Source organism: Streptomyces sp. M-16 (assembly GCF_052114405.1).
Classification (GTDB): Bacteria; Actinomycetota; Actinomycetes; order Streptomycetales; family Streptomycetaceae; genus Streptomyces.
On record NZ_JBFRER010000032.1, the window covers coordinates 1 to 111,152 of the forward strand.

112 protein-coding genes and 1 pseudogene (1 of these 113 running past the window's edge) are annotated in these 111,152 nt (G+C 73.7%); 58 read left to right on the forward strand and 55 right to left on the reverse strand.

Annotated features, from left to right (window positions below; all coding sequences use genetic code 11):
• Positions 1-148 precede the first annotated feature (148 nt).
• Both AB4039_RS16970 and AB4039_RS16975 read right to left on the reverse strand, forming a co-directional pair.
• Positions 149-1,039, reverse strand: coding sequence for an ABC transporter permease (locus tag AB4039_RS16970; RefSeq protein ID WP_442271147.1), 891 nt, complete (start codon positions 1,037-1,039; stop codon positions 149-151).
• Positions 1,040-1,155: 116 nt separating this feature from the next.
• Positions 1,156-2,706 carry an ABC transporter substrate-binding protein gene (locus tag AB4039_RS16975; protein WP_442271106.1) on the reverse strand — a complete coding sequence of 517 codons (1,551 nt, stop codon included), beginning with the start codon at positions 2,704-2,706 and terminating at the stop codon, positions 1,156-1,158.
• 319 nt (positions 2,707-3,025) lie between these two features.
• Here AB4039_RS16975 and AB4039_RS16980 point away from each other — a divergent pair, with 319 nt between their 5' ends.
• The 6 genes from AB4039_RS16980 to AB4039_RS17005 all read left to right on the forward strand — a co-directional run bounded on the left by AB4039_RS16980 (position 3,026) and on the right by AB4039_RS17005 (position 9,762).
• Positions 3,026-4,021: a TauD/TfdA family dioxygenase gene (locus tag AB4039_RS16980; protein ID WP_442271107.1), complete on the forward strand. Its 996-nt coding sequence runs from the start codon at positions 3,026-3,028 to the stop codon at positions 4,019-4,021.
• A 30-nt stretch (positions 4,022-4,051) separates the two neighbouring features.
• Positions 4,052-5,119 carry an ornithine cyclodeaminase family protein gene (locus tag AB4039_RS16985; RefSeq protein ID WP_442271108.1) on the forward strand — a complete coding sequence of 356 codons (1,068 nt, stop codon included), beginning with the start codon at positions 4,052-4,054 and terminating at the stop codon, positions 5,117-5,119.
• A gap of 122 nt (positions 5,120-5,241) precedes the next feature.
• Positions 5,242-6,609, forward strand: coding sequence for an alanine racemase (locus tag AB4039_RS16990; RefSeq protein WP_442271148.1), 1,368 nt, complete (start codon positions 5,242-5,244; stop codon positions 6,607-6,609).
• Between the two features lie 30 nt (positions 6,610-6,639).
• The gene (locus AB4039_RS16995; RefSeq protein WP_442271109.1) at positions 6,640-7,668 is read left to right on the forward strand and encodes a cysteine synthase family protein; all 1,029 of its coding nucleotides are present in this window, start codon (positions 6,640-6,642) and stop codon (positions 7,666-7,668) included.
• A gap of 3 nt (positions 7,669-7,671) precedes the next feature.
• Positions 7,672-9,087, forward strand: a complete 1,416-nt coding sequence (locus AB4039_RS17000; protein WP_266837432.1) for an MATE family efflux transporter — start codon at positions 7,672-7,674, stop codon at positions 9,085-9,087.
• 84 nt (positions 9,088-9,171) lie between these two features.
• A complete protein-coding gene (locus AB4039_RS17005; RefSeq protein WP_266837434.1) occupies positions 9,172-9,762 on the forward strand; it encodes a hypothetical protein in 591 nt (196 codons plus the stop codon).
• A gap of 39 nt (positions 9,763-9,801) precedes the next feature.
• On the opposite strand, the gene AB4039_RS17010 is transcribed toward AB4039_RS17005, so the two are convergent.
• A complete protein-coding gene (locus AB4039_RS17010; RefSeq protein WP_266837436.1) occupies positions 9,802-10,629 on the reverse strand; it encodes a LysR family substrate-binding domain-containing protein in 828 nt (275 codons plus the stop codon).
• Positions 10,630-10,687: 58 nt separating this feature from the next.
• Between AB4039_RS17010 and AB4039_RS17015 the strand changes: the two genes are divergently transcribed.
• Together AB4039_RS17015 and AB4039_RS17020 are read left to right on the forward strand one after the other, a co-directional pair.
• Entirely contained in the window at positions 10,688-11,092 is a 405-nt protein-coding gene (locus tag AB4039_RS17015; RefSeq protein ID WP_266837438.1) for a DUF5997 family protein, read from the forward strand.
• Between the two features lie 82 nt (positions 11,093-11,174).
• The gene (locus AB4039_RS17020; protein WP_442271110.1) at positions 11,175-11,774 is read left to right on the forward strand and encodes a DinB family protein; all 600 of its coding nucleotides are present in this window, start codon (positions 11,175-11,177) and stop codon (positions 11,772-11,774) included.
• Positions 11,775-11,810: 36 nt separating this feature from the next.
• On the opposite strand, the gene AB4039_RS17025 is transcribed toward AB4039_RS17020, so the two are convergent.
• Positions 11,811-12,494: a response regulator gene (locus AB4039_RS17025; protein ID WP_442271111.1), complete on the reverse strand. Its 684-nt coding sequence runs from the start codon at positions 12,492-12,494 to the stop codon at positions 11,811-11,813.
• On the reverse strand, positions 12,491-13,687 hold the full coding sequence (locus tag AB4039_RS17030; RefSeq protein ID WP_266837444.1) for a sensor histidine kinase: 1,197 nt from the start codon (positions 13,685-13,687) through the stop codon (positions 12,491-12,493). The genes AB4039_RS17025 and AB4039_RS17030 overlap by 4 nt, the downstream gene beginning before the upstream one ends.
• A gap of 188 nt (positions 13,688-13,875) precedes the next feature.
• Here AB4039_RS17030 and AB4039_RS17035 point away from each other — a divergent pair, with 188 nt between their 5' ends.
• The 4 genes from AB4039_RS17035 (at position 13,876) to AB4039_RS17050 (ending at position 17,275) form a co-directional block, all read left to right on the forward strand.
• Positions 13,876-14,793: an ion transporter gene (locus AB4039_RS17035; RefSeq protein WP_266837446.1), complete on the forward strand. Its 918-nt coding sequence runs from the start codon at positions 13,876-13,878 to the stop codon at positions 14,791-14,793.
• Positions 14,794-14,975: 182 nt separating this feature from the next.
• Positions 14,976-15,755 (forward strand): SDR family NAD(P)-dependent oxidoreductase, encoded by a 780-nt coding sequence (locus tag AB4039_RS17040; protein WP_442271112.1) that lies wholly within the window; start codon positions 14,976-14,978, stop codon positions 15,753-15,755.
• A 172-nt stretch (positions 15,756-15,927) separates the two neighbouring features.
• On the forward strand, positions 15,928-16,665 hold the full coding sequence (locus AB4039_RS17045; protein WP_266837450.1) for a molybdopterin-dependent oxidoreductase: 738 nt from the start codon (positions 15,928-15,930) through the stop codon (positions 16,663-16,665).
• Entirely contained in the window at positions 16,649-17,275 is a 627-nt protein-coding gene (locus AB4039_RS17050) for a cytochrome b/b6 domain-containing protein (RefSeq protein ID WP_266837452.1), read from the forward strand. The genes AB4039_RS17045 and AB4039_RS17050 overlap by 17 nt, the downstream gene beginning before the upstream one ends.
• A gap of 32 nt (positions 17,276-17,307) precedes the next feature.
• Here AB4039_RS17050 and AB4039_RS17055 read toward each other — a convergent pair whose 3' ends face one another.
• The 6 genes from AB4039_RS17055 to AB4039_RS17080 form a co-directional block, all read right to left on the reverse strand.
• On the reverse strand, positions 17,308-18,876 hold the full coding sequence (locus AB4039_RS17055; RefSeq protein WP_442271113.1) for a hypothetical protein: 1,569 nt from the start codon (positions 18,874-18,876) through the stop codon (positions 17,308-17,310).
• 129 nt (positions 18,877-19,005) lie between these two features.
• A complete protein-coding gene (locus tag AB4039_RS17060) occupies positions 19,006-19,665 on the reverse strand; it encodes an ATP-binding cassette domain-containing protein (protein WP_266837456.1) in 660 nt (219 codons plus the stop codon).
• Positions 19,658-20,554 carry an ABC transporter ATP-binding protein gene (locus AB4039_RS17065; protein WP_442271149.1) on the reverse strand — a complete coding sequence of 299 codons (897 nt, stop codon included), beginning with the start codon at positions 20,552-20,554 and terminating at the stop codon, positions 19,658-19,660. Before AB4039_RS17065 ends, AB4039_RS17060 begins: the two co-directional genes overlap by 8 nt.
• 77 nt (positions 20,555-20,631) lie before the next feature.
• Positions 20,632-21,615, reverse strand: a complete 984-nt coding sequence (locus tag AB4039_RS17070) for an ABC transporter permease (protein ID WP_442271114.1) — start codon at positions 21,613-21,615, stop codon at positions 20,632-20,634.
• On the reverse strand, positions 21,608-22,597 hold the full coding sequence (locus tag AB4039_RS17075; protein WP_442271115.1) for an ABC transporter permease: 990 nt from the start codon (positions 22,595-22,597) through the stop codon (positions 21,608-21,610). Before AB4039_RS17075 ends, AB4039_RS17070 begins: the two co-directional genes overlap by 8 nt.
• On the reverse strand, positions 22,594-24,183 hold the full coding sequence (locus tag AB4039_RS17080; RefSeq protein ID WP_442271116.1) for an ABC transporter substrate-binding protein: 1,590 nt from the start codon (positions 24,181-24,183) through the stop codon (positions 22,594-22,596). The genes AB4039_RS17075 and AB4039_RS17080 overlap by 4 nt, the downstream gene beginning before the upstream one ends.
• Positions 24,184-24,412: 229 nt before the next feature.
• Here AB4039_RS17080 and AB4039_RS17085 point away from each other — a divergent pair, with 229 nt between their 5' ends.
• Together AB4039_RS17085 and AB4039_RS17090 are read left to right on the forward strand one after the other, a co-directional pair.
• Positions 24,413-25,378: a fibronectin type III domain-containing protein gene (locus AB4039_RS17085; RefSeq protein ID WP_266837464.1), complete on the forward strand. Its 966-nt coding sequence runs from the start codon at positions 24,413-24,415 to the stop codon at positions 25,376-25,378.
• A gap of 172 nt (positions 25,379-25,550) precedes the next feature.
• Positions 25,551-27,572 carry an NB-ARC domain-containing protein gene (locus AB4039_RS17090; protein ID WP_266837466.1) on the forward strand — a complete coding sequence of 674 codons (2,022 nt, stop codon included), beginning with the start codon at positions 25,551-25,553 and terminating at the stop codon, positions 27,570-27,572.
• A 143-nt stretch (positions 27,573-27,715) separates the two neighbouring features.
• Here the strand turns inward: AB4039_RS17090 and AB4039_RS17095 are convergent, their stop codons facing one another.
• Positions 27,716-27,901 carry a DUF5999 family protein gene (locus tag AB4039_RS17095; protein ID WP_100661028.1) on the reverse strand — a complete coding sequence of 62 codons (186 nt, stop codon included), beginning with the start codon at positions 27,899-27,901 and terminating at the stop codon, positions 27,716-27,718.
• 155 nt (positions 27,902-28,056) lie between these two features.
• Between AB4039_RS17095 and AB4039_RS17100 the strand changes: the two genes are divergently transcribed.
• The gene (locus AB4039_RS17100; RefSeq protein WP_442271117.1) at positions 28,057-28,479 is read left to right on the forward strand and encodes an SRPBCC family protein; all 423 of its coding nucleotides are present in this window, start codon (positions 28,057-28,059) and stop codon (positions 28,477-28,479) included.
• Between the two features lie 393 nt (positions 28,480-28,872).
• Here the strand turns inward: AB4039_RS17100 and AB4039_RS17105 are convergent, their stop codons facing one another.
• On the reverse strand, positions 28,873-30,102 hold the full coding sequence (locus tag AB4039_RS17105; protein WP_266837471.1) for an acyl-CoA dehydrogenase family protein: 1,230 nt from the start codon (positions 30,100-30,102) through the stop codon (positions 28,873-28,875).
• Positions 30,103-30,298: 196 nt separating this feature from the next.
• On the opposite strand from AB4039_RS17105, the gene AB4039_RS17110 reads away from it, so the two are divergent.
• On the forward strand, positions 30,299-30,943 hold the full coding sequence (locus AB4039_RS17110; RefSeq protein WP_100661026.1) for a TetR family transcriptional regulator: 645 nt from the start codon (positions 30,299-30,301) through the stop codon (positions 30,941-30,943).
• Here the strand turns inward: AB4039_RS17110 and def are convergent.
• Positions 30,940-31,497 carry a peptide deformylase gene (gene def, locus AB4039_RS17115; RefSeq protein ID WP_266837474.1) on the reverse strand — a complete coding sequence of 186 codons (558 nt, stop codon included), beginning with the start codon at positions 31,495-31,497 and terminating at the stop codon, positions 30,940-30,942. The genes AB4039_RS17110 and def overlap by 4 nt on opposite strands.
• 123 nt (positions 31,498-31,620) lie before the next feature.
• On the opposite strand from def, the gene AB4039_RS17120 reads away from it, so the two are divergent.
• From AB4039_RS17120 to AB4039_RS17145, 6 genes are all read left to right on the forward strand, one after another.
• Positions 31,621-32,859 (forward strand): Mur ligase family protein, encoded by a 1,239-nt coding sequence (locus tag AB4039_RS17120; protein ID WP_266837476.1) that lies wholly within the window; start codon positions 31,621-31,623, stop codon positions 32,857-32,859.
• Positions 32,860-32,889: 30 nt separating this feature from the next.
• Positions 32,890-33,618, forward strand: coding sequence for a type 1 glutamine amidotransferase (locus tag AB4039_RS17125; RefSeq protein WP_100661023.1), 729 nt, complete (start codon positions 32,890-32,892; stop codon positions 33,616-33,618).
• 197 nt (positions 33,619-33,815) lie between these two features.
• Positions 33,816-34,844, forward strand: a complete 1,029-nt coding sequence (locus AB4039_RS17130) for a 6-phosphofructokinase (RefSeq protein WP_266837479.1) — start codon at positions 33,816-33,818, stop codon at positions 34,842-34,844.
• A 92-nt stretch (positions 34,845-34,936) separates the two neighbouring features.
• A complete protein-coding gene (locus AB4039_RS17135) occupies positions 34,937-35,905 on the forward strand; it encodes a cytochrome c oxidase assembly protein (protein WP_266837481.1) in 969 nt (322 codons plus the stop codon).
• A gap of 32 nt (positions 35,906-35,937) precedes the next feature.
• Entirely contained in the window at positions 35,938-36,096 is a 159-nt protein-coding gene (locus tag AB4039_RS17140) for a hypothetical protein (protein WP_167456808.1), read from the forward strand.
• Positions 36,097-36,161: 65 nt separating this feature from the next.
• Positions 36,162-36,872, forward strand: coding sequence for a lysophospholipid acyltransferase family protein (locus tag AB4039_RS17145; RefSeq protein ID WP_266837484.1), 711 nt, complete (start codon positions 36,162-36,164; stop codon positions 36,870-36,872).
• 29 nt (positions 36,873-36,901) lie between these two features.
• On the opposite strand, the gene AB4039_RS17150 is transcribed toward AB4039_RS17145, so the two are convergent.
• From AB4039_RS17150 to AB4039_RS17185, 8 genes are all read right to left on the reverse strand, one after another.
• Positions 36,902-38,566 (reverse strand): alpha/beta hydrolase, encoded by a 1,665-nt coding sequence (locus tag AB4039_RS17150; protein ID WP_442271118.1) that lies wholly within the window; start codon positions 38,564-38,566, stop codon positions 36,902-36,904.
• A gap of 193 nt (positions 38,567-38,759) precedes the next feature.
• Positions 38,760-39,539, reverse strand: a complete 780-nt coding sequence (locus AB4039_RS17155) for an urease accessory protein UreD (RefSeq protein ID WP_442271150.1) — start codon at positions 39,537-39,539, stop codon at positions 38,760-38,762.
• Positions 39,540-39,616: 77 nt separating this feature from the next.
• Positions 39,617-40,303 carry an urease accessory protein UreG gene (gene ureG, locus AB4039_RS17160; RefSeq protein ID WP_266837488.1) on the reverse strand — a complete coding sequence of 229 codons (687 nt, stop codon included), beginning with the start codon at positions 40,301-40,303 and terminating at the stop codon, positions 39,617-39,619.
• A 48-nt stretch (positions 40,304-40,351) separates the two neighbouring features.
• Positions 40,352-41,008 carry an urease accessory protein UreF gene (locus tag AB4039_RS17165; protein WP_442271119.1) on the reverse strand — a complete coding sequence of 219 codons (657 nt, stop codon included), beginning with the start codon at positions 41,006-41,008 and terminating at the stop codon, positions 40,352-40,354.
• A 43-nt stretch (positions 41,009-41,051) separates the two neighbouring features.
• Positions 41,052-42,773, reverse strand: coding sequence for an urease subunit alpha (locus AB4039_RS17170; RefSeq protein WP_266837492.1), 1,722 nt, complete (start codon positions 42,771-42,773; stop codon positions 41,052-41,054).
• Entirely contained in the window at positions 42,766-43,077 is a 312-nt protein-coding gene (locus tag AB4039_RS17175) for an urease subunit beta (RefSeq protein WP_280919856.1), read from the reverse strand. Before AB4039_RS17175 ends, AB4039_RS17170 begins: the two co-directional genes overlap by 8 nt.
• 14 nt (positions 43,078-43,091) lie before the next feature.
• Positions 43,092-43,394, reverse strand: a complete 303-nt coding sequence (locus AB4039_RS17180; protein WP_100661014.1) for an urease subunit gamma — start codon at positions 43,392-43,394, stop codon at positions 43,092-43,094.
• 312 nt (positions 43,395-43,706) lie between these two features.
• Positions 43,707-44,156, reverse strand: coding sequence for an ATP-binding protein (locus AB4039_RS17185; RefSeq protein WP_266837497.1), 450 nt, complete (start codon positions 44,154-44,156; stop codon positions 43,707-43,709).
• Between the two features lie 197 nt (positions 44,157-44,353).
• Here AB4039_RS17185 and AB4039_RS17190 point away from each other — a divergent pair, with 197 nt between their 5' ends.
• Positions 44,354-45,238 carry a helix-turn-helix domain-containing protein gene (locus AB4039_RS17190; RefSeq protein ID WP_442271120.1) on the forward strand — a complete coding sequence of 295 codons (885 nt, stop codon included), beginning with the start codon at positions 44,354-44,356 and terminating at the stop codon, positions 45,236-45,238.
• Between the two features lie 13 nt (positions 45,239-45,251).
• Entirely contained in the window at positions 45,252-45,491 is a 240-nt protein-coding gene (locus AB4039_RS17195; protein ID WP_266837501.1) for a DUF397 domain-containing protein, read from the forward strand.
• A gap of 3 nt (positions 45,492-45,494) precedes the next feature.
• On the opposite strand, the gene AB4039_RS17200 is transcribed toward AB4039_RS17195, so the two are convergent.
• Positions 45,495-46,667, reverse strand: a complete 1,173-nt coding sequence (locus AB4039_RS17200; RefSeq protein ID WP_266837503.1) for an 8-amino-7-oxononanoate synthase — start codon at positions 46,665-46,667, stop codon at positions 45,495-45,497.
• 155 nt (positions 46,668-46,822) lie between these two features.
• On the opposite strand from AB4039_RS17200, the gene bioB reads away from it, so the two are divergent.
• From bioB to bioD, 3 genes are read left to right on the forward strand one after another with little or no spacing between them, the layout of a single operon-like run.
• A complete protein-coding gene (gene bioB, locus AB4039_RS17205; RefSeq protein ID WP_442271121.1) occupies positions 46,823-48,064 on the forward strand; it encodes a biotin synthase BioB in 1,242 nt (413 codons plus the stop codon).
• Complete coding sequence (locus AB4039_RS17210) at positions 48,057-49,391, forward strand: adenosylmethionine--8-amino-7-oxononanoate transaminase (protein ID WP_266837508.1); 1,335 nt, start codon at positions 48,057-48,059, stop codon at positions 49,389-49,391. Before bioB ends, AB4039_RS17210 begins: the two co-directional genes overlap by 8 nt.
• A 1-nt stretch (position 49,392) precedes the next feature.
• Complete coding sequence (bioD, locus tag AB4039_RS17215) at positions 49,393-50,112, forward strand: dethiobiotin synthase (RefSeq protein ID WP_266837510.1); 720 nt, start codon at positions 49,393-49,395, stop codon at positions 50,110-50,112.
• A gap of 411 nt (positions 50,113-50,523) precedes the next feature.
• Here the strand turns inward: bioD and AB4039_RS17220 are convergent, their stop codons facing one another.
• A complete protein-coding gene (locus tag AB4039_RS17220) occupies positions 50,524-51,087 on the reverse strand; it encodes a hypothetical protein (RefSeq protein WP_442271122.1) in 564 nt (187 codons plus the stop codon).
• A gap of 341 nt (positions 51,088-51,428) precedes the next feature.
• On the opposite strand from AB4039_RS17220, the gene AB4039_RS17225 reads away from it, so the two are divergent.
• Positions 51,429-52,004: a class I SAM-dependent methyltransferase gene (locus AB4039_RS17225; RefSeq protein WP_442271123.1), complete on the forward strand. Its 576-nt coding sequence runs from the start codon at positions 51,429-51,431 to the stop codon at positions 52,002-52,004.
• Here AB4039_RS17225 and AB4039_RS17230 read toward each other — a convergent pair.
• Complete coding sequence (locus AB4039_RS17230) at positions 51,973-52,905, reverse strand: LysR family transcriptional regulator (protein ID WP_442271124.1); 933 nt, start codon at positions 52,903-52,905, stop codon at positions 51,973-51,975. The two genes, AB4039_RS17225 and AB4039_RS17230, sit on opposite strands and share 32 nt — an antisense overlap.
• Positions 52,906-53,052: 147 nt before the next feature.
• Between AB4039_RS17230 and AB4039_RS17235 the strand changes: the two genes are divergently transcribed.
• Positions 53,053-54,105, forward strand: a complete 1,053-nt coding sequence (locus tag AB4039_RS17235; protein WP_266837518.1) for a YncE family protein — start codon at positions 53,053-53,055, stop codon at positions 54,103-54,105.
• Between the two features lie 251 nt (positions 54,106-54,356).
• Here the strand turns inward: AB4039_RS17235 and AB4039_RS17240 are convergent, their stop codons facing one another.
• Positions 54,357-54,785: a GNAT family N-acetyltransferase gene (locus AB4039_RS17240; protein ID WP_442271125.1), complete on the reverse strand. Its 429-nt coding sequence runs from the start codon at positions 54,783-54,785 to the stop codon at positions 54,357-54,359.
• Between the two features lie 277 nt (positions 54,786-55,062).
• Between AB4039_RS17240 and AB4039_RS17245 the strand changes: the two genes are divergently transcribed.
• The 5 genes from AB4039_RS17245 to mug all read left to right on the forward strand — a co-directional run bounded on the left by AB4039_RS17245 (position 55,063) and on the right by mug (position 60,311).
• Positions 55,063-56,403, forward strand: coding sequence for a hemolysin family protein (locus AB4039_RS17245; RefSeq protein ID WP_442271126.1), 1,341 nt, complete (start codon positions 55,063-55,065; stop codon positions 56,401-56,403).
• On the forward strand, positions 56,400-57,419 hold the full coding sequence (locus AB4039_RS17250; protein WP_266837524.1) for a hemolysin family protein: 1,020 nt from the start codon (positions 56,400-56,402) through the stop codon (positions 57,417-57,419). Before AB4039_RS17245 ends, AB4039_RS17250 begins: the two co-directional genes overlap by 4 nt.
• A 59-nt stretch (positions 57,420-57,478) precedes the next feature.
• Positions 57,479-58,261 (forward strand): SGNH/GDSL hydrolase family protein, encoded by a 783-nt coding sequence (locus AB4039_RS17255; protein ID WP_442271127.1) that lies wholly within the window; start codon positions 57,479-57,481, stop codon positions 58,259-58,261.
• A 71-nt stretch (positions 58,262-58,332) separates the two neighbouring features.
• Positions 58,333-59,766: an adenylosuccinate lyase gene (purB, locus tag AB4039_RS17260; protein ID WP_442271128.1), complete on the forward strand. Its 1,434-nt coding sequence runs from the start codon at positions 58,333-58,335 to the stop codon at positions 59,764-59,766.
• Positions 59,763-60,311, forward strand: coding sequence for a G/U mismatch-specific DNA glycosylase (mug, locus tag AB4039_RS17265; protein WP_266841475.1), 549 nt, complete (start codon positions 59,763-59,765; stop codon positions 60,309-60,311). The genes purB and mug overlap by 4 nt, the downstream gene beginning before the upstream one ends.
• A 96-nt stretch (positions 60,312-60,407) precedes the next feature.
• On the opposite strand, the gene cpt is transcribed toward mug, so the two are convergent.
• From cpt to AB4039_RS17285, 4 genes are read right to left on the reverse strand one after another with little or no spacing between them, the layout of a single operon-like run.
• The gene (gene cpt, locus AB4039_RS17270) at positions 60,408-60,941 is read right to left on the reverse strand and encodes a chloramphenicol phosphotransferase CPT (RefSeq protein WP_266837530.1); all 534 of its coding nucleotides are present in this window, start codon (positions 60,939-60,941) and stop codon (positions 60,408-60,410) included.
• A gap of 51 nt (positions 60,942-60,992) precedes the next feature.
• Positions 60,993-61,430, reverse strand: a complete 438-nt coding sequence (locus AB4039_RS17275) for a hypothetical protein (RefSeq protein WP_266837532.1) — start codon at positions 61,428-61,430, stop codon at positions 60,993-60,995.
• 40 nt (positions 61,431-61,470) lie between these two features.
• Positions 61,471-62,223, reverse strand: a complete 753-nt coding sequence (locus AB4039_RS17280; protein ID WP_266837534.1) for an ABC transporter permease — start codon at positions 62,221-62,223, stop codon at positions 61,471-61,473.
• A gap of 21 nt (positions 62,224-62,244) precedes the next feature.
• Entirely contained in the window at positions 62,245-63,159 is a 915-nt protein-coding gene (locus tag AB4039_RS17285) for an ATP-binding cassette domain-containing protein (protein WP_266837536.1), read from the reverse strand.
• 79 nt (positions 63,160-63,238) lie between these two features.
• Here AB4039_RS17285 and AB4039_RS17290 point away from each other — a divergent pair.
• The 3 genes and pseudogenes from AB4039_RS17290 to AB4039_RS17300 form a co-directional block, all read left to right on the forward strand.
• A pseudogene (locus tag AB4039_RS17290) lies at positions 63,239-64,303 on the forward strand (sensor histidine kinase); the annotation flags it as partial.
• Positions 64,304-64,307: 4 nt separating this feature from the next.
• A complete protein-coding gene (locus AB4039_RS17295; RefSeq protein ID WP_266837540.1) occupies positions 64,308-64,958 on the forward strand; it encodes a response regulator transcription factor in 651 nt (216 codons plus the stop codon).
• 101 nt (positions 64,959-65,059) lie between these two features.
• Complete coding sequence (locus AB4039_RS17300) at positions 65,060-66,214, forward strand: ROK family transcriptional regulator (RefSeq protein WP_266837542.1); 1,155 nt, start codon at positions 65,060-65,062, stop codon at positions 66,212-66,214.
• 475 nt (positions 66,215-66,689) lie between these two features.
• Here the strand turns inward: AB4039_RS17300 and AB4039_RS17305 are convergent, their stop codons facing one another.
• Positions 66,690-67,448: a DeoR/GlpR family DNA-binding transcription regulator gene (locus AB4039_RS17305; protein ID WP_266837544.1), complete on the reverse strand. Its 759-nt coding sequence runs from the start codon at positions 67,446-67,448 to the stop codon at positions 66,690-66,692.
• Positions 67,449-67,532: 84 nt separating this feature from the next.
• Between AB4039_RS17305 and AB4039_RS17310 the strand changes: the two genes are divergently transcribed.
• Complete coding sequence (locus tag AB4039_RS17310; protein WP_442271129.1) at positions 67,533-68,240, forward strand: NUDIX domain-containing protein; 708 nt, start codon at positions 67,533-67,535, stop codon at positions 68,238-68,240.
• Between the two features lie 57 nt (positions 68,241-68,297).
• Complete coding sequence (locus AB4039_RS17315; protein ID WP_266837548.1) at positions 68,298-69,584, forward strand: MFS transporter; 1,287 nt, start codon at positions 68,298-68,300, stop codon at positions 69,582-69,584.
• 120 nt (positions 69,585-69,704) lie between these two features.
• Here the strand turns inward: AB4039_RS17315 and AB4039_RS17320 are convergent, their stop codons facing one another.
• Positions 69,705-70,457 carry a GntR family transcriptional regulator gene (locus tag AB4039_RS17320; RefSeq protein WP_266837550.1) on the reverse strand — a complete coding sequence of 251 codons (753 nt, stop codon included), beginning with the start codon at positions 70,455-70,457 and terminating at the stop codon, positions 69,705-69,707.
• Between the two features lie 341 nt (positions 70,458-70,798).
• Between AB4039_RS17320 and AB4039_RS17325 the strand changes: the two genes are divergently transcribed.
• The 4 genes from AB4039_RS17325 to AB4039_RS17340 all read left to right on the forward strand — a co-directional run bounded on the left by AB4039_RS17325 (position 70,799) and on the right by AB4039_RS17340 (position 76,906).
• Entirely contained in the window at positions 70,799-71,656 is an 858-nt protein-coding gene (locus AB4039_RS17325) for an alpha/beta fold hydrolase (protein ID WP_266837552.1), read from the forward strand.
• Positions 71,657-71,763: 107 nt separating this feature from the next.
• Positions 71,764-73,362: an alkaline phosphatase D family protein gene (locus tag AB4039_RS17330; RefSeq protein WP_442271130.1), complete on the forward strand. Its 1,599-nt coding sequence runs from the start codon at positions 71,764-71,766 to the stop codon at positions 73,360-73,362.
• A 121-nt stretch (positions 73,363-73,483) separates the two neighbouring features.
• The gene (locus AB4039_RS17335) at positions 73,484-74,917 is read left to right on the forward strand and encodes a GNAT family N-acetyltransferase (protein ID WP_442271131.1); all 1,434 of its coding nucleotides are present in this window, start codon (positions 73,484-73,486) and stop codon (positions 74,915-74,917) included.
• Between the two features lie 279 nt (positions 74,918-75,196).
• The gene (locus AB4039_RS17340; protein ID WP_266837556.1) at positions 75,197-76,906 is read left to right on the forward strand and encodes a DUF885 domain-containing protein; all 1,710 of its coding nucleotides are present in this window, start codon (positions 75,197-75,199) and stop codon (positions 76,904-76,906) included.
• Between the two features lie 93 nt (positions 76,907-76,999).
• On the opposite strand, the gene AB4039_RS17345 is transcribed toward AB4039_RS17340, so the two are convergent.
• Positions 77,000-77,530 (reverse strand): rhodanese-like domain-containing protein, encoded by a 531-nt coding sequence (locus AB4039_RS17345; protein ID WP_266837558.1) that lies wholly within the window; start codon positions 77,528-77,530, stop codon positions 77,000-77,002.
• A gap of 95 nt (positions 77,531-77,625) precedes the next feature.
• Here AB4039_RS17345 and AB4039_RS17350 point away from each other — a divergent pair, with 95 nt between their 5' ends.
• Positions 77,626-78,072, forward strand: coding sequence for an Lrp/AsnC family transcriptional regulator (locus AB4039_RS17350; RefSeq protein WP_266837560.1), 447 nt, complete (start codon positions 77,626-77,628; stop codon positions 78,070-78,072).
• On the opposite strand, the gene AB4039_RS17355 is transcribed toward AB4039_RS17350, so the two are convergent.
• Both AB4039_RS17355 and AB4039_RS17360 read right to left on the reverse strand, forming a co-directional pair.
• Positions 78,062-81,073: an AAA family ATPase gene (locus AB4039_RS17355; protein WP_442271132.1), complete on the reverse strand. Its 3,012-nt coding sequence runs from the start codon at positions 81,071-81,073 to the stop codon at positions 78,062-78,064. The two genes, AB4039_RS17350 and AB4039_RS17355, sit on opposite strands and share 11 nt — an antisense overlap.
• Complete coding sequence (locus AB4039_RS17360; RefSeq protein WP_266837564.1) at positions 81,070-82,257, reverse strand: exonuclease SbcCD subunit D; 1,188 nt, start codon at positions 82,255-82,257, stop codon at positions 81,070-81,072. Before AB4039_RS17360 ends, AB4039_RS17355 begins: the two co-directional genes overlap by 4 nt.
• Positions 82,258-82,506: 249 nt before the next feature.
• Here AB4039_RS17360 and AB4039_RS17365 point away from each other — a divergent pair, with 249 nt between their 5' ends.
• Positions 82,507-83,775 (forward strand): vanadium-dependent haloperoxidase, encoded by a 1,269-nt coding sequence (locus AB4039_RS17365; RefSeq protein ID WP_266837566.1) that lies wholly within the window; start codon positions 82,507-82,509, stop codon positions 83,773-83,775.
• A gap of 131 nt (positions 83,776-83,906) precedes the next feature.
• On the opposite strand, the gene AB4039_RS17370 is transcribed toward AB4039_RS17365, so the two are convergent.
• Positions 83,907-84,536 carry a YigZ family protein gene (locus tag AB4039_RS17370; protein ID WP_266837568.1) on the reverse strand — a complete coding sequence of 210 codons (630 nt, stop codon included), beginning with the start codon at positions 84,534-84,536 and terminating at the stop codon, positions 83,907-83,909.
• A 170-nt stretch (positions 84,537-84,706) separates the two neighbouring features.
• Here AB4039_RS17370 and AB4039_RS17375 point away from each other — a divergent pair, with 170 nt between their 5' ends.
• Positions 84,707-85,111: a CoA-binding protein gene (locus AB4039_RS17375; protein WP_266837570.1), complete on the forward strand. Its 405-nt coding sequence runs from the start codon at positions 84,707-84,709 to the stop codon at positions 85,109-85,111.
• Positions 85,112-85,148: 37 nt separating this feature from the next.
• On the opposite strand, the gene AB4039_RS17380 is transcribed toward AB4039_RS17375, so the two are convergent.
• Positions 85,149-85,739 carry an XRE family transcriptional regulator gene (locus AB4039_RS17380; protein WP_266841478.1) on the reverse strand — a complete coding sequence of 197 codons (591 nt, stop codon included), beginning with the start codon at positions 85,737-85,739 and terminating at the stop codon, positions 85,149-85,151.
• A gap of 107 nt (positions 85,740-85,846) precedes the next feature.
• Here AB4039_RS17380 and AB4039_RS17385 point away from each other — a divergent pair, with 107 nt between their 5' ends.
• Positions 85,847-86,713: an EamA family transporter gene (locus tag AB4039_RS17385; RefSeq protein ID WP_442271133.1), complete on the forward strand. Its 867-nt coding sequence runs from the start codon at positions 85,847-85,849 to the stop codon at positions 86,711-86,713.
• A gap of 22 nt (positions 86,714-86,735) precedes the next feature.
• Here AB4039_RS17385 and AB4039_RS17390 read toward each other — a convergent pair whose 3' ends face one another.
• A complete protein-coding gene (locus AB4039_RS17390; protein ID WP_442271134.1) occupies positions 86,736-87,482 on the reverse strand; it encodes an acyltransferase in 747 nt (248 codons plus the stop codon).
• Positions 87,483-87,614: 132 nt separating this feature from the next.
• Here AB4039_RS17390 and AB4039_RS17395 point away from each other — a divergent pair, with 132 nt between their 5' ends.
• On the forward strand, positions 87,615-88,169 hold the full coding sequence (locus tag AB4039_RS17395; RefSeq protein ID WP_266837576.1) for a gamma carbonic anhydrase family protein: 555 nt from the start codon (positions 87,615-87,617) through the stop codon (positions 88,167-88,169).
• 39 nt (positions 88,170-88,208) lie between these two features.
• On the opposite strand, the gene AB4039_RS17400 is transcribed toward AB4039_RS17395, so the two are convergent.
• Both AB4039_RS17400 and AB4039_RS17405 read right to left on the reverse strand, forming a co-directional pair.
• Positions 88,209-88,874 carry a DedA family protein gene (locus AB4039_RS17400; RefSeq protein ID WP_266837577.1) on the reverse strand — a complete coding sequence of 222 codons (666 nt, stop codon included), beginning with the start codon at positions 88,872-88,874 and terminating at the stop codon, positions 88,209-88,211.
• A 354-nt stretch (positions 88,875-89,228) separates the two neighbouring features.
• The gene (locus tag AB4039_RS17405) at positions 89,229-89,681 is read right to left on the reverse strand and encodes a DUF4442 domain-containing protein (protein ID WP_078950544.1); all 453 of its coding nucleotides are present in this window, start codon (positions 89,679-89,681) and stop codon (positions 89,229-89,231) included.
• 97 nt (positions 89,682-89,778) lie between these two features.
• Here AB4039_RS17405 and AB4039_RS17410 point away from each other — a divergent pair, with 97 nt between their 5' ends.
• Both AB4039_RS17410 and AB4039_RS17415 read left to right on the forward strand, forming a co-directional pair.
• The gene (locus AB4039_RS17410; protein WP_266837579.1) at positions 89,779-90,810 is read left to right on the forward strand and encodes a hypothetical protein; all 1,032 of its coding nucleotides are present in this window, start codon (positions 89,779-89,781) and stop codon (positions 90,808-90,810) included.
• 80 nt (positions 90,811-90,890) lie between these two features.
• Positions 90,891-92,216, forward strand: a complete 1,326-nt coding sequence (locus tag AB4039_RS17415) for an MFS transporter (protein ID WP_442271135.1) — start codon at positions 90,891-90,893, stop codon at positions 92,214-92,216.
• 57 nt (positions 92,217-92,273) lie between these two features.
• On the opposite strand, the gene AB4039_RS17420 is transcribed toward AB4039_RS17415, so the two are convergent.
• From AB4039_RS17420 to AB4039_RS17440, 5 genes are all read right to left on the reverse strand, one after another.
• The gene (locus tag AB4039_RS17420) at positions 92,274-93,065 is read right to left on the reverse strand and encodes a spermidine synthase (protein WP_442271151.1); all 792 of its coding nucleotides are present in this window, start codon (positions 93,063-93,065) and stop codon (positions 92,274-92,276) included.
• Positions 93,066-93,132: 67 nt separating this feature from the next.
• Positions 93,133-93,990, reverse strand: coding sequence for a patatin-like phospholipase family protein (locus tag AB4039_RS17425; protein ID WP_442271136.1), 858 nt, complete (start codon positions 93,988-93,990; stop codon positions 93,133-93,135).
• Positions 93,991-94,176: 186 nt separating this feature from the next.
• On the reverse strand, positions 94,177-95,355 hold the full coding sequence (tuf, locus tag AB4039_RS17430; protein ID WP_266837585.1) for an elongation factor Tu: 1,179 nt from the start codon (positions 95,353-95,355) through the stop codon (positions 94,177-94,179).
• A gap of 89 nt (positions 95,356-95,444) precedes the next feature.
• The gene (locus AB4039_RS17435; RefSeq protein ID WP_266837587.1) at positions 95,445-95,588 is read right to left on the reverse strand and encodes a hypothetical protein; all 144 of its coding nucleotides are present in this window, start codon (positions 95,586-95,588) and stop codon (positions 95,445-95,447) included.
• 87 nt (positions 95,589-95,675) lie between these two features.
• Positions 95,676-96,392, reverse strand: a complete 717-nt coding sequence (locus tag AB4039_RS17440) for a DNA alkylation repair protein (RefSeq protein WP_442271137.1) — start codon at positions 96,390-96,392, stop codon at positions 95,676-95,678.
• Positions 96,393-96,441: 49 nt separating this feature from the next.
• Between AB4039_RS17440 and AB4039_RS17445 the strand changes: the two genes are divergently transcribed.
• The 4 genes from AB4039_RS17445 (at position 96,442) to lnt (ending at position 100,386) form a co-directional block, all read left to right on the forward strand.
• A complete protein-coding gene (locus AB4039_RS17445) occupies positions 96,442-97,170 on the forward strand; it encodes a TVP38/TMEM64 family protein (protein WP_266837591.1) in 729 nt (242 codons plus the stop codon).
• A 48-nt stretch (positions 97,171-97,218) separates the two neighbouring features.
• Positions 97,219-98,097: an undecaprenyl-diphosphate phosphatase gene (locus AB4039_RS17450; protein ID WP_442271138.1), complete on the forward strand. Its 879-nt coding sequence runs from the start codon at positions 97,219-97,221 to the stop codon at positions 98,095-98,097.
• Positions 98,098-98,259: 162 nt separating this feature from the next.
• The gene (locus AB4039_RS17455) at positions 98,260-98,727 is read left to right on the forward strand and encodes a nuclear transport factor 2 family protein (protein WP_266837597.1); all 468 of its coding nucleotides are present in this window, start codon (positions 98,260-98,262) and stop codon (positions 98,725-98,727) included.
• Between the two features lie 42 nt (positions 98,728-98,769).
• Positions 98,770-100,386 (forward strand): apolipoprotein N-acyltransferase, encoded by a 1,617-nt coding sequence (lnt, locus tag AB4039_RS17460; protein WP_442271139.1) that lies wholly within the window; start codon positions 98,770-98,772, stop codon positions 100,384-100,386.
• Here the strand turns inward: lnt and AB4039_RS17465 are convergent.
• Positions 100,304-101,215: a Gfo/Idh/MocA family protein gene (locus tag AB4039_RS17465; RefSeq protein WP_266837601.1), complete on the reverse strand. Its 912-nt coding sequence runs from the start codon at positions 101,213-101,215 to the stop codon at positions 100,304-100,306. The two genes, lnt and AB4039_RS17465, sit on opposite strands and share 83 nt — an antisense overlap.
• 84 nt (positions 101,216-101,299) lie before the next feature.
• Between AB4039_RS17465 and AB4039_RS17470 the strand changes: the two genes are divergently transcribed.
• Complete coding sequence (locus AB4039_RS17470; protein WP_266837603.1) at positions 101,300-101,821, forward strand: DinB family protein; 522 nt, start codon at positions 101,300-101,302, stop codon at positions 101,819-101,821.
• A 103-nt stretch (positions 101,822-101,924) separates the two neighbouring features.
• The gene (locus tag AB4039_RS17475; protein ID WP_266837605.1) at positions 101,925-102,464 is read left to right on the forward strand and encodes a hypothetical protein; all 540 of its coding nucleotides are present in this window, start codon (positions 101,925-101,927) and stop codon (positions 102,462-102,464) included.
• Positions 102,465-102,534: 70 nt separating this feature from the next.
• Here the strand turns inward: AB4039_RS17475 and AB4039_RS17480 are convergent, their stop codons facing one another.
• The 8 genes from AB4039_RS17480 to AB4039_RS17515 all read right to left on the reverse strand — a co-directional run bounded on the left by AB4039_RS17480 (position 102,535) and on the right by AB4039_RS17515 (position 109,236).
• The gene (locus AB4039_RS17480) at positions 102,535-103,029 is read right to left on the reverse strand and encodes a hypothetical protein (protein ID WP_266841481.1); all 495 of its coding nucleotides are present in this window, start codon (positions 103,027-103,029) and stop codon (positions 102,535-102,537) included.
• Positions 103,030-103,124: 95 nt separating this feature from the next.
• On the reverse strand, positions 103,125-103,793 hold the full coding sequence (locus AB4039_RS17485; RefSeq protein ID WP_266841482.1) for a uracil-DNA glycosylase: 669 nt from the start codon (positions 103,791-103,793) through the stop codon (positions 103,125-103,127).
• 100 nt (positions 103,794-103,893) lie between these two features.
• Positions 103,894-105,477 (reverse strand): ABC transporter substrate-binding protein, encoded by a 1,584-nt coding sequence (locus tag AB4039_RS17490; RefSeq protein ID WP_266837607.1) that lies wholly within the window; start codon positions 105,475-105,477, stop codon positions 103,894-103,896.
• A gap of 152 nt (positions 105,478-105,629) precedes the next feature.
• The gene (locus AB4039_RS17495; RefSeq protein WP_266837609.1) at positions 105,630-106,391 is read right to left on the reverse strand and encodes an SDR family oxidoreductase; all 762 of its coding nucleotides are present in this window, start codon (positions 106,389-106,391) and stop codon (positions 105,630-105,632) included.
• Between the two features lie 28 nt (positions 106,392-106,419).
• Positions 106,420-107,181: a 3-oxoacyl-ACP reductase FabG gene (fabG, locus tag AB4039_RS17500; RefSeq protein ID WP_266837611.1), complete on the reverse strand. Its 762-nt coding sequence runs from the start codon at positions 107,179-107,181 to the stop codon at positions 106,420-106,422.
• Between the two features lie 135 nt (positions 107,182-107,316).
• Positions 107,317-107,700, reverse strand: a complete 384-nt coding sequence (locus AB4039_RS17505; protein WP_030236635.1) for a DUF3037 domain-containing protein — start codon at positions 107,698-107,700, stop codon at positions 107,317-107,319.
• The gene (locus tag AB4039_RS17510) at positions 107,697-108,542 is read right to left on the reverse strand and encodes a HipA family kinase (protein WP_442271140.1); all 846 of its coding nucleotides are present in this window, start codon (positions 108,540-108,542) and stop codon (positions 107,697-107,699) included. The genes AB4039_RS17505 and AB4039_RS17510 overlap by 4 nt, the downstream gene beginning before the upstream one ends.
• A 79-nt stretch (positions 108,543-108,621) precedes the next feature.
• Positions 108,622-109,236: a cysteine hydrolase gene (locus AB4039_RS17515; RefSeq protein ID WP_266837615.1), complete on the reverse strand. Its 615-nt coding sequence runs from the start codon at positions 109,234-109,236 to the stop codon at positions 108,622-108,624.
• A gap of 76 nt (positions 109,237-109,312) precedes the next feature.
• Here AB4039_RS17515 and AB4039_RS17520 point away from each other — a divergent pair, with 76 nt between their 5' ends.
• Entirely contained in the window at positions 109,313-109,786 is a 474-nt protein-coding gene (locus AB4039_RS17520) for a pyridoxamine 5'-phosphate oxidase family protein (RefSeq protein WP_266837617.1), read from the forward strand.
• Positions 109,787-109,830: 44 nt separating this feature from the next.
• Here the strand turns inward: AB4039_RS17520 and AB4039_RS17525 are convergent, their stop codons facing one another.
• Complete coding sequence (locus AB4039_RS17525; RefSeq protein WP_266837619.1) at positions 109,831-110,730, reverse strand: LysR family transcriptional regulator; 900 nt, start codon at positions 110,728-110,730, stop codon at positions 109,831-109,833.
• A 73-nt stretch (positions 110,731-110,803) separates the two neighbouring features.
• Here AB4039_RS17525 and AB4039_RS17530 point away from each other — a divergent pair, with 73 nt between their 5' ends.
• On the forward strand, positions 110,804-111,152 hold the beginning of the coding sequence (locus AB4039_RS17530) for an EamA family transporter (RefSeq protein ID WP_442271141.1). 695 nt of this gene lie beyond the right edge of the window; 349 of the gene's 1,044 nt are visible here — the first part of the coding sequence; its start codon is at positions 110,804-110,806; the stop codon falls past the right edge of the window.

Below are 111,152 nucleotides of genomic sequence, written 5' to 3' on the forward strand. Positions count from 1 at the left end.
GCACCGGCGGGCACACCGGCGGGGGTACCGGCGGGGGTACCGGCGGGGGCACCGGCGGGCACACCGGCGGGGGTACCGGCGGGGGTACCGGCGGGCACGGCTGCGGCGGTACCGGCCGGCACACCGCCAGGGGCGTCGGCGGCCGCGCTCACGGGCGGTCTCCCAGGATGCGGTCCCGCAGCAGGTCGGCGGCCAGCAGGACGAGGCTGATGGCGGCGCCCGCGCAGGCGACGACGCCCGCGATGAGCGGGGTGTCGCGGCTGGCGACGGCCGAGGCCAGGACGCTGCCGACGCCCGGGTAGTTGAAGAGGGTCTCCACCACGACGGCGCCGCCGAGCAGCATGCCGGTGGAGGTGGCGAGGCCGGTGGCGATCGCGGGGACCGCGCCGGGCAGCGCGTGGCGCAGGACGACCCGGCGCACGGGCAGCCCGTCGAGGTGGGCCGCCTCCACGTGCGGGGTGCGGGCCTGGTCGGCGAGGGCCCCGCGGACGATCCGGGTGTTCCAGCCGGCCTGCGGGATCACCAGCGCCAGGACCGGCATGACCAGCATGGTCCAGGAGCCGGGCGCGCCGTCGGCGCCGGTGAGGGTGACGGCGGGCAGCCAGCCGCTCCACAGGGCGAGGACGAGGAGCAGCCCGACGGAGACGACGAACTCGGGTACCGCGAAGGCGGCGGTGGCGGCGTGCGAGACGATCCGGTCGGTGAGCCGGCCGGGGCGGCAGGCGGCCCAGCAGCCCAGGGCGAGCGAGGCGAGGACGGTGAGGAGGAAGGCCGTGCCGCCGAGCAGGAGGGTGTTGGGGAGCGGGTCGGCGAGGAGGTCGGTGACCTTCTGCCCGCGCGCGCTGGTGCCGAGGTCCCCGGTGGGCAGGGCGGTCATCCAGTCGGCGAAGCGTTCCCAGACCGGGCGGTCGAGGCCGAGCAGGTGCCGGCGCGCCTCGACGCCGGCGGCGCCGTCCCCGCGCTCGGAGCTCGCGCTCGCCGCGTCGCCGGGCAGCAGCTCGACCGCGGCGAACACCAGGGCCAGCAGGAGGACCAGCATGAGGGCCCGGCGGGCCGCCGCGGCCGCGAGGCGCAGCAGGGGCCGCAGGCGGCGCGCCGCACCGCCCTCCCCCGGCGTTCCGGGGGAGTCCGCCGCGGGCCCCGGGGCCGTGCGGCTCAGGCCAGCCACGCGTTCTCCAACTGGACGCGGCCGTAACCGGGCAACGTGGGCAGGCCCTTGACCTTGGCGACGGCGAGGTCGATGCCGTCGGCCATGCCCCACAGGAGGTAGCCGGAGCGCTCGTACTCGATCCGCTGGAGCTCCTTGAGGGCGGCGGCCCGCTCCTTCTCGTCGGCGGTGGCGCTCGCCCTGCGGTAGGCGGCGTCGAAGGCGGGGTCGTTCCAGCCGGTCTCGTTCTGCCCGGCCTCGGAGACCATGGTCTTGGAGGCGAAGAAGACCACGGAGTCGTTGGTGCCCCAGTAGGTCGTGTAGAAGTCGCCGGTCTTCCAGGTCTTGTTCCAGAAGGTTCCGGACTCCTGCTTGACGACCTCGACCTTGATGCCGGCCTCGCGGGCCTGGTGGGCGAAGAGGGTCGCGGACTCGGCGAGTCCGGCGATGTCCTCGGTGGTGACGAGGGAGTAGGTCTTCGAGAGGTCGAAGTTCGCCTCGGCGAGGAGCCTCCTCGCCTCGTCCAGGTCCCGCCCGCGCTGCGGGACGTCCTCGGCGTAGGCGGGGTCGCCGGTGCCCATGATGTCGTTGGCGACGGTGCCGTAGCCGGAGAGGACCTGCTTGACCATGGCGTCGCGGTCGACGGCCAGGCGCATCGCCTCGCGTACGCGCGGGTCGGCGAAGGGGCTGCCGGCGGCGGTGCGCATGACGATCGGCATCGCCATGTCGTTGGGGCGGCGCAGGACCCGGATGTCCTTGCGGGTCGCGGCGGTGCGGGCGGCGACGGCGCCGGCGTTGGAGGCCACGTCGATCTGGCCGGCCAGCAGGGCGTTGGCCATGGCCTGCGGGGTCTCGAACATGGTGACCTCGATGGCGTCGAGGTGCACGGTACCGCCGTACCACGTGTCGTTGCGGACCAGGCGGGCGCTGCCGCCCCGGTACCAGTCGAGCTTGAACGGGCCCGTGCCGGGGGCCTTGTCGAGGGCGCCGTCCGGGGTGTCCTTCTTCATCACGAAGGTGGTGAGGCGCGTCATCAGCGGGAAGTCGGCGTTGGCGTAGTCGGAGACGACGACGACCGTGTCCGCGCCATCGGCCGTGATGCTCTCGGGCCCCTTGACCCCGGGCAGGCGGGCCGCACCGGAGGGGGTGGCGCGCAGTCGGCGCAGCGACCAGACGACGTCGTCGGCGGTGACCGGGGTGCCGTCGTGGAAGGCGGCGCCCCCGGCGAGCCCGAAGCGCCAGGTCTTCAGGTCGGTGGAGTGCTCCCAGGAGGCGGCCAGGCGGGGCACGGTGTTGGTCTCCGCTCCCGGCACGGTGAGGGTGTCGAAGACGAGGGCGATGACGAGGTAGTCGCTCTCGTTGGCCTGGGTGCCGTGGGGGTCGCGGGTGACGGCTCCGGCGCGACCGAGCGCGCCGATACGGAGCGTTCCGCCGCTCCTGGGCCCGGTGTCCCCGCCGGGCTTCCCGTCCGTGCTGCGGCCGTCTCCCGAGGAGCAGGCGGCGAGCAGGGACGCCGCGCCCATCGCCCCGCCGGCCCAGAGCACTTGACGCCTGTTCATGTCCACGTACGCCCTCGTTCCACCAGAGCAACCGAAGTGAGTTCTTAGGTTTGCCTACCCTAAGAACAGCCCCTCCCACAAGGCGCCGAGCGCGATGGGACGCGTGTCCGAATATCAATCTCAGGCGACCGACAAGTAAGGTTTGCCTTACCTCACTTCAGTGCTACGTTCGAAGCGCTCCCCGGTTCCGCAGGCTCTCGAACGGGCTCCAACTCCCTTTTCTTCCTTGCCAGTTGCTGCCCCAGCCACCCCTCTCGGGAGAGAGCGCACCCGGAGAACCGGGCTCCCCCTGCCATCCGAAGAAACGGATCTCCTCGCCATGAGCACGGCAGCCGCCCCAGTCCGCCAGCTCGATGCCCACACCGTGGCCGGCCTCCGCCGGGCCGCGGAGAAACTCCTCGCCGAATTCGGCACCTCCGCCACGAGCCCCCGGCTCCTGGCCCGCGTCCGCGAAGTGGYCGACGGCCTCGGCGAGGACCTGCGCCGCCCGTGCCGTCCCGTCGGCACCACGGACGGCCTGTTCGTCCTGCGCGGCCTCGACGTCGACGACGCGGCCATCGGCCCCACTCCCGCGGGATGGGCGAGCGCCGGTGACAGCGGTGCCGTGTACGACCTCACCCTCCTGCTGATCGCCACCGTGATGGGCAACCCCATCGCCTGGGAGGGCCAGCAGGACGGCCGCTTCGTCCACAACATCGTTCCCTCGCCCGGCCACGAGAGCGCGCAGACCGGCGCCGGCAGCTCGGTCCTGCTCAGCCCGCACACCGAGGACGCCTTCCACCCCGGCCGCGCCCACCTGCTGATGCTCTGCTGCATGCGCAACCACGACCGCATCGCCACCACCGCGGCCGGCATCCGCCGCACCCGGCTCGCCGACGCCGACGTGGACGTCCTCACCCGACCGGTGGTGCCGATCCTGCCCGACGACGCCTACGCCGGGGCACAGGGCTACGCCGGCCAGGCGCCGCCCCCCGTCCCCGCCCTCTTCGCCACCGAGGACGGCCTGACCCTGCGCTTCGACCCGGCGTACACCCCGCTGGAGGAGGCCGACGGGGCGTACCGGTCCGCGTACGGCCGGCTCTCGGACGAACTGGCCCGGGTCTCGATCGCCGTGAGCCTGAGCCCCGGCGAGGTCCTGGTCGTCGACAACGACCTCGTCGTGCACGGCCGCGTCCCCTTCCGGGCCCGCTACGACGGCACCGACCGCTGGCTCAAGCGCGCCTCGGTACGCGTCCCCGGCCGCCGCACCCGCCCCGACGCCGAAGCCGGCGAGCACGGCTACGGCCAGAGCGCCCTCGAAGCACACGCGAGCTGACCATCCGTCCCGCACCCGGAGGACCGACCCATGACCGACACCACGGCCGGCACCGCTTCCGCAGCCGCTCCCGCCCCCGCCCCCGCCCCGGCCCCGGCCCCGGCCCCGGCCCCCGCGGACGACCGGCACCTGCGCGTCCTGTCCACCACCGACCTCGCCGGGATCGACATATCCCTGGCCGACGTGGTGGAGACGGTGGAGGACGCCTGCCGCACCCTCGACGCCGGCCTGTCCGACAACCCCCGCAAGCTCACGGTCACACCGCGGGACGGGCACTCCGTCTCCTACGCGATGCTCGGCCGCGACGGCTCCCGCGACGTCGTCGCCGTCAAGACCTCCTACAAACACGGCCTCGACAAGGGCCGCGAGGAGCAGCACTACTACACCGCGCTGACGCTCTACGACGACGTCACCGGCCTGCCCGTCGCGATGATGGACTGCTCCCGCATCGGCTCCCTGCGCACCCCCGCCGTCTCGGCGCTGCTGGCCCGCGAACTCGCCGCCCCGGCGGCCCGCACCGCCCTGGTCATCGGCACCGGTACCCAGGGCCGGCTCGCCCTGCCGTTCCTGCTGACCACCCTCCCGGACCTGGACCGGCTGATGCTGTCGGGTACGCACCCCGCGGGCATCGCAGCCGTCCGCGAACGGCTGCGCGCCCACTTCCCCGACCGGGACGTGGAGCTGGTCACCGACCTGCGGGCGGCCGCCGCGGACGCCGACGTCATCGTCGCCACGGCGGGCGGCCACACCCCGGCCGCGGTGGAGGCGGACTGGCTGCGGGCCGGCGCGCTGGCGGTCCTCGTCGGCCACGGGCTGGCGCCGTCCACCCTGCACGAGGCCGACCGGCTGATCGCCACGAGCGAGGCGCAGATGAACGTCACCGGCACGGACATGGCCGACGCCGATGGCGGACTCCCCACGGTGGACTGCGAGTTCCCGGCCGTCCTCGCCGGGCGGAGCAAGGGCCGGACCGGCGCCGACGAGCGGATCTTCGCCTACAACAGCGGTCTCGTCGTGACCGACATCGCCCTCGGACACCGCTTCGCCCAGCTCGCCCTCGCCCAGGGCCTGGGCACGGAGGTCGCACTGTGGGCGTGAACGGCACGACGAAGCCGGGCGGTTCCGCCGCGGGGACGGGTCCCGCCCCGACCGGTCCCGCCGCGGCCGGTCCCGCCCCGACCGGTCCCGCCCCGACCGGTTCCGCCGCGCCCCGCGCCGCCCTGCCCACCCTGCCGGCCCTGCCCGACGAGGCCACCGAACGGGTACTGGCGAGCGGACTGCTGCCCGAACTCGCCCACGCCTTCGGCGGCCCGTTCCACTTCCTGCTGCCCGAGGCCTTCGACACCAACCTGCGGGGCCTGCGGGAGGCCCTGGCCTCGGCCGGGGTCGAGGGGTTCGTGTACTTCGCGAAGAAGGCCAACAAGGCCGCCGTCTTCGTCGAACGCGCCGCGGCCGGCGGGGCCGGTGTGGACGTGGCCTCCGTGGGCGAGCTGCGCGAGGCCCTGGGCCACGGCACACGGGGCGAGCACCTCGTCGTCACCGGGCCCGCGAAGGATCCGGCTCTGCTGCACCTGGCCGTCCGGCACGGTGCGCTGATCACCGTCGACGCCCTGGACGAACTCGACGCGCTCGTCGCGCACGTCACGCTCGTCGACGGGGGGCTCGCCGGGCGGATCCGTCCGGCCCGGATCCTGCTGCGCTGCCTGCCGCCCGACCGGCCCCACAGCCGCTTCGGGCTCTCCGGGCCGGAACTGGCCACGGCCCTGGATCGTTGCGTGCGGGCCGGGGACGCCCTGCGCATGGAGGGGTTCGCCTTCCACCTCTGCAGCTACGACCTCCGCCCCCGGGCCGACCTCGCGGCCCGGCTGGTCGGCCTGTGCCTCACGGCGCGGGTGCGGGGTCTGGAGGCGAGCCGGATCAGCATCGGCGGCGGCCTGCCCGTCAGTTACACCGACGCCGAGAGCTGGCACGCCTTCCTCGACGGGCAGCACAGCGGTCACTACCACGCCGGAAAGACCTTCCACACCGGCGACTTCTACCCCTACCACTCCCCCGTCGCGGGCCCCGGGGCACTGGCCGCGCTCCTGGCCACCCGCCCCGAGGGCCACGGGCAGCCGCTGTCCCGGCTCCTGCGCGACTCCGGCGTGCTGCTGCTCCTGGAACCCGGACGCGCCCTGCTCCACCAGGCCGGAGCCACGGTCTTCCGCGTCCAGGGCGTCAAGGAACGCGCCGGCTACCGGATCCTGACCGTGGACGGCACCAGTCTGAGCCTGTCCGAACAGTGGTTCAACAGCGAGTACCTGCCCGATCCCGTCCTCCTGCCCCGGGGTCCCGGGGCCGAGCGGGGGACGTTCCCGGCGAGCGTCGGTGCGGCCACCTGTCTGGAGTCGGACCTGCTCACCTGGCGCAAGATCCCCTTCCCGGCCCTCCCCCGCACCGGTGACCTCCTCGTCTACCCCAACACGGCCGGCTACCAGATGGACTCCAACGAGTCCTCCTTCCACGACCTGGCCCTGCCCCCGAAGGTCGTCGTCGACCGGACCGGCCCGGCGCGCCCGCGCTGGCGCCTGGACCGCCACTTCACCTGACGTCCCCGCCCCGACCCTCTGGAGTCACCGATGCCCGGAGCGCTTCAGCGACCCGCCCTGGTATCCCGCGTATCCGAACTCGTCGGGTACACCCCCCTGCTGGAACTGGCCCGGACCGTTACCGGCAGCCGTCTGCTGCTGAAGCTGGAGATGTTCAACCCGACCGGCACGGCCAAGATCCGCATGGCCCGCGCCATGGTCGACGCCGCCGAGGCGGCGGGCGAACTCCGCCCGGGCGGCCGGATCGTCGAATCGACCTCGGGCAACACCGGCCTGGGTCTGGCGGTCATCGCCGCCGAACGCGGCTACGCCTTCACCGCCGTCGTGGACCACCACGCCTGCCCCGACAAGCTGCGGGGCATGAGGGCGCTGGGCACCGAGCTCGTCTACGTCGTGGACGACGGCGGCGGGGAACTCGCCACCGCGGCCCGCGAGGAACTCGCCGGGGACATGGCCCGCGGGCGGGACGACACGGTCTTCACCGAGCAGCACAACAACCCCGCCAACGGCGTCGGTTACTTCCCCGTGGCCCACGAACTGCACGAGGCCCTCGGCGGACGGATCGACGTGCTCATCGGCGCGGTCGGCACCGGCGGCGCCCTCTGCGGCACGGGCCGGGAGCTGGGGAAGCTGATGTCCGGCTTCACCGTCATCGGCGTCGAACCCAAGGGCTCCATCGCCTTCGGCGGCCCGGCCCACGACTACCACCAGTCCGGTACCGGCACCCCCGAGGGGGCCGGGATAGGCGCCCTCGTCGACTTCGACCTCATCGACGAGGGGGTCAAGGTCGGCGACGTCGAGGCCTTCGCGACCTGCCGCGCCGTCGCCCGTACCGGGCTCCTCATCGGCGGCTCCGCCGGAGGCGTCGTCCACGAGGCCCTCACCCGGCTGCCCTCCCTGCCCCCGGGAACGACCGTGGTCGCCCTCGTCAACGACGGCGGCGAGAAGTACATGGACACCGTTTTCGACGACGACTGGATGCGGGCCCGCGGCCTCCTCGACCCCGAGGCCGAAGGGGAGATCGAAGAACTGCTCACCACACTCCGCGGGAACCGGTAGACCATGCCCACCACTGTCCTCCGCGACGGCCGCGCCCTCGGCGCCCTCGCCGTGCCCCTGATCCTCACCCAGCTCGCCCAGGTCGCGCTGACCACGACCGACACCGTGATGATGGGGCTCCTGGGCACCCGCGAGCTCGCGGCCGGCGGTCTGGCCATCGTCGTCTTCAACCAGCTCCGCACCATGGGCGTCGGCCTCGTCACCTCCGTCGGCAACCGGACGGCCGCCGCGGCCGCGCGGGCCGAGCGGGCGGCCGGAGGGGGCGACGACGCCGCGGGGGCGAAGGCCGCGGACGACGAGGTGCGGGGCATCGTCCGGGCGAGCCTGGCCGTCGCCACGCTCGCCGGCGTCATCGGCGCCGTCCTCATGGTCCTCATCGGCCGGACCCTCGGCCTGCTGGGCCAGGACGCCGACGTCGTCGGCCCCGCCCGGGCGATGCTCCTCGCCCTCGCCCCCGGGCTGCTGCCCTGCCTGTGGTTCCAGGCCGTACGCCAGTTCACCGTCGGCATGCGCCGCCCGCAGGCCCTGCTGCGGATCACCATCGCCTCGGTCGCGGTCAACGCGGGCCTCGACCGGGTCCTGATCGACGGCACGTTCGGCCTGCCCAGGCTCGGCCTCACCGGTATCGGCGTCGCCACCTCGACCGTGTACCTGCTGTCCTTCCTCGCCCTCTTCGTCTCGGTGAAGCGGGACGAGCGGCTGGCACCGCTGCTGACCCTCGACCTCACCAAGGCCGACCCGGCCACCGTCAGGCAGCTGGTCGCCCTCGGCGTCCCCATCGCCGCCACCTACGGCTCCGAGGCCGGGTTCTTCTCGCTCACCGCGCTCATGGCCGGCTCCTTCGGACCCGAGGCCCTGGCCGCGCACACCGCCGTCAACCAGCTCGTCTACATCGTCTTCCAGGTCGCCGTCGGGCTCTCGCACGCGGCGTCCGTCAACGTCAGCCGCGAGCTCGCCCTCGGCCACCACGACGACGCCCGGCGCATCAAGAACACGGCGCTGGCCTGCGCCGCCGCCGTCATGGCCGTCGTCGGACTGGTCTACCTGACGGTTCCCCGGCTGGTCCTGGCACCCTTCCTGGACTCCGGTTCCGGTTCCGGCCAGGCTCCGGCCATCGCCGCCCAGCTCCTCGTCGTCGCCGCGTTCCTGCAGTTCTTCGACTGTGCGCAGAACATCGGCGTGGGGCTGCTGCGGGGCCTCGACGACACCAGGAGCGGGTTCCGCATCACCCTCGTCGGCTACTGGGCCGTCGGACTGCCGGCCTCCTGGATCCTCGCGTACGCAGGGGGCCTGGACACCCTCGGCATCTGGCTCGGCCTGCTCACCGGCCTCGCCACCACGGCCGTCCTGCTGCTGCGCCGCTACTCCCGCTCCCTCACCGCCCACGCCCTGGCCCACCCCGCACCGGCCACCTGCTGAGACCGCGGTCCCCCGGGGCCGCTCCCGGTCGCACAATGGGAGCGGGCACCGGGCCGGACGGACACGGCGGGAGGCACGTACCCAGTGGACGAACAGGAAAAGGACGCGCCGGGCGACCGCAGGCAATGGGCGGCGGCGGTGCTGGCGGGCCTGGGCGCGGCCGAGGACATCGACCGCACGCTCACCACGGCGCTCGACCCGCACCCGGACCTGCGCGCCGAGAACAGCGTCCGCAGGGCCCGCGCCGTCCACGCGGCGGCCCTGGGCCTGGGGCCCGCCGGATGCGCGGCCGCGGCCGGGATCCCGGAGCCGATGCTGGCCGGCTGGCGCGCCCACGACCCGGCCTTCGACACGGCGCTCGCCTCGGCTTCCGCCCTGGCCGAGGCGCACCGGGTCGGGGCCCCGGGCAAGGTCGGCGGTTTCGGGCTGCGCCTGCTGCTCCAGTCCGTGGCCAAGGGGGTGCACGCCGGGACCGCCGCGGCGATCGTGGGCCTGCGTTCCGACCAGCTGCTGCGGCTGCGCCGGGCCAACCCGCAGGTGTCGGCGCTCCTCGACGCGGCCGTCCAGCAGGCGAGGGGCCTGCGCGGGAACGACCGCCGGCCCCGGCGCGGTCACGCCTACCGGCTTGTGCACGTCAGCGACGCCGTACCCCCGGAGGAGACGGCGCAGCGCTGAGGAAACGGCAGGACGGCCCGGCGGCCCGGCGGCCCGGCGTCAGGGACGGCGGCGCGGCTTGCCGCGCTTGGCGGCCTTGGGTGCGGCGGAGCCGCCGCGGGGGTTCTTGCCGGACGTCTTCCCCGTCGCCTTGCCGCCCGCGCCGGCGCCCGGCTTCGCTCCGGTCCGGCCCGCGCCCGACTTGCCCGCACCCGACTTGGCCGCACCCGACTTGGCCGCACCGGCCTTGCGCTGCTTGGGCTGGGGCGGCGTCGGCGGACGGCCGCGGGTGCTGTTCACGGTCCGTCCCCGGACGATGCCGATGAACTCCTCCACCAGATCGGTGGTCCGCTCCTCGGGCCAGGACAGCGCGATGCGCGACTCGGGGGCGTCGGTGACCGTCCGGTAGGTGAGGTCCTTGCGGTGGTGCAGGCGGGCGAGGGACTGCGGAACGACGAGGACGCCGATGCCCGCGGCCACCAGCTCGATCGCGTCCGCCGTCGTGGCCGGGCGTTCGAAGGCGGGACGGCCCGGGAGGGTCTCCCAGCCGAGGACGTCGTCGAGGGGGTGCAGCACGATCTCGTCGGCCAGGTCCTCGGTCGACACCTCCTCCACGGCGGCCACCAGGTGGTCCTTCGGGATCACCACCACGGTCGTCTCGGTGTAGAGGGGAATCGCGCTGAGGTCCGCCCGGTCAACGGGCAGCCGCACGAATCCGGCGTCGGCGCCGCTGCCGCGCAGCGTGTCGAACGCCTCGGCGGCGGACACGCCCACGAGGGTCAGCGGGACGTCGGGCAGCCGCTCGTTCCAGATCCGCACCCACTTCGTGGGCGTCACTCCCGGGACGTAGGCGAGCCGGAACGAAGGGGGTACATCCGAGCCTGTCACTCCGCCAGGTTACCGGTCGTGGTCGGAGGTAGCGCACACGCTCGATACCCTTGACACCATGACCTCGCACCAGAGCACCCAGACGATGAAGCCCGCGACCGCGGCCAAGAAGCTGGGTGTGTACCTCGAAGCCACCCCCGCAGAGTTCCAGGAGGGTGTGGTTTCGCGCTCCGAGCTGAACGCACTCCAGTCCGAGCCGCCCGCGTGGCTGGTGGAGCTGCGCCGCAACGGCCCTCACCCGCGGCCCGTCGTCGCGGCGAAGCTCGGCGTGTCCATCGCCGGTCTCGCGCGCGGCGGGGTCACCGAGGCCCTGACCACGGAGCAGATCGAGGCCATCAAGCAGGACGACCCCGAGTGGCTCCAGAAGGAGCGCGCCACTCAGGCCGACGTGCGCAAGGAAGCCGTGCGCATCAAGGAGAAGAACGCCCAGAAGGCGCAGAAGCAGGCGGGCGACTCCCAGTAGCGGGCCCCCGGGGGCGCGGGACGCCGGCGGCGTCCGCCGAAAATCCGGTGCCCACGGAGCCCCCGGCCGCAAGACTGGCCCGATGATCACATCGGATGCCAAGAAGGACCTTCAGATCTACCTCCAGGACGCCCGCGAGGTCCTGCTGTGGAAGCTCGACGGACTCTCCGAGTACGACCTCCGCCGGCCCGTGACCCCGACGGGAACCAATCTGCTGGGGCTGGTCAAGCACGCGGCCGGCGCCGAGGCCCTGTACTTCGGAGCCGGCTTCGGGCGGCCCTTCGAGGCGACGGGGTTGTGGATCACCGGCGACGCCGAACCCAACGCGGACCTCTGGGCCACGGCCGACGAGACCCGTGAGCAGATCACCGGCCTCTACCGCGCGGCCTGCGCGCACGCGGACGAGACGATCCGGGCGCTCGACCTCGACGCCGTGGGCAGGGTGCCCTGGGGGGCCCGCAACGAGGTGACCCTCCACCACAGCCTCGTCCACATGATCGCCGAGACCGACCGGCACGCCGGGCACGCGGACGTCCTACGGGAGCTCATCGACGGCACCACCGGCCTGCGGACCGGGAGCGAGAGCCTGCCGGAGCGCGACGCCGCCTGGTGGGAGGCCCACCGGGCCCGGGTCGAGCGGGCGGCCCGGGAGGCCGGCCGCCTCGACGGCTCGGCGCCCTGAGCACGGCCCGCCCGGCACCCCGCGGGGCGCGGCGGCTCAGCCGGGCGGTGCGACCAGCCCCGCCTCGTAGGCCGTGATCACCAGCTGGACCCGGTCCCGGGCGCCCAGTTTGCCGAACAGCCTCGCCACGTGGGCCTTGGCCGTGGCCACGGAGATGAACAGCTCCTCGGCTATCTCGGTGTTCGACAGGCCCCGCCCGACCAGGACGAGGACCTCCCGCTCCCGGTCGGTCACCCCCGTGAGCGGGCGCTCCGGCCTCCGCGGCGGCCGCGCTCCGGCCCCGGCCTGCGGACCGCGGACGAAGTCCGCGATCAGCCTGCGCGTGACCCCGGGGGCGATCAGGGAGTCCCCGGCGGCCACGACCCGGATGGCGGCGAGGATGTCGTCCAGGGCCATGTCCTTGACCGCGAACCCGCTCGCACCCGCGCGCAGCGCCCCGTAGACGTGTTCGTCCTCGTCGAAGGTGGTCAGGACGAGGATCCTGGGCGCGCCCGGCCGCGCGGTGATCCGCCGGGTGGCCTCGATGCCGTCCATGCCCGGCATCCTGATGTCCATCACCACCACGTCGGGGACGTGTTCGGCCGCGAGCGCCACGGCCTCCGCGCCGGTGCCGGCCTCGGCCACCACCTCCAGATCGGCGGTGTCGGCGATGAGCACGCGCAGCCCGGAGCGCACCAGCGGCTGGTCGTCGACGAGCAGCACGCGTACGGGACCGGTCACCGGGCCGCCTCCGTCCGCACGGCGGGCAGCGGCAGCTCGGCCGCGACGCGGAAGCCGCCCTCGGGGCGGGGTCCGGCGCTGAAGCGGCCGTGCAGCAGGCTGACCCGTTCGTACATGCCGGTGATGCCGAAGCCGCTCTTCCCGGCGCGCGCGGACACCCCCCGGCCGTCGTCCAGGACCTCCACGCGCAGTTCCTCCGCCGAGAAGTCGAGGCCCACCCGGGCTCGGACACCGCCGCCCGCGTGCCGGACCACGTTCGTCAGCGCCTCCTGCACGATGCGGTACACCGACAGGTCGATGTCCGGCGGGAGGTCGCGCCGCTCGCCCGTGGTGCGTACGTCGACCCGTACCCCGGAGTCGGCCAGCGAGGCCGTGAGGGCGTCGAGGTCGGCCAGGCCGGGGGCCGGCCCCGTCGGGGCGTGGCCGCCCTCCTCGTCGGGCTGGGCCCGGCGCAGGGCGACCAGGGTCCGGCGCAGGCCCGCCAGGGTCTCGCGGCTGGTGGTCTCGATGGCGTCGAGGGCCTTGCGGGCCTCGGCCGGCTGGGTCTCGATGACCCGGCTGCCGACCCCCGCCTGGATGGCGATCACGCCGATGCTGTGGGCGACCATGTCGTGCAACTCCCGGGCTATGCGCAGACGTTCGGCGGTGAGGGCCTCGGACACCTCCGACTCGCGCAGTTCGGCGCGGTGTTCGCGGCGCTCGCGCAGCAGCAGACCGGCCGTGCCGCAGGCGCCCAGCGTCAGGAGGGTGACGAGCAGGTTGCCGGTCACCTCGTACGGGCCGTGGGCCAGGCCGGCGACGGCCGGCAGTTCCACCAGCACCACGGCGGCGCCCGCGACGGCCGCGGCCCGGCGGGTGCGGGTGGCGACGGCGATCCCGAAGACGATGGCCACGGGAACGTAGACGAGGTGGCGGTCGGTCGTCAGGTCGCCCCGCTGCGCCCCGTAGGCCACGACCGTGGCGGCGGTCAGGGTGAGGGCCAGGGCCGCGAGGGGCCGGCGCCGCAGCAGGCCCGCGAGCAGGCTGAGCCCCAGGGTCAGGACGCCGGCCCTCAGCAGTCCGGTGGCGTCGGGGGTCCCGCCGACGAGCAGCAGCGCGGTGAACGCGTAGAGGAGCGCCCCGCCCCAGTCCAGGAGGGCGGAGCCGCGTGCACGGCCTGTCGTCGGCGGAGCGCTCCGCGTTGTTCTGTCCATGTCGCGACAGTAACGGGCGCCTCCCGCCCGGGCATCGGCCCCGGGGCGTACGCCCCCGGGCGGGGCCCGCTTCGCTGAAACCCGTTCGGCCGTGCGGCGTTAGAAGGGCGGAGCGGAGCGGGCGCACGAGCCCCGCGCCGGTCGGGCCCTTGTCCATACGAGTGCGACGAACGAGTACGAGGAGCGAGATGAACCAGCCGACGCAGGCCGGACCCGGCCGCAGGAGACTGGCGGCCCACTGCCGGAGGATCGCCGAGGACCCGTCCTTCGGGATGGCCGTCTTCGTCGTGATCCTGCTCAACGCCGGGCTGATGGGCGCCGAGACCTACAGCGGGCTGGCCGACGCGCACCGCAGGGTCCTGCAGCTGGCGGAGAGCGGCTGCCTGACCCTGTTCACCCTGGAGATGCTGCTGCGCCTGGGCGCGTACGCGGACCGGCCGAAAGCATTCTTCCGGGATCCCTGGAACATCTTCGACCTGCTGATCGTCGCCTCGGCCTTCCTGCCGTTCCTGCGCGAGAACACCACCGTGCTGCGGCTGCTGCGGCTGGCCCGCGTGCTGCGCACCGCCCGGTTCCTGCCCCACCTGCGGATCCTGCTGCTGGCCGTCGGGCGCAGCCTGCCGGGCACGGCCAGCTTCCTGTTCGTCGGGGCGCTGGTGCTCTACGTGTACGCGATGGTCGGCTGGGTCTGCTTCGCGCAGTCCGACCCGGGCCACTACGGGTCGATCGGGCGGGCCATGCTCACCCTGTTCCTGCTGACCACCCTGGACGGCCTGACCGATGCCGTCCGGGCCGGTCTGGAGATCTCCCGGTTCAGCATCGTGTACTACGCCTCCTACGCGCTGCTCGCCTCCTTCGTGCTGGTCAACGTCCTGATCGGCGTGGTGCTCAACTCGCTGGACGAGGCGCGCGAGATGGAGGAGGCCGAAGCCCGGGCCCGTGAGCGCGCGGCGAACGACACGGATCCGGCCGACGAGGTCCGCGACCGGATCGTCGCGGCCCGTCTCGCCCTGGACGACCTGGAGGCGAGCCTCTCCCAGCTCCGCGCCACCCCGGCACCCCTCCCGGAACACGAGCGGGAACGCCGGCTCGAATCGGCCGTCTAGACGACCCGATGGCGAGGCCCTCGAAGGTCCGCCGCCCTGTCGTCCCGGGTGGAGCCGGCCTTCGAGGGTGTCGTCGGGCGACTCGACCGGCGCCCGGCCGTCGCGTTCCCCCGATCTCGTCGTCGGTCGGCGCGTACATTGCGATCACGAGGGGGCCGGGGCAGCACAGGGGGGAGACGGTCGTGGCGGAATGGGACGGCAGGACCGCGTTGGTGACGGGCGGCTCGCGCGGGATCGGGCGCGCGGTCGCCCTGCGGCTCGCCGCCGAGGGGGCGCTGGTCGCGGTCCACTACGGCGGCGACCGGGCGGCCGCCGCGCAGACCGTGGCGCTGATCGCCGAGGCCGGCGGCCTGGCGTTCGCCGTGCAGGCCGGGTTCGGCGAGAGCGGTGCGGTGGACCGGTTGTTCGAGCAGCTCACAGCCGGGCTGGCCGACCACGGCGCCGAGGGCCTCGACATCCTGGTCAACAACGCGGGCATCCACTCGGTCGGTTCGATAGGGCAGCTCACCGAGGAGGAGTTCGAACGCCTGCTCGCGGTCAACGTGCGCACGCCGGTCTTCGTGATCCAGCGGGCGTTGCCCCTGCTGCGGGACGGCGGGCGGATCGTCAACATCGGCTCGGCGGCCACCCGGATCGCGAACCCCCTCCAGATCGGCTACACCGTCACCAAGGCGGCCCTGGCCGCCCTCGGCCCCTCGCTCGCCAACGAGCTGGGCCGGCGCGGGATCACCGTGAACACGGTCGAACCCGGCGTGGTACTGACCGACATGACCGCCGGGTGGACCGGCGCTCCCGAGGCGGTGGCCGGACTCGAATCGATCACCGCGCTCGGACGGATCGGCGAGCCGGGGGACGTCGCGGACGTGGTGGGGTTCCTGGCGGGCCCGCAGGGCCGCTGGGTGACCGGCCAGACCATCGACGTCTCCGGCGGCACCTACCTCGGCCCGATCACGGGCGGGTGATCCGCCGCCCGGGGCGGGTACCGGCGCGTTGACCTCGGACCGGGCGGGGCGGAACTTCGGATCCACTCGTCCGGCCGCGGCCCCCCGCCGGGGCCCGCCGGGATGTGACGGAAGTCTGACGGACGGCCGCCGCGCCTGGTGTCCGGGACCGTACCGGTGGTCGAATCGTCGGGTGAGCACGGATACGCGTACGCAGGACCCCGACGGGCACGGTGCCCCCGTCGGGCGGCGGCTGCTCCTCGGCACCGTCGCCGCCGGCGCCGCCGCACTGGTCGCCGCGCCCGCCCTGCGCCGGGGCGTGGAGGCCGGACTGGGGGCGGCCGCCGACCGGGATCCGACCGGTCTGACCGGGCTGCTGCCGAACGGCGGCGGTTTCCGGTACTACTCGGTCGCCGCGTCCGTGCCGGAGCGCGGAGCGGCCGACTACCGGCTGCGCGTCGACGGCCTGGTGGAGCGGCCGATGACCTACGACCTGGCCGCGCTGCGCCGGCTGCCGCAGACCCGGGTGGTGCGCGACGTGCAGTGCGTGACCGGCTGGCGGGTCCCCGGTACCTCCTTCGAGGGCGTCCCGGTGATGCGCCTGCTCGACGCGGCGGGGGTGCGGCCCGAGGGCCGGGCCATCCGGTTCACCTGCTTCGACGGGACGTACACCGAGAGCCTCACCCTTGCGCAGGCGCGGCGCGACGACGTCATGGTGGCCCTGAGCATGCAGGACCGGCCGCTGGAGCACAGCCACGGCGGGCCGGCCCGGCTGTACGTGGCGCCCATGTACTTCTACAAGTCGGCGAAGTGGCTCTCGGGCATCACCGTGACCCGCGAGGCCGAACCCGGCTACTGGGAGGAGCTCGGTTATGACGTGGACGCCTGGGTCGGCCGGTCGAACGGACGCGACGATGCCCCGACCGTCTGAGGCCCGGCCGTCCGGCCCGGCCGAGCGGGTGCAGCGGTTCACCCGGGCCGAGCGCTGGGTGCACCGGGCCACGGCCGCCCTCATGGGGGTCTGCCTGGTCACCGCCGGCTGCCTGTACCTGCCGCCGCTCGCCGAGCTGGTCGGGCGCCGGCACCTGGTGGTCACGGTCCACGAGTGGGCCGGTCTGGCGCTGCCCGTGCCCGTCCTGCTGGGGCTCGCCTCGCGCGCCTTCCGGACCGACCTGCGGGTGCTGAACCGCTTCGGCCCGCACGACCGGGTCTGGCTGCGCTCCGCACTGCGCCGCCGGGGCCCGCGCCCGGCCGGGAAGTTCAACGCCGGGCAGAAGCTCTGGGCGGCCTGGCTCGCCGGGGCGGTGCTGGTGATGCTGGGCACCGGGCTGCTGATGTGGTTCACCCGRCTCGCGCCGCTGCTGTGGCGGACCGGCGCCACCTTCGTCCACGACTGGCTGGCCCTGGCGCTGGGCGTCGTACTGGCCGGGCACATCGGCAAGGCCCTGGGCGATCCGGAGGCCCGGCGCGGGATGCGCACCGGTTTCGTCGGGCGGTGGTGGGCCGACGCCGCGCATCCGCTGTGGCGGCCCGGGGACTGAGCCCCCGCCGTTCGGGCGGGGGCCGGCCCGGGTCAGCCTCCGTCGCGGACGGCGACGATGCCGTTGAACACGCCGACGTAGGCGGTGCCGTCGGGACCGAGGGTGATCGGCGCCCAGTTGTTGTCGTACAGCGGCCCGGTTCCCGTCAGCTGCCGCCAGCGGCGCTCACCGGTGCGGAAGTCCACCGCGGTGAGGTACCAGGCGTCGATGCCCCAGGAGTTGGGCTCCTTCTCGTAGAAATAGAGCAGCCCGTTGCCGGTGGAGAGCTTGGGGACGACGGAGGGCGAGCGGATCGCGCTCTGCCACACCGTGTCGCAGCCGCTGCCGTCGGCGCGGACGTCGATGCGGCTGACGCCGCCGGTGACCGACTTGCCGAGGAGCAGCGAGGTGGGGTTCTCGTAGCCGTAGTTGTTCTCGACGACGATGCTGTTGCCCCAGGTGATCAGGGAGTTGTCGGTGGTCGAGGCGCCGGAGCCGAAGACGGGCACCTTGCAGACCAGCCGCCGGTCGGCGGGGACGTCCGCGCCCCGCCGGTAGACGAGGACGTTCATCCGGTCGTCGGCGTTGTCGGTGATGGCGACGTAGCCGTTGCCGAAGAGGTCCGGGGTGGTGCCCGAACCCTGGTTCACGGAACCGGGCTTGGTGCCGGTCCCGCGGTCGTACGTCTGGCGCCACTGGGCCTCGGGGGTGCCGTCGGCGGTGGCGCGGAAGCTGTAGAGCGCGTGGTCGGTGACGATGGAGACCCCGTCCTCGGCGACCGAGAAGGAGTTCTGGATCTCCTCGCCCTCCAGGCGGATCGAGCGGATCGCGCCCGTGCCCGGGTCGACGGTGCCGACGCGGCCCTGCCGGGTGACCCACCAGATGCGGCCGTTCCAGTCGGGCATGACGGAGGTGACCGGGTCGCAGGTGCCGCTGGGCCACAGGTTGGTCCAGCTGACGCAGTCGTGGGGCACCTGGCCGGTGAGGTCCCAGTCGTTCTCGACGGTGAACTTCCAGCTGCCGTCGGGGTTCTGGCCGTGGGCCAGGCGCAGGACGTGCTGGCGGGAGTCGGCCAGTACGGCCCGGTCCTGGTCGTCCAGGTAGAAGTAGGCGCCGCCGGAGGTGTCCTTGAAGATCTTCGCGAAGTCGAGGGAGGTGATCGCCTCGACCGTCGAAGAGCGCTGCGGGAGCTGGTACTCCGCGAGCGTGGCGAGCGTACGGGGCTCCAGGAGCTTGACCTTGAAGCCGGAGAAGGTGCCGCAGACGGTGACGAGCCGGCCGCCCGCGTCGAAGGTGGCGGTGGCGCACTCACCGCCGAGGGCGGCGATCTTCTCGCTGGTGACCTGCGGGTTCCTGCCGAGCGGGCCGGACCAGGGAGAGGTGGCGCTGCCGGCCGCGTCGGAGTGCATGCCGCTGCGGCCGTTGGGCGCGAGGAAGGGGTGCTGCGGCGGGGCTTCGCCGGGCAGCGGCGCCTCGGCGGCGGGGCTCCCCTGGTAGTGGCTGACCAGGCGGTGGCCGGGAGCCTTGGGGATCTCCTCGGCATGGGCCGGGGAGATCCCGCCGATCACCGTCAGGGCGGCGACGGCGGGGGCCACGGCGCAGTTCAGCGCTCTTCGGAACATCCGGTCGTCCTCCTTGTTCCATCGTGTTGTTGACATTGCGTCTGACATCGCGCCGCCGCCCGACGCTAGAGCGCACTGTCCGAGGAGTCCATGGATGATCCGGATGATTCACGTGGGCGCAACAGTCGATCATCCGTCCGCGATGTCGCTCCAGTGGGCCGTACGGTCGCACCACCGGCCGAGCAGCACCGGATCGTGGCCCACCGCGAGCAGTCCGGCTCCGGTCTCCCTCCGGTACTCCTCCACCACCGCGACCAGGGCCGCCGTGGTGGAGGCGTCGAGCATCGCGGTCATCTCGTCGCAGACCAGCCAGCGCGGCCGCAGCACCAGTGCGCGGGCCACGCAGGCGCGTTGCAGCTGCCCGTCGCTGACCTCGTGGGGGCGCCGGGCGAGGAGGTCCGGGCCGAGGCCGACCCGCTCGGCCAGTTCGGCGACGGTCGCCCGCGCCCCGGCCCCGCGGCCCGTTGCCCGAAGCGGCTCCGCGACGAGGTCGCGCAGTCTGAGGCGGGGGTCCGCGGCGAGCCTGGGCTGCTGGAAGACGAGGCCGACCTCGGTGCGCAGGGAGCGCGGGGCCCGGTGCCGGAAGCCGGTCACGGTGCGGCCGCCGAGGACCACCGTCCCCCGGTCGGGCCGGTGCAGCAGGGCGGCGACCCGGGCCAGGGTGGACTTGCCACAGCCGCTGGGCCCGAGCAGCCCGAGGGCCTCGCCGGGGCGCAGCGCGAGGTGTGCGTCGCGGACGACGGGCCGGCGGCGGTCGTAGCCGGCGGTGATGCCCCGGAGCTCAAGCACGGTGGCAGACCACCCCTTCGGTCGGCGGGGGCCGCACGGCCCGGCAGGTGGCGTCGGCCAGGGCGCAGCGGGCGGCGAAGGCGCAGCCGGGCGGCAGGTCGCCGAGTTCGGGCGGGGCTCCGGGGATCGGGGTGAAGGCGCGCTCGGGGAGGGCGTCGAGCAGGCCGCGGGCGTAGGGGTGGCGGGGGGCGGGTGCGCCGAAGAAGGCTTCGGCGGGGGCGAGTTCCACGATCCGGCCCGCGTACATGACGGCGACGGTGTCGGCGACGCGCCGGGCCGCGGCCAGGTCGTGGGTGATCATCAGCAGGGCCCGGCCGGCGTCCCCGGTGTGGGCGCGCAGTTCGTCGACGGTGCGGTCGACGAGGTCGCGGTCGAGGCCGGTGGTCGGCTCGTCGGCGAGGAGCAGGGGGGCGTCCCCGACGAGCGCGAGGGCGGTGGCGGCGCGCTGGGCGAGGCCGCCGGAGAGTTCGTGGGGGTGGTGGTCGAGGTGGTCGGCGGGGAAGGCGGCCCGCGCGGCGGCGGTCTCGGCGGCCGCCCGCAGCCGCGCCTTCCCGCCCTGCGGGGCGAGCAGTTCCCGGACGGTCTCCTGGAGGTGGGAGCGGACGGTGCGGACCGGGGTGAGGTGCGCGGCGGGGCTCTGCGGGACCAGGCCGACGCGTCGGCCGCGGACGGTGCGGGCCAGGGTCCTCTCGTCGGCGGCCAGCAGGTCGAGGCCGTCGGCGAGCCGGGCCGACCCGGCGGTCTCGGCGTTGCCGGGGAGCAGGCCGAGGAGCGCGGAGCCGAGGACGGACTTGCCGCAGCCGCTCTCGCCGACTAGCGCGAGGCAGCTGCCGGGGCCCAGCTCGAAGGCGGCGTCGGTGACGGCCTCGACGTGACGTCCGCCCCGCATCCGGAAGCGGACGCTGAGCCCCTCCACGCGCAGGACGGGGGACGGACGCCCGGCGGGCGGGGGTGCGGGGTGGGGGCTCACAGGGTCAGCTCCGAACGGCGCCGGGGGTCGAGCCGGTCGCGCCAGGCACCGGCGAGCCCGGCGAGGGCCAGGGTGGGGACGATGAGCAGCAGCCCGGGAAAGAGGGTGGGCCACCAGTCGCCGGCCAGGAGCGGGCCGCGCGCGTCCTGTACGAGGGTGYCGAGGCTGGCCTGGCGGGCGGGCAGGCCGAGGCCGAGGAAGGACAGGGCGGACTCGTGCCACATGGCGTGCGGGATCATCAGCACCGCGGCCAGCCCGGCCCGGGGCAGCACCCCGGGCACCAGGTGGCGTACGGCGACCCGCCACCGCGAGGCGCCGCCGGAGACGGCCGCGTCCACGTACGGGCGCCCGCGCAGGGAGAGCACCTCGGCACGCACGATCCGGGCGGTGGACAGCCAGTGGGTCAGCGCCACGGACACCACCACGGGCCAGACGCCGGGCCGGAACAGGGCCACGACGAAGATGCCGAGCAGCAGGTGCGGGACCGAGGAGAGGGCGTCGACGCCGCGCATGACGAGCCGGTCGGTCCAGCCGCCCAGCGCTCCCGCGGCCGCGCCCACCGCCGTACCGAGCACGGTCGCGGCGAGCGCCGCCACCAGGCCGACCAGCAGGGAGACGCGCAGCCCGTAGACGCAGCGCAGCAGCAGGTCGCGGCCCAGGTCGTCGGTGCCGAAGGGGTGGTGCCGGGACGGTGGCAGCAGCTTCGCGGAGAGGTCGACGGCCTGCTGGTCGAGTTGCGCCAGCGGGGGCACCAGCAGGACGGCCAGGGCGAGCAGGGCCAGCACGCCCGCCGAGGCGCGCAGGCGCAGGGTGCGGGTGGAGCGGCGGTCCGGCCCGTGACGACGCCACTTCACGGGGCCCGCGGGGGCGCCGGGGGCCACGCCCGCGGGGCCGCCGGTCGCGGGGAAGCCGGTCTCGGGGACGCCGGTCTCGGGGACGCCGGTCTCGGGGACGCCGGTCTTGCCGGAGAGGTCAGCCATCGAAGCCCACCCTCGGGTCCGCCAGCCCGTACAGCAGGTCGGACAGCAGGTTCCCGGCCAGCACCGCGGCGGTGGCCAGGACGGTCAGGGCGGCCAGCAGCGGGAAGTCCACCGAGGTGGCGGCTTGGACGGTGGCGGCTGCGATGCCGGGCCAGCTGAACACGGTCTCCACCAGCAGGGCCCCGGTGATCAGCTCCGGCACACGGGAGCCGATGAGCGTGAGCACGGGGAGCATCCCGGAGCGCAGCCCGTGTCCGAGCAGGACCCGCCGCTCGGACAGGCCCCGCGCCCGGGCCCCGCGTACGGGGTCCTCCTCCAGCGCGTCGGCCACGCCCTGGCGCACGTAGAGGTAGAACCAGGGCATGTGGGAGAGGCCGAGGACCAGCGCGGGCAGCACCAGGTGCGAGGCGACCTGACCGGCGGTGACGGTGTCGGCGGCGTCGGTGAGTCCGCCGGACGGCAGTGCGCCGAGGCGGACCGCGAACAGCCAGACGGCCAGCAGCCCGAGCCAGAAGGCGGGGGCCGCCTCCAGGACGTAGGCGAGGGCGGTGGCGACCCGGTCGAGGGCGCCGCCCCGGCGGCGGGCGGCGAGCACGCCGAGGGCCGTGGCCGGCAGCAGGGCCACGGCGAAGGCGCAGCAGGCGAGCAGGGCCGACCAGCCCAGGCGTCCGGTGATGACGTCGGCGACGGGCTGGCGCAGGACGGCGGAGGTGCCGAGGTCTGCGGTGAGCGCGGAGGTGAGCCAGTCCCACCAGCGCGCGGTGAACGGCCGGTCCACGCCGAGGTTGGCGCGCAGCTGGTCGAGTTCGGCCTGTGAGGCGGTCAGGCCCGCGGTGCCGGCATAGGCCTTGACGGGGTCGAAGGGGGACAGGGCGGCGGCGGCGAAGACGCCGAAGGTGACGAGGAGCAGGACGGGGGCGGCGAACAGGGTCCGCCGCCCGGCCATGCGCGCCATCGGCCCCCAGGGGAGACCGCGGGTCACTGCTGCTTCGGCTTCCAGTGCTCGACGTTCCACCAGGGGCCGGAGCCGAGGCCGTGGTCGTGGGGTTCGACCTGGGTGGTGGGGCCGTCCCAGCGGTCGTTCACGACGTAGAGGTGGTCGATGTGGGTGAGGAAGACGTAGCCGGGGTTCTTGACGAGCTCGCGCTGCACGGTGTCGTACGCGGTCGCGCGGGCGGCCGGGTCGCCGCTCCTGCGGGCGTCGGCCAGCGCCCGGTCGACGACCGGGTTGTCGTACCCGGCCATGTTGTTGAAGCCGTCGCCCGCGAGGGAGGAGGTCAGCAGCGGGTACTGGTCGAAGTCGGGGTCGGCCGGGGAGCCGCCGCCGGCGAGGACGGCGTCGGTCTTCATCCGGGGTTCGATGACCTCCCAGGTCCCGGCCTCGGTCGTGACCTCGACGCCCGCCTTGCGGGCGTCGGAGGCGAAGGCCAGGGCGTGGTCCTGGCGGATCTTGTCGCCGGTGGTGTACCAGAGCGGGAAGGAGGCGCGGACCCCGTCCTTGACGCGGACGCCGTCCGCGGCGGGCTTCCAGCCGGCGTCGTCGAGGATCCTCTTCGCCCGGTCGGGGTCGTGGGCGCGTTCCGTGCCGGGCGTGAACCAGGGGCTGTCGGTGGGCACCGGGCCGTGGGCGGCCTTGCCCGCGCCGTCCAGGAGTTTGTCGACCATGGCCGCGCGGTCGACGGCGATGTCCAGGGCCTGCCGGACGGCCGGGTCGCCGGTGACCGGGTGGTGCGTCGGGAGGGTGACGTCGCGGTAGTCGAAGGTCTTCGCGGCGAACGTCCTGCGCGTGCGGTCCCCGGCGAAGCCGGCGGCCAGGTTCGGGGGCAGGATCGCGGCGTCCAGCTCGCCGGAGCGCAGCCGGGTGGCGCGTACGTCGTCGTCCTTGATCACGGCCATCGTGAACTTCTTCACGGCGGGCTCGCCGCCCCAGTAGGAAGGGTTGGCCCTGAAGGAGATCTTCTCGCCCTTCGACCAGCCGGTGAGCACGTACGGTCCGGTGCCGACGGGCCGGGTGGTGAACCCGCCGCTGTTGACGTCCTGCTTCCCGGCGACGTGCTCCGGGGCGATGGGCAGGACGGTGCGTTCGGCGAAGGGGGCGTAGGGGTACTTGAGGGTGAAGACGACCTGGTCCGGGCCCTGTGCGGTGACGCTGTCGATCGCGTCGAGTTCGGTCTTGGAGGCGTTGTTCGTCGCCGGGTCCAGGATGGTCCGGTAGGTGAACTCGACGTCGGCGGCCGTGAAGGGCTCCCCGTCGCTGAACTCCACGCCCTGGCGCAGCCGGTACGTGTACGTGCGGCCGTCGGCGGAGACCTCGGGCAGGGCCTCGGCAAGGGCGGGCCTGAGCTTCCTGTCCGCGTCGTGGGTGAGCAGCCCGTCGAAGATCTTGGAGTTGCCGTCCTTGCCGTAGCCCAGCAGCGGGCTGAGGCTCTCCGGCTCGGTCGCGATGCCGACCACGGCGGAATCGGCCGGCCGGGCCGGTCCCGAGGGGTTCGCGCAGGCCGTCACGCCCGTGATGAGTGCGGTGGCGAGCGCGGCTCCGGTCGCTCCCCGTACTGTCCGGGCCGTCATGCTGTGCACATCCCTGTTTACGGTCATCTGTTATTGCAAAGAGATCGCAATAATGTCAGACGGGTTCAGAAGAAGACGAATCCGGCCACACCACCCCTCTCGGGACTCCCTGTCACCCCCGGCCGCCGGCCGCCCGCGGCACGGGTCTTGCCCGGTCGGCGCCGCGCGTGCCATATATGTCTAGACCTTTACGAGGTCACCGTGGCAAGGAAGCGCAGGAAGGCCCCCCGTGCGACGCACCGCTCCCCCGCACCCCCTCCCCCTGGCCCTCGCGCTCTGCCTGGCGGCCGGCGCGCCGGCCGGGTGCGGCTCCGGCGACACCCGCCCCCCGCACACACCCGCCGGGGTCACCGCCCAGGCGGGCAGCGCCACTTCGGTCCACGTGATGTGGGAGTCGGCGGCGCCCGCCGACCGGGTCACCGCCTACCAGGTCTTCCGGGCCGGACAACTGGTCCGGGAGCTGCCGGCCGACCGGACGATGGTGGACGTGACCGGTCTCGCGCCCCGGACGGCCTACGAGTTCACCGTGCGCGCCCGCGACGCCGCCGGGAACCGCTCCGCCCCCAGCGCGCCCGCACGGGCCACCACCCCGGCGGCGAGGGCCGAGGACCACGCGGCCCCCACCGCCCCGCCCGCCACCAACGGCCGCGCCGAGGGCCCCCGGACGGTCCGGCTCGACTGGAGCCCGGCCACGGACGACACGGGCGTGACCGCCTACGACGTCTACCAGGGCGGCACCCGCATCCACACGGCCGGCCCCGCCGAGCGGGGCACCTCGCTGACCGGCCTGCAGCCGGGCACCGCCTACTCCTTCACCGTCCGCGCCCGGGACGGGGCCGACAACTCCTCACCCGACGGCCCCGCCGTCGCCGTGACCACCCCGGCCGACCCCGCCCAGGCCCCGGACACCGCGCCCGGCGCCTTCACCGCGGCCGCTTCCCCCGGCGCGGTCGACCTGAGCTGGAACCCGCCGGACACGGGACGCCCCACGAGCGAGTACCAGCTCTACGTCAACGACCGGCCCGTCACCGTCATCCAGTTCGGGGCCGCAGCCGTACCGGCCGGCCGGGCCTCCTACCGGCTCACCACCGCCGAACCGGCCGGCACCGCCTGGACCCTGAAACTCCGGGCCCGCCTGCCCGACGGCAACTGGGGAGCCTTCTGCCAGGAGCGCCGGATCACCCTCGCCGGCTGAGGCGGACGACGTCGGCCGGCCCGCCGTCACCCGCACGGCGCACGGCGATCCGAAGCGAACGGCCGTGCCGTGAAAGAAGATCGCGCACAATACATCCGTGTTCGGTGAGTACTCGGTCAACGACAATCAGGCAGACTCCGCGGGTGTCGGCCCTGCGCCAGACTCTGGCGCCGTGCCGGGAAATCTGCCGCCGGACGTGGCGGGCTTCGTCGGCCGGGAGGGTGAAATCGCCCTGCTCGACCGCCTGTTGGGCGAACGAAGACTGATCACCCTGACCGGGGTCGGCGGCGTGGGCAAGTCCCGCCTCGCCCGGCGCTCCGCCGGCCGGGCCACGGCCCGGCGCGACGGGGTCTGGTGGGTACAGCTCTCGCCGCTGCGCGACCCCAGACTGCTCACCACCACGGTGGCCCAAGCCGTCGGTCTCGCCGACCACTCCGCGCAGCCCCTCGACGAGGAGCTGTGCGCGTGGATGGCCGACAAGGAGATCCTCCTCGTCCTCGACACCTGCGAACACCTCGTCTCCGAGGTGCGTCACCTGGCGGGCGAACTCCTGCAGTCCGCCCCGGGCCTGACGGTGCTGGCCACCTCCCGGGAGCGACTGGGCTCCCCCGGCGAGCGGGTGGTCGAGGTCCGCCCCCTGCCCTCCGAGGGCCCCGACAGCGACGCCCTGGCCCTCTTCCGGGCCCGCGCCCTGGCCGCCGCCCCGGAGGCCTCCGCCGCCGTCTTCGCGGACCCGGACCGCACCCGCACCGCCGCCGAGGTCTGCCGCCGCCTGGACGGCATCCCGCTCGCCCTGGAACTGGCGGGCGCCCGGCTGCGGTTGTGGACGCTGGAGCAGATGGCGCAGCGTCTGGGCGCCCGCTTCGAGGTGCTCGCCGACACCCGGGCCGCGCACCTGCCCCGGCACCAGACCATGCGCACCGCGATCGGGTGGAGCCACGAGCTGTGCGAGCCCGTGGAGCGGCTGCTGTGGTCCCGGCTGTCGGTGTTCACCGGCGACTTCGACGTGGCCGCCGCCCGGGCCGTGTGCTCCGGCGGGCCGCTGGCCCCGGGGCGGGTGGAGCGGGTGCTGGAGGGGCTGGTCGCCAAGTCCGTCGTACGCCGCTCCCAGGAACGGGGGGCGGGCGCCCGCTACCTGATGCTGGACACCATCCGCGAGTTCGGCCACGACTGGCTGGCGGAGCTGGGCGAGGTACGGTCCGTCGCCGACCGGCACGCCCACTGGTACGCCGCGCTGTCGCAGGCCGCCGACGAGGGCTGGATGGGGCCCGGCCAGGTGGACTGGTACCGCAGGATGACCGCCGAGCACGCACAGCTGCGCACCGCCCTGGAGCACCTGCTCGCCGCCGACCCGGCCGCGGCCCTGGAGATGGCCGGCGCCCTGTGGTTCTTCTGGTTCGCCTGCGGGCACGTCCACGAGGGCCGTCGCTTCCTGGAACGGGCCCTGGACGAGGCCCCGCCCGGGGGCGCCGCCAGGGCCCAGGGGCTGTGGGCCCTCGGCCTGACGATGCTGCTCCAGGGGGACATGGACCCGGCCCGGGAGACCGGCCTGCGGTGTGCCCGCGCGGCTGCCCCGCTCGGCGACCCGGAGCCGGAGCTGCGCGCCGCCTACCTGCGGTCCGTGTCGGTCCTGATGCCGGGCGACCCGACGACGGCGATCGCGCTGGCCGGGCCCCGGGCGAGGGCGGGCCACGGCGGCCGCACCAGCGGCACCGGCTGGCTGCTGTGCCGGCTGGCCACCGGATACGCCCTGTGCGACCTCGGGCGCTACGAGGAAGCCGCCGAGGAGGCCCGGGGGCTGCGGGAGTCCTGTGCGGAGCTGGGCGAGCGCTGGCTGCGGGCGTACGCGGACTACATCCTGGCCGTCGCGGCGCTGGGGCTCGGGCAGCACGGGGAGGCCGCCCGGCACGTGCGGGCGATGCTCTCGGGGAAGCGGCTGCTGGGCGACCGCTTCGGCATCGCGCTGGGCCTGGACGTGCTCGCGGCCGCGGTGGCGGCCCTGGGCGACGGGGAACTGGCCGCGCGGCTGCTCGGCACCGGGCACGCGTGGTGGCGCACGGTGGGCCGGCCGCAGATGGGCTCGCCCTCGTTGACAGCCCTGCGGGACCAGGGCGAACGGCAGGCGCGGGCGGCGATCGGCGACGCGGCGTACGAGACCGCGTTCCTGGGCGGTACTGAGGCGTCCACCGGCTGATCGCCTTCCGGTGGACGCCGTAATGCCGGGGCTCCCGTCAGTACGGGAGGGGTCTGCCCGACGGTGTGCGCAGGTCCAGGTCTCGGGGGGCGGGCTTGGGAACGGGCTTGCGGATCAGCTGCTGGCGCATGCTGCCTCCTCGCTCAGACCAGGGCCGGCCGACGGGGTTCCACCGTCCGGCCTTCGGGGAGCAGTTCACCGGTGTCGTCGAACACCACCACGCCATTGCAGAGCAGGCTCCAGCCCTGTTCGGGATGGGAGGCCACGACGCGCGCGGCCTCGTGGTCGGCGCTGTCGGCGGGCGGGCAGGGGGGCTGGTGGGAGCACATGGCGCACCTCCTCGCAGTGTGGGGCGGGAGGGCCGGTGGTCACCCGGTCGAATCCGCGATCCACGGTGGCGGTGAGTATTGCCGATCGCCACCCCCGGACGGAACCCATATTCGAGGTCCAGTTCAGGGTGTGTATGCCCGCTTACCATGCGCTCATGCCCGTCATCCGGATCATTCGCCACAGCCCGCTCGCGCCGGCCGACGCCTGGAGGCGGGTGACGGACTGGGAACGCCACGGCGCGCAGGTCCCGCTGACCCGGACGATCGTCGAGACCGCGCCGCCGACGCGGGCCGGAACCCGCTTCACGGCCCGCACCGGAGTGGCCGGAATCACCTTCGACGACCCGATGGAGGTCGTGCGCTGGGAGCCTCCCCGGCTGGTCCGGCTCGAAAAGCGCGGCCGGGTGGTGACGGGCTGGGCCGAGATCGAGGTCCGCCCGGGCCCCGGCGGGGGCTCCGAGGTCCTCTGGCGGGAGGAGCTCCGGGTACGGGGCCTGCCCCGCCTCCTGGACCCCCTGACGGCCCGCGCCGGCCGCGCCCTGTTCGGCCGCGCCCTCACCCGCCTCCTGCACGACTGACCCCCGGCCGCAACGCGGCGGCCCCGCCCCCGACACCCACACACCACCCCACCACGGGCCCAACCCCAACACCCGTACACCACCCCACCACGGGCCCGACCCCAACACCCGTACACCACCCCACCACGGGCCCGACCCCAACACCCGTACGCCACCCCGCCACGGGCCCGGCCACGCGACCGGCACACCACCACGGGGCCGGCCCCACGACCCGCACACCACCACGGGCCCGGCCCCAAGACCCCTACGCCACCGCCCCACGCGGGCCCGGGCCCACGACCCGTACGCCACCGCCCCACGGGCGCACGGGTGCCGCCCCGCGGCCCCGGGCGGCCCCGCGTCGGCGCCGGGGCCGGGGCCACCGGCCCCGGCCCCGCCCCCGTAACACCGCGGCTAGCGGATCGGCATGCCGGAGAGCGTCCGCGCGATCACCAGGCGCTGGATCTCGCTCGTCCCTTCGAAGATCGTGTAGATGGCCGCGTCGCGGTGCATCCGCTCCACCGGGTACTCCCGGGTGAAGCCGTTGCCGCCGAGGATCTGCACCGCCTGCGCGGTGACCTTCTTGGCCACCTCGCTCGCGTACAGCTTCGACATCGAGCCCTCCGCCGCGGTGAAGGGCCGGCCGGCGACCGCCATCCACGAAGCGCGCCACACCAGCAGCCGGGCCGCGTCGATCTGCGTGCGCATGTCCGCGAGCTGGAAGGCCACGCCCTGGTTGTCGATGATCGGGCGGCCGAACTGGGTGCGGGTCTTCGCGTAGTCGAGGGCGACCTCGTACGCGGCGCGGGCCGTGCCGACCGCCATCGCCCCGACCGCGGGCCGGGAGGCCTCGAAGGTGGCCATCGCGGCGTTCTTCACCCGCTCGCCGCCGCCGGCCGCCGCCCGCTCGCGGGCCCGCGCCAGGCGCTCGTCGAGCTTCTCCTTGCCACCGAGCAGGCAGGACCCGGGCACCCGTACGTCCTCCAGGACCACTTCCGCGGTGTGCGAGGCGCGGATGCCGTGCTTCTTGAACTTCTGGCCCTGCGAGAGTCCGGGCGTGCCCGGCGGCACGATGAAGGAGGCGTGCCCCTTGGTGCCGAGCTCCGGGTCGACCACGGCGACGACGATGTGGACGTTGGCTATGCCGCCGTTGGTCGCCCAGGTCTTGGTGCCGTTCAGCACCCACTCGTCCTTGGCCTGGTCGTACACGGCCCGGGTGCGCATCGCGCCGACGTCGGATCCGGCGTCCGGCTCGGAGGAGCAGAAGGCGGCGACCTTCACGTCGTCCGGGGTGCCGTACATCTGCGGGATCCAGGTGCCGATCTGCTCCTCGGTGCCGTTGGCGAGGACGCCGATGGCCGCGAGTCCGGTGCCCACGATCGACAGGGCGATGCCCGCGTCGCCCCAGAAGAGCTCCTCCATGGCCATCGGGACGCCGAGGCCGGTGGGGTCGAAGAACTGCTGGGCGTAGAAGTCCAGGGAGTAGATGCCGACCTTGGCGGCCTCCTGGATGACGGGCCACGGAGTCTCTTCGCGCTCGTCCCATTCCGCGGCCGCGGGCCTGATCACGTCCGCGGCGAACCCGTGGATCCAGTCGCGGACCTGCTTCTGGTCCTCGTTGAGCTCCATGGTGAACTCCGCCATGTCCCCTCCAGCTGTCTCACACCGCCACCGGCAGACCCACGTCCGCGAGTTACTGCGGGTAACCTGAACAATGGCCACAGTCTGTTACCGGCCGGTAAGCACTGTCAAGCGACGCCGATTCGATCGCGAGGGTGTGCGGGGTGTTACGTTGCGTGGGCGTCACGCACCATCGCAAGGGCGGGGAGAGAAACACGTCATGCACACCACTGCGCAGGCCGGTGAGCCGGGAGCGGCCGAACGCCGTCGGCGGGAGCTTCTGGAGGCGGCGGACCGCGTCGTGCTGCGGGACGGCCCCAAGGCTTCGATGAACGCCATCGCCGCCGAGGCGGGCATCACGAAGCCCATCCTCTACCGGCACTTCGGCGACAAGGCGGGGCTCTACCAGGCCCTCGCGGTCCGCCACACGGACGCCCTGCTGGACTCGCTGCGGGCCGCCCTCGACGCGCCCGCCGAGCGGCGCCGCCGGGTGGAGGCCACCCTCGACACCTATCTCGCCGCCATCGAGGCCCGGCCCCAGGTGTACCGCTTCCTGATGCACCCGGCCGAGGACTCGCAGAGCACCGAGCGCGGCTTCGACGTGGGCCTGCACTCGGCCCCGCTGCTGCGCCGGCTCGGCGAGGAACTGGCCCAGGTCATCGGCGAACGGGTCGACCTCGGCCCGGGCGGCGAACGCACGGCCCGGATCTGGGGCCACGGCATCGTCGGCATGATGCACGCGGCCGGGGACTGGTGGCTCGGCGAACGCCCCTGCGGCCGGGCCGAGCTGGTGGCCGGCCTCACGGACCTGCTCTGGGGCCGGCTCGCCACGGCGGGCAACCGCGTGGACGGCCCCGGGTTCTAGCTCCCGGCGTCGCGGGCGGGGCCCCACGGCGCCTTGCGGACGGCCCGGCGCAGCCGGCGGGCGCGCAGCCCGGTCACCCGGTCCGCGTACACGGTTCCGTCGAGGTGGTCGCACTCGTGCTGGAGGCACCGGGCGAAGAACCCGGTGCCCTCGATCCGCACCGGGGACCCGTCCGAGGTCACCCCCTCGACGACCGCCCGGTCGAAGCGGACGGTGCCCGCCTCCAGGCCCGGCAGGGACAGACAGCCCTCCGGGCCGCGGAACTCGTCCCCGTCGGCGAGGACCAGACGCGGATTGACGACGTGGCCGACGTGGCGGACGTCATCGTCGTCGGGGCAGTCGTAGACGAAGACCCGCTGCCCGACGCCGACCTGGTTCGCGGCGAGGCCGACGCCCTGGGCGGCGTACATCGTGGCGAACATGTCCTCGATGAGACGGTCGAGTTCGGGCCCGAAGGCGGTGACCTCCGCGCAGGCGGAATGGAGCACCGGATCACCCAGCAGGCTCATGGTGCGGACGAGTCCGGTGGTACCGGGGATGGGGCGCTGTCGCATGGCCGTAAGGGTACGACGGGCGAATATATGAGGAGATCCGCGGCGTCCCTGGGGCGCCGCGGTCAAGGCCCCGGCCGGTACTGGATAGGCTGGGGCCGACCGACGCAAGGAGGACAAGGGACGATGGCAGGCAACACGGAGCCGCTTTCGCCGCGGGCCAAGCTGGCCGTGACGGCGGGCAAGGCCGCGGCGGCGGTGTCGCGGGCCGCGGGACGCGGAAGCGGATCGGTGATCGGTGGCAAGGTCGCACTCAGGCTGGACCCCGATCTTCTCGGCGCGCTGGCGCAGCATCTCGATGTCGTCCTCGTCTCCGCGACGAACGGCAAGACCACGACGACCCGCCTGATCGCGGAGGCCCTGCGGGCCAGCGGTCCGGTCGTCTCGAACGCGCTGGGCGCCAACATGCCGGCGGGCATCACCTCCGCCCTGGCCGGCGGCTCGGACGCCAAGTACGGCGTCATCGAGGTCGACGAGAAGTACCTGGCCGGGGTGGCCCGGGACGTCACCCCCAAGGTGATCGCCCTGCTGAACCTCTCCCGCGACCAGCTGGACCGCGCGGCCGAGACCCGCATGCTCGCCGAGAAGTGGCGCGAGGGCCTCCAGGGCTCCAAGGCCGTGATCGTGGCGAACTGCGACGACCCGCTGATCGTGTGGTCGGCGTCGTCCTCGCAGAACGTGGTGTGGGTGGCGGCCGGCCAGGAGTGGAAGGACGACGCCTGGTCGTGCCCCTCCTGCGGCGGCGTCATGCAGCGACCCGGCGACGACTGGTTCTGCGGCGAGTGCGGCTTCCGCCGCCCCACCCCGAGCTGGGTGCTCTCCGGCGACCACGTGCTCGACCCGCACGGCAGCGCATGGCCGATCCACCTCCAGCTGCCGGGCCGCGCGAACAAGGCCAACGCCGCCACCTCGGCCGCCGTGGCCGCCGTGTTCGGCGTGCCCCCGCAGGTCGCGCTGGAGCGCATGTACCAGGTCCAGGCCGTGGCCGGCCGCTATGACGTGGTGAACTTCATGGGCCGTGAGCTGCGGCTGCTGCTCGCGAAGAACCCGGCGGGCTGGCTCGAAACGTTTTCGCTGATCGACCCGCCGCCCACGCCGGTGATCCTTTCGGTGAACGCGCGCGGCGCCGACGGCACGGACACGTCCTGGCTGTGGGACGTGGACTACCCGCGCCTCGCCGGCCACCCGATCTTCGTGATCGGCGACCGCAAGCTGGACCTCGCGGTCCGCCTGGAAGTGGCCGGTCTGGACTTCCGGGTCTGCGAGACCATCGACGAGGCCGTGCAGCTGGCACCGCCCGGTCAGATCGAGCTGATCGCCAACTACACCGCCTTCCAGGACGTGCGCCGCCGCGTCGGCAACTAGCACCCCGTCAGAACCGCAGAGGACAAGAGCATGAGCGACAACAGCCTGCGTCTGGTGTGGGTCTACCCGGACCTGCTCAGCACGTACGGAGACCAGGGCAACGCCCTCGTGGTGGAGCGCCGGGCGCGCCAGCGCGGCCTGGACGTGCAGCGCGTGGACGTGCGCAGCGACCAGCCCATCCCCACCTCGGGCGACATCTACCTGATCGGCGGCGGCGAGGACCGGCCGCAGCGGCTGGCCGCGGAGCGGCTGCTGCGCGACGGCGGCCTGGAGCGCGCCGTCTCGAACGGGGCGATCGTCTTCTCGGTGTGCGCCGGGTACCAGATCCTCGGCAAGGAGTTCGTCAACGACATGGGCCAGCGCCAGGAGGGGCTGGGCCTGCTGGACGTCGTGACCGTGCGCGGCGAGGGCGAGCGGTGCGTCGGCGACGTGCTGGCGGACATCGACCCGCGCCTGAACCTGCCGCCGCTGACGGGCTTCGAGAACCACCAGGGCGTCACGCACCTGGGTCCGACGGCCAAGCCCTTCGCCCGGACCCGGCTGGGCCGCGGCAACGGCACCGGCGACGGCACCGAGGGCGCCTACAGCGACACCGTCTTCGGCACGTACATGCACGGACCCGTGATGGCCCGCAACCCGCTGATCGCGGACCTGCTGCTGAAGCTGGCCCTCGACGTGAACGCGCTGCCGCCCCTGGACGACCGCTGGTACGAGGCCCTGCGCAACGAGCGCATCGCGGCGGCCACGCAGCCCGCGTAGCCCGCCCGGCGCCTGCCGTACCGTCCGTCGGCCCGGGTACCCCAGGGGGTCCGGGCCGACGGCCGTTCGTACGATTGTGCCGACCAGCATGTGGAGGATGGTTCAGTCCACCGGGAATCCGCTTGTAGGCTGGCAGGTAGTTCCAACCGGACGACGTGGTCCGGTCGTCGGCCCACGTTGCAAAGGTTCTTCCTGCCATGCGCATTGGTGTGCTCACTTCCGGCGGCGACTGCCCCGGCCTCAATGCCGTCATCCGTTCCGTCGTGCACCGCGCCGTGGTCGACCACGGCGACGAGGTCATCGGCTTCCACGACGGCTGGCGCGGCCTGCTGGAGTGCGACTACCGCAAGCTCGACCTCGACGCCGTGGGCGGCATCCTGGCCCGCGGCGGCACCATCCTCGGCTCCTCCCGCGTCCAGCCCGCGCACCTGCGCGACGGCGTGGAGCGGGCCCGGGGGCACGTGGCCGACCTCGGCCTGGACGCGATCATCCCGATCGGTGGCGAGGGCACCCTGAAGGCCGCCAACCTGCTCGCGCAGGGCGGGCTGCCGATCGTCGGCGTGCCGAAGACCATCGACAACGACATCGCCTCGACGGACGTCACCTTCGGTTTCGACACGGCCGTGGGCGTCGCCACCGAGGCCCTGGACCGGCTGAAGACCACCGCCGAGTCCCACCAGCGCGTGATGGTCGTGGAGGTCATGGGCCGCCACACCGGCTGGATCGCCCTGCACTCGGGCATGGCCGCGGGCGCGCACGCGATCGTGGTGCCGGAGCGCCCCTTCGACATCGAGGAGCTGACGGCGATCGTCGGCGAGCGCTTCTCGGCGGGCAAGCGGTTCGCGATCGTCGTGGTCGCCGAGGGCGCCAAGCCCGCTCCGGGCTCCTCGATGGCCATCGAGGAGGGCGGTACGGACATGTACGGCCACGAGCGGTTCGCCGGCATCGGCAACCGGCTCGCCGTCGAGCTGGAGGCGCGGCTCGGCAAGGAGGCCCGTCCGGTCATCCTCGGCCACGTCCAGCGCGGCGGCACCCCCACCGCCTACGACCGCGTCCTCGCCACCCGCTTCGGCTGGCACGCGGTGGAGGCGGCGCACCGGGGCGAGTTCGGGATGCTGACGGCCCTGCGCGGCACCGACATCGTGATGGTGCCGCTGGCCGAGGCCACGTCGACCCTGAAGACCGTTCCGGCGGACCGGTACGAAGAGGCACAGAACGTCCTGTGATGTTTCCCCCCTGCTGAGTGCCGCCCCCGGACGCGATCGCGTCCGGGGGCGGCACTACTGTGGTGGAGCGCCACAGTCAAGGGAGTGAACAGATGGATCACAGCGGTCACGGCATGGACATGGATATGGACATGAACATGGACCTGCCGCCGTTCACCCTCGGGCGCGGGCTGGAGTTCTCCTTCGACGCCTTCTTCCTGTTCGGCTCCCTGCTGGGGCTGGCCCTGTACGGGTGGGGCGTGCTGCGCCTGCGCCGGCGCGGGGACGCCTGGCCGGTGGGCCGGACGGTCGGGTTCGTGACGGGCGTGCTGAGCGTGGCGCTGGTCATGTGCACCAAGCTGAACGACTACGGCATGGTCATGTTCAGCGTCCACATGGTCCAGCACATGGTGATCAGCATGATCAGCCCGATCCTGCTGCTGCTGGGCGCGCCGGTCACGCTGGCGCTGCGCGCGCTGCCGCCCGCCGCCCGCGGCAGCAAGGGCCCCCGCGAGCTGCTCCTGATGCTGCTGCACAGCCGGTACATGCGGATCATCACGCACCCGGCCTTCACCATCCCGATGTTCATCGCCAGCCTCTACGGCCTGTACTTCACCCCGCTCTTCGACTTCCTCATGGAGTCGAGGACCGGCCACATCGCGATGATGGTCCACTTCCTCATGGTCGGCCTGATCTTCTTCTGGCCGATCATGGGCGTAGACCCGGGCCCGCACCGCCCGGGCTACGTGATGCGGATGCTGGAGCTCTTCGCGGGCATGCCCTTCCACGCCTTCTTCGGGATCGCCCTGATGATGGCGAGCGAGCCGATGATCAAGACGTATCAGAACCCGCCGGCCTCCCTCGGCATCGATCCGCTGCTCGACCAGCAGTGGGGCGGCGGCATCGCCTGGGCGTTCAGCGAGATCCCCTCGGTGCTGGTGCTGATCGCGCTGGTGTACCAGTGGTACCACTCGGAACAGCGCGCGGCGAGGCGCTCCGACCGGGCCGAGGAGCGCAACGGCGACCAGGAGCTGGAGGCGTACAACGCGTACCTCGCCTCGCTCCAAGGGCGCGGCCAGTAGCGCTCGGGCCTCCCCAGGCGCCACCATGGGGCATGACCGGATCCGTTAAGGCGATGGCGGTGACGACCTTCGCCGCCCTGGTGGCCGTCTCCGCGTACTCCGTGGCGCTCGGCAGCAACGGCTGGCTGTGGTTCGGCTGGGTGGTGCTGGGCCTGCTGACCCTGGGGATGGCCGCCGCCGGCAGCGCCTGAGCGGGCCGCGTACGCCTCGCTCCCGGTCGGACGCGGAGCGACCGTCGGGCGAAGGGAAGCACCGGGTGTTCTACCACTTGCTCAAGCACGTGCTGCTCGGACCGTTGCTGCGGCTGCTGTTCCGGCCGCGGATCGAGGGGCTGGAGAACATCCCCGCGGAGGGGGCGGCGATCGTCGCGGGCAACCACCTGTCCTTCTCCGACCACTTCCTGATGCCCGCGATCCTGAGGCGCAGGATCACCTTCCTGGCGAAGGCGGAGTACTTCACCGGGCCGGGCCTCAAGGGCAGGCTGACCGCCGCGTTCTTCCGCAGTGCCGGCCAGATCCCGGTGGACCGCTCGGGCAAGGACGCCGGTCAGGCGGCGCTGCGCGAGGGGCTCGGGGTGCTCGCCGGGGGCGAGCTGCTCGGGATCTACCCGGAGGGCACGCGCTCGCACGACGGGCGGCTCTACAAGGGCAAGGTCGGAGTGGCGGCGATGGCGCTCGGCGCCGGGGTGCCGGTGGTGCCGTGCGCGATGGTCGGCACCTTCGAGATCCAGCCGCCCGGCCGGAGGATCCCCAAGATCCGGCGGGTGACGATCCGCTTCGGCGCACCGATGGAGTTCTCCCGCTACGCGGGCATGGAGCGGGAGCGGGCCGTCCTGCGCGCCGTCACGGACGAGATCATGTACGCGATCCTCGGCCTTTCGGGCCAGGAGTACGTGGACCGGTACGCCTCCGAGGTCAAGGCCGAGGAGGAGGAGAAGCGGAAGAAGGCCCGGCGCGGACCGCGCTGAGCCTTCTCCCTCGTCACTTCTCCGGGTCCTTAACGGACGGCCGGGAGCTCCTCACGCACCGCGAGCCCGTCGGCCGGGGCCTGGGCGAGCGACTTGGCGGCGGCCGGGGCCGGCGCCACCGGGGTGGCGTGCGGACCGCACTTGACGTCCTGCGCGTCGACCTTGCCGGTCAGCAGGTAGGCGTCCACGCGGGTGTTGATGCAGGGGTTGACCAGGCTGGTCACACCGTGCGAGCCGGCGTTCTGCTCGGTGATCAGACGCGAACCGGCCAGGCGGCGGTGCAGCTCGACACCACCCTCGTACGGGGTGGCCGCGTCACGCTCGGACTGGACGATCAGGACCGGGGCGATACCGCGCTTGGCACCGACCTCGATCGGGGTGCTCTGCTTGGACTTCCAGGTCGCGCAGGGCAGGTTCATCCAGGCGTTCGACCAGGTCAGGAAGGGGTACTGCTTGTGGAGCGCGGTGTTGTCGCGGTCCCACTTGGCCCAGCTGGTCGGCCACTTGGCGTCGGCGCACTCGACCGCGGTGTAGACGGCGTTGCCGTTCTCCGAGGCGATGTTGCCCGCGGTGTCGGACATGTCGGGGGCGACGGCGTCGATCAGCGGCTTCTCGTCACCGGCGGCCCAGGCGCTGAACGCCTGCGCGACCGGCACCCAGGAGGAGTCGTAGTACGGCGCCTTCTGGAAGAAGCCGAGCAGCTCGTTCGGACCGRCCACGCCGCCGAGCGGGTTGGCCTTGGCCTTGCCGCGCAGCTCCAGCCACTTGGCCTCGACCTTGGCGCGGGTGTCGCCGAGGTGGAAGGAGGCGTCGTTCTTGGCGACCCAGTCCTCCCAGTCGTTCCAGCGCATCTGGAAGGCGACGTCCTGCTCCAGGTTGGCCTGGTACCAGATGTTGTCCTGCTTGGGGTTGACCACGCTGTCGACGATCATGCGGCGCACGTGGGTCGGGAAGAGGGTCGCGTAGACCCCGCCCAGGTAGGTGCCGTAGGAGACGCCGAGGTAGTTCAGCTTCTGCTCACCGAGGGCGGCCCGGATCACGTCCAGGTCGCGCGCGGTGTTGGGAGTGGTCATGTGCGGCAGCATCTCGCCGCTGCGCTCCTTGCAGCCGTCCGCGTACTCGGCGGCGAGCTTGCGCTGGGCGCGCTTGTCGGCCTCGTTGGACGGGACCGGGTCGGCCTTGGGGGCCTTGACGAACTCCTGCGGGTCGATGCAGGAGATCGGCGCGGAGTGGCCGACGCCGCGGGGGTCGAAGCCCACGAAGTCGTAGGCCTTCGAGGTGTTGACCCACAGCGGGCTCTTGTTGACGATCCGGAGCGGGAAGCGCATGCCGGAGCCGCCCGGGCCACCGGGGTTGTAGACGAGCGCGCCCTGGCGCTCTTCCTTGGTGCCGGTGCTCACGGCACGGTCGACCGCGAGGTCGATGGTCTTGCCGAAGGGCTTGGTGTAGTCGAGCGGGACCTTCACCCAGCCGCACTGGACCGGCTTCGCGAAGCCCCAGTCGGCAGGACAGTCCTTCCAGTCGATGCCGGCGCGCGCGGCGCGGGCGGCGGCGATCTGGGCGCCGACCGCTTCCGCGGCCCCGTTGTCCCGGCCGGCCGAAGCCGCCGAGGCGGACGGCGCGAGCAGCAGGCCCGCCGCCAGTGCGCCGGTGATCAGAGTGGCAGCGCTCCCCAGCGCCGCAGTGCGTATCACGTGGTTGTTCCCCCTGCTCATGTGCCGCCGTGGGCGGCCGGATTCGGTCGAGTTCGGTCGTCGGCGTGCAGGGGGATCCTTTCGCCTCACCGATGCCCAACAACAGAGCAAGGTCGAGTTCTTTGCCAACCCGATAACCGGAAACGGGTGTACCGCTGAGCGGTGTCCCATTCGCCCCGAGTGTGACCCGCCGTCACCACCCGTACGCGCGGGCCGCCTCGTCCAGCAGCTCGCGCAGCCGCAGCGCGTCCGGGGCCAGGGCCGTCACCAGCACCGCGGGGCCCGCCAGCGGGGTGGCCGCCGCGAACTCCCCGAGCACCCGCGCCCCGGGCGGGTCGGCTTCGAACCGCGGGTCCACCACCAGCAACTGGCCGAGCGCCCGGTGGCCCGCGATGCCCGCCGGGCCGTCCCAGCCCGCGGGGGCGCCCGGCCCGCAGGACAGTTCCTGGTCCAGCAGGGGCCGGCCGCCCCGGGTGACGGTGAGCCGGGCGCGCAGCGTACCGGGGGCCTCCCCGGTACGCCCCAGGACCTGTTCCTCACGGAGCATCAGCCGGGCGGTGGGCGCCAGTTCTGCCCGGGTGCGGACGCGCAGGTCGCTGCCGCGCACGGAGACCAGCTGCTCCGGGAGCCAGCGCACCTCCGCGTCCTCGGCGAGCGAGAGGCGTACGTCGTACCACGCGGGCTCGCCGCCCCGGCCGGGCAGGGCCAGGGTGGCGGCCGCCGAGCGCAGTGCGAGCCGGGCGCCCGGCCCCGCGTCGGCCTCCACCCTGAGGTGGTCGCCGCCGAGGGGGGCGCTCATCGCGCCGACCAGCATCACCCCGGCCTCGCCGCCCTCGTCCCGGGTGCGGCGCAGGGCCAGCGGCCCCTCCCCGGCCAGCAGGGGCAGGGCGGTGCCGCCGCGCCCGTCGCGGACGGCGCCGATCCGGGCGGTGGCCCGCAGTCCGGCCGGGGGCGGCGCGGTGGTGGCCCGCAGTCCGGCCGGGGGCGGCGCGGTGGTGGCCCGCAGTCCGGCCGGGGGCGGCGCGGTGGTGGTGGCGGGGGCCGCGGCGGTCACCGTACGACCCAGGCGGCGATCCGCTCGCGCACCCACGCGGCGACCGGGGCCACTCCCTCGGTGCCGCGCAGGGACTGGAAGGCGACGGGAAGCTCCCCACGCTGCTCGGCCGCGTCACGGGCCATCCGCTCCAGGTCGGAGCCGACGTGCGGGGCGAGGTCGGTCTTGTTGACGACCAGCAGGTCTGCGGTGGTGACGCCGGGACCGCCCTTGCGCGGGATGTCGTCGCCGCCGGCCACGTCGATGACGAAGATCTGGGCGTCGACCAGGCCGCGGGAGAAGGTGGCGGTGAGGTTGTCGCCGCCGGACTCGACGAGGATCAGGTCCAGCGGTCCCACGCTGTCCTCCAGCTCCTCGACGGCCTCCAGGTTCGCGGAGATGTCGTCGCGGATGGCGGTGTGCGGGCAGGCCCCGGTCTCGACGGCGCTGATCCGCTCGGGCGGCAGGACCGCCTCGCGCAGCAGGAACTCGGCGTCCTCACGGGTGTAGATGTCATTGGTGACGACGGCCATGGACAGCTCTGCGCGCAGGGCCCGGCAGAGCGCGGCGACGGTCGCGGTCTTGCCGGAGCCGACGGGCCCGCCGAGTCCGATGCGCAGGGCGCGGCGGGTGCCGTCGGCGCGGTGCGGGTCCGCGCTGTGGGTGTGGCGCTGGGGGTAGGCCACGTCGTGGTCGAGGTGCACGGGGTCTCCTAGGAAGTGGTGGGGGCGGCCGGCCGGGGCGCGGTCCGCTCAGGAGGCGAAGAGCCGGACCGGCCAGTCGGCATGGACCTGCGCCGCGATCTCCAGCAGGGGCGAGGAGGGGGCGGGCAGCGCGTCCGTGCCCTCGGTACGGGCGAGCAGGGCCGCCTCGGCGGCCCTGGCGGCCACGGCGTCGAGCTCGGGTGCCAGCCGCGCCAGCACCCCGCTGGCCTCGAAGGGGTCCAGGCCGAGCAGCCGGACCGTCGCGGTCGCCGGACCGCTGACGCTCTCGTACGCCGCCACGTGGGCGGCGTCGAGCGCCCCGAGCCCGGCCGCCCGGGCGGCGGTCCCGAGCACCACGGGCTGGTGCGCCCCGCGCGGGAAGGCAGCGGCCAGCGCGTCGAGTCCGGGGTCGGGCCAGGTGGCGCGGGCGGCCCGCATGAGCTGTCGGCCCAGGCGGCGCGCGGCGGCGCGCAGCGCGGGCGAGGGCGTACGGGCGTCGGCGGCGGCGTCGAGCTCCACCGGGTCGAGGCCGAGGGCGGCGGCGGTGAGCCCGGCGGTGTGGAGGCGGCCCCGGCAGAAGTCGGCCAGGGTCGCGGCGTCGTGGACCCGGCCCGCCTTGCAGGCGGCCTCCGCCCCGCCGGAGTGCGCGTGGCCTCCGGCGGGGAAGCGGCCGTCCGCGAGCACGAGCAGCGCGGCGAGGCTCATCGGCCGGGCTCCGTCCGGGAAGGCTCCGTCAGGGTGTGCCGCATCAGAAGAGGAAGTATCTCTGTGCCATGGGCAGTTCCGTCGCGGGCGCCGGTTCCACGGCCTCCCCGTCGATGGTGACGGTGAAGGTGTCGGCGTCGACCTCGACCCGGGGCATGGCGTCGTTGTTGCGCATGTCCGCCTTGCCCACCTTGCGCGTGTTCTCGATGGCCACGAACTGCTTGCCCAGACCGAGCCGTTCGGGCAGCGCGTCGTCGAGCGCGGCCTGCGCGGTGAAGTTGATCGAGTTCAGTCCGGGTGCGCTCCCGATGCTGCCGAACATGGGGCGGGGCAGGACCGGCTGCGGGGTGGGGATGGAGGCGTTGGCGTCGCCCATCTGCGCGTAGGCGATCTGACCGCCCTTGACGACGACCTCGGGCTTGACTCCGAAGAACGCCGGCGTCCACAGCACCAGGTCGGCGAGCTTGCCCACCTCGACCGATCCGACCTCGCGGGAGAGGCCCTGGGCCACGGCGGGGTTGATCGTGTACTTGGCGACGTAGCGGCGGGCCCGGTGGTTGTCGGCGGGGCCGTCACCGGGCAGGAAGCCGCGTCGCTTCTTCATCACGTGCGCGGTCTGCCAGGTCCGCATCACGACCTCGCCGACCCGGCCCATGGCCTGGGAGTCGGAGGAGATGATGGAGATGGCTCCGAGGTCGTGCAGCACGTCTTCGGCGGCGATGGTGGACGGCCGGATCCGGGACTCGGCGAAGGCGAGGTCCTCGGGGACGGCCGGGTTGAGGTGGTGGCAGACCATCAGCATGTCGAGGTGTTCCTCGACGGTGTTGACGGTGTGCGGCCGGGTGGGATTGGTGGAGCTGGGCAGGATGTTCGGCTCGGAGACCACGGTGATGATGTCGGGCGCGTGCCCGCCGCCCGCGCCCTCGGTGTGGTACGAGTGGATCGTCCGGCCGGCGATGGCCGCGAGGGTGTCGCCCACGAACCCGGCCTCGTTGAGGGTGTCGGTGTGGATCGCGACCTGCGCGCCGGTCTCGTCGGCGACGCTCAGGCAGGCGTCGATGACGGCGGGGGTGGCCCCCCAGTCCTCGTGGATCTTGAACCCGAGGGCGCCGCCGCGCAGCTGGGAGTGCATGCCCTCGCGGGACATGGTGTTGCCCTTGCCGAGCAGGCCGATGTTGACCGGGTAGGCCTCCAGCGCCGCGAACATGCGGGCCAGGTGCCAGGGTCCGGGGGTGACGGTGGTGGCCTTGGAGCCCTCGGCAGGGCCGGTGCCGCCGCCGACGAGGGTGGTGATGCCGGAGGCGAGGGCCTCGTCGATCACGGTCGGCGAGATGAAGTGGACGTGGGTGTCGATGGCGCCCGCGGTGACGATCTTCCCGTTGCCCGCGATGATCTCGGTCTCGGGGCCGATGACGAGCGCGGGCTCCACCCCGTCCATGGTGTCGGGGTTGCCCGCCTTGCCGATGCCGCAGATCCGGCCGTCGCGGATGCCGACGTCGGCCTTGACGATGCCCCAGTGGTCGAGGATCACGACGCCGGTGATCACCGTGTCGGGGGCGCCCTCGGCGCGGGTCGTGCGGGCCTGTCCCATGGACTCGCGGATGACCTTGCCGCCGCCGAAGACGGCCTCGTCACCGGAGTTGCCGGGTCCGCCGCTGAGGTCCTGCTCGATCTCTACGAAGAGGTCGGTGTCCGCGAGCCGGATCCGGTCGCCCTTCGTCGGCCCGAAGAGGTCGGCGTACTGCCGACGCGAGATCTCAGCCATCGAGCGGCCCTCCGGTCTCTCCACGCAGTCCCGGTACGGTGCGCAGCCCGCCCAGCGGTACGAGCTCCACGGCGACGGGGATGCCGGGCTCGAAGCGGACGGCGGTGCCGGCGGCGATGTTCAGGCGCAGGCCGTGGGCCGCCCGGCGGTCGAAGTCGAGGCCGGGGTTGGCCTCGGCGAAGTGGTAGTGGGAGCCGACCTGGACGGGCCGGTCGGCAGAGTTGAGCACGGTGAGGCGGGTGACGGGGCGGCCCTCGTTCAGGCGCACCGGACCGTCCCCGAAGGCGATTTCGCCGGGGATCATCTGGTCGCTCCCGTTCAGACGATGGGGTCGTGGACGGTGACGAGCTTGGTGCCGTCCGGGAACGTGGCCTCGACCTGGACGTCGTGGATCATCTCGGGGATGCCCTCCATGACCTGGGCGCGGGTGAGCACGGTGCGGCCGGAGGCCATCAGCTCGGCCACGGTCCGCCCGTCACGGGCGCCTTCGAGGATGTGCGAGGTGATGAGCGCGACGGCCTCGGGATGGTTCAGGAGGACCCCGCGCGACCTGCGCTTCTCGGCCACGTCCGCCGCCACGTGGATCATGAGTCTTTCTTGTTCGTGCGGTGTCAATTGCACCTGATACCACCAAGCTTCCGGGACATGATCAACATCGCGCCGCAGTGACCGTACCGGCCTTCAACACTCTGTTGACCTGTGCATATCCATGCCAAGCATGTCTTGCCCAACGCAGAGAGAGGCTTTCCGTCCCGATCACCGGCCCTTTACCGGCCCATGGCTGTTCGTTGGCGGAGGAGCCCGGTGCCTCACGTTAGGGCCCGCACTTTTCCGCCGAGTTAACCCACGTTTCCGGAAGGCACCCGGTTCACCTGTCCGGACCCGCGGTTGCGCGGCCGCCGTATACGACGGCGGGCCGGGAAGGGATGCGGGTCAGCAGCCGGGGGCGGTCCGCGCGGGGGCTCCGGCCGGCCAGGGGAGGGTGATCCACACGGTCTTCCCCCCGTCCTCGGTCGGGCTGACCGAGAGCCTGCCGCCCGCCTCCGCCGCCAGCCAGCGGATGATGACCATCCCGCGGCCGTTGTCCTGCTGCACGGCGGCGGGCAGCCGCCTGGGCCAGCGCGGGTGGCTGTCGGTGACGCCGACGCGCAGCCACTCCTCGCGCTCCAGGCGGACGTCGACGGTGAAGGTCGGGGACTGGCCGAAGGTGTGCTGGACCGAGTTGGTCGCGAGCTCCGAGACGATCAGCCGGACGGTGTCGGCGGTCTCCGCGTCCTCGGGAAGTCCCCATTCGCCGAGCACCTGCGCGACGTACCGGCGGGCGGCGGCGACCGAGACCGGATCGCTCGGCAGAGTGACGGATGCTTCCAGCTGATCTGCCATGGCGACGTCCCTTTCCCACCGGGACGGAACCGCCCCGGATCTACGCTGAGCGCCAGAGTGCCACCCATCGTGCCGCCGTTTCCGCCGATCCCCCAAGATATGCATATATCTGTCGCTCAATGCGGTGAACTCTGCTACGGAAGAGCGTATTTGGACGGCAGACCGGCACGGGACGTGCCGGTGGAAGGAGAGCCGGTATGCAGCACGGTCCCGCGGTGCGTCGGCGCAAGCTCGGCGAGGAGTTGCGCGCCCTCCGCGACCGCTCCGGACTCACCAGTGGCGAGGTGGCCCGGATCGTCGGATGGCACCAGTCGAAAATCAGCCGCATCGAAACGGGCCGCAGCGGCGTGAAGTCGGCGGACATCCGGCTCCTGCTCGACGCCTACGGGGAGGTGGTGGGTCCGCAGCAGCGCGCCCTGCTGGAGGCCCTGAGTGCCTCGGCGGCCGGCCCCTCGGCGCACGGGGACGCCGTGCGCGGACGGCAGTGGTGGCACGACTACCGGGGCCTGCTCCCGCAGGAGTACCGCGACTTCATCAGCCTGGAGGCGGGAGCCCGCGCGGCCCGTACGGTGGAACTCTCCGTCGTACCCGGCCTGTTGCAGACCACGGAATACGCGCGGGCCGTGACCCGGGCCGCGCTGGGCGGGCTGCCGGAGCCGAAGGTGGACGCGCTGGTCGACGTACGGCTGGCCCGGCAGGCCGTGCTGCGGTCGGATCCGCCCCTGGAGCTGAGCGCCGTCCTGGACGAGGCGGTGCTGCGGCGGCAGATCGGGGGGCCGGGTGTGATGCGGGAGCAGCTGAGGCATCTGGTGGAGGTGGCCCGGCTGCCCCAAGTGCGCTTGCAGGTACTGCCGTTCACCGTGGGGGGTCATCTCGGCCTGACGGGCCCCTTCGTCATTTTCTCATTTCCGAACATCGCCGATCTGGATGTGGTGGTACTCGACCATTTGACGAGTAGCCTCTATCTGGAGCGGAAGGAAGACCTGGAGGCCTACGGCGCCGCGTTCCGCACCATCCAGGCACACGCCCTCCCGCCCCGTGACTCGTCGGATCTCATCAGCTCACTCGCTGACGACGCGTAAGGAGGCACCCCCCGTGTCCGCAACCCCCTTATCCACCAGCGGACTTCTGAACAGTGCGCGGTGGCGGCGGAGCAGCCGCAGCACCGGAATGAACAACTGCGTGGAAGCGGCCGCCCTCACCGGCGGTCTGCTGGCCGTCCGCGACTCCAAGCGGACGGACGGCCCGGCCGTGCTCTTCACCGGGCCGGCCTGGGACGGCTTCCTCGCCTCGGTCCGGGCGGACCTGCACGACCCGGTCGCACCGGGCCGCTGACGCCTACCGGTCCGTGGCTCCGGCCGGAGCGGTCCCCAGGACCGTCCCGACGGCCCGGACGATCTCGTCCCCCGTGAGATCGGCCCGAGCGGTCAGCCGCAGCCGGGAAATGCCGTCCGGCACCGACGGCGGACGGAAGCACCCCACGGACAGACCTGCCTCGCGGCAGTCGGCGGCCCAGCGCAGTGCCGCCGAAGCCGACGGGGCCCGCACCGACACCACGGCCGCGTCCGGCCGGGCCGCGGTCAGGCCGGACGCGGTGAGCCGCTCGTACAGCTCGGCGGCCACGTCCCGGACCCGGGCCGCGCGCTCCGGTTCGCGCCGGAGCAGGCGCAGGCTCGCCAGTGCGGCGCCGGCGGCGGCCGGGGCCAGCCCGGTGTCGAAGATGAAGGCGCGCGCGGTGTTGACCAGGTGCCGGATGACCTTGGCCGGGCCCAGTACCGCCCCGCCCTGGCTGCCCAGCGACTTCGAGAGGGTCATCGTCGCGACCACGCCGGGCGCGCCCGCCAGCCCCGCGGCGTGCAGGGCGCCCCGGCCCCCCTCGCCGAGCACCCCCAGACCGTGCGCGTCGTCCACCACCAGGGCGGCGCCCTCGGCCCGGCAGGCCCCGGCGTACGCGGCGAGCGGGGCGGCGTCCCCGTCCACCGAGAAGACCGAGTCGGTGACGAGCAGGGCGCGCCCGCCGTGGGCGGCGAGGGTCTTGCGGACGGGTTCCGGATCGCTGTGCGGGGTGACCGCGACCTCGGCGCGCGAGAGCCGACAGCCGTCGACGATCGAGGCGTGGTTCCCGGCGTCGGAGACCACCAGCGTGCCGCGCTCGCTCAGCGCCGTCACGGCGGCGAGGTTCGCGGCATATCCGGAGGAAAGCACCAGAGCCGCCTCGAAACCGGTGAAATCGGCGAGTTCCCGTTCGAGTTCGGTGTGCAACTCCGTGGTGCCCGTGACCAGGCGGGATCCGGTGGCGCCGGCGCCCCAGCGTTCGGCGGCCTCGCACGCCCCGCGCACGGTCTCGGGATGCCGGGACAGACCCAGGTAGTCGTTGCTCGCCAGGTCCAGCAGGGGCGAGGAGGCGGGCCTCGGGCGCAGCGTCCGCACCAGCCCCGCCCGCTCTCGGGCCCGCTCCGCGCCGTCGATCCAGGCGAAGACGTCCTCGGGTTGCGGGGTGTGCTGCGTCATCGGCGGTCCTCGTGTTTTGTCGGCAGTCGACAGATCTGCTCGACCCTAGCCGTCGCGACCCGAGGGACTGGTGTGGCGATCCACACACTCCCTTCAGGCCATGTTGTCCGATCTCTCCTTGGCCGGGAGTGCTCGCGTGGTCCAGGATCGGGCCCATGGACCTGCTGAACACCCTGGTGGAAAAGGGACTGCGGCGCGAGCTGCCGACCCGTGAAGAGGCGCTCGCCGTGCTGGCGACCTCCGACGACGAACTGCTCGACGTGGTGGCCGCTGCCGGCAAGGTGCGCCGCCAGTGGTTCGGGCGCCGCGTCAAGCTGAACTACCTGGTCAACCTGAAGTCGGGGCTCTGCCCCGAGGACTGCTCGTACTGCTCGCAGCGGCTCGGCTCGAAGGCCGAGATCCTCAAGTACACGTGGCTGAAGCCCGAGGAGGCCTCCCAGGCCGCCGCCGCGGGCGTCGCCGGCGGCGCCAAGCGGGTCTGCCTGGTGGCCAGCGGACGCGGCCCGACGGACCGCGACGTGGACCGCGTCGGCAAGACCATCGCGGCCATCAAGGAGCAGAACGAGGGCGTCGAGGTGTGCGCCTGTCTGGGTCTGCTCTCCGACGGGCAGGCCGAGAAACTGCGCGACGCGGGTGCGGATGCCTACAACCACAACCTCAACACGTCCGAGGCCACGTACGGCGCGATCACCAAGACGCACACCTACGCGGACCGTGTCGATACGGTGCAGAAGGCGCACGCGGCCGGCCTGTCGGCCTGCTCCGGCCTGATCGCCGGCATGGGCGAGAGCGACGAGGACCTGGTCGACGTCGTCTACTCGCTGCGCGAGCTGGACCCCGACTCGGTGCCGGTCAACTTCCTGATCCCCTTCGAGGGCACCCCGCTCGCCAAGGAGTGGAACCTCACCCCGCAGCGCGCCCTGCGGATCCTGGCGATGGTCCGCTTCGTCTGCCCCGACGTCGAGGTCCGCCTCGCCGGCGGTCGCGAGGTGCACCTGCGTTCGATGCAGCCGCTGGCCCTGCACCTGGTCAACTCGATCTTCCTCGGCGACTACCTCACCAGCGAGGGCCAGGCCGGCCAGGCCGACCTCGACATGATCGCGGACGCCGGATTCGAGGTGGAGGGCGCCGGTACGTCGACCCTGCCCGCGCACCGCTCCGACGTCACCGCCGGCGGGGGCTGCGGCTCCCACGCGGGCGGCGCCTCCGTCTGCGGTTCGGGCGGCCCGGCCGACGCGGCCGAGGGCGGCTGCGGTTCGGCGTGCGGCGGCTGTTCCGGACACGCCGACGAGGCGCCCGCCCAGGCCCCCGCCCAGGCGGAGGCGGGCGAGGTCCGCCCCGACCTCGTCGCGGTGCGCCGCCGCGGTGCGGGGACGGAGCTCGCGCCCAATGCGTGACCCGTTCCCCCTGCACGACCCGCTCGACCGGATGTCCGAGACCGCGCAGCTGATCGACCTGGACCGGCAGCACGTCTGGCACCCGTACGGCCCGATGCCCGGGCGGCAGGAGAACCTGGTCGTCTCCTCCGCCTCGGGCGTCCGGCTGCGGCTCGCCGCCCCCGCGCAGGGACAGGAGGAGCTGGTCGACGGCATGTCCTCCTGGTGGTCGGCGATCCACGGCTACAACCACCCGGTGCTGAACGAGGCGGCGACGGCCCAGCTCGGCCGGATGTCGCACGTGATGTTCGGCGGGCTCACCCACGAGCCCGCCGTCCGGCTGGCCGAGAAGCTCGTCGAGATCACCCCGGCCGGACTGGAGCACGTCTTCCTGGCCGACTCGGGCTCGGTGTCCGTCGAGGTCGCCGTCAAGATGAGCCTGCAGTACTGGCGTTCGCTCGGCCGCACCGGCAAGACCCGGCTGCTGACCTGGCGCGGCGGCTACCACGGCGACACCTGGCAGCCGATGGCCGTGTGCGATCCCGACGGCGGCATGCACGAGCTGTGGCAGGGCCACCTGCCCCGGCAGGTGTTCGCCGACGCTCCGCCCGGGGACTTCGACACCCCCGTGGACCCGGCGTACGCCGACCACCTGCGCACCCTGATCGCCGCCCACGCGGACGAGCTGGCCGCGGTGATCGTCGAGCCGGTGGTCCAGGGCGCGGGCGGCATGCGCTTCCACAACCCGGGCTACCTGCGGGTGCTGCGCGAGCTGTGCGACGAGTACGGGGTCCTGCTGATCCTGGACGAGATCGCGACGGGCTTCGGCCGCACCGGCGTGCTCTTCGCCGCCGACCACGCGGGGATCACCCCGGACGTGATGTGCCTCGGCAAGTCGCTGACCGGCGGCTACCTCACCCTCGCGGCCACCCTCTGCACCCGGCGGGTCGCCGACGGGATCTCCCAGGGCGAGGTGCCGGTGCTCGCGCACGGCCCGACCTTCATGGGCAACCCCCTCGCCACGGCGGTGGCGCTCGCCTCGATCGACCTGCTGCTCGGGCAGGACTGGGCGGGCGAGGTCAAGCGGATCGAGGCGGGGCTGCGCGAGGGGCTCGAAGGGGCCCGCGCGCTTCCCGGGGTCCGGGACGTACGGGTGCTGGGCGCGCTCGGAGCGGTCCAGCTCGACCACCCCGTCGACGTGTGGGCCGCCACCCGGGCGGCGGTCCGGGAGGGCGTCTGGGTGCGGCCGTTCCGCGACCTGATCTACGTGATGCCGCCCTACGTCACCGGCGACGCCGATCTGGCGCGGATCTGCCGGGCCGTCCTCGCAGCCGCTCGGGAAGGCTGACATGCCCGTACTCGTCGTGTCCGGAACGGGCACCGAAATCGGCAAGACCGTGGTCACCTCGGCGATCGCGGCGGCCGCCGCGGCCGCCGGGCGTTCGGTCGCGGTCCTCAAGCCGGCGCAGACCGGCGTCGGCCCCGGGGAGCCGGGGGACGCCGCCGAGGCCGTCCGCCTGGCCGGCCCGGCCGTCACCGCGCTTGAGCTGGTCCGCTACCCCGAGCCCCTGGCGCCGGACACCGCCGCGCGGCGCTCCGGGCTGGCGACGCTCGCCCCCGCCGCCATCGCGGAGGCGGCCTCGCGGCTCGCCGCCGACCACGACCTCGTCCTCGTGGAGGGCGCGGGCGGGCTGCTCGTGCGCTTCGACGAGAAGGGCCACACCCTGGCCGACGCGGCGCGGCTGCTGGCGGCCCCGGTACTGGTCGTCGCCCCGGCGGGACTCGGGACGCTGAACTCCACCGCCCTGACGGCGGAGGCCCTGCGCGCCCGGGACCTGAGCCCGTTCGGGGTGGTGGTCGGCAGCTGGCCCGCCACGCCCGACCTGGCGGCCCGCTGCAACCTCGCCGACCTGCCCGACGTGTCGGGGATCCCGCTGCTGGGGGCCGTCCCGGAGGGGTCCGGCGCTCTGGAACCCGCCGCGTTCCGTACGGCCGCCCCCGGCTGGCTGGCCCCCCGCCTGCACGGCACCTGGTCGGCGGAGTCCTTCCTGGCGGAGTGGCCGGCCTGACTCCCGGTCGGCGCGGCCGGCCCGGTGGAGGAGCCCGGTGATCTGCCCGTCTCACCGGGAGCGGACCTCCGGAGGGGAGGCGTGGCCGCCGAAGGCGGGGGGCCGTGGCCCCCGCCCACGGCCCCGCCGCCGGGCTCTCCCCCGCGTCCAGGACCGTCGCGCCGGCGACGGGGTGCCCGGTGACGGGCACCCCGGCCGCCGCCTCCGCGTCCACCCCGACGTCGGGACCGGCGCGGGGACGCCGGTAGCCGCCGGCCGCGCGCGGGCGGGGAATCCGTGCGCGCTGAGCGCGGTGGACGGGGGCGGGCGTCGGCGGGTGCGGACCCGCCGGGCGGGCCGGTTCCCATCCCCCGGTCCGATCATCGGGGCGGGCGGGAGGGCGCACCCGTCCCGGTCGGCGTCGGGCCGTCGTCAGTGGCCGCCCTTCGGTTCGCGGCAGCCGCCCTCCGCGTACGGCCCGTGGGCCTCGACCCGCGCCGGGGTGCCGGCCGTCCCCTCTACGCAGGGGCCGCTCCCGGGGATCCACAGGGCGAAGCCGGGGCCCGTTCCGCCGGCCCCGTCGACCACGTCACCGGGGCCGACCGGGTACCCGAGGCCCCGGAGCAGCCCGGTCAGATCGGCGGCGGTACCCGGCGGCTTGCCGGCGAGCGCCGACCTGATCCGCGCCGCATGGGCGTCCCCCCGGCACGTGCCCTCGGCGGACAGCCCGGCCTGTTGCCGGTAGCCGTGGTTCTCCGCGTACTTGCGCGCCTCCGGGTCCGCCGGCAGCTCCCGCTCCGCGGGCGCCGAGGCGGGGGCACCCGACCCGGCCCCGGCGCAGCGCGCCGCCACCTCGGCGAAGAACACCTCCGGGCCGGGCGGGGCCGCCGCCTTCGGGCGCTCCGCCGGGGCCGCCTCGCAGCCGGTCAGCAGCAGCGCGCCGGCGGCCAGCAACCCGGCGGCCGTGAGCGGGACACGGGTGGTGCGGGATGTCACGTGGTCTCCCCTTCCTCGCGGGCGCCGCCCCCAAGTGCGCTGCCCGGACTGCCGATTATCACCTCACGCCCCGCAGGCACCCGCGGCCGTGCTCCCGGACCGGGCTCCCGGCCGTGCTCACGGACCGTGCTCACGGACCGTGCTCACGGCAGCGGTTCCCGGCATTCCGGTTTCACCGCGCGCCGGGACGGGGAACCTGCCCGGCAGGGCACGCGCACCCGTGTCCGCCCCCGAGCCGCGCCAGGAGGTCCGCCGTRCCGCCCGCACCTCCCCCCGATCCGGTCCACCACCCGCACTTCGCCCGGTTCTACGCCCGCGCCAGCACCGCCGCCGAGACCCGCATGGGCATGGGCGTCCTGCGCCGGGAGCTCCTGCACGGGGTCTCCGGCCGCGTCATCGAGATCGGCGCGGGCAACGGCCTGAACTTCGCGCACTATCCCCGTGCCGTCTCCGAGGTCGTCGCGGTCGAACCGGAGCGCACCCTGCGACGCCTCGCGGCCGCGGCGGCGCTGCGCGCCGAGGTACCGGTGGACCTCGTACCGGGGGTCGCGGAGGCCCTTCCGGTGAAGAGCGAGGCCTTCGACGCCGCCGTGGCCTCCCTGGTGCTGTGCACCGTACGCAACCTCCCCCGCGCCCTCGCGGAGCTCCACCGGGTGCTGCGGCCCGAAGCGGAGCTGCGGTTCCTGGAACACGGGCTCGCCCCCGGTCCCGGTATGGCCGCCGTCCAGCGGACGCTCGACCGGACCGTGTGGCCCCGCCTCTTCGGCGGTTGCCACACCGCCCGCGACCCGCTCGCCGCGATCGAGGCGGCCGGCTTCCGGATCGTCTCGCACCGCTCCTTCCGCCTGCCCGAACGCGGCCCGGCCCTGCCCACCTCCTACTGCGTCATCGGCACGGCCCGTCGCTCCCGCGACTGACCGCCCCCTCCCCCGGCGGGTCCGCGAACCCGGCCGCCAGCAGGTCGCGGAGCCAGCGGTGTCCCGGGTCGGCCGCGTTGCGGGGGTGCCAGGCCATCCCGATGTCGAGCGGGGCCAGGTCGAGCGGGATGGGGAAGGTCCGCAGGCCCAGTGCGGAGATCGTGTCGGTGAGCCAGTCCGCCGGCGTGAGCGCGACGAGGTCGCTGTCGCGGGCGAGCGGCATCGCGCTCGTGTGGCTGGGCACGATCACCGCGGTCCGGCGCCGCAGCCCGAGTTCCGCGAGCGCGCCGTCGATGGGTCCCACGCGCTTGCCGAGCCGGGAGATGCCGATGTGGTCGGCAGCGGCGAAGCTGCGGGCGTCGATCCGCCGTTCGAACAGGGGGTGACCGCTGCGGGCGACCCCGACCAGCCGCATCCGGGTGAGGGGCCGGGTCAGGATCTCGGGGTCCAGGTGCCCGAGGACACCGAGTTCGACGTCCACCCGGCCCTGCCGCAGCCCGGGGCCGCCTTCCACCGACTCCGGAAGGAAGACCACGTCCACGTTCGGGGCCTCCGCGTGGATGCGGTCGGTCAGCGCCCCCGCCAGCCCCACCAGGAGCAGGTCGGTGGCCTGCACGGTGAAGGTGCGGTGGAGGTGCGCGGGGTCGAAACCGGCCCCGGGGCGCAGGACGTTGTCGCATCCTCGGAGCAACGCCCGTACCTCCTCGCGGAGTTCCAGGGCGCGTGGGGTCGGGACCAGACCCTGGCCCGCCCGGACCAGCAGGGGATCGCCCACGGTGCGGCGGAGCCGGGCCAGGGTGCGGCTGACCGCGGCGGGCGAGGTACCCAGCCGCTCCGCGGCGCGGGTCACGCTGTGCTCCTGTAGCAAGGCGTCCAGCACCCGCAGCAAATTGAGATCCATGACCGCTCCTGAGCTGCATTTTTACGCCTGGGTCAACTATGGGATGCCGATCCTTGCATGGCTGTGGAGGCCTTCGGTGCCCAGAGTGGGAGGGGCCGCGAGAACACGCGGCGTCACCCCCTTCTCCTCCTTCCTCAGGGATCCTCCATGCAGCAGTTCCCGCGCGCCGGCCGGGCCGGCGACGTCCTCGCCGTGGTCAGCCAGAGCGGACCGACGGTCTCGTTCTTCGACGCCGCCTCCGACCGGCACCTCGGCTCGGTGGAAGTCCTCGCCGAGCCCCACGAGTTGTGCTTCGACCCCACGGAGCGCCTGCTGTGGTGCACCACCGCGTACCGTTCGGGCTACTACCACGCGAACGGCGGCCGGCGCACCGAACTGACCGTCATCGACCCCGACACCCGCCGGATCGTCGAGGTCGTCGACCTCGCCCCGGAACACGGTCCGCACGGCCTGGCACTGGACCCGGCCCGCCGGCTCCTCTACGTCAGCGTCGAGGGCTCGGCGGACCGGCCCGGCGGCGTGGTGGTCGTCGACACCCGGACCCGCCGGCCGGTCGGCAGGATCGACACCGACGCGCCCGGTCCGCACTGGTTCGCAATCGACCCGGCGGGCAGGACGGGTTACGCCACCAACAAGGAGGCGCCGTTCGTGTCGATCGTCGACCTCGAACGGGGCGTCCTCACCGGCAAGGCCGAAGTGCCGGGCAGCGAGGGCCTGGCCGTCTCCGCCGACGGCACGCACGCCTTCGTCGCCGCGCCCTACGCCGGTTCCTTCTCCACCGCCGAGGAGCGGCCGGCCCCGGGCATCCGGGTGGTCGACGCCCGGACGGCGTCCGTCGTCGACACCCTGCCCACGCGCGACGTGGTCCTCCCGGTGCACCTGACGTCGAGGGGGAAACTGCTCGCGGGCGAGCTGTGCATGACCCCCGACCCGAACTCCCGGCTCGGCAGCCACGCCCCCGGCCGTCTCACGGTCTTCTGCGCCGGAACCCGCGAGCGGCTCGGCGAGGTGGAGGTCGGGCACTTCCCGCTGACCATCACCTCCTCGCCGGACGGCCGGATCGCATACGTGGCCTGCGTGATCTCGTCCACCGTCGACATCGTCGACCTGGAGACGCTGGGGACCCTGGCCCGGCTGGACATCGCCAGACTCGCCGAACCCGGCGCCCACGGCCTGGCCTACGTCCCCCGCCCCTCCTGACCCACCCGCACTCACCGGACACTGAGGAGCGGGGCACGGGGAGGGCGCCCGCCACCTCCGACGAAGTCAGCCCGCCGTGACCACCGTGACCACCGCGCCCGGCGGGACGCGCCGGTCACGGCGTACTGCCCCTGGACGCGCGCGTTCACCCGCCCGGCGGATCCGGGTCCCGGTTCACCCGGCCGCCGGCCTTCCGACTCCCCGCCGGGACGGGGCCCGCCCCCGAGCGGAGCCGGCACGGAAGCCCCTCCTCACCCCTGCGCGAACGGCTTCACCCACCGGCGCCAGCGGTCCTCGCGCTCATAGCCGGCCGCCGCCCACATCCGGTGTGCCCGCTCGTTCGCCTCCAGGACCATCGCGTCACCGCGCCGGCCCCCGACCGCGACGAAGCGCAGCTCGGCCGCCTCCAGCAGCGCCGAAGCGATCCCCTGGCGGCGGCGGGCGGGCAGTACGGCGAGCCGGTACAGGGAAGCCCGCCATCCGTCCCAGCCGGCGATCACGGAGCCGACGAGGACCCCGTCGGACTCCGCGAGGATCAGGGCCTGCGGGTCACGGGTGATGAGCCGGGTCACGCCGTCCACGTCGTCCGTGATCGAGGTGCCCTCGGCCGCCTCCTTCCAGAAGGCGAGCACGTTCTCGGCATCGGCCGCGGCGGCGGTACGTATCCGGAATTCGGTCATGATCGGGAGCCAAGCACGCCCCACCGGCGCCCCGCCACCGACTTCCACCCCGCGAGACGCGGCCGGGAACGGACGGACCACCCGCGCCCGCTCGGCCAAAAGAGCGACGCTTTACCTTTGCCCTTCCTTTACCATGTGGGAAACGGTCCCGGTTCGACGAAGACGAAAGGTGTGAGCGTCCGCCCATGGGCGAGCCTCCCAGTCCCCGACATCCCCGTACGCGACATCGCGCGGCCCCCCTCCTCCTGACTGATCATGGGACGGAGGTGAACGTCCGATGACCGAAGTGCTCCTGCTCGTCGTGGCCCTGCTGCTCTGCCTTGCCTGCGGAGTCTTCGTCGCGGCCGAGTTCTCGCTGACCACGGTCGAGCGCAGCGAGCTCGAACGCGCCGTCGAGCGCGGCGAGCGGGGTGCCGACAGCGCCCTGGCCGCCGTCCGCAGCCTGACCTTCCAGCTCTCCGGCGCCCAGCTCGGCATCACGGTGACCGGCCTGGTCATCGGCATGATCTCCAAGCCCTCGATCGCCGCCCTGCTCCAGGGGCCCTTCGAGGCCATGGGGCTCTCGGCCGCCGCCGCCTCCTCCACGGCCCTGGTACTGGGCACCGCCCTGTCGACCGTGGTGCTGATGGTCGTCGGCGAGCTGGTGCCCAAGAACTGGGCCATCTCCTCCCCGCTGGCCATCGCCAAGCGCGTCGCCACCGCGCAGCGGGTCTTCAGCCGCGCCTTCAAGCCCCTGATCAGCCACCTCAACACCACGGCCAACCACATGGTCCGACGGTTCGGCATGGAACCCGCCGAGGAGCTGGCCTCCGCGCGCAGCCCCCAGGAGCTGGTGGCCCTGGCCCGGCACTCCGCGAAGGCGGGCGCGCTGGAGAAGGACACCGCCGAGCTGTTCGTGCGGACCCTGAACCTGGCCGACCTCACCGCGGAGAACGTGATGACCCCGCGCGTGCAGGTGACCGCCCTCGACGTCCAGACCACCGCCGAGGACGTGGCCAACGCGACCATGGCCACCGGCCTGTCGCGCTTCCCCGTCTACCGGGGCAGCCTCGACACCGTCGTCGGCACCGTCCACATCAAGGACGTGCTCGCGCTGCCCGCCGCGGAGCGGCACCGCCATCCCGTCTCGCAGCTGCTGCGCGAGCCCCTCCTCGTACCGGAGTCCCTGACGGTGGACCGGCTGCTGGACCGGCTCTCCGGCAAGCAGACCATGGCCGTCGTGATCGACGAATACGGGGGCACGGCGGGGGTGGCCACGCTGGAGGACATCGTCGAGGAGGTCGTCGGCGAGGTACGCGACGAGCACGACCCGCACGAGACCTCCGACCTGGCCCCCGCCGGTACGGACGAGTCCGGCCGGGCCCTGTACTCCGCCGACGGCGCCGCACGCACCGATCAGCTCCGGCTGATCGGCCTGCGCGTCCCGGACGGCCCGTACGAAACCCTGGCCGGACTGATAGCCACCGAACTCGGCCGGATCCCGGCCGTCGGGGACAGCCTGGAACTGGACGGCTGGCGCCTGGACGTGGTGGACGCCGGCGGGCGCCGAGCCGCCCGCGTGCTGCTGCACGCACCGGGTGGAGCCGCCGGTGACGAGCCTACGGAGGGGGCCCGATGACCGTCGTCCAGCTGCTGATCGGCCTGGCGACCCTGGTCGTCAACGCCTTCTTCGTCGGCGCGGAGTTCGCGCTGATCTCGGTCCGGCGCAGCCAGATCGAGCCGTACGCCGAGCAGGGCGACCGACGCGCCCGCGCCGTGCTGTGGGGCCTGGAACACGTGTCGGCGATGATGGCGGCGGCCCAGCTGGGCATCACCCTGTGCACCCTGGTGCTGGGCGTGGTGGCCGAGCCCGCCATCGCACACCTGCTGACCCCGCTCTTCGACCTCGTCGGGGTGCCCTCCGGGCTGACGCACGCGATCTCCTTCGTGATCGCGCTGGCGCTGGCGACGTACCTGCACATGCTGTTCGGGGAAATGCTGCCGAAGAACGTGGCGCTGTCCGAGCCGGTGCGCACCGCGCTGCTGCTGGGCCCGCCGCTGGTGGCCGTGACCCGTGCGCTGAAGCCGGTGATCTTCGCGATCAACGCCTTCGCCAACGCGCTGCTGCGGCTGCTGCGGGTGGAGGTGAAGGACGAGGTCGCGGCGACGTTCTCGGACGACGAGCTGGCCCGGATCGTCAAGGACTCCAGTGCCGCGGGGCTCATCGACGACCGGGCGAGCGAGCGGCTGTACGACGCTCTGGAGCTGGGTCGACGCCCGGTCACCGATGTGGTGCTGCCGGTGGACCGGGTGGTCACGGCGCGGCTGGGCATCACGGCGGACGGGCTGGAGCTGCTGTCGGCCGAGTCGGGGTACTCACGTTTCCCCGTGATCGACGAGCAGCGCCGGATCCTGGGCTACCTGCACGTCAAGGACGCCCTCGACGTGGTGGAGCGGGACGAACCGTTCCCGGAGTCCGAGCTTCGCTCCATCGCGCAGGTGCGGGCGGAGACCCCGCTGGACGACGTGCTCACCGCCATGCGGCGCAGCCGTACGCACCTGGCGGCCGTCCTCGGGGCGGACGGGGCCATGACGGGCCTGGTGACGATGGAGGACGTGCTGCGCGAGCTGTTCGGCCGGCCCGCGTCCGCCTGACGCCCGCGCGGTCCCCGGCCCCGCGGGGCCGGGGTACCGCGCGGTAGCATCGCTCCGCCATGGAGATGAATGCGCCTTACACCAGTTTCGTCGCGATCGGCGACTCCTTCACCGAGGGCATGTCCGACCTGCTGCCGGACGGCTCCTACCGGGGCTGGGCCGATCTGCTGGCCGCCCGGCTCGCGGCGCGCGAGCCGGGCTTCCGCTACGCGAACCTCGCGGTGCGCGGAAAGCTGATCGGGCAGATCGCCGAGGACCAGGCCCCGGCCGCCGCCGCGATGGGCGCCGACGTGGTGACGCTGGTGGGCGGGCTCAACGACGCCCTGCGGCCGAAGGTCGACATGGGCAGGGTCCGCGGCCACCTGGAAGAGGCCGTGGCCCTGCTGGCCCCGTCCTGCGGGCGGCTGGTGCTGATGCGCTCCCCGGGCCGCAACGGTCCGGTCATGGAACGCTTCCGGCCCCGCATGGAGGAGCTGTTCGGCATCCTCGAAGAGCTCGCCGCCCGACACGGGGCGCTGCTGGTGGACCTGTACGGGGCCCCGGTGCTCGGCGATCCGCGCATGTGGGACGTCGACCGGCTGCACCTGACCGCCGAAGGCCACCGGCGGGTGGCGGAGGCGGTCTGGCAGAGCCTGGGCCTGCCCGCGCAGGAGGACTGGCGGGCCGCCCTGCCGCCCGCAGCGGCCCCCGGCTGGCAGGTGCGCCGGACCGAGGACCTGCGCTTCGCCCGGCAGCACCTGCTCCCCTGGATCGGCCGCCGCCTGACGGGCCGCTCCTCGGGCGACGGCCGCCCCTCCAAGAGGCCCGAACTGCTGCCGTACGGGGCCTCGCCGCCCTCGTAGCATCACACCATCACCGGTGGCGCCCCCACCTGCGTGAACGCACAGCCGCGGCCCAAGTAGAATCCCTACACGTGACAGCCAAGCCCCGCATCCCCAATGTCCTGGCCGGCCGCTACGCCTCCGCGGAGCTCGCCATCCTGTGGTCCCCCGAGTACAAGGTGACGCTGGAGCGGCGGCTGTGGCTCGCCGTGCTGCGCGCCCAGAAGGACCTCGGCATCGACGTCCCGGACGCCGCCCTCGCCGACTACGAGCGCGTCCTTGAGACCGTCGACCTCGCCTCCATCGCCGAGCGCGAGAAGGTCACCCGGCACGACGTGAAGGCCCGGATCGAGGAGTTCAACGCCCTCGCCGGCCACGAGCACGTGCACAAGGGCATGACCTCCCGCGACCTGACCGAGAACGTCGAGCAGCTGCAGATCCGGCTCTCGCTGGAGCTGGCCCGGGACCGCACGGTCGCCGTCCTGGCCCGTCTCGGCAAGCTGGCCGGCGAGCACGCCGAGCTGGTCATGGCCGGCCGCTCCCACAACGTCGCCGCGCAGGCGACGACCCTGGGCAAGCGTTTCGCGACCGCCGCCGACGAGCTCCTGGTCGCCTACGACCGCCTGGAGAACCTCCTCGACCGCTACCCGCTGCGCGGGATCAAGGGTCCGGTCGGCACCGCCCAGGACATGCTCGACCTGCTGGGCGGCGACACCGCCAAGCTGGCCGACCTGGAACAGCGCATCGCCGCCCACCTCGGCTTCTCCCAGGCCTTCACCTCCGTGGGCCAGGTCTACCCGCGCTCGCTCGACTACGACGTGGTCACCGCGCTGGTGCAGCTGGCCGCCGCCCCGTCCTCGATCGCGAAGACGATCCGCCTGATGGCGGGCCACGAGCTGGTCACCGAGGGCTTCAAGCCCGGCCAGGTCGGCTCCTCCGCGATGCCGCACAAGATGAACACCCGCTCCTGCGAGCGCGTGAACGGCCTGATGGTCATCCTGCGCGGCTACGCCTCGATGACCGGCGAGCTGGCCGGCGACCAGTGGAACGAGGGCGACGTCTCCTGCTCCGTGGTCCGCCGCGTGGCCCTGCCCGACGCGTTCTTCGCCTTCGACGGCCTGCTGGAGACCTTCCTGACCGTCCTCGACGAGTTCGGCGCCTTCCCGGCCGTCGTGGCCCGCGAACTGGACCGCTACCTGCCCTTCCTCGCCACCACCAAGGTGCTGATGGGCGCGGTGCGGGCCGGTGTGGGCCGTGAGGCCGCCCACGAGGTCATCAAGGAGCACGCGGTGGCCTCCGCGCTCGCCATGCGCGAGCAGGGTGCCGAGCGCAACGAGCTGCTGGACAAGCTGGCCGCCGACGCGCGGATGCCGCTGGACCGCGCGCAGCTGGACGCCCTGATGGCCGACAAGCTGTCGTTCACCGGCGCCGCGGGCGACCAGGTCGCGACCGTGGTCTCCCGGATCGAGGCCATCGCCAAGGAGCACCCGGAGGCCGCCGGGTACGCGCCAGGGTCGATCCTCTGACCCCCGACGAGCTCGAAGCCGCCCGAGACCGCGTCGTGCCGGACGTGGTCTCGGGCGGTCTGCGCGTGCTCTTCTGCGGGATCAACCCGGGGCTCCTGTCCGCCGCGACGGGCCACCACTTCGCCCGGCCGGGCAACCGTTTCTGGCCGGTCCTCCACCTGTCCGGCTTCACGCCCCGCAGGCTGGCCCCGGAGGAGCAGGAGGAACTGCTCACCTACCGCCTCGGCATCACGAACGTCGTGGCCCGGGCGACCGCCCGCGCCGACGAACTCACCGCGGAGGAGTTCCGTGAGGGCGGCCGGATCCTGACGGCGAAGGTCGAACGGTTGCGGCCCGACTGGCTCGCCGTGGTCGGCGTCACCGCCTACCGCACCGCCTTCGGCGACCGCCGGGCCCGGATCGGTCCCCAGGACCGGACCATCGGCACCACCCGCATCTGGGCACTGCCCAACCCCAGCGGCCTCAACGCCCACTGGACCGCGGAGTCCATGGCCCAGGAGTACGCCCGCCTCCGCGAGGCGGCGGAGGCGCCGCCCACCCCCTGACCGGCGCCGGGCGGGCTCAGGGGTGCCCCTCGCCCGAGTGCTCCCGGACCGCCCCGCCCCTCGGGGTCGTTCACGCGCCGCCGGCCCTGCCGTCGATCACTCGGCGCGGCCCGCGATGATCCGCGCGCACTCCATCGACTCGGCGTGGGTGGTGTCGATCTCCAGGTCGTAGACCACGCCTTGGTGGACGACCTCCGCCTGTGAGACGGCCATCCCCAGGGTCCGGTCGCCCCGCGCGACCTCCCGGCCCGCGGCCACCGCGCCCTCACACCTGACACCCACCCACAGCACCCGCAGCCCGCCCAGAGCCTGCTGCCAGCGCTTCTGGGACGCTGCCCCGCCGAGGAACACCTCGTCGACGACGATCCGGGCCCCGCCCCGCGCCATCGCGGCGATCCCCTCGATCCAGGCCGCCTCCAGGGCCCGGAACGCGGGCCCGACGACCACCTCGCCGTCCGGAGCGAACTCGATGCCCCCGTCCATCGCCCGCATCGACGCCGGCATCGCGTCGACCAGGGTGTCCGTCCCGAAGACCAGCCACGGATCCGGCAGGACCGCCTGCAGGCACCGGGCGATCCCCGACTTGCCGGAGCTGGATCCGCCATTGAGAACGATCACCTGAGTACGCACCGCGCCACAGTAGGGCCACCGCATCGGCGGCCGACAGCGGATTTCGAGGTCCTACGGCGGGTCCGTCACGGTGATCCCCGCCATCAGCGTGTAGGGGTCCTCCTCACCCCACTGCGTCACACAGGCCACCAGCCAACGGTCCTCCGCCCGCCAGAGGTGCACGTGATCGGTGCTGTGCGTCAGTTCCTCCCAGGGCTGCGCAAGCTCCTCCGGCGCGGTGTCCAAGGCGGCCGGCGAGCGCAGCGTGAAGACCAGAGGCGTCCCCCAGCGCTCCGTCAGGGCCTGGGTGAGGGCCGCGTACTCGGCGCTGATCTGGTCGGCGGCCTCCCGGCGGCCCGAACCGTCGTCCTCCCAGAAGTCCCCGGTCTCCTCCAGACGGACGAGATGGTAGCCGGGGCCGCTGCTGTGCCGACCGAGGCGCACCGGCATGTCCACGAAGCGCTGGGCCCGCAGCCGATCGATCAGGTCGAGGTGCTGTGCCGTGGTCATACCGTCAGTATTCCGGGGGCCACTGACAATTGGTCCGGCGTCACGCGTCGCGCCGCCGCACGGCCAGCCACCCCGCCGCCAGGGACACGAGGGCCCACAGCGTGGTCACCGCGAGCCCGCTCCACGGACCGAGCGTCCCTTGCGCCTCCAGCCGCATCACTGCCTGGCCGGCCCTGTCGGGCATGAACTGTCCCGCACCGTCGGCGACCTGACCGACCACGAAGGGCACGATCAGCAGGAAGGGTATGAGCAGACTCATCACCAGCGTGCCACTGCGCACCAGGGCCGTCAGACCGGCCGACAGCAGGGCGATCAGCGTGAGGTAGGCGCCGCTGCCGAACACGGCCCGCAGGGTGCCCGGGTCCCCCAGGGAGAGGGCGTACTCCCCCATCAGGGCCTGGCCGGAGACGAAGGTGACGAGGCCGGTGATCTGACCGACCACGAAGGCGAGTCCGGCCACCGTGGCGGCCTTCGCCAGGTACAGCCGGGTCCGGTTGGGCACGGCGGTGAGCGACACCCTCAGCGCTCCGTCGCGGAATTCACCGGCGATGGCCGTGGCGCCGAAGGCGACGGCCGCTATCTGCCCGAAGTTGATGCCGAAGAACGCCCCGAGCAGGCGGTCCTCCCCCAGCGCTCCCGGTTCCGAGGTGCCGATGGCGGCAGCGGTCAGGACGGTGATGCCGGCGGTGGCCGCGAAGACGGCCAGGAGCGATCCGAGGGTCGAACGGGCGGAACGTATCTTGATCCACTCCGAGTGCAGAACGGAGACGGTGGGCAGGGCTGCGGAGGTCATGACGGTGGCTCCCCTTGGCATTCAGGTGGTGGCGGCGGAGAACTGCGCACGGTTGGCGGTGAGATCGAGATAGGCCTGCTCCAGGGAGGCCCGCTCGTCGGCCAGCTCCAGGACGGGGATGCCCTCACGGGCGGCGAGGACGCCGATCCGGTCGGCCCGTATGCCCTCGACGGTCCAGCACCCCTCCTCGGCGGCGACCAGCTCGAAGCCGTCCCGGGCCAGGGCCGCCCCCATTCGGGCCGGCTCCGAGGTCCGCAACCGCACCCTCCGGGCGCTGCGGGCGCTGATGAACTCCTCCATCGAGGTGTCGACGAGGAGCCTGCCCTGCCCCAGCACCACGAGGTGGTCGACGAACGCCGCCGACTCGGCCATCAGGTGGCTGGAGACGAAGACGGTGCGCCCCTCGGCTGCGAGGCCGCGCATCAGCTCGCGGATCCAGATGATGCCCTGCGGGTCGAGGCCGTTGGTCGGCTCGTCCAGCAGCAGCACTCCGGGGTCGCCCAGCAGGGCGGCTGCTATGCCCAGGCGCTGGCGCATGCCGAGTGAGAAGGTCCCGATGCGGCGGCGGGCGACGGCCGCGATGCCGGCCTGCTCCAGGACCCTGTCGACGCGGGCGGGTGGGATGCCGTTGCTGACGGCGAGCGCGAGGAGGTGGTCGCGGGCCCGGCGGCCCGAGTGGGCCGCCTGGGGATCGAGGAGGGCCCCCACCCGGCGCAGGGGCCGGTCGAGGTCGGCGAACCGGCTCCCGCCGATGGTGGCGGAGCCGGAGGTCGGCCGGTCCAGGCCCAACAACAGCCGCAGGGTGGTGGACTTGCCGGCGCCGTTGGGCCCCAGGAAGCCGGTGACCCTGCCGGGCAGGACGTCGAAGGTCAGGTGGTCCACGACCCGCCGGCTGCCGTGGTCCTTGGTGAGTTCGCGGATCTCGATGCGGTTCATGGCTCAAGCGTCGCCGTCGGGCCTCCCCCCTTCCCTCCCCCATGCGAGGGTGGCGTCTCCCCCACGTGGGGGGCGGTGGCCGTGGATGCCCCTGCTGATCGTCATACCGTTCGGGTTCGTTCCGTGGGTACGGCTGGCGGAGGGGCTCCAGGCACGCTTCCTGCTGACCCCGCAGGAGCGCGAGACCGAGGAGGGCGGCATCGGCACCGCCCCCGCCGTCCGCTGGGCGGACCGCTGGCGGACCGTGCTGTGGCTGGAGATACGGTTGATCGTCTCCGGTGCGGCCATGTTCGCCACCGTGTGGCTGCCGGTCATGACCGTCGAACTCGTCGCGACCGCTCTCGGACACCCGCTCGACGACGACCCGGCCGTGCCGTTCACCCCGGCGCCCTGGGCCGCGGCCCTCCTCGCGCCGCTGCCGCTGGTCGTACTGGTCGTGGTGGTCGTCGTGCTCGGCGAGCTGATCACCGTGATCGCGAGGCGGCTGCTGGGGCCGTCCGCGGCCGAGCGGCTGACGGCACTGGAAGCACGCACGGAACAGCTGCTGGAGCGGACCCGCATCGCGCGCGAGCTGCACGACTCCATCGGGCACGCACTGACGGTGGCGGTGGTCCAGGCGGGCGCGGCGCGCGCGGCCGGCGACCCGGAGTTCACCGACCGCGCCCTCAGCGCGATCGAGGAGACGGGCCGGGCCGCCCTGGAGGACCTGGAGCGGGTACTGACGGTCCTGCGCGAGTCGGGAAAGCCGCCCTCGCAGCGGCCGACGCTGGCGGAGGCGGACCGGCTGCTGGAGTCCGCCCGGGCCTCGGGAGCGGCGGTGGACGCCCGGCTGACCGGCCCTCTGGAGAAGCTGCCCGGACCCGTCACCCGTGAGGGCTACCGGATCCTGCAGGAAGCGCTCACCAACGTACTGCGGCACTGCGGTCCCGTTCCCGTCCGGGTCCGGGTGGAGATGGCCGCGGGCCGGCTGGAACTGGAGGTCACCARCGCCCTGCCGGAGGGCCCGACGGTCATGTCCGGGAGCGGGAGCGGGCTGCGCGGCATGCGGGAGCGGGCCGCGCTGCTCGGCGGAGAGACCGAAACCGGCCCCCACGGGGGTGGTTGGAGAGTGCGCGCCCGGCTTCCGCTGGAGCGAATACGCTGACCGAATGCCGGTTACCGTACTGCTCGTCGACGACGAACCCCTGGTGCGCGCGGGTCTGCGCGCCGTCCTGGACGCCCAGCCCGACATCGAGGTGGTGGGCGAAGCCGCGGACGGTGCCTCCGTCATCCCCCTGGTCCGCCAACTGCGGCCGGACGTGGTGGCGATGGACGTGCGGATGCCCCTGCTCGACGGGATCGAAGCCACCCGGGCGGTCCTGCGCTCGGTGGACTCGCCGCCGAAGATCCTCGTGGTCACCACCTTCGAGAACGACGAGTACGTGTACCAGGCACTGCGCGCCGGAGCGGACGGTTTCCTGCTCAAGCGGGCCCGGCCCTCGGAGATCGTCCACGCGGTGCGGCTGGTGGCGGAGGGCGAGACGCTGCTCTTCCCCTCGGCCGTCCGTGCCCTGGCCGCCGAGTACGGCAATCAGCGGGCGCGCGCGGTGCTCAAGCGGGCCGCGCTCACCGACCGCGAGGAGGCGGTGCTGCGGCTGATGGCGCGCGGCCTGACCAACGTGGAGATCGCGGGGGAACTGCTCGTCGGCACGGAGACGGTGAAGTCACACGTCAGCGCGATTCTGGGGAAGCTGGGGGCGCGTGACCGCACCCAGGCGGTGATCACCGCGTACGAGTCGGGGTTCGTCTCCCCGGCCTGAGGGGAGGGGGCGATCCGGCTGATGGGGGGACCGGTCCTCGCAGCGGCGCCGGGGGCGCAGTACGATCCGCCTGACAGGGCCGCTAGCTGGGAGGACACACGTTGGGGCAGCTGACCGGCGGGGATCCTTCTCTGCTCCGGCGGATCAATTCGGCCGTGGTGCTCCGGGCGCTGCGCGCGGCCCGAGCGCCGACCCTCACCGACCTCACCCGGGTCACCGGGCTCTCCCGGCCGACCGTCGAGGGGGTCGTGGAGGGGCTGATGGGCACCGGGCTCGTCGTCGAGGCCGAGGCCGAGGAAGGCGCACGCCGCCAGGGACGGCCGGCGAGAAGGTTCCGCTTCCGTGCCGAGGCCGGGCATCTGCTGGGCATAGAGATCGGCTCGCACCGGGTCGCGGTGCTGCTGTCCGGGCTGGACGGCCGGGTGATCGGCGCCGGGACGAAGGAGGTCGCCGAGACCGCTTCGGCCGACGAGCGCCTGGAGCGGGTCAGGGCCGCGGTGGCCGATCTGCTGCGCCGGGCCGGCGTGCCGCGGGACTCCCTGCGGGCGGTCGGCGTGGGCAGCCCCGGGATCGTGGAGGCGGACGGCACCGTCCGCCTCGGTACGGCACTGCCCGGCTGGACGGGACTGCCGCTCGGGGACCGGCTGCGGCGCTCGTTCCGGTGCCCGGTCCAGGTGGAGAACGACGCCAACGCGGCGGCGGTCGCCGAGCATTGGAAGGGTGCGGCGCGGGACACGGACGACATCGTGTTCGTGATGGCCGGGCTGAGCCCCGGTGCGGGCTCGCTGATCGGCGGCAGGCTGCACCGCGGGTTCGGCGGTGCGGCGGGCGAGATCGGTGCGCTGCACCTCCTGGGCCGCGAGGTCACCCCGGAGCGGCTGCTGTCCACGACGGGCGAGCCCCTGCACCCGCTGGACGAGCCGGCGGTCGCGGAGGTGTTCGCCATGGCCAAGCGGGGTGACGAGCGGGCGGTGGCCGCGGTGGAGCGGTTCATCCAGCGCCTGGTGCACGACGTGGCGGCGCTGGTGCTGGCGATGGATCCGGAGCTGGTGGTGGTCGGCGGCTGGGCGGCCGGCCTGGACGGGGTCCTGGAGCCGCTTCGGCGGGAACTGGAGCGGTACTGCCTGCGGCCCCCGCGGGTGGCGCTGTCGCTGCTCGGCGAAGCGGCGGTGGCGACGGGGGCCTTGCGGCTGGCGCTGGACCACGTGGAGGAAGAGCTCTTCGCGGTGGAGAAGACGGTCACCGCCCGCCGGTGACCACGCCGCCCCGGTGGACCGCCGCCCGCCGGTGACCACGCCGCCCCAGTGGACCGCCRCCCGCCRGTGACCACGCCGCTCCGGTGGACCGCCGCCCRCACACTGCCGCAGCGCAGGGCTGGGGCTCCCCCGCCCGTCCGCGCGGGGCGACGGCGCCCGGCCCCGTGCGGGGCGGCCCGAAGGCCCGCGGCCCGGTCGCGGGCCCGGACCGGAACCGTCCCGAGGGGCTGATCCCGGTCCGGCGCGGCAGAACAGCAGCCGGACACCGTCGGCACCGGGCCCGGAGAGCAGCCCGCCCGGCGCCCAGGGGGTCGGTCCGGCCGCCCGTCGGCGGACAGGCCTCGTCCGCATGAGCCGACGGAGCGATCGTCGATCCCGGTGGACGGCTGGTGGACGGTGAAGCGCGCCGGTGGGTCGGTGCCCTTGGCTGTCCCGTTGGCCGGCCGGTGCCCCCTCGTTCGGCAGGGGGCGCCGGTCAGCCGGCCGGCAGGACCTTGACGCCGAGTGCCGTGAGCTGCTTGACGACGGCGTGACGGGGGTCGGCGTCGGTGATCAGTCCGCTGACCTTCTCCCAGGGCAGGACGCGGAACCGCGATGCCGTGCCGATCTTCTCGGACGAGGCGAGGACGTAGGTGTCCGCGGCGCGGGCGGCCAGGGTGCGCTTCATCGCGGCCTCTTCGGCGTCACCGGTGGTCAGTCCCGCTTCCGGGTGCACGCCGGTGACGCCGAGGAGGCACAGATCGGCGGAGACGTTCTGTGCGGCCTCGACCGCGGCCGCGCCGCAGGCGACCGCGGAGTGCTTGAAGATGCGGCCGCCGAGGAGGAAGAGCTCGGCCTGCGGGTGGCCGAGCAGGGCGGCGGCGATCGTCGGACTGTGGGTGATCACGGTGCAGGCCAGATCCCGCGGGAGCGCCGCGGCGACGGCCAGGGCGGTGGTGCCGCCGTCGAGGATCAGCGCGCTGCCCGGCCGCACCAGTCCGGCGGCCACGGAGGCGACCTTCCGTTTGCCGTCGGGAGCCACGGTCTGCCGGGCGGCGTAGTCCGCCACGGCCGGGGAGGCGGGCAGCGCCCCTCCGTAGACCCGCTGGCACAGTCCCTCGGCCGCGAGATCGCGCAGATCGCGCCGCACGCTGTCCTCGGAGATCCCCAGTTCGGCGGCGACGTCCTTGGCGACGATCTTGCCCTCGCGGGCGAGCAGCCCCAGCAGGTGGTCACGGCGTTCAGCGGCCAGCATCCGTATTCTCTCCTGTTCTTGCACGTTTCTGCATGTATCGTAGCGCCCCATGACCGACAAGCCCATGCTCGTCCAGGAGAGCGCGTGACAAGCCGCCCCGGCATCGACACCCCCGACCATCGCGGCCGCACCGGCCTCGACCAGGCCGGACGCGGCCTGGCCCGTAACCCCGACGTCGTGGTCCGCGACGTCGAGCTCACCTCCCAGGGCTGGCACGTGTTGCGCCGCACCACCTTCGACCACCGGCGGCGCGACGGACGTTGGGAGACCCAGCAGCGCGAGACCTACGACCGCGGCAACGGCGCCGTCGTCCTGCCCTACGACACCGGACGCGGCCGCGTCCTGCTCACCCGCCAGTTCCGCTACCCGGCCTACGTCAACGACCACCCCGACGGCATGCTCGTCGAAGCGGCCGCGGGCCTGCTCGACGCGGACGACCCGCCGACCGCCATCCGGCGTGAGAGCGCCGAGGAACTCGGCGTCGCGCTCGGCCCGCTCACCCATGTCCTCGACGCCTACATGAGCCCCGGATCCGTCACCGAACGCCTCCACTTCTTCGCCGCCCCCTACACCCCGGCCGACCGGACCGGGCCCGGTGGCGGACTCGAGGAGGACGGCGAAGACATCGAGGTCCTCGAACTGCCCTTCGCGCAAGCCCTTGCCATGACCCGTGACGGCCGCATCGCCGACGGCAAGACCATCCTGCTCCTGCAATGGGCGGCCCTGGACGGCCCCTTCGCCCCCACCGCCGCGGGCCGTGCGGGCGGCCGGCGGCCCACGCATCCCGTATGAGGTCATGCGCGCGCGGAGGGTGCCTGCCGGGGCGCTGTTAGCCTGACTGTCATGATCATGAGGAGCAGTCCCGGTCAGCGGATTTCCGGCGTGCTGTCGCCCAGCGGTCCGCAACGCGCCCTGATCCTCGCGAGCTTCGTCAGTCGGGTGGGCAACGGGCTGTTCAACACCGCCTCGGTGCTCTACTTCACGCTGGTGGTGCACCTGCCCGCCGCACGGGTCGGGGTCGGCCTCACGATCGCCGGGCTGGTCGGGCTGCTGGCCGGGGTCCCGGCCGGGAACCTGGCCGACCGGTACGGGCCGCGCACGGTCTGGCTGACGTCCCTCGCGACGCAAGCCGCGACGATGGCCGCGTTCGTCTTCATCCACGACTGGGTCACGTTCACGCTCATCGCCACCCTGGACCGGCTGGCGGCAACGGCGGGCGGCGCCTCGGGCGGTGCGCTCATCGCCCGTGCCGGCGGTGAACGCCCGGCCGCCTTCAGGGCGAAGCTCCGCACGTTCGTCAACCTCGGCGTGGTCCTGGGCACCCTCGGTGCCGCCGTCGCCGTCTCGGCCGGCACCCGCACCGCGTACACCGTGCTCATCCTCGCCAACGCCGCCAGCTTCGCCTGCGCCGGCCTGATCGCCCTGGGCGGGGTCCCGAACTACCGGCCCCTGCCCCGGCCCGAGGAGCACCATCGCGCGGCGGTCCTGTCCGACCGGCCGTTCGTGTCCTTCGTCGCGCTCTACAGCGCGATGGGCCTGCAGTACCAGACCGTTTCCCTGCTGCTGCCGATCTGGCTCTCCGCCCACACCGACGCTCCCCGCTGGACCGTGGCGGCGGTCTACGCGGTCAACAGCGGGGTGTGCGTGCTGCTCCAGAGCCGGATCGGCTCCCGGGTGGAAACGCCGCGCCAGGGCGGCCGGGCGTTCCGCCTAGCGGGGCTCTTCTTCTTGGTCAGCTGCCCCTTGATGGCCCTGACCGCGGACGTTCCGGTCTGGATCGCGCCAGGGCTCGCCGTCCTCGCCGTAACCGTCCACAGTCTCGGAGAGGTGTGGGAGTCCTCGGGCGGCTTCGCGATCGGCTTCGGTCTGGCCCCCGATCACGCACAGGGCCAGTACCAGGGCTTCTTCGGCGTCGGTTTCGACGCGGGGCAGGCCCTGGCTCCGGTGGTGCTCACGACGGCGGTACTCGGACTCGGACACGCGGGCTGGCTGCTGCTCGGCGTGTTCTTCGCGGCTCTGGGCGCGGCGGGGCCGCCGATGGCCGCGTGGGCGGAACGCACCCGCCGCTCGAACCCGGAAACGGCCTGCGCGACGCATGACCGGCCCGACGGGGCCCCGCTCCCCGACACCGTCTAGTTCTCCGTGCGCGCTGGCGTCCCCGGTCCCGGCGCCCGCGGCGCGAGGCCGGAGCCCCGGGCGCTCGAAGGCCGGCCGTCGAGGCTCCGGGGGCTCCGGGGGCTCCGGGGGAAGGACCGGTTAGGAGGCCGCCCGGGTTTCGGTGATCTCCACACCCGAGTCGCCGAAGGTCAGGCGGCAGGTGTCGGCGCGGTACGTGGCCACGGAGACGGCGGCGGTGCCCTCCGTCGTGAAGTAGCGGGTGGTCACGAGCAGCACGGGGGCGCCGGGCAGCCGGTCCAGTTCCTTGGCGTCGTCGGCGCGGGCGGAGCCCAGCTCGACCGAGCGGTCCTGCCCGTCGAGGGCGAGCCGCTGGAGTTCCCGCAGGACGGCGCGCGCCCGCGCGGGTCCGGCGGGGGCGTCGATGGCGGAGAGGCCGGGCACGGACGCGGCGGGCACGTACAGCAGCTCGGCGGCGACGGCCTGGCCCTGGGTGACCCGGGTCCGGCGCACGGTGTGCACGGGCTGGTCGGGGGCGGTGCCGAGGAGCTTCAGGACGGCGGCGGCGGGGACGGTCTCGGAGGCGTCCACGGCCTCCCAGCCGTCGGCGTCTTCGCCGGGCCAGCCGTGCTGCGTGCTGCCGACGGCGACGCCGACCCGCGGCGGGGCGACGGTGGTGCCGACTCCGCGGCGGCGCTGCAGTCGGCCTTCGAGTTCGAGCTGCTCCAGGGCCTGACGCAGGGTGGCGCGGGCGACGCCGAAACGCGCGGCGAGTTCACGCTCGTTCGGCAGGACCTCGCCGACCGCGAAGTCCTGGTCCAGCGCGTCGCTGAGCACGGTCTTGAGGTGCCAGTACTTCGGCTCCGGCACCGATTCGAGCTGCGTGGTCCCCACCCTGACTCCTCCTGCAATCGCCGCTATCGCCGTGTTCGAGCGGCAGTTCCGCACCGCAGTTCCGTGCCCTTGTTTATTAAAGGTTCCTGCACTATCCCTGCGACGATAGGACGGCGCACCCCCTTGGTCAAGACCAATGCTCGCCGCTTTGCCGGGCAGATCGGGCATATGCAGCAAGCCGTTCACAGGATGTTCTCGCTGCCCACCCGCCCTTCATCCCGACTTCCACCTCGGCCTTCCCCCGTCCGGAGGTCTTGTAGGCGGGGGCTACCGGGCGGTAATCATGGGCACAGTCGTTACTGACGGCCTGTCTCACACGCGTCCACCCGACGAGGAGCAGCATGACCGCCACGGTCTCGTTCACGATCGATTCGCCGCTCGGCCCCCGCCCCGCCACCGTCGCCTACGAACGCAAGGGCGCGGGGGAACCGCTCCTCCTGCTGCACGGCATCGGCCACCACTTCCAGGCGTGGCACCCGGTGAGCCACGTCCTGTCCGCCGACCACGACGTGATCGCCGTCGACCTGCCCGGCTTCGGCGCCTCCGCCCCGCTGCCGCCGGGGGTGCCCTACGACCTCGCCACCGTCGCCCCGGCCCTGGGGGCGCTCTGCGCCGCCCTCGGCGTCGAGCGCCCGCACGTCGCGGGGAACTCCCTCGGCGGGCTGCTCGCGCTGGAGATGGGGCGCAGCGGCCTCGTCCGCTCCGTCACCGCGCTCTCGCCGGCCGGGTTCTGGTCGGAGGGCGAGCGCCGGTACGCCTTCACGGCCCTGCGCGCCATGCGCGTCGGCGCGCGGTCGCTGCCCGGCCCCGCCCTGGAGCGGCTGTCGCGCAGCGCCCCCGGCCGGGCCGCGCTCACCGGCACCATCTACGCCCGCCCGGGCCGCCGTTCCCCCGGGGCCGTGGTCGCCGAGACCCTCGCCCTGCGGGACGCCACCGGCTTCGAGGAGACGCTGGCCGCGGGAGCCTGCGTACGGTTCGCGGACGACGTGCCGGGCATCCCCGTCACGATCGCCTGGGGGGCCCGCGACCGGCTGCTCCTGCCCCGGCAGGGCGTGCGCGCCAAGCACACCGTCCCCGGGGCGCGGCTGGTGCGGCTGCCGGGCTGCGGTCACGTGCCGATGAACGACGACCCGGCGCTGGTGGCGCGCGTGATCCTCGACACCGCACGGGCCGCGGCCCCGACCGCCCTGCGGTCATGAGCGGCTGACGGCTGTTCATCCGCGGTTCGCGTGGGCGACGCGGCCGGTCCGGTGTGCGGCGGCACACTGGTCCGGCCCGCCCCCGCCGCCCCCTGGAGACGACCCCGATGGCACCGATGCCGCACACCCGACGGTCCCTGCTCGGCGGTTCGCTCGCCGTCCCGCTGGGTCTCGCCCTGTCCACGGCGTTCGCCGCACCCGCCCTCGCCGCCTCGGCCGGGGCTCCCGCCTTCGTCCGCTCCGGCCGGCCGGCGGCGCTCTGGGGGGCCCAGTCCGGGGAGATCACCTCCTGCTCCGCCACCGTCTGGACGCGCTCGGACCGCCCCGCGCGGATGTACGTGGAGACCTCCCCCAGCGAGTCGTTCCGCTACGGGGTGCGCCGCCACGGCGGCCCGTTCCTCGGTCCGGCCACCGACTTCACCGGTACGGCCACCCTGCGCGACCTGCCGCCCGGCCGGCAGATCCACTACCGGGTCGTGCTGACCGACCCGGACGACCCGCGCCGCTCCGGCGAGCCGGTGCGCGGCGCCTTCCGCACCACGCCCGTCTCCCGCCGCGGCGACGTGCGCTTCCTGTGGTCCGGCGACCTGGCGGGCCAGGGCTGGGGCATCAACCCCGAACTCGGCGGCTACCGCGTCTTCGAGGAGATGCGGCTGCGCGACCCCGACTTCTTCCTCTTCAGCGGCGACACGATCTACGCCGACGGGCCGATCCAGGCCGCCGTGCCGCTGCCCGACGGACGCATCTGGCACAACGTCACGACCGAGGAGAAGGCGAAGGTCGCCGAGACCCTCACCGAGTTCCGCGGGAACTTCCGCTACAACCTGCTCGATCGCAATCTGCGCGACTTCTACGCCCAGGTCCCCGTCCTGGCCCAGTGGGACGACCACGAGGTGCGCAACAACTGGTACCCGGGCCAGCTGATCGACGATCCCCGCTACACCGTCAGGGACGTCGACACCCTCGCCGGCCGGGCCCGCCAGGCCTTCGGCGAGTACTTCCCGGTCACCGACCTGCGGGGCGGGCGCGCCGAGGGGCGGATGTACCGGGTGATGCGGCACGGCCCGCTGCTGGACGTGTTCGTGCTGGACATGCGCACGTACCGCGACGCCAACTCCCCCGGTCGCCAGACCGACGACCCGGTCGGCATCCTGGGCGCCGAACAACTCGCCTGGCTCAAGCGGGAACTCTCCCGCTCCCGTGCCACCTGGAAGGTCATCGCCGCCGACATGCCGCTGGGCATCGTCGTCCCCGACGGGGCGGTGAACTTCGAGGCGGTCGCCCAGGGCGACCCGGGGGCTCCGCTCGGGCGCGAGCTCCAGATCGCGGACCTCCTGCGCCACATCAAGCACCAGCACATCACGGGCACGCTCTGGCTCACCGCAGACGTCCACTACACGGCCGCCAACCACTACGCGCCCGAGCGCGCGGCCTTCTCCGACTTCGCGCCGTTCTGGGAGTTCGTGTCCGGCCCCATCGGCGCGGGCGGCTTCCCGGCAGGACGACTCGACGCCACCTTCGGCCCGCGTACGGCCTACGTCCAGTCGGCTCCGGTGCCCAACATGTCCCCGGCCGAGAACCCCCCGTACTACGGTGAGGTGGAGATCGACGGCGGCAGCGGGGAGCTCACGGTCCGGTTGCGCCGCCAGGGGGGCGGCGTACTCTTCACCCGGGTTCTCCAGCCGGGTCGCGTGGGACAGGAGTGACCGCAGGCGACTCCATCGGAAATCCGCCTGAAAACTGGAAGAAACCGGCCAGATCGACACTTAACCAGTCGGTCACAGATCGTTCGTGATCACGCAACACCCCTGAGCCACAGTGGTGTGCATGACTGACCGTACCCCCGCCTCCGCAGCCCCGCGTCCGCACCGCCACCACTGGCGCCGTGACCTCGTCGAACTCGCCGCCCTCTTCTGCGCCGTGGCGGTCGCCGACGGCATCGCGAACCTCGTCGCCCACGGCCCCGGAGGCCCCGTCCTGCTGGTGGCCTCGGCCGTCGCGCTCCTGGTCACGGCGGCCTTCCACACCTGGTGGGCCCGCCGGCACAGCCATGCGCCGCCCCCGGCCGACACCGCGTCCTCCGGTCCGGCGCCGCGCGCGGCGGCCGGGCCGTCGAACACCGGCGCCGGCACCTCCCTGTGGCGGATGCGGACGACCGTGCGCGACGAGCCCGGCAGCCTGGCGGCGCTGTGCACCGCGCTCGCCGGAAACCGCGTCGACATCCTGAACCTGCAGACCCACCCCCTCCCCGAGGGCGGCACGGTGGACGAGTTCCTGCTGCGCGCCCCGCAGGACCTGGCCTCCGGCGAGCTCACCCGCTCCGTCGCGCGGGCCGGTGGCCACAGCACCTGGATCGAACGCGCCGACGCCCACGACCTGGTGGACACCCCCACCCGGGTACTCGGCCTGGCCACCCGCACCGCCCTGGACGCCGCCGAACTCCCGCTCGCGCTGCGCCACCTGCTCGGCCGCTGCACCATCCACTCGATCCCGGCGACCACCCTCTCCGGCCGCCCCAACGCGGGCGCCGACGCCCCCGTCGAGGGGGTCCTGGAGGCGACCGTGATGCGGCTGCGCGACCCGTCGGGCGGCGCGATCACCGTCGAGCGGCCCTACCTGCCCTTCACCCCGACCGAGTTCGCCCGCGCCCGGGCCCTCGTCGAGCTCGACGCCCGCCTCGGCCCCCGCGTCCCGCGCAGCCAGGACGTCCTGACGCTGCCCGAGGGCAACGAGATCACCGTGCGCCGCGCCGACKGCGACGACCTCGCGGCCGCCCGCGCGATGCACGACCGCTGCACCGAGCGCACGCTCGGCCTGCGCTACCACGGCCCGGTCTCCGACGCGGACCGCTACCTGGGCCACCTGCTCAGCCCCCGCTTCGGCCGCACCCTCGCCGCCACCACCGCCTCCGGCAAGCTCGTCGCCCTCGGCCACCTGCTGTGGGACGGCGACGAGACCGAGGTGGCGCTGCTCATCGAGGACGACTGGCAGCGCCGCGGCATCGGCTCCGAACTCCTGCGCCGACTGCTGGCGATGGCCGTCGAGGCGGGCTGCGACAGCGTCTACGCGGTGACCCAGGCCGCCAACACCGGGATGGTCGCCGCCATGCGCGGTCTCGGGCTCCCCCTCGACTACCAGATCGAGGAGGGCACCCTGGTGATCACGGCCCGGCTGGACGCGACCCCGGTCCCCACGCGGCTGCCCTACGAACTCCCGCGCGCGCAGGCCCCGTACGAGGCACGGCCCCGGCACCAGCGCTGAGCCCGCGGGCCCGGACGGACACCGGCCGGGCCCGCAGCCGTCCTGGGGCCGCGCTCGACCCGGGATCGGGCGGCGCTGGGGCGCGGACCCGGCGGGACCCGGCCGGCGCCCCCGGCGTCCCGCCGCACCGCGGCTCGCGCCACCGGCCCGAAGTGGCCCCGCGCGTACGGTGGTCCGGCCCTCGCGGAGGACCGCCCCGCCCCGGCGGGGACGGCTCCGACAGGAGGCTGGGCTAGTACGGTGATGACGTAGGGGGCTCCCTCGTACGAAGATGGCCGCATGTCAGAGACCCTCCACAGCGACAGCGCAGCCCGTCTGCCCCGTCAGGTCGCCGACGCCTACGTCGACGACCTCATCGCCATCGACCCGATCACGGGCACCTACCTCGGTGTCGCCGCCAGCTCCGGCAGGCTGCCGGACTACTCCCCCGCCGGCCGCGCCGCCGCCGCCGAGCTGTCGCGCACCACCCTCGCCCGGCTCGACGCCGCCGAGCGGCTGCCCGGCGCCGACACCGACGCCGAGCGGCGCTGCGCCCGCCTGCTGCGCGAGCGGCTGAACGCCGAACTCGCGGTCCACGAGGCCGACGAGGACCTGCGCGCCGTCAGCAACATCCACTCCCCCGCGCACTCCGTCCGCGAGATCTTCACCGTGACCCCGGCGGACACCGAAGAGGACTGGGCCGCGATCGCCGAGCGGCTGCGCGCCGTGCCGGCCAGCTACGCCGGCTACCGCGAGAGCCTCGCCCTCGGCCTGGAGCGCGGGCTGTACGGCAGCCCGCGCCCCGCAGCCACCTTCGTCGAGCAGCTCACCACCTGGGCCGGCGAGGGCGCGGACGGAACCGGGGACTTCTTCGGCACGTTCGCCGCCGCCGGACCGGAGTCCCTGCGCGCGGAGCTGGACGAGGCGGCCGCCGCCGCGACCGCGGCCGTCGCCGAACTGCGCGACTGGATGCGCGACGTGTACGCCCCGGCCGTCGCGGACGCCCCCGACCCGGTGGGCCGCGAGCGCTACGCCCGCTGGTCGCGCTACTTCAACGGCACCGACCTGGACCTGGACGAGGCGTACGCCTACGGCTGGTCGGAATACCACCGGCTGCTCGCGGAGATGAAGGAGGAGGCCGCCAAGATCCTGCCCGGCGCCCCGGACCCGTGGGACGCGCTGCGGCACCTGGACCGGCACGGCACGCACATCGAGGGCGTCGACGAGGTCCGGAACTGGCTCCAGGGCCTGATGGACGAAGCCATCGAGAACCTCGACGGCACCCACTTCGAACTCGCCGACCGGGTCAAGCGCGTCGAGTCGATGATCGCCCCGGCGGGCGGCGCGGCGGCGCCGTACTACACCAACCCGTCGGAGGACTTCTCCCGTCCGGGCCGCACCTGGCTGCCGACCATGGGGCAGACCCGCTTCCCCGTATACGACCTGGTCTCCACCTGGTACCACGAGGGCGTGCCGGGCCACCACCTGCAGCTCGCGCAGTGGACCCACGTGGCAGACCAGCTGTCGCGCTACCAGGCGAGCGTGGGCCTGGTCAGCGCGAACGCCGAGGGCTGGGCGCTGTACGCGGAGCGCCTGATGGACGAGCTGGGCTACCTCAAGGACGCCGAGCAGCGCCTGGGCTACCTGGACTGCCAGATGATGCGCGCCGCGCGGGTGATCGTGGACATCGGCATGCACCTGGGGCTGGAGATCCCGGCGGACTCCCCGTTCCACCCGGGCGAGCGGTGGACGGTCGGGCTGGCGCAGGAGTTCTTCGGCCTGCACAGCGGCCGGCCGGCGGAGTTCATCGAGAGCGAGCTGACCCGCTACCTGTCGATGCCGGGACAGGCGATCGGGTACAAGCTGGGCGAGCGCGCCTGGCTGCTGGGCCGCGACAACGCCCGCGCCGCGCACGGCGAGTCCTTCGACCTGAAGGCGTGGCACATGGCCGCGCTGTCGCAGGGCTCGCTGGGTCTGGACGACCTGGTGGACGAGCTCTCGAAGCTCTGACCGCGCGGGCCGCGCACGGCGACGGGCCGTCCGTTCCCCCCGGGGGGATCGGGCGGCCCGTCGCCGTACGGACGGCCGCGCCCGCGCCGCGGTTCAGCAGCCGCAGTCGTCGGAGTCGGTGGGGGCGGTCAGCGGGTCGGCCCCGGCGCGCTGCTCGGTGCCCTGCCAGGTCTCGACCTCGAAGCCCTCGCGGATCCAGTACTCGATGCCGCCGAGCATCTCCTTGACCTGGAAGCCCATTTCGGCCAGGGCCAGGGCGGAACGGGTGCCGCCGTTGCAGCCGGGGCCCCAGCAGTACGTCACGACGGGCACGTTCCGGTCGAGGAGCCGCTCGGCCTGCTCCGGGATCAGGGCGGTGGGCAGGTGGATCGCACCGGGCACGTGGGCCTGGTCCCAGGAGGGGGTGGAGCGCGAGTCGACCAGCTGGAAGCCCAGCTCGGCGCCCTGTTCGCGGTGGGCCTTGAAGGCGGTGGCGACGTCGGACACGTCCGCGTGGAAGGCCAGGCTCGCGGCGAAGTACGCGGCGGCGGCCGCCGGGCTGGCCGCGGGGACCCGGAGCACGGGGTTGACCGTGGCGGGGGAGGGGGCGGTGGGCGTGTCGGTGAGCTGCGCGTTCGTCGTCATGGCTGAAAATCTACGAACTGTCGATAGCGCGGGGAAGTGGATTTCCCCGGCCTTTCCCTTGTTCTCCCGGGGATTCCACTGCTAGACCTGCAAACATGACCGACTATTCCCCCGACGCCACCGACTGGCGGATCCTGGCGGCCCTCCAGCAGGACGGCCGCGCCAGCTTCACCGAGCTGGCCCGTACCGTCTCCATGTCCGCGAGCGCCGTCACCGAGCGCGTCCGCCGCCTGGAGGAGGCCGGGATCATCACCGGCTACACGGCCGTGGTCGACCACGAGAAGCTCGGCAAGGCCGTCCTGGCGCTGGTGCGGCTGCGCTATCCGCACGGGAACTACAAGCCGTTCCACGACTTCCTGGACGCCACCACCGAGATCCTGGAGGCCCACCACGTGACCGGCGACGACTGCTTCGTCCTCAAGGTGGCCGCCCGCTCCATGGCGCACCTGGAGGAGGTCACGGGCCGGATCGCGGGACTGGGGCCGGTCACCACGAGCATCGTCTACTCGTCCCCGCTGTCCCGGCGACCGCTCAGTCCGTGACCCCCGCCGTGCGGTGGCGCACCACCGAGCCGCCGCGCTGCTTGACGATCTCCAGCTGGGCCTGGACCCGGGTGCGCAGGTCGCCCACGTGGCTGACGATGCCGACGCTGCGGTCCCGTTCGCGCAGCGAGTCCAGTACGTCCAGCACCTCGTCCAGCGCCTGGTCGTCGAGGCTGCCGAAGCCCTCGTCGATGAAGAGGGTGTCCAGGCGCATCCCGCCGGCCTCGTCGGTGACCACGTCGGCCAGGCCGAGGGCGAGGGCGAGGGAGGCGAAGAAGGTCTCGCCGCCCGAGAGGGTTGCGGTGTCGCGCTCGCTGCCGGTCCAGGCGTCCACCACGTGCAGACCCAGGCCGGAGCGGCCGCGTCCGCCCGCGCGGGCGTCGGAGTGGACGAGGGTGTAGCGCCCGCCGGACATGCGCAGCAGCCGGACCGTGGCGGCGGCGGCGACCTGCTCCAGCCGCGCGGCCAGGACGTACGCCTCCAGCCGCATCTTGCGTTCGTTGTCGGCGGAGGTGCCCGCGGTGAGCCCGGCGAGGCGGGCCACGCGCTCGTACGCCTCGCGCAGCGGGCCCAGGGCGCGCAGCTCCTGCTCGGCCTGGCGGGAGAGCCGGTCCAGTTCGGCGCAGCGCACGCGGGCGGCGTCGACGGCCGAGGCCGCGGCCCGCAGCCGGGCCGCGGCGCGTTCCTCGGCGGCCTCCGCGGTGTGCGGGTCGGCCGGGGGCAGGCCGGCGGCGGCGGCCGTGTCCCCTTCGGCGGCCCGCTCGGCGAGCATCGCCTCCTCGGCCTGCCAGGTGTCCGTCCGGTGCTGGAGGGCGGTGCGCTCGTACTCCGGCAGGACCGCGTCGGCCGCCGCCTCCACGGTGTCGAACCCGGCCTTGAAGGCGGCGTCGGCCAGCTGGTCGTCGGCCTCCTTCAGCCGTGCGGCGGTGACTTCGGCCCGGCGCAGCGAGGCGGCGGCGCCGGTGACCATCCGGATCCGGTCCTCCAGGGTGCGGGCGCGGGCGGCGACGCTGGGCGAGTCGCCCCGTACGAGGACCAGTTCGGCTTCCAGGGAGGCCTGTTCCCGGTCCAGGGCCTCGCGCCGGGAAGCCCTGGCCGCGGCCCGGCGCTCGGCGTCGAGCCGGTCCGAGCTGCGCGCGTCGTGCTCCCGTTCGGCGCGGGCGAGGCGCTCGCGGGCGGTGTGCAGTCCGGCGGCGTCCGCGTGGGCGGCGGCATGACGGGCGCTCAGATCGGCGGTGAGGGCGAGGAGTTCCGCGGTGCCGGACGCTCCGGCCGCGGAGGCTGCCTCGGCCTCGGCCTCGCGCACGGCGGCGAGCCTGCTTTCGACGGCGGCCCTGCGCTCCTCGGCCGCCTCGAAGCGGACGTGGGCGGCGTCCTCGGCGGCCCGGTCGACGTGCCCGGGGGCCGGCCGGGCGGGCGCGGGGTGCTCCGCCGACCCGCACACGGCACAGGGCTCCCCGGCGGTGAGGGCCGCGGCCAGTTCGGCGGCGATGCCGCGCAGCCGGGCCTCCTTGAGCTCCAGCCAGCGCTCGCGGGCCGCAGACGACTCCTCGCGCACGGAGAGCAGTTCGCCGCGGACGGCTTCGGCGTCGGCGGCGAGGGCGTCCCGCCGCCGGGCGGCGGTCAGCTGCATCCGGGCGGGCTCCAGGCGCCCCGCCAGCTGCTCGGCCAGCGTGGCGGCCTGCTGCGCGGCGTCGACCCGGTCCTGCAGAGCGGTCCGGGTGGCGTCCCAGCGGGCGAGCCAGTCGGCGGACTCCCGGTGCTGCTCCTCGGCGTCCCGCGACTCCCGCTCCAGGGTGGCGCGCTCACGGCCGATCTGGGCACTGCGCTGTTCCGCCCGCTGGGCGGCGCCGACCGCGCCGAGGTCCTCGCGCAGCCGCTGCTCGACGGTGGCCAGCTGCTCGGTGCCGGCTTCGGCGAGGGCCGGCGGGAGGGCGGCCCGGGCGAGGCTCTCGGCGTGCGCGGCGGTGAGGTGGGCCGCGGCGGCGGCTCCGCGCAGCTCAAGGGCGGGGGCCACGAGGGCGCCCCGGCGGGCCCGGTCCAGGAGGTCCCGTACCCGCTCGCGCTCCGGCCCGGCGGCCCGGAGCAGGGCGGCCCGGCGGGCGGTCTCGGCGTGGCGGCGCTGGAGCCGGTCGAGCTCCCGGGCCTCTTCGGCGGCGCGCCGCGCCGCGTGGTGGCGTCCCTCGACGGCGGCCAGCGCGTACTCGGCGACGGTGAGCCGTTCCCGGGCGGAGCAGCGGGCGACGGCCGCCCAGGCCCGGACGGCCGCGGCGAGGCCGGGGTCGCCCGGCTGGAGCGCGGGCAGCGGCCAGGCCCGCAGGTCGCCGCAGTCGCCGGCGGCCTGGGCGAGCCGCTGGGCGGCGGCGAGCACCTTCTCGTCGCCGGCCCGCACCTTGGCCTCGGCGGCCCGGCGGCGGTCGGCGAGGAGGGTCTCGACGGCGGCGAAGCGACGGGTGTCGAAGAGCCGTCCGAGCAGTCGGCCGCGGGCTTCGGCGCCGGCCCGCAGGAACTGGGCGAACTCCCCCTGCGGCAACAGCACCACCTGGCAGAACTGCTCGCGGCTCATGCCGAGGAGCTGTTCGATCTCCTCGGCGATCTCCTGGTGGGAGCGGCTCAGGGCCGTCCAGCCCTCCCCGGTGTGCTCGCGCAGCAGGCTCTGCGCCTTGTCCTTGGTGGTGCCGGAGCCGCGCTTCTTGGGGCGGTCCTGCTCGGGGCGCCGGGTGATCTCCAGGCGCCGCCCGCCCACGGTGAGTTCGAGGGTGACCGCGGTGGGGGTGTCGGGGGCCGCGTGGTCGCTGCGCAGGGTGGTGCCGGGGGCCTGGCGGGAGCCGGGCACGGATCCGTAGAGGGCGTAGCAGACGGCGTCGAGGACGGAGGTCTTGCCGGCGCCGGTGGGTCCGTGCAGCAGGAAGATCCCGGCGCCGGAGAGGGCGTCGAAGTCGATCCGCTGGGGTTCGGCGAAGGGGCCGAAGGCCGTCACTTCGAGCCGGTGCAGCCTCATCGGGCGCTCTCCTGACGGTGTTCCGCGCGGTCCTCGCGGGAGGCCTGGACGCGCACCTCGTCGAAGGCGGCGCGCAGCACGGTCCGCTCGGCCTCGTCGGCTCCGCCCCCGCCGCGCACGTGGGCGACGAAGTCCTCGGCGATCTCCTGGTCGCTGCGGCCCTTCAGGCGCTGGGCGTAGGAGGCCGCGCCGTCCTCCTCGCGGCCTTCGGGGTCGAAGGCGAGGCTGAGGGTGTGGGGGAAGCGGGTGGCGAGCCGGGCCATGGGGTCCTCGGGTCGGACCGGGTCGGTGAGGGTGGCCTCGACCCAGCTGTCCTCGCGGGCGGCCAGCGCGGGATCGGCCAGGAGGTCCTCCAGGCGGCCGCGCAGCCGGGCGAGCGGGCGCGGGACCGGGGTGTCGATCCGCTCGGCGGTGACCTCCCCCGCCGGACCGAGCTCGACCAGCCACATGGTCTTGCGGTGGTCGGCCTCGGAGAAGGAGTAGGCCAGCGGGGAACCGGAGTAGCGGACCCGTTCGTTGATCGTCTGGCAGCCGTGGAGGTGGCCGAGGGCGGCGTAGTCGATCCCGTCGAAGACGGCCGCGGGCACGGCCTCGACCCCGCCGACGGCGATGTCGCGCTCGCTGTCGCTGGCCTGCCCGCCGGTGACGAAGGCGTGGGCGAGGACCACGGAGCGGGTGCCCGCGGCCCGGCCGGCGAGGTCGGCCCGGATCCGGTCCATGGCCGCGCCCAGCACGGCCTCGTGACTGACCTTCGGCGCGCCGAACTCGTCCTTGACCAGGGCGGGTTCCAGGTACGGCAGCCCGTAGAGGGCCACGTCACCGTGTACGTCGGCCAGCACCACGGGGTCGGCGCAGCCGGCCGGGTCGGTCCTGAGGTGGATCCCGGCCCGCCCGATCAGCCCGGCGCCGACCCCGAGGCGGCGGGCGGAGTCGTGGTTCCCGGAGATCATCACCGTCGGCACGCCGAGGTCGGCGAGCCGGTGCAGCGCCCGGTCGTAGAGCTCGACGGCGGGCAGCGGGGGAACGGCGCGGTCGTAGACGTCCCCGGAGACGAGGACGGCGTCGACCCGGTGCTCACGGACCGTCTCGACGAGGTGGTCGACGAAGGCGGCCTGGGCGCCGAGCAGGTTCACGCGGTGGAAGGACCGGCCCAGGTGCCAGTCGGAGGTGTGCAGGAACTTCACTCGACCGCTCCGACCCGCACGCTTGCTCTCCTCGTGTCCCCACGCCCGACCGGTCGGCACCGGCCTGCCCGCGGCCGGGCCGGGGCCTCGCCGACGGGCCCCGCACCGACCCTCCAGGCTAACCCCTTCCGCGCCCCGCTCCCCCGCCCGTTACGGGATCATGGCGGCGGCACGAAAGGTCTGTGGCCGAACTCCCCCCACGGCCCCGGGCACTTGTCCGCCGCCCCGGCCGCTGGCTAGCTTCGCCGCATGCCGCTCACCCGACCCGTCCGCGTCCGTCCCGCGCTGCTCGCCGCAGGCTCCGCCGCGCTCCTTGCCCTGACCGCCGCCGTCCCCTCGGCCGCCGCGCCGGCGCCCCCGCTCCCGGCCGGGGCGGGGTCGGTGGTGCTCGACTGGTACGACACCACCGCCCGGACCGTCGCGGCCACGGCGGCTCCCACGCAGATCACCGACAACCGCACCTGGGCGATCGGCTGGATCGCCGCCGCGCGCGCCGCCCGGGAGGCTCCCGCGGGCCCGGCCCGGGGCCGCTTCCAGGACGCCGCCGTCGCCTCCGCCGTGCACGACGTGCTGGTCGGCCTCGCCCCGTCCCGCCGGGCCGACCTCGACGCGGCCCTGGCCGCGACCCTGGGCCGGATCCCGGACGGCTCCGCCGAGGAAGGGGGCGTGGCCGCGGGTGCCCGGCAGGCCGCGGCCGTGCTGGCCGCCCGCGCGGGGGACGGCCTCGACCCGGCCTCGGTGAACGCGCCGTTCCCGGTGCCGCCCGCCGCGCCCGGGGTCTGGCAGCCCACGCCCGACGGATACGCGCCCGCCGCGCAGTACGGCAACCGCCTGGCGAAGCCCTTCCTGCTGGAGCGCGCCGACCAGTTCCGGCTGGGGCCGCCGCCCGCGCTGGACTCCCGCCGCTACCGGACCGACCTCGCCGAGGTACGCGCGTACGGGGCCGCCGACAGCACCGTGCGCACGCCCCGCCAGACGGAGACGGCGAACTTCTGGTACGCGTCCTCCCAGGTCCTCTACACCGAACCGCTGCGGGTGGCCGTGGCCCGCTCGCACGGCTCGACCGCCGAGCGGGCGGAGCTGCTCGCGCTGTTCCACGCCGCGTCCGTCGACACCCAGATCGCCACCTCCGACAGCAAGTACACGTACGTGCGGTGGCGGCCGGTGACCGCTATCCGGACCGGGGACGTCGGCACGGACCCGGCGTGGACCCCGCTGCACCGGACGCCGGCCCACCCCGACTACCCGAGCGGCCACGCCACGTACGCGGGTGCCGCGCAGGCGGTACTGGACGGGCTCGCCGGGCCGGTGACGGCCCCGTTCGGGCTGACCAGCCCGACGGCGCCGGGCGTGCGGCGCACCTACACCGGGTGGCGGCAGCTGACCCGGGACAACGTGGACGCCCGGGTGTACTCGGGGATCCACAGCCGCAGCGCCGACGAGGCGGGCGTCCGGCTCGGCGAGGCCGTCGGGCAGTACGCGCTCCGGCACGCCGACCGGCTGTACGGCACGCTCTGACGACGCTCCGCAGGCCGACGGGCCCGGCATGCGGGCCCGGCATGCGGGCCCGGGCGGCGGGCCCGGCAGACGGGCCCGGGCGGCGGATCCGGCCGGCGGGCCCGGGCGGCGGATCCGGCCGGCCGATCCGGTCAGCCCTCCGCGTAGGCCTCTCCGCCGAGCTCGAAGCCCGCGGTTCCGGCGGTGACGTCGGCGAGCCAGGCCCGGAAGGCCTCGACCTCCGCCTCGGGGAGGCCGATCTCGATCGAGACGGCCTCCCCGTAGCGCACGTCCAGCACCGCCCGCCCGGTGGAGCGCAGGTCGTTCTGGGTCTTCCCGGCCCGCTGGTGGTCGACGGTGACGGTGGCCAGCCGGTAGCGGTGCCGGGTGACGGTCCCGAGGGCGTCCAGGGCTTCCCCGACGACCCCTCCGTAGGCCCGGATGAGCCCGCCGGCGCCGAGTTTCACGCCGCCGTAGTACCGGGTGACCACGGCCACCGCGTACCGGATGTCGCGCCGGGTGAGCATCTGGAGCATGGGCACCCCGGCGGTCCCGCCGGGTTCCCCGTCGTCGCTGGCCTTCTGCACGGAGGCGTCGGCGCCGATCACGTAGGCGTAGCAGTTGTGCGTGGCGGCGGGGTGCTCCTTGCGGACGCGCGCGACGAACTCCTGCGCCTCCTGCTCCGTCGCCGCGGGCGCGAGCGAGCACAGGAACCGCGAGCGGTTGATCTCGGACTCGTGCGTTCCCTCTCGGGCCACCGTCACGTACTGGTCTGCCTTCACCGCTCCACCCTAATCCGTGGTCGCGGAGGGGTCCGCCGTCCTGCCCGCGGCCTCCCACCGGCCCGGTGGGCCGTACCCAGGGGCCCGCGACGTCGACGGGAATCGCGCGGGCGTCCCCTTCGTTGAGGCGGGGAGAGCAGAGCGGTCCGGAACAACAGGAGGCGGCGCGCGTGTACGGCGACCCGGCGACCATTCGCAAGATCCTCACCGAACTCGGTGACACATGGGCCGTGGTGGGCCTGTCCAACAACCAGGACCGCGCGGCCTACGGGGTGGCGCGCGTGCTGCAGCGGTTCGGGAAGCGGGTCGTTCCCGTGCACCCGAAGGCGGAGACGGTGCACGGCGAGCCGGGGTACCCGTCGCTCGCGGCGATCCCGTTCGAGGTGGACGTGGTGGACGTCTTCGTGAACAGCACGCTGGCCGGCGCGGTCGCCGACGAGGCGGTGGCGGTGGGCGCCGGGGCCGTGTGGTTCCAGCTGGACGTGATCGACGAGGAGGCCTACGCGCGCACCCGCGAGGCGGGCCTGGAGATGGTCATGGACCGCTGCCCCGCGATCGAGATCCCGGCGCTGTAGCCGGCCCGTCGGGCCCGTCGGCACCCGCCGCGCGCCGTCAGTGGGCGCCCGCCACCCCCTGGACCGGCGGGATCGACACGGCCATGGTCATCTCCATCGGCCCTGGGCCCTCGTTGCGGTAGGCGTGCGGCACGTTCGCCTCGAAGGAGACGGCCCCGCCCGCCGGGACCACGTAACGGCCGTCGGCGATCTCCAGGGTGAGTTCTCCTGCCGTCACGTGCAGCATCTCGAAGGTGCCCGACGGGTGGGGGTCGGAGGCCGTGCCGTCTCCGGCCTCCAGCCGGTAGACCCACATCTCCACGGGCCCGCGCCGGTCGTCGCCGAGCAGCATGCGCGCCTCGCTGCCCGTCCCGCTGGACCACATCCGCACCCCCTGCCCCGGCTCCACCACGTGCACCTGAGGGCTGCGCTCGTGGTCGAGGAGGGTGGTGATGCTGACCCCGAGGGCGTCGGCCAGTTTGACCGTGGTGCCCACGCTGGGGTTCGTACGGGCCTGCTCGATCTGGATGATCATGCCGCGGCTCACCCCCGCGCGGGCCGCCAGCGCGTCGAGGGTGAATCCGCGCTCACCGCGCCACCGCTTGAGGTTCCGGGCGAGCGCCTGGGTGAGCTGTTCGAGGTCCGACACCATTCCGTCCAATATTCTGGATGACACAGTTCAATAGACTGAACTAACCTGCGGTGTATTCGATGCTGCACTCCACCGTTCACCGCACTGTACTGCGAGGTCCCGCCATGACCGCCCTGTTCGCCCTGGCCACAGCCGTGCTGTGGGGCCTCGCCGACTTCGGTGGCGGGCTGCTGACCCGCCGGATCCCGGCGCTGACCGTGGTCGTTGTCTCGCAGATCGCCGCCGTCGCCGTGCTCGGGGCGATCGTGATCGGCACCGGCGCCTGGCGGGAGGCCGGACCGCAGCTGTGGTTCGCGGTGGCCGCCGGTCTCGTCGGCCCGGCCGCCATGCTCAGCTTCTACAAGGCGCTGGCCCTGGGCCCGATGGGCGTGGTCTCGCCGCTCGGCTCCGTCGGCGTGGTCGTACCGGTCGGCGTGGGTCTGGCCCTCGGCGAGCGGCCCGGACCGGGGCAGTTCGCGGGCATCGCCGTGGCCGTGGCCGGCATCGTCCTCGCGGGCGGCCCCGAACTGCGCGGCGCCCCCGTACAGCGGCAGGCCGTCGTGCTCACCCTGCTCGCCGCCTTCGGCTTCGGCGCCGTCATGGCCCTGATCGCGCACGCCTCCACCACCCTGACCGGCCTGTTCCTGGCCCTCTTCGTCCAGCGGGTCACCAACGTGGCCGTCGGCGGCGCCGTGCTGTGGGTGCAGGTCGGGCGCGGCACCCCGGCCCTGCCCGCCGGTACCGGGCCGCGCGTGCTGTGGAGCCTGCTGCCCGCCCTCGCCTTCGTCGGCCTGGCGGACGTCGCCGCCAACGGCACGTACTCCATAGCCGCCCAGAACGGCCCGGTCACCGTGGCCGCCGTACTGTCCTCGCTCTACCCGGTGGTCACCGCCTTCGCCGCCTTCGCCGTGCTCAAGGAACGGCTGCGCAGCGTGCAGGCGGCCGGGGCCGGACTGGCCCTCGCGGGCACGGTCCTGCTCGCCGCGGGCTGAGCCCCCGGCGAGCGGGAGCGGCTCAGGACTGCTCGGCCTCCGCCAGCCGCGCCAGCCCGCGCAGCTGCTCCGGCGTCATCCCGTCCGGGATCGGCACCGGCGCCGGGGTGCGCAGCGGCGGCTGCCAGCCCGTATCGGGCTCCCACCGGCGCACGATCCGGGCGGGCGCCCCCGCCACCACCGCGTGGTCGGGCACCTCGCCCCGTACGACGGAACCCGCGGCCACCACCACGTTGCGGCCCAGCCGGGCCCCGGGGAGGATCACCGCGCCGGTGCCCAGCCAGCAGCCCGGTCCGATCTCGACCGGCGCGCTGCGGGGCCACTGTTTGCCGACGGGCTCGTGCGGGTCGTCGTAGCTGTGGTTGGTGGAGGTGATGTACACCCCCGGCCCGCAGAAGGTGTCGTCGCCGATGCTGATGCGGGTGTCGGCGATGACGTGGCTGCCGCGTCCGAGCACGACGCCGTTGCCCAGCACCAGCATCGGTTCGGGCCCGAGGTCGAGGTCGGGCATCATCCCGGCGGTCAGGGTCACCTGCTCGGCGATGATGCAGTGCTCGCCGAGCCGGATCCAGCGCTCCCCGAAGACGGTGCCCTGGGGGAAGGCGAGTCGGGTGCCGCCGCCGATCGCGCCGAAGCGCAGCCGTCCGGGGTGCTGCGCGGTGACCGCGCCCGCCTGCTGCATCCAGCGCCAGCCCGCGTGCACCACGCGGCCGGCGACCCGTCGGCGCAGGGCCGTCAGCGAGGAGAACGTGTTCTGGTTCTTCGGCACCTGGCCACGGTAGTGCGCCCCGCGCCGGGCAGCCGGACCACGTTCCTGTGATCTTCACCCCATCGCGGGGCCGCGGCGGCGCGTGCCCTACGGTGCCGGTAGCGCGGCATACGGAAACAGAGGGAAATCACCATGACGCAACAGCCGGACCAGAGCCGGGCAGGACTCATCGCGGGCGTCGGCGACCGGCACCCGTCCGTGGACCCGACGGCCTTCACCGCTCCGACCTCCGTCGTGGTCGGCGACGTCACCCTGGCCGCCGGCGCGAGCGTCTGGTACTCGGCGGTACTGCGCGCCGACTGCGGCCCGATCACGCTCGGCGCGGACAGCAACGTGCAGGACAACTGCACGCTCCACGTGGATCCCGGCTTCCCGGTGTCCATCGGCGAGCGCGTCTCCATCGGGCACAACGCCGTCGTGCACGGCTGCACCGTGGAGGACGACTGCCTCATCGGGATGGGCGCGACGGTCCTGAACGGGGCCGTCATCGGCGCCGGTTCACTGGTCGCGGCGCAGGCGCTGGTCCCGCAGGGGATGGTCGTCCCGCCCGGTTCGCTCGTCGCGGGGGTGCCCGCCAAGGTGCGGCGGGAGCTCACCGAGGAGGAGCGCGAGGGGATCAAGGTCAACGCCGCGATGTACACGGAGCTGGCGAAGCAGCACCGCGCCTCGGTGACCCCGGACGCCTGAGCCCGGCCGGTCCGGGCCCCACCGGGGCCCGGACCGGCCTCAGTCGGAGGTCGCCGCCGCGGCGGCCGTCGCCGCTTCCGGCTCCGCCTCGTGGACCTCGGCGGCGGCCTTCTTCATGCGGAAGCGCACCACCAGCGTCACGGCGAGCCCGATCAGCAGGGCCACCACCAGCGCCAGCCAGGAGAACCGCTTGAGCCACGGCTCGGCGACGATGCCGACGGTGTAGATGACGGCGGTCGTACCGCCCGCCCACAGGATGCCGCCGAGGACGTTCGCGATCAGGAACCGCCAGTACGGCATGCGCAGGACGCCCGCGAGGGGCCCGGCGAAGATCCGCAGCAGGGCGACGAACCGGCCGAAGAAGACGGCCCACATGCCCCACTTGTCGAAGGAGCGCTCCGCGAGGGCCACGTGGGCGGGCCCGAAGTGCTTGGGGAAGCGCCGTCCGAGCCGTTCCAGCAGCGGCTTGCCGCCCCGGCGCCCGATCGCGTAGCCGATGGAGTCGCCGATGATCGCCCCCGCGACCGCGCAGGCGCCGAGGACCACGGGGTCGATGTGTCCCTGCTGCGAGGCCAGCAGGGCCGCGCTGACCAGGATGATCTCCCCGGGCAGCGGGATGCCGAGGCTCTCCAGTCCGATGACCAGGCCCACCAGGAGGTAGACACTGATCGCCGGAATCGTCTCCAGCCATTCCTGGATGTGCACCGGTACGTCCTCCCGAGTCCTCGGCGGCGCGCCCCCGTGACACGCCGAACGGGCAGCCTATCCGCTCCCTGCGACGGCCCCGGGTCGCGAGGGAGGTTCACGGGAGGAACGACCGGCGAACACCGCGCGACGGCCGGAACCCGTGGTGCTCGGCGGTCTGCCCGTCGGCCGTGCACTGCGGGGGCAGGGCTCCGTCGGGCAGTCGGACCTCACGCCGGGGTTCCCTTCGACGGGCGGCCGCCGGGGGCGGCACGGCCTGTCGAGGCGTCGGGGCCGAAAGGCGTCGGGGCCGCACGGTGCCCGGAGGCGGCCGTACGGCCCCGGTCGGCGGGCCCGGCACGGCGGGCCCCGCCGTCACGCGTTGGGGCGCAGGGTCCAGACGACCGTCATCTCGCCGGTGACGGCCTCGTCCTCGCGCTGGATGGCGATGGTGACGGGGAACTCCGGGCGGCCGCCCGCGTCCAGTTCGGCCACGACGTCGGCGGCCGGGCGGCCGAGGGTGGCGGTGGCGGTCACGACGCCCTTGGCGAGCTTCTTGTAGCCGATCTCCGCGCGGACGGCCAGCGGCACGGCGCGCGAGAGCTGGTCGCCGAAGGCGGCCAGGACGATGGCGCCGCTCGCGGACTCGGCGAGGGTGAACATGGCGCCGGCGTGCGGGCCGCCGACGTGGTTGTGGAAGGCGGGCTGGTCGGGCAGCCGCACGACCGCGCGCTCGGGGGTGGTCTCGATGAATTCGAGGTTGAGGGTGCCCGCCATCGGCACGGTCTGGGCGAGCAGTTCGCCCACGTTCATCTGGTCTGCGCTCATGACACGCGATGTTACCCGTGAGTAGACAGGCTTGACCAGACCCCGACCAGGGGGCGGCCGTGGCTCCTCGCACCCTCTCCCACTATCGTTACCGGCCATGTGGCCAGGACAGCAGCAGCCGCCCGGGGGCGAACACAACCCTCAGGACGCGCAACAGAACCCGTACCAGCAGCAGCCGGGACAGCCGAACCCCTACCAGCAGCCGCAGCAGCAGCCGGGATTCGGACAGCAGCAGCCCGGCTACGGGTACCCGCAGGCCGGATACCAGACGCCGCCCCCCACCCAGCCGTGGGGCCAGCAGGCTCCCCCGCCGCCCTCCCCGCCCTCCGGCGGCGGCAAGTTCTCCACCCGGACCGTGGCCATCGTCGCGGCCTCGGCGGTCGTGGTGGCCGCGGCCGGCACCGCGGCCTTCGTCCTGACCCGGGACGACAAGAAGGACGACCGGGCCGACGACAAGCCGACCGCCGCCACCTCCGCCCCGGTGACGCCCACCCCCAGCGCCCCGTCGGGCAACCCGCGCGCCGGCGGCGCCCCCCAGCCGGTGATCCCGGGCTGGAAGGTGGTCGTCAACACGAAGTACGGGGCCGCCTACGACGTGCCCCCCGAGTGGGACGTCCCCGAGTCGGGCTCGATCCTCTTCTTCGACGACGAGGTCAAGAAGGACGGTTCGCCGGTCATCACCATGAGCGGGACCTCCTCCTACAAGCGCGAGTGGTGCACGGTCGACACGGACAAGAACGGCAGCCTGGAGAAGTTCTCGCTCGCCGACACCGGCATCAAGGGCGCCCAGGGCGCCAAGGACACGGCCCAGGTCGCGACCGACAACACCGGTTCCTGGGCATGGGCGGGCTACGCCCAGAAGGAACCCAAGGGGACGGTCAAGGTGACCGACCCCAAGGAGTACACGACCTCCTCCGGGCTCAAGGGCCACATGGTCATCGCCACCGCGCCGAACGTGAAGAAGGAGCACAAGTGCTCCACCGACGGCAAGGCGGTCGGCTTCGGCTTCAAGAACGCGGCCGGTGACTTCGCCAGCTTCGTGCTGGTCGGCCCGGCGGGCGTGAAGGACGAGGTCCAGGCCGACGTCTACGACAAGATCCTCAGCTCCATCCGACTCACCGCGAACTGATCCCCCGCGGCCCGGCGCCGGGCCGGCGATCCAGCCGTAATCGGTTTGGAGCCCCGGCCCGGGCAGGGGATAGTCCGTGGGTGAGCCCTTCCCCGACCGCCACCCGCCACGGCCTGCCGCGCCGCCGGCCCGAGTGGGCCGGCCGCAACTACACGCTGCTGACCGGCGCCGCCGTCATCACCAACCTCGGCAGCCACGGAGCGCTCATCGCAGCCGCCTTCGCGGTCCTCGGAGCCGGCGGTTCCGGCGGGGACGTCGGCCTCGTCGCCGCCGCCCGTACGCTCCCCCTCGTCCTCTTCCTCCTCGTGGGCGGCGCACTCGCCGACCGGCTGCCGCGGCACCGGGTGATGGTCGCGGCCAACGCGCTGAACTGCCTCTCGCAGGCCGCCTTCGCCGTCCTGGTGCTCGCCGGGGACCCCCGGCTGTGGCAGATGATGCTGCTCACCGCGTTGTGCGGCACCGGTACGGCCTTCTTCAACCCGGCCGCGGAGGGGATGCTCCTCTCCAGCGTGTCGGGCGAGCACTCCAACCGCGCCTTCGCCCTCTTCCGGATGGCCATGAACGGCGCCGGCATCGGCGGAGCGGCCCTCGGCGGCGCCATGATCGCGGCGATCGGGCCGGGCTGGGTGCTGGCCGTGGACGCGGCGGCCTTCGCGCTCGCCGGTCTCCTGCGCGCCTTCCTCCACGTGGGTCACATCGCCCAACGGGCCCCGGGCGGCGGCCTGCTGGCCGACCTGCGCGAGGGCTGGGTGGAGGTGCGGACCCGCCCCTGGCTGTGGAGCATCGTGCTCCAGTTCTCCGTGGTCGTCGCCGTCGTCGGCGCCGCCGAGGCGGTCTACGGACCCCTCGTGGCCCGCGACCGATTGGGCGGGCCGGCCCCCTGGGGCATGGCCCTGGCCTGCTTCGGCGCGGGCACCATCGCAGGGGCCCTGCTGATGATGATGTGGAAGCCGCGCCGCCTGCTCCTGGTCGGCACCCTGTGCGTGTTCCCGCTGGCGCTGCCCTCGGCGGGGCTRGCCGTTCCGCTGCCCGTGTGGGGTCTGTGCGCGGTGATGTTCGTCAGCGGCACCGCCATCGAGGTGTTCGGCGTGAACTGGATGACCACCATGCACCAGGAGATACCGGAGGAGAAGTTCTCCCGGGTCTCGGCCTACGACTGGTTCGGCTCGGTCTCCATGCTCCCCCTGGCCACCGCCCTGGCCGGACCCGCCGAGACCGCCTTCGGCCGCACCACGGCCCTGTGGGGCTGCGCGGTCCTGGTGGTCGCCGGCACCGCGGCGGTGCTGTTCGTGCCCGACGTCCGCCGGCTGACCCGCAAGCCCCCGCCCGTACGCTCCCCCGCCCCCGCGACCCCCGCCCCCGCGACCCCTGACACCGCGCGCGGCAGCACCGCCGGAGTCTCCTGAAACCGGAGTCGGGGCCGGGGCCAGGGCCAGGGAACGAGGTGCTCCGCCGGGCCGGGCTCAGCCGAGGCTGAACGCCCCCTCCGGCGGCTCCGGCGAGGCCACCGCGTCGGCGTCCGCCACCGTCGCCGCCCCGCGCACGAAGCGGGCCAGCGCCTCCCCGTGCTCCACGCGGGCCGGGAAGGCGTCCCCGGCGCACCGCCGGGCGAGGCCGGCCACCGGAAGGGCGGCGTCCGAGGCCAGCAGCACCGCGTTGCCGAAGCGCCGGCCCCGCAGCACGCCCGGCTCCGCGATCAGCGCCAGCTCCCCGAAAACGGCCCCGAAGTTCGCCAGCTGGGACCGCAGGAAGCCGAACGGCGCCCCGTCCGCCAGGTTCGCCGCGTACAGCCCCCCGGGCCGCAGCACCCGGGCAGCCTCCCGCGCGTACTCCAAGGAGGTGAGCTGGGCCGGCACCCGGGAGCCCCCGAACACGTCGGCGACGATCACGTCCGCGCTCCGGGCCGGGGCGGAGGCCAGCCAGCCCCGGGCGTCGGCGGCGTGCACGGTCACGTCCGCCCCGGCGGCCAGCGGCAGGTGTTCGGCGACCAGGTCCACCAGGCCGGCGTCGAACTCCACCACCGTCTGCCGGGACCCGGGCCGGGAGCCGGCGGCGTAGCGCGGCAGGGTCAGGGCGCCGCCGCCCAGGTGCAGCAGGTCCAGGGCCTCCCCCGGCCCGGCCGCGCAGTCGAGCACGTGCGCGAGGCGGCGTACGTACTCGAACTCCAGGTGTCCGGGCTCGTCGAGGTCGACGTACGACTGCGGGGCCCCGTCCACGGTGAGCAGCCAGGCCCGCTCCCGGTCCACGTCCGGCATCAGCTTGGCGGTGCCCTGGCCCACTTCCCGGATCACCGGGATCTGTTCGTCGCTCACCCCACCATTGTCAGGGCCCCGCCGGACCCTCCCAGACCTCCCGGGCCGCGTCCACGTGGGCGGCGGCCTGAACCAGCCCGGCCCGCGCCGCCGGGTCCCGGCGGGCGGGGTCGAGCACGTTGCGCCCGAAGGCCTTGCGGGCCTCGGGCGACGGGGTGATCAGCAGGACCCGGGCCCCCTCGGCCCGCAGCCGCGCGGCCTGCACGGAGGGGGCGGGAACCTTCCCGGAGCCCAGGGCGATCGGCGCGATGACCACCACGCGGCGGTATCCGGAGGCGAGGTCGGCGTTGGTGGCGGAGCGGACGCCGCCGTCGACGAACCGGCGCCCGCCGATCGTCACCGGCGGCCACACCCCGGGTACGGCGCAGCTCGCCGAGACCGCTTCCACCAGCCCCGCGTCCCCGTCCCGCTCGAAGGCGGCGAGCTCCCCGCTCAGCGCGTCGACGGCGGTGACGACCAGGCGCCGCTCGGGCCACTCGTGGGAGACCAGGCGGGCTTCCAGCACCGCGCGCCGCTCCGCCTCGCCGGTGGTGTCGGCGGCGAGCGCCATCGCGCCGATCCGCTTGCGGTAGCCGACCGCGTCGCGGGAGCGGGCCATGGCCACGGCGTACCGGGCGATGACGCCCGCGCCGATCCGGGCGGCGACCTCCCCGGTGCTGTCGCCGAGCTGGCGCTCGTACAGCTCCTGCGGGCTGAGCAGCCCGGAGGCGAGCTGCGCGCCGACCACCGAGCCGGCCGAGGTGCCGACGACGAGGTCGGCGCGGGCGAGGTCCACTCCGGCGCGGGCGAGCCCGTAGAGGATCCCGGTCTCCCATCCGATCCCGGTGAGTCCTCCGCCGCCGAGCACCAGTGCCGTGTCGCCGCCCATCGCCGCCCCGCCCCTCTCTCGTCCGCGCGCGCCCGGTTCCGCTTCCGCACGCGCGTCGGCGTGCGCACGCGTACGCACACCGTGTGGTGACGGCAGTCTGGCGCAGGGCCACCGCCGTCACCACACCGGGTCGGCCGGCCCCGGTCGGCCGGCCCGGATCAGCAGGCCCTCGCCGGCCGGCCGGCGTCAGCCGACCCGCGTCACCGTGCCCGCGCCCACCGTGCGGCCGCCCTCGCGGATCGCGAAGCCGAGGCCGGACTCCAGCGGGACGTCGCGCCCCAGTTCGACGGTCATGGTGACCGTCTCCCCGGGCCGGGCCACACCGGCCGCGCCCAGGTCCACGTCGCCGACGACGTCGGCGGTGCGGATGTAGAACTGCGGCCGGTACCCGGAGGCGATCGCCGTGCTGCGTCCGCCCTCGCGGGCGGAGAGCACGTAGACCTGCGCGGTGAAGCGCCGGCCGGGCATCACGCTGCCGGGCGCGGCGACCACGTGGCCGCGGCGCACGCCGTCGCGGTGCACGCCGCGCAGCAGCAGGGCGACGTTGTCCCCCGCCTCGGCGGACTCCATCGGCTTCCCGAAGGTCTCCAGCCCGGTCACCACCGTCTCGACCGGCTCGCCGTCACCGCCGAGCACGCTCACCCGGTCGCCGAGGCGGACGGTGCCGCGCTCGACGGCGCCGGTGACGACGGTGCCGCGGCCGGTGATGGTGAGCACGTTCTCCACGGAGAGCAGGAACGGCGCGTCGGTGTACCGCACGGGCATCGGCACGTACGTGTCCACCGCGTCCAGCAGCGCCTCCACCGCACCGGTCCACCGCGGGTCGCCCTCCAGCGCGCCGAGCCCGGAGACCCGTACGACCGGCGCGGCGTCACCGCCGTAGCCGTGCGCGGTGAGCAGCTCGCGGACCTCCAGCTCGACCAGGTCGGTCAGCTCGGGGTCCCCGGCGTCGGCCTTGTTGAGCGCGACCACGATGTGGTCGACGCCGACCTGGCGGGCGAGCAGGACGTGCTCGGCCGTCTGGGGCATGACCCCGTCGAGGGCGGAGACGACGAGGATCGCCCCGTCCAGCTGGGCCGCGCCCGTGACCATGTTCTTGATGTAGTCGGCATGGCCGGGCATGTCGACGTGGGCGTAGTGGCGGGTGTCCGTCTCGTACTCGACGTGCGTGAGGTTGATGGTGATGCCGCGCCGGGCCTCCTCCGGGGCCCGGTCGATGCGCTCGAACGGGACGTAGGAGGCGCCGCCGCGCTCGGCGAGGACCTTGGTGATGGCGGCGGTGAGGGTGGTCTTGCCGTGGTCGACGTGACCCATGGTGCCGATGTTGAGGTGCGGCTTGGTGCGGGCGAAGGCCGTCTTGGCCATGGTTTCTTTCCCGTGTTCGAAGCGTGGACGGGACCCCTGGAGCGAGCCGACCCTCCCCCTGCGGGGTCCGCCGGACGATCCGGGAAGGGTCAGCTTCGTGCGCCGTCGAACGCGGCGAAGGGTGCCGCCGCGAAGGCTTCGGCGAGGAAGCCCGCTGCGGGGAAGGAATCCGGGGCAGCCTTCGGCGCGTCCGCGACTGCGGACGGCGCTGCGGGGAAGGCGTACCGGGACATGTCCCCGATCCTGCCGGACCGGACCGGGGGCGTCGAACGAATTCCCTTGTACCGGGAGCCCGTTCGGTCCGGAGGCGCCCGCCGGGCCTACAGGTTCTTCAGGGCCTCGCGCACCGACAGCGGTGCGAGCAGGGCCCTTTGGTCCGCGACGAAGGCCCGGACGGCCTCCGGGTCCGTCTTGGCATACTCGCGCAGGGCCCAGCCGATGGCCTTGCGGACGAAGAAGTCCGGGTGGCCGGCCCGGCGGCGGCAGTACGCGAACAGCCGCTCGGTGTCGGTGGCGGACTTGTACGCCAGCTGGTGCAGGAGGGCGGTGCGCACGAGCCAGATGTCGTCGTCCTCGATCCAGGCGTCCATCACGGCGGCCGGCCGGGGGTCCGCCGCCACCAGCGGGCCGACCGTGTGAGCGGCGAGCAGGTCGACGGTGTCCCACCAGGACCCGGTGACGAGCAAGTGCCGCACCACGGGCAGGAAGCCCGGGGAGCAGCGGGAGACGTGGCGGCGCAGGTAGTCCACCGCGAAGTACCGGTACTCACGCTCCGCGAGCTCCCGGCAACGCAGCGCGAGCGCCGCGCAGTCCGTCTCCGTGGGCGGCGGAGTGTCCTTCGTCACGATGCGGGACAGCGCGCGGCGCTCGGGGGTCCGGATGCCGAGGAAGGGGGAGACGTCCTTCATGTACGCGGCCATCGGCCCGGCCCGCTCGGAATCCGCGGCGGCTCCGTAGGTGGTGGTGAGCCGCTCCAGGAGAACGTCCGCGAGGGCGCTGTGCGGGATCCCCGGGGGTCGCCGCGTGTTCGGCCGCATGAGGCCCACATTACGGCGCGGCGCCACGGGCCTCGGTTAGTCTCCCGGAATGTCCCTCCTCCTCGCGCCGTGGACCCGGCTGTCGCTCCTCGTCGTGCTGCTGGTCTCGGCCGGGGCGTGCGTGGTGCTCTACGAGCCCCAGCGGCTGCTGTCCCGGGGCTGGCCCCCGGAGCTTCCGCTCGGCGCGGGGGTGCTGCTGTTCGCGGGTGCGTACGGCCTGTGCACGGCCGCGTTCGTGCCCCGCCCGCTGCTGAACCTCGCGGCGGGGGCCGTCTTCGGTTCGGCGTTCGGGCTGGTGGCGGCCGTCGGCGGGACCGTCCTCGGCGCCGCGGTCTCCTTCGGGCTGGGGCGGGCCCTGGGGCAGGAGGCGTTGCGCCCGTACCTGCGCGGACGCTGGCTGCTGGCGGCCGACGGCCAGCTGAACCGGCACGGGTTCCGCTCCGTGCTCGCGGTGCGGATCTTCCCCGGCGTTCCGTTCGCGGCGGCCAACTACCTGGCGGCGGTGTCCCGCTGCGGCTGGCTGCCCTTCCTCCTCGCCACGGCGCTCGGCACGGTCCCCAACACCGCCGCGTACGTGATCGCGGGGGCCAGCGCGGCCTCGCCCGGATCGCCGGCGTTCCTCGTCTCGTCCGGGTTCATCGCACTGTCCGCGGTGGCCGCCGCGGCGGTCGCCTGGCGCAAGCGGCACCGCCTCGCGCCCACCGTCGCGGAGGCTCCCGCCCACCGGCAGCGGGCTGTTCACCCCCCTGTGGTCACGGCCGCTCCGCACGGGCCCTAGCATCGGACCCGAACTGCCCGACGATCACAAGGACGAGCGCACCCCGACATGAGCTGGTTCGAATCCCTAATCCTCGGTCTCGTCCAGGGGCTTACGGAGTTCCTCCCGATCTCCTCCAGTGCCCATCTGCGGCTGACCGCGGCGTTCGCCGGCTGGCACGACCCCGGTGCGGCCTTCACGGCCATCACCCAGATCGGCACCGAGGCCGCCGTCCTCATCTACTTCCGCAAGGACATCGCGCGGATCATCTCCACCTGGTTCCGCTCGCTGTTCACCAAGGCGCTGCGCTCCGAGCAGGACGCCAAGATGGGCTGGCTGGTCATCGTCGGATCGCTCCCGATCGGTGTGCTGGGCCTGCTGTTCAAGGACCAGATCGAGGGCCCGGCCCGTGACCTGCGGCTGACCGCCACCACCCTCATCGTGATGGGGCTGATCCTCGGCTTCGCCGACTGGCTGGCCTCGCGCGACGAGGAGGGCGGCCGCCACCGGGTGGTCCACCAGCGCAAGACGCTGAAGGAGCTGGGCGTCAAGGACGGCCTCATCTTCGGCGCCTGCCAGGCGATGGCCCTGATCCCGGGCGTCTCCCGCTCCGGCGCGACCATCTCCGGCGGTCTGCTGCTGGGCTTCACCCGCGAGGCCGCGGCCCGCTACTCCTTCCTCCTCGCGATCCCGGCCGTACTGGCCTCGGGCGCCTTCGAGATCAAGGACGTGATCGAGACCCCCGGCCACATCACCTGGGGGCCGACGATCTTCGCGACGGTCATCGCGTTCTTCGTCGGCTACGCCGTCATCGCATGGTTCATGAAATTCATTTCCACCAAGAGCTTCATGCCCTTCGTGATCTACCGGATCCTGCTCGGCATCGTGCTGTTCGCCCTGATCGGCGCGGGCGTGCTCAGCCCCCACGCCGGCGAGTCGGGGTCCTAGCGGCGCCGCCGCTCACCTATCGGCGTGAATCGGAGGCCGCCCGGGAACGTTCCCGGGCGGCCTCCGTACCGCCGTCGGGAACGCGCCTCGGCGGCGGTCCGTCCGGCATCCGGTGGCCGCACGGCCCTTGGCCTGGCAGCCCCGGAGCCCCACACTGTCCCGATGACGCAGCGTGTGGACCTGGCGACGGTAATGGACCGGCTGGCCATCGACGAGGTGGTCTCGGGGTACGCCGCGGCCGTCGACGACGGGGACTGGCCCGGCTACCGCGCCCTGTTCACCCCGGACGGGCGGGCCGACTACCGCTCGGCGGGCGGCATCGAGGGTCCCGCCGGGGAGGTCGCGGACTGGCTGCGGCGGACCATGACGCTCTTCCCGGTGCGCCAGCACCTGATCGTCAACCGGCTGGTCCGGCTGGCGGACGAGGGCGGCTCCCCCGGGGACACGGCGCGGGTCCGGGCCGACTTCCTGAACCCGATGCGGCTGGCGGGCGAGGACTTCGACGGTACGGTCACCGCCCCGAACTTCGTCGCCGCCGGCCGCTACGCGTTCGAGCTGGCCCGCACCCCCGACGGCTGGCGCCTGAGCGGGGTCACCGTGCACGAGAAGTGGCGCCGCCTCTCGGAATGAAGGGCCGGGCAGCAGGTCCCACACTGGAAGCGGAGGCGCGCATTGCTCACGAAGCGGACCCGGTGGTGGCGTACGGCCGCGGCGGTGGCGGCCGGGGCACTGCCGTGCCTCGCCTTCCCCGCCCCGGCGCTCTGGTGGTTCGCCTACGTCGCCCTCGTGCCCTGGATGCTGCTGCTGCGCTCCGCCCCCACCGGGCGGCGGGCCGCCCTGGAGGGCTGGCTCGGGGGCGCCGGGTTCATCGTGGCGGTGCACCACTGGCTGCTGCCGAGCCTGCACGTGTTCCTGCTGCCGGTGGCGCTGCTGCTGGGGCTGCTCTGGATCCCCTGGGCGCTCCTGGTGCGGGAGCTGCTCGGCGGGACGCCGCACGGGTGGCGGACCGCGGCCGCGCTGGTCCTCGTACCGGCGGGGTGGCTGCTGTCGGAGCTGGCCCGGTCCTGGCAGGGGCTGGGCGGGCCGTGGGGGCTGCTCGGCGCCAGCCAGTGGCAGGTGCCGCCGGCGCTGCGGCTGGCTTCGGTGGGCGGGGTGTGGCTGGTGAGCCTGCTGGTGGTGGCGGTGAACTGTGCCGCGGTACTGCTGGTCGCCGCGCCCCGTGCGCGGGTTCCCGCGGTGGCCGCCGTGGCGGGGTGTGCGGTGCTCACGGGGGTGGTGTGGCTGTGGCTGCCGCGCCCGGAGGCCTCGGGCGGCGTGCTGCGGGTGGCCGTGGTCCAGCCGGGCCTGATGGCGGACGGCCCGGAGGGGGCCTCCGGCGCCGGGGGCACCACCGCCGCGGCGGCGACGGCCGACGCGGCCCAGCGGCGGTTCGACGCGCAGGAGCGGCTGACCGCGACGCTGGTGGGGCGGCGGGTGGACCTGGTGGTGTGGGGCGAGAGCAGCGTCGGCGCGGACCTGGCGGCGCGGCCGGACCTGTCCCGGCGACTGGCCGCCCTGTCCGCGCGGGTCGGGGCCCCGCTGCTGGTCAATGTGGACGCCCGGCGCTCGGACCGGCCCGGCATCTACAAGAGCTCCGTCCTGGTCGGCCCGCAGGGACCGACGGGTGAGCGGTACGACAAGATGCGGCTGGTGCCCTTCGGCGAGTACGTGCCGGCCCGCGCGGTGCTGGGATGGGCCACCTCGGTGGGCAAGGCGGCCGGCGAGGACCGGATGCGCGGCGCAGCCCCGGTGGTCATGGGGCTCCCGGACGGCAGCCGGATCGGCCCCCTGGTGTGCTTCGAGTCGGCCTTCCCCGACATGAGCCGGGAGCTGACCCGGCGGGGTGCGGCGGTCCTGGTCGCGCAGTCCTCCACCTCCACCTTCCAGCACAGCTGGGCCCCGGCCCAGCACGCCTCCCTCGCGGCGCTGCGCGCGGCCGAGAACGGCCGTCCCTTCGTGCACGCCACCCTCACCGGCGTCAGCGCCGTGTACGGCCCCTCGGGCGCGCGGATCGGCCCGGCCCTGTCCACGTCGGCGAGCACGGCGGCCGTGTACGCGCTGCCGCTCGCCCGGGGCACCACCCTCTTCGTGCGCTTCGGGAACTGGCCCGGGGGCGCGGCGGTCGCCGCGCTGGCGGCGTACTGCGCGCTGCGGGGCGCCCGGGCGGTCAGGCTCGGGAGGCCTGCTCCAGAGCCGTCAGCACCACCCGCTCACACAGTTCATGGGTCAGCAGCGCGTCCCGGGCGCTGAGCGCCTTTCCGGCCCCGACGGCCTCCAGGAAGGTGTCCACCGCCTGCTCGATGCCGCGCTGGCGGGCCACGGACACCCAGTCCCCGCGCCGCCGCAGGGTGGGCTGGCCCTTGTGGTCGATGATCTCGGCGAGGTTGACGACCTGGCGCTTGGAGTCCTGTCCGGAGACCTCCAGGACCTCCTCGGTGGATCCGGAGAGCCGGTTCATGACGCCGAGGGCGGTGAAGCCCTCGCCGGACATCTGGAGCACCACCTGGTGCATCAGCCCCTCGCGCACCACGGCCCGCACGTCGATGTGGTCGGCCTCTCCGGGCAGCAGGAAGCGCAGGGTGTCGACGACGTGGATGAAGTCGTCGAGCACCAGGGTGCGCGGGTCCTCGGGAAGCCCGACCCGGTTCTTCTGCAGGATGATCAGCTCGCGCGGGTGGTCGGCGCACTGGGCGTAGCCGGGCGCGTAGCGGCGGTTGAAGCCGACGAAGAGGCCGACCCCGCGCTCCTCGGCCAGTTCCACCAGGCGCCGCGAGTCCTCGAACGCGTAGGCCAGCGGCTTGTCCACGTACGTCGGCACGCCGGCCCGCAGCAGCCGCTCGACGATCTCGGGGTGGACGGAGGTCGGCGCGTGGACGAAGGCGGCGTCGAGGCCCTCGGCGAGCAGCGCGTCGAGGGTGGTGTGGCGGCGTCCGCGCGGGACGTGGTGGATCGCGCCGATCCGCTCCAGCGTGGCGGGAGTGCGTGTCTGCAGGTGCAGTTCGACTCCGGGGCGGGTGGTGAGGACGGGCAGGTACGCCTTCCGGGCGATGTCGCCGAGTCCGATGACGCCGACCTTCACCGGGTGCCTCCTCATATGTGCCCAATGGGATACCGGCAGCTTAATCCCTGGTGGGAGGGGGCGTGTTCGGTCAGGATGACGGCCATGACGTCCAATGGATCACACCGCCTCGAACCCTCCACCACCGCCGGCGAGCGGGACATGCTGGACGGGTGGCTCGACTACCACCGTTCGACCCTCGCCTGGAAGTGTTCCGGGCTCACGGAGGAGCAGTTGCGCCTGACCCCGCTGAAGCCCTCCGGGCTCAGCCTGATGGGCCTCGTACGGCACATGGCGGAGGTGGAGCGGTACTGGTTCCGCGAGATCTCGCTGGGCGAGGACCTGCCCGAGCTCTACAGCACCCGGGAGAACCGCGACGGCGACTTCCACTTCACCGGCGCCGACACCTGGGCCTCCGCCGAGCGCGTGTGGCAGACCGAGGTGGAGCTGGCTCGGCAGGCCGCCGCGGGCCGTTCCCTCGACTCGGTGTCGGACGCCGCCGTCCACCACCGCGGCGAGGTGTTCAGCCTGCGCTGGATCTACACCCACATGATCGAGGAGTACGCGCGCCACAACGGGCACGCGGACCTGCTGCGCGAGCACATCGACGGCGCCACCGGCGAGTAGGCGCTGTCGCTGTCCGCCGGACATCCCCTCCCCGTCACCCGTGCGGGGTGAATATCGGTCCAGGGTTTTCACAACGAGGTCCTCGCACAGCAGAGTTGCGCGGGTGCATCCAACCCGAACCTCGACGAAACTGCTTCTCGGAGCCGCCTGCGCGGCCTCCGCCGTCTCCACCGTCTCCGGTTGCGTGAGCGTGGGCCCCGGTCCGGGGCGGCCGGCGACGGGCCCGTCCGCCGGGGCGGCGCCCCGGTACGAACCGCGCGGAGGGCCGGGGGCGCTCCCGGTGGTCGTCCAGGCACCCGCGCTGGAGGCGCTGGGGGCGGTGCCGGGCGGAGCGGAGCGGCCGTCCGGCCCGACGGCCGCGGCCCGGGGCACGGCGCGCACGGCCCCGCTGACGCCAGCGGAGGCCGCGGAGGCCGTTCCCCCGGTTCCGGACATCCCGGAGCCCAGGACGCCCGCCCGGCCCGCCGAGAGGCGCCGTGAGGGCCGTCCGGACCCCCTGCGGAAGGACGCGCGGGTGCCGCGCGAGCTGATGCGGGAGCTGCCGGTCCGGCCGGCCGACGTGTGCGTGCTGGGCAGGCGGCACGGCCAGTGGCACCCGGACAGCCCGGAGGCCCGCATCTGCGCGGGCGTCCACGACGGCTGAGGGACGGCCCTCGCGGCCGGGACGGCCCGCGCGGACCCTGCGGCGCTGAGGCCCCGGCCCCGCCCCGGCCCTACGGGGACTGCCCGGGAAAGGGCCGGGGCCCCTGCCCCGGCTCCGTCGCGAGCCGTCGCTCCAGCCGGGCGATGGCGGCCCGCACGCCGTTGCCGTACCCGTCGTCGGAGAGCTCCGCGGTGGCCGCGCGGGCCCGCGCCAGGTGCACCCGGGCCGCCTCGGGACGGCGGAGTTTGACGTAGTCGGCGGCGAGGCTGAGGTGCAGTGCCGGGTAGAAGGCGCGGACCGCCTCGCGGGGCCGGTCCGCGAGCCCCTCGGCGGCGGTCAGCGCCCTCAGGTCCCAGGCCAGTTCGTCGCCGGGGTCGTCCTGGGCGTCGGCCAGGTAGTGCGCGAGGGTGCAGCGGTGGAGACCGTCACCCTCCTCGCCGATCTCGGACCAGATCTCGCCGAGGCGGTTGCGGGCCTCCTCGCGGTCACCGGCGTGCAGCAGGATGACCGCCTGGCCGATCCTGGTCATGACGGCGTCCTCCGACGCCTCCTGCTGCTCCCTCAACGCGGCCTCCGGCTCGCTCCGCCGGACCCGCTCCGGTCCGGTCGTCACGAAGCTAGCCGGAGGCGGCGCCTCTGACGCCGAGGCGCGGTGTGGCGTCAGCCCAGGTCCGGGATCCGCCAGTCGATCGGCTCATGGCCCTGGGCGGCGACGGCCTCGTTGATCTGGGTGAAGGGGCGGGAGCCGAAGAACTTCTTCGCCGACAGCGGCGAGGGGTGGGCGCCCTTGACGATGACGTGCCGCTCCTCGTCGATCAGCGGGATCTTCTTCTGGGCGTAGGCGCCCCAGAGGACGAAGACGACCGGGTCCGGACGGTCGGAGACCGCGCGGATCACGGCGTCCGTGAACTTCTCCCAGCCCTTGCCCTTGTGCGAGTTCGGCTCGGCCTCGCGGACGGTGAGGACCGCGTTGAGCAGGAGGACGCCCTGGCCGGCCCACGGCATCAGGTACCCGTTGTCCGGGATCGGCAGGCCGAGCTCCTCCTTCATCTCCTTGTAGATGTTGCGCAGCGAGGGCGGGATCTTCACCCCGGGCCGCACGGAGAAGCACAGGCCGTGGCCCTGGCCCGCGCCGTGGTACGGGTCCTGGCCGAGGACCAGCACCTTGACCCGGTCGAACGGCGTCGCCTCCAGGGCCGCGAAGACCTGCTCCCGGGGCGGGTAGACCGGCCCGTTCGCCCGTTCCTTCTCGACGAACTCGGTGAGTTCCTTGAAGTAGGGCTGGTCCAGCTCCCCGCCGAGAACGGGGAGCCAGGACTCGGGCAGCATCTGGGTCACGTCGACAACCTCCGGTACAAGTTCGTGCAACTGCTTCAGAACCTACCGGGGACCACTGACAACGCCACGACCCGGGCACCGCCCGCGGACGTCACCAGCTGGTCTTGCGGTACAGCTCCCACATCTGCATGGCGGTCTGCGGGTCCAGGGCCCGCTCGGCGCCGGCGATGTCCTCGCGCGCGCCGACGTAGAGCTTGCCCTGCCACAGGGGCAGCAGGCGGACGTCCTGGGCGAAGATCTGCTGTGCCTGCTCGAACTCCCTGACGCCGGCCGAGCGGTCGCCCTCACGACGGGAATTGGGCAGCAGTTCGTTCACGATGGCCGGGGGCTCGTACGGGGTGCCGACCGCGTTCTCCTTGCCGACGAACGGCGCGATGAAGTTGTCCGGGTCGGGGAAGTCGGGGAACCAGCCGCGGCCGAAGATCGGGTACTCGCCGTTCTTGTAGCCGACCTGGAATTCCACCCAGGGCTTGTTCCGCAGCGTGATCTTGAAGAGCCCGCTCTCGTCCAGCTGCCGCTTGAGTTCGGTGAATTCGTCGGCGGTGGAGCCGCCGTAGCGGTCCGACGTGTACCAGAGGGTCAGATCGACCGGAGTGGGGACCCCGCCGTCCTTGAGGATCTTCCGGGCCTTGTCGACGCTGGGCTGGCCGTAGAGGTCGTAGAAGGGCGTCTTGTGGCCGACGACCCCCTTGGGGACCATCGAGTACAACGGTTCGGCGGTGCCCTGGTAGACCTTGGTGACCAGCGCGCCGCGGTCGACGATCTGGGCGATGGCCTGGCGCACCGGGAGCTTGGCGACCTGCGGGTCCTTGGGGTTGAACACCAGGTAGCGGATCTCCGCGCCGACGTTCTCGACGACCTGGACCCCCGCGTTGTGCGAGGCCGGGCTCTGCAGGTCCTTGATCTCGGGGGCCGAGAGGCCTCGGTAGGTCGCGTCGATCTCCTTGGACTTCAGGGCCGCGACCATCGCGTCGGACTTCTTGAAGTAGCGGATCGTCACGCCGTCGTTGTGGCGGTTGGCGAAGCCCTGGTAGGTCTCGTTGCTCCCCAGGACCGCCTCGGAACCCGCCTTGTACGAGGTGAGGACGTAGGGGCCGGATCCGGTGACCTTGCCGTCCTCGCGCACCTTGTCCGCCGGGTACTCCTTGGGCGCGACCAGTGAGGCGGCCGGCGAGCCGAGGACGAAGGGGAAGGTGGCGTCCGGGGTGTTCAGGTGGAAGACCACGGTCAGCGCGTCCGGGGTCTCGATCTTGTCGAGGGAGTTGAAGAGGCCCTTGGGGCCGACCTTCGAATCGATCTTCCTGATCCGGTCGAGGGAGTACTTGACGGCCTTGGCGTCGAGCGGCTCGCCGTCGGAGAACTTCAGCCCCTTGCGCAGCGTGCACCGGTAGGCGGTGTTCGCCGTGTCGGTGAAATCGCAGCCCTGGGCGGCGTCCGGCTGGGGCTTCGTGGTGCCCGTGGGGAACGCCAGGAGGGTCTGGTAGACGTTCCGGTAGAGCTCCCAGGAGCCGTCCCATGCCGCCGCCGGATCGAGGGTGCTCGGGGCGCTCGTCGTGCCGACCACGATCCTCTTGGCCTTCTCGCCGCTGTCGTCGGAGAACAGACCGCATCCGGCGAGCAGGGATATGGACGCAAGGGCCGCAGAGACCTGCAGGCATCTGGTCCGGTTGAACACGTGCACGCTCCTCGATCAGCCAGGGGTGCGGCAGACCCTACCGCAGTACGTCACAAATCCAATGGGCAGGTTTCGTGAGGCACTTGACCGATTACGTGCGCATTCGATACGCATTTGCCTCCCTGAGGGAGGCAAATGCGTCCGCTTATCGGTCAGTGGACTCCGGCATTGAGGAACATGCCTCCGTCGACCACGAGGGTTTGTCCAGTTACCCATTCCGCTTGTGCAGATGTGAGGAATGCCGCCGCGCCCCCGATGTCCTCCGGGACCCCCAGCCGGCCGAGCGGGTACGCCGCGGCGGCCTCCTGCTCACGGCCCTCGTAGAGCGCCTGCGCGAACCTCGTCTTGACCACCGCCGGGGCGATCGCGTTCACCCGCACCCGCGGCGCCATCTCGTGCGCCAGCTGCAGGGTCAGATTGATCATGGCGGCCTTGCTCATCCCGTACGCCCCGATGAAGGGCGAGGCGGAGACGCCGGCGATGGAGGCGATGTTCACGATCGCCCCGCCGTTGTCCTTCTGCCAGGCGTGCCAGGTCCGCTGGGCGAAACCGAGGGCCGAGATCACGTTGGTCTCGAACACCTTGCGCGCGACCCCGAGGTCGAGGTCCGCCATCGGTCCGAAGACCGGATTGGTCCCCGCGTTGTTCACCAGGAAGTCGACGCGGCCGAAGGCCTCCATCGCGCGGTCCACGGCGACGGCCTGGTGGGCCTCGTCGTGGGCCTTCCCGGCCACGCCGATCACCCGGTCCGCGCCGAGCCGCTCGACGGCCTCCTTGAGGGATTCCTCGTTGCGCCCGGTGATGCAGACCCGGTCGCCCCGGGCGACCAGCGCCTCGGCGATCCCGTAGCCGATGCCCCGGCTCGCGCCGGTGATCAGCGCGACCTTGCCGCTGTCGATGCCGTTGTACGTCATGCCGTACGCCCTGCCTCTCGTGGACGGGTCAGTTGAGCGGGCCGCCGGCCACGTACATGACCTGGCCGGAGACGAAGCCGGCGGCCTCGCCCGTGAAGAAGGCGATGGCGTTGGCGATGTCGTCCGGGCGGCCGACGCGCTGCACCGGGATCTGCGTGGCGGCGGCCGCCTGGAACTCCTCGAAGCCCATGCCGACGCGGGCGGCCGTCTGGGCGGTCATCTCCGTCACGATGAAACCGGGGGCGACCGCGTTGGCCGTGACGCCGAACTTGCCCAGCTCGATGGCCAGGGTCTTGGTGAAGCCCTGCAGACCGGCCTTGGCGGCGGCGTAGTTGGCCTGGCCCCGGTTGCCCAGCGCGGAGCTGCTGGAGAGGTTCACGACCCGGCCGAACTTGGCCTCCACCATGTACTTCTGACAGGCCCGCGCCATCAGGAACGCGCCCCGCAGGTGCACGTTCATGACGGTGTCCCAGTCGGTGTCGCTCATCTTGAACAGCAGGTTGTCGCGGAGCACGCCCGCGTTGTTGACCAGGATGGTCGGGGCGCCGAGCGCGCTCGCGACCCGCTCGACGGCCGCCTCCACCTGGGCGCTGTCGGAGACGTCGCAGCCGACCGCCAGGGCCCGGCCGCCGGCGGAGGTGATCGCCTCCACGGTGTCCTTGCAGGCCGCCTCGTCCAGGTCGAGTACGGCGACCGCACGGCCCTCGGCGGCCAGGCGCACGGCGGTGGCGGCGCCGATGCCCCGGGCCGCCCCGGTGACGATCGCGACGCGCTGCTCGGTGGTGGACATGCTGGATCTCCTCGCCGTTGAGAGCGGTCGCCCGAAGGTGAGCAACCGCTTAGTAGCTTCAGCTGAGGAGACGCTAGGAGCCGTGACACCTCGTGTCAACGGCACCCAGGCGCGCGCGTGCCGCCGATCCCCGCGTCAGCGGACCAGCAGGTCGAGGAGGCGTTCCAGCTCGGCCTCCGGGTCGGCCGTCAGACCGGTGTGGACCGGACCGGGCTGGACCACCGTGCTGCGGGGGGCGATCAGCCATCGGAACCGCCGTCCCGGATCGTCACCGGCCGCCTGACCGGCCCGCTCGCCGCCCGCGCACAGCCCCTCGACCCCGCGCAGCGCGGCCCGGACGCCGGCCACGTCGGCCCCCGGGTCCAGCGCGAGGAGCTTCGCCTCGTCGAGGTGGGTGCGCGCGGCGACGTACGCGTGCGCCCGGCAGTAGACGACGACCCCGGCGTTGAAGCACTCGCCGCGCTCCATCCGGGGCACCACGCGCACCAGCGCGTACTCGAACACGTCCCGCTCGGTCACTCGTCGCCGCTCTTCCGCTCGTTCTTGTCCGACTGGGGAGGCAGCCGCTCGGCGAGCCAGCCCGGCGGACCGGACCGCGGCCTGACCTCGGCCTCCATGGTGATCCTCTCGTGGATCGTCGCCGCGCGCGGCAGCAGCGCCTCCACGTAGGCGCGTCGCACCGCGTCGGTGGAGTCGAAACCGGGCTCGTCGACCAGCCATTCGTCGGGGACGTCGGCGGTGACCTCGGTGAGCAGGTCCTCGGTCACCAGCGGGGCCAGCTCGGCGGCGGCCGCGGCGATGTCCGGTCCCACGGGGGCCAGGACGTGGTCGGAGGCGTTGTAGGGCTTGGCCCCGGCGGCCCGGGCGGTGGGCCAGTTGTGGTGCCAGATCATGGTGGCGCCATGGTCGATGAGCCACAGGTCGCCGTGCCAGACCAGCATGTTGGGGTTGCGCCAGGAGCGGTCGACGTTGTTGATCAGGGCGTCGAACCAGACCACACGGCCCGCCTCGGCCGGGTCGGCCTGGTACGCGAGCGGGTCGAAGCCGATCGAGCCCGGCAGGTAGTCCATCCCGAGGTTGAGCCCGCCGCTGGCCTTGAGCAGCTCCTGGACCTCCTGGTCGGGCTCGGCGAGCCCGATGACGGGGTCGAGCTGCATCCCCACCAGCCGCGGCACCCGCAGGCCCAGCCGCTGGGCGAGGCGCCCGCACACGACTTCGGCGACCAGGGTCTTGCGCCCCTGGCCGGCTCCGGTGAACTTCATGACGTAGGTACCGAGGTCGTCGGCCTCGACGATCCCCGGGAGCGAGCCGCCCTCACGCAGTGGCGTGACATAGCGGGTCGCTGTCACTTCTGTAAGCATCGCCCCAGGCTATCCACTCGCCCGGCCGCACATCCGAACGGCCGGGGCCGGTCCTTCGGCGGCGGCCCACCGGACGGGGTCAGCTCGCGGGAGCCCACCGCGCGAGCAGGGCCTCGGTCGTGGTGACCTCCGCCACCAGCGCGAGGGAGTTGCGGATCACCTCGGCGGTGCACGAGGCCGGCACGCCGGCGATCGCGTCGGCGGGCACCACGACCCCGTACCCGAGGTTGACGGCGTCGAAGACGGTGTTGGGGATCGCGATGTTGGAGGAGACCCCGGTGACGACGAGGGTGCGGATGCCGAGGTTGCGCAGGAGGGCGTCCAGGTCGGTGCCGGCCATCGGGGACAGTCCGTGCAGCCGCCGGACCACCAGGTCCCGTTCGGCCACGGTGATCGGGGCCGCGACCTCGACGGCCCGGCTCCCGGTCAGCTGGCGCACCGGCAGCCTCCCGGCGGCCCGGAAGAGCCGCGCGTTGGTACTGGACCCCAGCCCGTCCGGCCGCCGCTCGGCGACGGCGTGCAGCACCTGTACGCCGGCCGCGCGCGCGGCGACGGCGAGGGCGGCCACGCGGTCCAGCATCCCGGAGTCCCGCGCCTCCTTCGCCAGCTCCGGCAGGGCGCTCTCCTCGCCGACGACGCCGTTCTGACACTCGACGGTGAGCAGCGCGGTGGCGGCGGGATCGAACTCCGGCATGGCTCCCCCTGGCGTGGTGACGGCGGAGCCCGCATGATTCCTGACACATAGTCAGATGTGAAGGGGCAGGGGCACGATGGACGAGACGCTCGGGGCCGGAACACAGCGGCGGGGCCGCCGCATCATGATGACCGACGCGGAAGTGGACGCCTTCCTCCGCGAGCAGCGCACCTGCCGGGTGGCCACGGTCTCCCCCGACGGGCGACCGCACGTGGGGGCCCTGTGGTTCGCCTGGGACGGCACCTCGCTGTGGCTGTACTCGATCACGCGCAGCCGCCGCTGGGCCGACCTGCGCAAGGACCCCCGGATCTCGGTGGTGGTGGACTCCGGCGAGTCGTACGACGAGCTGCGCGGGGTCGAACTGTCCGGCAGCGCCGTCTTCGTGGGCGAGGCCCCGCGCACCGGCGAGCCCTGCCCCGAGCTGGCGGAGCCCGAACGGATCTTCCCCGTCAAGAACTTCGGCATCGAGGAGATGCCCCACGACGGCCGCCACGCGTGGATCCGCCTCACGCCGCACTCCCTCGTCTCCTGGGACTTCCGCAAGATCTGACCCGGGCCCGGGGCGGCCGGCCCGGCCGAGAGCCCCGGGGAGCCCTACACGGCGGCCGCCGCCTCGCGCAGCGCCCCGACGGCGGCCCGGATGGAGGGCCGCCGTCCGGCGTCCGCGCGCCAGACCGCGTACACGTGACGGCGTACGGCGTCGCACACCGGCAGCAGCCGGACGCCCGGCGGCACGGGCCCCCGGCCCAGCCGGGGCGTCACGCACACCCCCAGCCCGGCCTCCACGAAGGCGAGCTGGGTGTGGTGCTCCTCGGCGATGTGCGCGACGCGCGGCTCGACCCCGGTGCCGCGCAGGGTGAACACGAGCCACTCGTGGCAGAACTGGCCTTCGTTCCAGGAGATCCAGTCGTCGTCGGCGAAGTCGGCCAGGGAGATCTTCGTGCGGTCGGCCAGCGGGTGGGAGCGCGGCACCGCGATGTCGACGGCGTCGTCCAGCAGGTGGGCGCGGGTCAGCTCGGCCGGCACCGGCATCCGCTTGTTGTGCCAGTCGATGGCCAGGGCCATGTCGAGGTCCCCCCGCACCACGGCGAACATGGCCTCCTCCGGCTCCTGCTCCCGCACCATCGCCCGCAGGTCCGGGTGGTCGGCGCGCAGCGAGGTCAGTGCCCGGGGCAGCAGCCCGCGCATCGCGGTGGGGAAGGCCCCGATCCGCAACTGTCCGACGGCGCAGCCCCGCTGGGCCTCGACGTCGGCCTGGGCCAGCTCCACCTGCGAGATGATCCGGGCGGCGTGGTCGGCGAGCAGCCGCCCGGCGTCCGTCAGGCGCACCCCGCGGCCGTTCTTGGCCAGCAGGGGCTGGCCGACCTCCCGCTCCAGCTTGGCCATCTGCTGGGAGACGGCGGACGTGGTCACATGGAGGCCGTCGGCCGCGCCGCTGACCGAGCCGTGGCGGGCGAGGGCGTCCAGGGTGCGCAGGCGCTCCAGGTTCAACATGTAAGCGATGCTACGCGGTGCGTCGGAGGAAGTCTCGCTTGTCCTACGAGGTCCCGCGCAGCAGAGTGAGCACATGAGCGCACCCGCCCCCTCCCGCCCGGCCCGTTCCGGCCCCTCCTCCGCCCTCTCCTCCACCCCCTCCCCCGTCACCGCCCCCGTCACCGCCCCCGTCACCGCCCCCGTGACCGTCTCCCCGTCCGGCACGGCCTCCGGCACGGGACCCGCCACCGGCGCTCTGGACTGGCGGCTGCGCTTCGCCTTCCTCTCGGTCGTCTGGGGCTTCAGCTTCCTCCTGGTCAAGGTGGGCACGCAGGCGTTCGCGCCCTTCCAGGTCGCCTTCGGCCGCGTCCTGTTCGGCGCCCTCGCCCTGCTGGCCGTGCTGCTCGTACGGCGCGAGCCGCTGCCCCGGGGAGTGCGCACCT

Bases quoted from the DNA above. Each gene is read 5' to 3' on its own strand.
- AB4039_RS17020 (WP_442271110.1), top strand. From the start codon at position 11,175: ATGATCACATCGGATGCCAAGAAGGACCTTCAGATCTACCTCCAGGAC.
- AB4039_RS17355 (WP_442271132.1), bottom strand. From the start codon at position 81,073: ATGAGGCTGCACCGGCTCGAAGTGACGGCCTTCGGCCCCTTCGCCGAA.
- AB4039_RS16970 (WP_442271147.1), bottom strand. From the start codon at position 1,039: ATGCTGGTCCTCCTGCTGGCCCTGGTGTTCGCCGCGGTCGAGCTGCTG.
- AB4039_RS17440 (WP_442271137.1), bottom strand. From the start codon at position 96,392: ATGCGGCCGAACACGCGGCGACCCCCGGGGATCCCGCACAGCGCCCTC.
- AB4039_RS17210 (WP_266837508.1), top strand. From the start codon at position 48,057: ATGCGTGACCCGTTCCCCCTGCACGACCCGCTCGACCGGATGTCCGAG.
- AB4039_RS17120 (WP_266837476.1), top strand. From the start codon at position 31,621: ATGGCAGGCAACACGGAGCCGCTTTCGCCGCGGGCCAAGCTGGCCGTG.
- AB4039_RS16975 (WP_442271106.1), bottom strand. From the start codon at position 2,706: ATGAACAGGCGTCAAGTGCTCTGGGCCGGCGGGGCGATGGGCGCGGCG.
- AB4039_RS17095 (WP_100661028.1), bottom strand. From the start codon at position 27,901: ATGTGCTCCCACCAGCCCCCCTGCCCGCCCGCCGACAGCGCCGACCAC.
- AB4039_RS17470 (WP_266837603.1), top strand. From the start codon at position 101,300: ATGACGTCCAATGGATCACACCGCCTCGAACCCTCCACCACCGCCGGC.
- AB4039_RS17295 (WP_266837540.1), top strand. From the start codon at position 64,308: ATGCCGGTTACCGTACTGCTCGTCGACGACGAACCCCTGGTGCGCGCG.
- AB4039_RS17015 (WP_266837438.1), top strand. From the start codon at position 10,688: ATGACCTCGCACCAGAGCACCCAGACGATGAAGCCCGCGACCGCGGCC.
- AB4039_RS17305 (WP_266837544.1), bottom strand. From the start codon at position 67,448: ATGCTGGCCGCTGAACGCCGTGACCACCTGCTGGGGCTGCTCGCCCGC.
- AB4039_RS16995 (WP_442271109.1), top strand. From the start codon at position 6,640: ATGCCCGGAGCGCTTCAGCGACCCGCCCTGGTATCCCGCGTATCCGAA.
- AB4039_RS17410 (WP_266837579.1), top strand. From the start codon at position 89,779: ATGTGGCCAGGACAGCAGCAGCCGCCCGGGGGCGAACACAACCCTCAG.
- AB4039_RS17035 (WP_266837446.1), top strand. From the start codon at position 13,876: ATGAACCAGCCGACGCAGGCCGGACCCGGCCGCAGGAGACTGGCGGCC.
- AB4039_RS17525 (WP_266837619.1), bottom strand. From the start codon at position 110,730: ATGTTGAACCTGGAGCGCCTGCGCACCCTGGACGCCCTCGCCCGCCAC.
- AB4039_RS17285 (WP_266837536.1), bottom strand. From the start codon at position 63,159: ATGAACCGCATCGAGATCCGCGAACTCACCAAGGACCACGGCAGCCGG.
- AB4039_RS17280 (WP_266837534.1), bottom strand. From the start codon at position 62,223: ATGACCTCCGCAGCCCTGCCCACCGTCTCCGTTCTGCACTCGGAGTGG.
- AB4039_RS17100 (WP_442271117.1), top strand. From the start codon at position 28,057: ATGCCCGTCATCCGGATCATTCGCCACAGCCCGCTCGCGCCGGCCGAC.
- AB4039_RS17240 (WP_442271125.1), bottom strand. From the start codon at position 54,785: ATGACCGAATTCCGGATACGTACCGCCGCCGCGGCCGATGCCGAGAAC.
- AB4039_RS17350 (WP_266837560.1), top strand. From the start codon at position 77,626: ATGACCGACTATTCCCCCGACGCCACCGACTGGCGGATCCTGGCGGCC.
- tuf (WP_266837585.1), bottom strand. From the start codon at position 95,355: ATGGCCAAGACGGCCTTCGCCCGCACCAAGCCGCACCTCAACATCGGC.
- AB4039_RS17420 (WP_442271151.1), bottom strand. From the start codon at position 93,065: ATGCCGGACGTGGACCGGGAGCGGGCCTGGCTGCTCACCGTGGACGGG.
- AB4039_RS17495 (WP_266837609.1), bottom strand. From the start codon at position 106,391: ATGACGTACAACGGCATCGACAGCGGCAAGGTCGCGCTGATCACCGGC.
- AB4039_RS17515 (WP_266837615.1), bottom strand. From the start codon at position 109,236: ATGCCGGAGTTCGATCCCGCCGCCACCGCGCTGCTCACCGTCGAGTGT.
- AB4039_RS17250 (WP_266837524.1), top strand. From the start codon at position 56,400: ATGACCGTCGTCCAGCTGCTGATCGGCCTGGCGACCCTGGTCGTCAAC.
- AB4039_RS17395 (WP_266837576.1), top strand. From the start codon at position 87,615: ATGACGCAACAGCCGGACCAGAGCCGGGCAGGACTCATCGCGGGCGTC.
- AB4039_RS17245 (WP_442271126.1), top strand. From the start codon at position 55,063: ATGACCGAAGTGCTCCTGCTCGTCGTGGCCCTGCTGCTCTGCCTTGCC.
- AB4039_RS17450 (WP_442271138.1), top strand. From the start codon at position 97,219: ATGAGCTGGTTCGAATCCCTAATCCTCGGTCTCGTCCAGGGGCTTACG.
- AB4039_RS17225 (WP_442271123.1), top strand. From the start codon at position 51,429: ATGGGCATGGGCGTCCTGCGCCGGGAGCTCCTGCACGGGGTCTCCGGC.
- bioD (WP_266837510.1), top strand. From the start codon at position 49,393: ATGCCCGTACTCGTCGTGTCCGGAACGGGCACCGAAATCGGCAAGACC.
- AB4039_RS17170 (WP_266837492.1), bottom strand. From the start codon at position 42,773: ATGGCTGAGATCTCGCGTCGGCAGTACGCCGACCTCTTCGGGCCGACG.
- AB4039_RS17165 (WP_442271119.1), bottom strand. From the start codon at position 41,008: ATGAGCCTCGCCGCGCTGCTCGTGCTCGCGGACGGCCGCTTCCCCGCC.
- AB4039_RS17510 (WP_442271140.1), bottom strand. From the start codon at position 108,542: ATGCTTACAGAAGTGACAGCGACCCGCTATGTCACGCCACTGCGTGAG.
- AB4039_RS17135 (WP_266837481.1), top strand. From the start codon at position 34,937: ATGGATCACAGCGGTCACGGCATGGACATGGATATGGACATGAACATG.
- AB4039_RS17425 (WP_442271136.1), bottom strand. From the start codon at position 93,990: ATGGGCGGCGACACGGCACTGGTGCTCGGCGGCGGAGGACTCACCGGG.
- AB4039_RS17000 (WP_266837432.1), top strand. From the start codon at position 7,672: ATGCCCACCACTGTCCTCCGCGACGGCCGCGCCCTCGGCGCCCTCGCC.
- AB4039_RS17235 (WP_266837518.1), top strand. From the start codon at position 53,053: ATGCAGCAGTTCCCGCGCGCCGGCCGGGCCGGCGACGTCCTCGCCGTG.
- AB4039_RS17255 (WP_442271127.1), top strand. From the start codon at position 57,479: ATGGAGATGAATGCGCCTTACACCAGTTTCGTCGCGATCGGCGACTCC.
- AB4039_RS17405 (WP_078950544.1), bottom strand. From the start codon at position 89,681: ATGAGCGCAGACCAGATGAACGTGGGCGAACTGCTCGCCCAGACCGTG.
- AB4039_RS17125 (WP_100661023.1), top strand. From the start codon at position 32,890: ATGAGCGACAACAGCCTGCGTCTGGTGTGGGTCTACCCGGACCTGCTC.
- AB4039_RS17105 (WP_266837471.1), bottom strand. From the start codon at position 30,102: ATGGCGGAGTTCACCATGGAGCTCAACGAGGACCAGAAGCAGGTCCGC.
- AB4039_RS17175 (WP_280919856.1), bottom strand. From the start codon at position 43,077: ATGATCCCCGGCGAAATCGCCTTCGGGGACGGTCCGGTGCGCCTGAAC.
- AB4039_RS17345 (WP_266837558.1), bottom strand. From the start codon at position 77,530: ATGACGACGAACGCGCAGCTCACCGACACGCCCACCGCCCCCTCCCCC.
- fabG (WP_266837611.1), bottom strand. From the start codon at position 107,181: ATGTCCACCACCGAGCAGCGCGTCGCGATCGTCACCGGGGCGGCCCGG.
- AB4039_RS17520 (WP_266837617.1), top strand. From the start codon at position 109,313: ATGGACGAGACGCTCGGGGCCGGAACACAGCGGCGGGGCCGCCGCATC.
- AB4039_RS17325 (WP_266837552.1), top strand. From the start codon at position 70,799: ATGACCGCCACGGTCTCGTTCACGATCGATTCGCCGCTCGGCCCCCGC.
- AB4039_RS17365 (WP_266837566.1), top strand. From the start codon at position 82,507: ATGCCGCTCACCCGACCCGTCCGCGTCCGTCCCGCGCTGCTCGCCGCA.
- AB4039_RS17455 (WP_266837597.1), top strand. From the start codon at position 98,260: ATGACGCAGCGTGTGGACCTGGCGACGGTAATGGACCGGCTGGCCATC.
- AB4039_RS17185 (WP_266837497.1), bottom strand. From the start codon at position 44,156: ATGGCAGATCAGCTGGAAGCATCCGTCACTCTGCCGAGCGATCCGGTC.
- AB4039_RS17065 (WP_442271149.1), bottom strand. From the start codon at position 20,554: ATGCGGGGCGGACGTCACGTCGAGGCCGTCACCGACGCCGCCTTCGAG.
- AB4039_RS17275 (WP_266837532.1), bottom strand. From the start codon at position 61,430: ATGACCACGGCACAGCACCTCGACCTGATCGATCGGCTGCGGGCCCAG.
- AB4039_RS17445 (WP_266837591.1), top strand. From the start codon at position 96,442: ATGTCCCTCCTCCTCGCGCCGTGGACCCGGCTGTCGCTCCTCGTCGTG.
- AB4039_RS17130 (WP_266837479.1), top strand. From the start codon at position 33,816: ATGCGCATTGGTGTGCTCACTTCCGGCGGCGACTGCCCCGGCCTCAAT.
- AB4039_RS17190 (WP_442271120.1), top strand. From the start codon at position 44,354: ATGCAGCACGGTCCCGCGGTGCGTCGGCGCAAGCTCGGCGAGGAGTTG.
- AB4039_RS17340 (WP_266837556.1), top strand. From the start codon at position 75,197: ATGTCAGAGACCCTCCACAGCGACAGCGCAGCCCGTCTGCCCCGTCAG.
- AB4039_RS16985 (WP_442271108.1), top strand. From the start codon at position 4,052: ATGACCGACACCACGGCCGGCACCGCTTCCGCAGCCGCTCCCGCCCCC.
- bioB (WP_442271121.1), top strand. From the start codon at position 46,823: ATGGACCTGCTGAACACCCTGGTGGAAAAGGGACTGCGGCGCGAGCTG.
- AB4039_RS17140 (WP_167456808.1), top strand. From the start codon at position 35,938: ATGACCGGATCCGTTAAGGCGATGGCGGTGACGACCTTCGCCGCCCTG.
- AB4039_RS17055 (WP_442271113.1), bottom strand. From the start codon at position 18,876: ATGTTCCGAAGAGCGCTGAACTGCGCCGTGGCCCCCGCCGTCGCCGCC.
- AB4039_RS17200 (WP_266837503.1), bottom strand. From the start codon at position 46,667: ATGACGCAGCACACCCCGCAACCCGAGGACGTCTTCGCCTGGATCGAC.
- AB4039_RS17230 (WP_442271124.1), bottom strand. From the start codon at position 52,905: ATGGATCTCAATTTGCTGCGGGTGCTGGACGCCTTGCTACAGGAGCAC.
- AB4039_RS17485 (WP_266841482.1), bottom strand. From the start codon at position 103,793: ATGCTGCCCGAGTCCTGGCTCCCCGTTCTCGGCGGGGAGCTGGACCAG.
- AB4039_RS17435 (WP_266837587.1), bottom strand. From the start codon at position 95,588: ATGTCCCGGTACGCCTTCCCCGCAGCGCCGTCCGCAGTCGCGGACGCG.
- AB4039_RS17080 (WP_442271116.1), bottom strand. From the start codon at position 24,183: ATGACGGCCCGGACAGTACGGGGAGCGACCGGAGCCGCGCTCGCCACC.
- def (WP_266837474.1), bottom strand. From the start codon at position 31,497: ATGCGACAGCGCCCCATCCCCGGTACCACCGGACTCGTCCGCACCATG.
- AB4039_RS17030 (WP_266837444.1), bottom strand. From the start codon at position 13,687: ATGGACAGAACAACGCGGAGCGCTCCGCCGACGACAGGCCGTGCACGC.
- AB4039_RS17330 (WP_442271130.1), top strand. From the start codon at position 71,764: ATGGCACCGATGCCGCACACCCGACGGTCCCTGCTCGGCGGTTCGCTC.
- AB4039_RS17385 (WP_442271133.1), top strand. From the start codon at position 85,847: ATGACCGCCCTGTTCGCCCTGGCCACAGCCGTGCTGTGGGGCCTCGCC.
- AB4039_RS17110 (WP_100661026.1), top strand. From the start codon at position 30,299: ATGCACACCACTGCGCAGGCCGGTGAGCCGGGAGCGGCCGAACGCCGT.
- AB4039_RS17315 (WP_266837548.1), top strand. From the start codon at position 68,298: ATGAGGAGCAGTCCCGGTCAGCGGATTTCCGGCGTGCTGTCGCCCAGC.